Origin of the sequence: Methylobacterium oryzihabitans, from assembly GCF_004004555.2 — a bacterium.
Classification (GTDB): Bacteria; Pseudomonadota; Alphaproteobacteria; order Rhizobiales; family Beijerinckiaceae; genus Methylobacterium; species Methylobacterium oryzihabitans.
Window position 1 is genome coordinate 55,618 of the sequence record NZ_SACP01000008.1, and the last position, 115,043, is coordinate 170,660.

The following is a 115,043-nucleotide window of genomic DNA, read 5'->3' on the forward strand; positions in this document are numbered from 1 at the left end:
CGCCGCCACCACCGGCCACGGCCGCGAGGTCCGGGTCGAGCGCCAGACCATGGCCGACACCACCGAGCCGGTGACCGTGACCGCGCCGAGCGGCGCCGTCCGCACCCTGACCCTCGATCCCGAGAAGCCCGGCCTGTTCGCGACCCGGTTCGAGGCGGCGGAACTCGGCCTGCACACCCTGCGCTCGGGCGGCCTCGTCGCCTTCGTCAGCGTCGGCCCGGCCAATCCGCGCGAACTGGTCGACGTGTTCAGCGACACCGAGCGCCTGCGCCCGGTCGCCGAGGCCACCGGCGGCTCGGTCCGCCGCCTCGCCGAGGCCGGCGGCGGGCTGACCGTGCCGCGGCTCCAGATCGCCCGCTCCGGGCGACTGGCCGGCGCCGAGTGGATCGGCTTCCGCCCGAGCGACTCGGCGGTGGTGCGCGGCGTCTCGGTCTATCCGCTGGCGCTCGGCCTCGTGGCGCTGGCGCTGCTCGCGGCGGCGGTCCTGGCGATGTGGCTGGTGGAGGGGCGGCGAGGGCGGGCGTAGCGAACCGTCGCGTGCCGGCGGCCGGCCGCCCGGATCCTTGTTTTGCCGCAGATTTTTGTCGCAGGACCGGCAGCCGCTCTTGCGATGGCTGCCTAGGACCGCGCCAGCACCTTGCCGGGGTTCAGCAGCCCGTCGGGATCGAGCGCCGCCTTGATCCGGCGGGCGAGGGCGATCTCTTCCGGCCGCTTGTGCCGGGCGAGTTCGGCCACCCGGTACTGGCCGATGCCGTGCTCGGCCGAGATGCTGCCGCCGAAGCGGTCGACGACGCCGTGGACGAGGCGGTTGATCGCGTCGGCGTCGTGGGCCGGCTCGACCAGCACGTTGTAGTGGATGTTGCCGTCGCCCATGTGGCCGAAGGCGTTGACCCGGGTGCCCGGGGCGCCCGCCGCCAGCACCGCGCCGGCCTCGTCCAGGAAGGCGGGGATCGCGGTGATCGGCACCGAGACGTCGTGCTTGACGCTGCGGCCCTCGCGGGCCTCCGATTCGGTGACGCTCTCGCGCAGGGCCCACAGCGCGGCCGCCTGCTGGCCCGATTCGGCGAGCACGCCGTCGGTGGCGTCCTCGCGCTCCAGGGCGGTGGCGAGCACGCCCTCGGCCGCCTCGCGCAGGCCCGGCAGCGACGAGGCCGCCTCGATCAGGACGTGCCAGCCCTTGGCGCCGACCGGGCTGGCGAGCCCGTGATGGCGGGCGACGAGGGCGAGCGAGGTGTCGGAGATCAGCTCGAAGCCCTGGATGCTGTCGCCGAGTTCCTCCTGGGCCAGGGTGAGCAGCCGCAGGGCCGCCGCGGGGTCCGGCACGGCGAGCAGCGCGGTGGCGACGTGGCGCGGCCGGGCGACGAGGCGCAGCACCGCCGCGGTGACGATGCCGAGCGTGCCCTCGCTGCCGATGAAGAGCTGCTTCCAGTCGTAGCCGGCATTGTCCTTGCGCAGCGCCCGCAGGCCGTCGACCACGGTCCCGTCGGCGAGCACGATCTCGAGCCCGAGCACCAGGCCGCGGGTCATGCCGTAGCGCACCACGTTGAGGCCGCCGGCATTGGCCGCGATCGCGCCGCCGACCATCGCCGAGCCCTCGGCGGCGAAGCTCACCGGCAGCAGCCGGCCCGCCCGCCCGGCGGCCTCCTGGGCGAGCCGGAGGACGCAGCCCGCCTCGACCGTCATCGTCAGCCCGACCGGGTCGATGGCGCGGATCGCGGTCATGCGGCCGAGCGACAGTACCACCTGCCGGCCGGAGGCGTCCGGCACCGCGCCGCCGGCGAGCCCGGTATTGCCGCCCTGGGGCACCACCGCAACCCCGGCCTCGCGGCACAGCCGCACCACCGCGGCGACCTGATCGGTGCTCGCCGGGCGGGCGACGCAGGCCGGCCGGCCGGGGAAGATCCGCCGCCAGTCGATGGCGAACGGTTCGAGGTCGGCCGCGTCGGTGAGCAGCCCGGCGGGACCGAGCGCGTCGCGCAGGCGCGCGATCAGGTCGGCCATGGCTGCGTCGGTCGGGGAATTCGGGCTCATCGGGCCACACTCCGTCGTGGCCCGATGGCGGGCCGTCCTCGGGGCGGGGTCGCCCGAGGCGGCGTCCGGGTCAAGAGCCCCGCCGCCGCAGGAGGGCCGAGCCGGAACCGCGCCGGTCGAGGCCACGTTGTCGGCGCACCCTGCCGCCCTCGCAGCCGAGCGTGCCCGTGCCCCACGTCCCGTCCCGCCTCGCCGCCCTGAGCCTCGCCGCCGCGCTGGCGGCGGTCGCGCCGGCCGCCCTCGCCCAGACCCCGCCGGGCGAGATCAAGGGGCAGGACGTGATGGGCGACAAGTCGCGCAGCGCCACCGACGGCTGGGTCCAGGCGCCGATCCCGCGGGAGGATTCGGCGGCAAAGGACGCCCCGAACCCGGGCGGCCAGTCGGTGAGCCAGAATAGGGACCGGCCGGTGCCGAACGCGCCGACCTCCTACCCGGCCGGCCAGGAGCCGCAGCAGCCCCTCCCCCACCGGACGCCGGGCCCGTCCGGGCAGAACCCGGACGCCCCGGCGAAGAAGTAGAGGCGTGCCGCGCGCCCCGTCAGCGGGCGCCCTCGGGGAAGCCGCCGGCGACGACCGGCGCCGGCGCCTCGGCCGGGGCGCTCAGCGCCTTGCCGCGGGGGCCGACCCAGGTTCCGACCCACTTGCGCGACCACAGCATGAGGCAGAGCAGCACGATGGTCGCGAAGGCGGCGTAGAGCACGAAGCCGAGGGCGTAGGAGCCGGTATACTGCTTCGACAGGCCCATGGCGTTCGGCAGGATCGCCCCGCCGAGCGCCCCGACCTCGCCGATCATCGAGCCGGCGACGGCGGTGTTGGCCGGCCAGCGCAGGGGCACGAGCTGGAACAGCGCGCCGTTGCCGGCGCCGAGCGCCGCGAAGCAGACCATGAACAGCAGCGTGGTGAGCAGCAGCGACGGCGCCGAGGTGAGCAGCAGGAACGAGCCCACCGCCGCCATCAGCACCACGGTCAGCACCAGCACGCCGCCGATCCGGTCGGCGAAGTAGCCGCCGACGATCCGGATCGCCGAGCCCATCAGCGCCGCCAGCATGGTGAGGCGGCCGGCCTCGACCTTGGTGACCGCGAACTGCTCGTAGAAGAAGGTCGGCAGGAAGTTCGACAGGCCGATGAAGCCGCCGAAGGTGATGATGTAGATGAGGTTGAACGCCCAGCCGTCCTTCTCGAACAGGCAGGAGACGTGCTGGCGCAGGGTCTGGTGCTCGCGGTCCGGCGGCTCCTTGGCGAAGACGATCATCACCGCGAGCGGGATCAGCATGGTGATCCCGGCGAAGCCGTAGACCGCCTGCCAGCCGTAGGCCTGGGCGAGCGGCGGGGCGAACAGCACCGCGAGCACGGTGCCGGAGTTGCCGGCCCCGGCGATGCCCATGGCGAGGCCCTTGTATTGCGGCGGGAACCAGCCCGAGCCGAGCGACAGGGCGACGCCGAACGACGCGCCGGCGATGCCGAGCAGCACGCCCATCGCCAGGACCTCGTCGTAGCTGTCGACGAGGAAGAAGCCGAAGGCCATCGCCACGATGATGAGGGCCATCTCGGTGATGGCGGCGTTCTTGCGGCCGATATACTGGGCCAGCACGCCGAGGGGGAACCGCATGATCGCGCCGGCGAGGATCGGCAGCGAGATCATGAACCCGGTCTGGGCCGGGCTGAGCTTGAACGTCTCGGTGATGAACGGGCCCATCGCCCCGTTGAGCACCCAGATCGCGAAGCAGAAGTCGAAATACAGGAAGGCGGCGAACAGGGTCGGGGGATGCCCCGATTTCATCACGGTCTTGAAGTCGGCCATAGGGATCGAGCCTCGCGCAGCAGCCCCCGCGGGGGGATATTCGTCGCGGTGTCAGGTGAAAGAGGTCAGGGCGGCACTGATGGCTCGCCTGCCCGCTTCCGACTGTCGGACATCCCTGTCCAAGGCTCGGGCGTCTTTGCCCGGTGGCCCAGAGGCCAGCCTGCCCGGGGGAGAGCAGGTTTCGTGCCAGCGCCTCGCTCGTCCCGGCCGGCGGCAGCGCGCGGGCGCTGCCGGTCCTTGCGGCAATCGTCTGCCGCAACGATAGGCAATGCTCAGCCGGTGAGCTGACCGACGCGCGTCAGGGCGGCGGCGAAGCCGGCGAGCGGCACCGAGAAGGTCTCGGCCTCGCCGTTGGGCTTGGTGCCGGTGATCCGAAGCGCCACCGCGGTCTTCATCGCGTCGGTCGCGACGGTGGGGAAGCTGATCGGCGCGAGGCAGCCGGCGGCGACGCAGGTGGTGTAGGGCGCGCCCTTGCCGAGGGTGGCGTCGTCGAGCTTGAAGGTGATGCCGGGTTCGAGGCTGAGGCCGAGGGGCATCAGCACGAGGCCCTGGGCGCGGCCGTCCTGGGGCTGCTGCAGCTCGATGCTGAAGCGGCGGTTGCCGGTCCGGGAATCACCCTGCGCCTGCGAGAGCTGGCACTGCCGCCTGTCGTTCTCGCGGCTGCAACTGATCGTCCAGTCGCCGTAGACCTCGCTCACCGCGCTCGCCCCCGGGGGCCAGCCGGCAGGCGAGGCGGCCGGGGTCGCGGCCGCGACCGGAGCGGCGGCGGGCTTCGGTGCCGGCTTGCGTGCGGGCCGGGCCGGAGCGGCGGGCTTGGCGGCCGGCGCCACCGGCGCGGCGGCCTCGGGGGCGTCCTGGGCCAGGACCGGCAGGCTGACGAGGAGCGCGGTCAGGAAGGCGGCCGTGCGGGCGAGGCGGCGGACGGGCATGCGGGTTCCTCGAAGGCCGCTTGGCGGCGGGACTGGGCCGAGGCTCTAGTCTCCGTGGCCCGGGTTGGGAAGCGTCCCCGGGGCGATTCCCGTCCTGCGTTCTGCAAGTGTGGCAGTGCTTTAGGATGATTCCGAACAAGCCCGCCGCGCCCCCGCGCCGGCCGATCGTAACCGCGACGCAACGGATGGCGCCATCGGCGTGCAATGCCGGCCCGTCAGGGTCCTCGGCACCGCGTCACGAAGCGCCAGGACGGCTCCGCATCCGCCCGGCAGGCCAGGATCACCGCCATGCGCCCGCTCGCCCTCGCCCTCGCCGCCAGCCTCGTCGCGACCGCGGCGGCCTACGCCCTCGCCCGCCCCGGCCCGCAGCCGGATTGGCAGCCGGCCGGCACGCTCACCTGCACGACGAACCCGAACCTGCGCCTCGTCCTCGGCCATACCGGCGGCGCGACCTGCACCTTCGTGGCGGCGCACGGCGACCTGCGCCAGACCTACGGCGCCCTGTTCTCGCAGGGGCGGAGCGGCGGCGAACCGACGGCCGCGACCGTCTCGTGGCGGGTCCTGACGACGGACGGCACCGCCGGCGCCGGTCGGCTCGACGGCCTGTTCGACGGCGGCGCCCGGGAACCCGGCACCGGCGGGCTGCCGGTCTTCGAGGCCCGCTCCGGTACGGTGCGGCTGGAGCCGGCCGCACCGGCCGGGCCGGTGCCCGATTTCGCCGCGCACGATTCCGTCCTGGCGCTGGCGCCGGCCCCTTCGTCCGCGGCTCCCTGACGCACCCGGGCACGAAAAGAAGGGCCGTCCCGGCGGGGGGCGGCCCGAAATCGGGGGAGGCGCCGAGGACGGGCGGGAACACCCCCGCCCCCGCGCATGACCGACCTACGCGTCGCGCAGGAGCTCGGCGATCTCGCGCTTCAGATCCTCGCGCAACTCGTCGCGCTGCAGGCCGTAGGCGAGGTTGGCGGTGAGGAAGCCGAGCTTCGAGCCGGTGTCGTAGGTCTTGCCGCGGTAGCGCAGGCCGAAGAAATCCTGCGTCTTGGCGAGCTTGATCATCGCGTCGGTGAGCTGGATCTCGCCGCCGGCGCCCTTCTCGCCGTTCTCCAGGATCGAGAAGATCTCCGGCTGCAGGATGTAGCGGCCCGAGATGATGTAGTTCGACGGGGCTGTGCCCTTCGGCGGCTTCTCGACCATCCCGGTGATCTCGAAGGTGTCGCCGAAGTCCTGGCCGACGCTGACGATGCCGTACTGGTGGGTCTGGTCGGGCGCGACCTCCTCGACCGCGATGACGTTGCCGCCGTGCCGGTCGTAGGCGGCGAGCATCTGGCCCATGCAGCCGCGGCTGAGCATGTCGGGCAGCAGCACCGCGAACGGCTCGTCGCCGACGATCTCGCGGGCGCACCACACCGCGTGGCCGAGGCCGAGCGGCGCCTGCTGACGGGTGAAGCTGGTCTGGCCGGCGGCCGGCAGGTCCTTCTTCAGCTCCTCGTACATCGCCTGCTTGCCGCGCTCCTGGAGCGTGCGGTCGAGCTCGAACGCGATGTCGAAATGATCCTCTATCACCGCCTTGCCGCGGCCGGTGACGAAGATGAAGTGCTCGATGCCGGCTTCCTTCGCCTCGTCGACGACGTGCTGCACCACCGGCCGGTCGACAACCGTCAGCATCTCCTTCGGAACGGCCTTGGTGGCCGGCAGGAAGCGGGTGCCGAGGCCCGCGACGGGAAGAACGGCTTTGCGGATTCGTTTCATCGTACGGGTCCCGGTGAGACGAGGATGCGATCGACGGCCCGGCCCCCTCGGCGGAGGCGGCGGGCCACGGGCGTTACCCCTACAGCGTAGCTTTTCCGCGAGACAGCTTTATTGACGCTGGCGCAGCACGGTTTACCGATCAACCCCGAGAGCGCGTGGAGGGGCAGATGGCGGTTCTGGTGACGGGGGGTGCCGGGTACATCGGCAGCCACATGGTTCTGGCCCTGCTCGATGCCGGGCACGACGAGGTGGTGGTCATCGACGACCTCTCCACCGGCTTCGACTGGGCGCTGCCGCCGGAGGTGACGCTGGTGCGCGGCGACGTCGCCGATGCCGCGCTGGTCGAGGAGACGATCCGCCGCCACAAGGTCGATGCCCTCGCCCATTTCGCCGCCAAGATCGTGGTGCCCGACTCGGTCGCCGATCCCCTCGGCTACTACCTCGCCAACACGGTGAAGTCGCGGGCCTTGATCGAGGCGGCGATCCGGGCCGGCGTGCGCCACGTCATCTTCTCCTCGACCGCGGCGGTCTACGGCGAGCCGGCGGTCGTGCCGGTGCCGGAGGACCTGACGCCGTCGCCGATCAACCCCTACGGCCGCTCGAAGCTGATGACCGAGTGGATGCTGGAGGACGCCGCCAAGGCCCACGGCATCACCACCGTCGTGCTGCGCTACTTCAACGTCGCCGGCGCCGATCCGCGCGGCCGCTCGGGCCAGTCGACACCCAACGCCACCCACCTCATCAAGGTCGCGACCCAGGCCGCCCTCGGCAAGCGCAGCCACCTCGACGTGTTCGGGACCGACTATCCGACCCCGGACGGGTCGTGCCTGCGCGACTACATCCAGGTCTCGGACCTCGCCGAGGCGCACATGGTCGCCCTCAACCACCTGCGCGGCGGCGGAGCCAGCCTGACGCTCAATTGCGGCTACGGCCGCGGCTACTCGGTGCTGGAGGTCATCGACGTGGTGAAGGCGGTGTCGGGGGTCGACTTCGAGGTCCGGCTGTCGCCGCGCCGGCCGGGCGATCCGTCGCGGATCGTCGCCGGGGCCGACCGGATCCGCACCGAACTCGGCTGGACGCCGCGCCACGACGACCTGCGCGGCATCGTCACCCAGGCGCTCGCCTGGGAAGAGGCGCTGGTGCGGCGCAACCAGCGCTGAGCATGCGCGCCGCCCTCCTCGGCCTCGCGCTGCTGGCCGCGCTCCCCGTCGCCGCGGCGCCGCAGGATCCGCCCTCCGCCGCGGCGAACGCGGAGGTCTCGGCCTTCCTCGCCGGGCTGTGGCCGGCGGCGCAGGCCCGCGGCGTGTCCCGCGCCACCTTCGACGCGGCCCTGCGCGAGGTGCCGGGGCCGGATCCGGCGGTGCTCGCCCGCACCCGGCGCCAGGGCGAGTTCGCCCGTCCGGTCTGGGACTACCTCGCCGGGGCGGTCTCGGGCGCCCGGGTCGCCCGGGGCCGGGCGGAGGCCGCCCGGCGCGCCGACACCCTGGCGGCGATCGAGGCCCGCTACGGCGTGCCCGCCCCGGTGCTGCTCGCGTTCTGGGGCGCGGAGTCGGATTTCGGCACCGGGACCGGCTCGGTCTCGACCCTGCGGGCGCTGGCGACGCTCGCGGCTTCGGGCCACCGCGGCACGCTGTTTCGCGACGAGTTCCTCGCCGCCCTGGAGATCCTGGAGCATCACGACGTCGATCCGGCGCGGATGCGCGGCTCCTGGGCCGGGGCGATGGGGCAGGTGCAGTTCCTGCCCTCGGCCTATCTCAGGGCCGCGGTCGATTTCGACGGCGACGGCCGGCGCGACATCTGGGCCTCGGTGCCCGATTCGCTCGCCTCGATCGCGAACTTCCTCCGCCTCGCCGGCTGGCAGCCGGGCCTGCCCTGGGGCGCCGAGGTGGTGCTGCCCGCGGGCTTCGACCTGTCGCGCTACCGCGCCCCCTTGCGCGACTTCGCCGCCCGCGGCGTGCGGCGGACCGACGGCAGGCCCCTCGCCGGCGAGGGCGAGGCGAGCCTGTTCCTGCCCGGCGGCCTCGGCGGTCCGGTCTTCGTCGTCACGGCGAACTTCGAGGCGATCCGGGCCTACAACACCTCCGACGCCTACGCGCTCGCGGTCGGCCACCTCGCCGAGCGCATCGCCGGCAGCGCCGGGCTGGCGGCGCCGTGGCCGGTGGCGGCGCCGCGTCTCGACGGCGCCGGGATCCGGGCGCTGCAGGAGGGGTTGCAGGGGCGCGGCCTCTACGACGGCCCCCTCGACGGCCGCGCCGGCCCGAGGCTGCGCGAGGCCCTGCGCCGGTTCCAGATCGCCGCCGGCCTGCCGGCGGACGGCTACGCCAGCCCGGCGATGCTGGAGCGCGTGCGCGGCGGCACCCCGTCCCGGTGACGCGCGGGTGCCTTCCCGGGGCCGGCGCGTTACAGTCCCGTCGATCGCCGTGACGGCGAGAGGGAGTTGACGGTGCGGCGGATGAGTGCGGATCGTTGGATGCGGCGTCTCGCCTGCGGCGTGGCCCTGCTGGCCTTCGGCTCCGAGGCCCGGGCCCAGTGGGGCGGCGGCTACGGCGACGGCTACCCGCCCCCGCGGCGCGCGCCCGGCGGCTACGACGAGCGCGCCTATCGCCGCCCGGCGCCGCCGCCCGAGGCGCAGCGCCAGTTCTACTGGCCGTGGGAGGACCGACCCTCGGAGCAGCCGCAATACGCCCCGCCGCCGGCCTCCGGCGGCTACCGCACGCCGCGGCCGCGGCCGCCGCGCGAGGCGCAGCGCCCGCATGACGGCCGCTCGGTGCAGCGCCCCAAGCCGAAGCCCGCCCCCGTCGCCGCCAGGCCGCCGGCGGTGAAGCCGAAGACCAACCCGGCGATCCAGATCGCGGTGTTCGGCGATTCCCTCGCCGAACTGCTCGCGCAGGGGCTCGACAACGCCTACGAGTCGAGCAGCGACGTCGTGGTGATCCGGCGGGCGAAGGGCGACAGCGGCCTCGTGCGCAAGGACGTGGTCGACTGGCCGAAGGCGGCCGAGGATTACCTGAAGCAGAACCCGAAGCTGACCTACGCCGTGGTGATGCTCGGCGCCAACGACCGCCAACCCCTGCGCGACGGCGACCAGTCGGTCGAGGCGATGAGCGAGCGCTGGCGCGCCCTCTACCGCGACCGGGTCGATGCGCTGCTGAAGGTGTTTGCCGACGCCAAGGTGCCGGTGGTGTGGGTCGGCGCCCCGCCGATGAAGAGCGAGACGCTCTCGGCCGACATGACCTCGCTCAACGAGATCTATCGCGACCGGGTGCAGCGGGCGGGGGGCGTCTACGTCGACGTCTGGCCGGCCTTCGTCGACGACGCCAACCGCTACGCCGCATCCGGTCCCGACCTCGAGGGCCAGACCGCGCGGCTGCGGACCTCCGACGGCGTCCACTTCACCGGGGCCGGCGCCCGCAAGGTGGCCCACTTCGCCGATGTCGAGATCCGGCGGCTGATGGAGGCCCGCGGCGGCGTGCCCGCCTCGATGCCCGACGCCGTCGCGGCCGCCCCCTCCCCCGGCGGCGAGGCGCCGCGCCTCGACGACGACGCGGCGATCGACCGGCTCATCACCGCGATGCTGCCGAGCCTGCCCGAGCCGCCCGGCATCCCGGCCCTGCCGGTCAAGCCCGCCGCCGGTCCGGTGCTGCCGCTCACCCGGACCGAGGTGGCGCCGGGCGCCAAGCTCGTCAGCGGCCGGCCGCGGGTCGAGGGCGACGCCGGCTACACCGTCGAGCGCAGCCTCACCCGCGGCGCCGCGCCCCCGCCGCAGCCGGGCCGCGCCGACGACTTCCGCTGGCCGCGGCTGTGACGGCGCCCGCCGTCACAGCTTCGCGGTGATCGTGGCCAGCACCGAGAACGGCGCCCCCGGCAGGTTGTTGACCGGATTGAACGGCTGCTCGATGTAGCGCGCGTCGGTCAGGTTGCGCAGGTTCAGCGAGAACCGGGCGTGCTCGTTGAGGTCGTAGAAGACCGCCGCGTCGACCCGGGTATAGGCGCCGACCTTGTAGGTGTTGCTGATGTCGCCGAAGCGCGAGCCGACATAGGTCACGCCGACACCGAGGCCGAGGCCGCGCCAGAACCCGTCCTCGACCTGGTAGGTCGTCCAGACGCTGCCGCTGAACAGCGGCGCGCCGCCGAGCCGGTTGCCGACCGGGAAGGTGGTGTCGCGCGCCACCCGCGCATCGGTGTAGCCGACGCCGCCGATGATCTTCCAGCCGGGCAGGATCGTGCCGGCGAGGTCGGCCTCGACGCCCTTCGAGCGCTGCTGCCCGGTGATGATCGAGAAGCCCGTATTGACCGGATCGGTGACCGAGACGTTGTTGCGGGTGATGTCGAACACCGAGGCGGTCAGGCTCAGGTCCGGCGAAAAATCGAAGCGGGTCCCGACCTCGACCTGCTCGCCGGTCTCCGGCGGCGGGTTGCTGACGCCGAGGACGTTGTCGGTCTGCGGCTTGAACGAGGTCGTGTAGCTCGCGTAGAGCGCCAGCGGATCGGCCACCCGGTAGATCAGCCCGACCCGCGGCGACAGGCCGGACAGTTCCTGATCCGGCGGGACGGTGCGCGAGGTCGCGGTCCGGCTGAAGTAGAACTGCGTCCCGGTGTCGTAGCGGATGCCGAGGAGAAGCTGGAGACCGTAGCCGAGATCGATCTGGTCCTGGGCGTAGAGGCCGGTCAGTTCGTTCTTCTGCTTGATGTCGTTCAGGAAGGCCAGCGTGCCCGGCGGCGCGAGGCCGGGAACGGGGTTGGCGAAGCTCACCGAGGCGAGCGGTCCCTGCGTCGTGTAGGCACGCCGGTAGCCGTTGAAATACTCCACGCCGACGAGCGCGGTGTGGCGCAGGCCGAGCCAATCGAACTTGGCCACCAGTTCGGTCTGGCTGTCGACCGCGGCGTAGGTCGAGTTCACGCCGCTGGTGCGGCGATTGACCAGAAGGCCGTTGGCCGAGAGGCCGACGGCGCGGGCCGCGAACACGTCGAAGCTGCCGCCCTGGGCGTTCAGCACCTGCCGCAGCATCAGGTGCTCGTTGACGTCGTGCTCGATCTTCAGCGTGCCGAAATTGGCGTTGGCATTGTAGTTCGAGAACGGCGTGCCGTAGAAGCGCGCGATGTCGTCGAGCGGAACCCGCCCGTTGCGGGCGATCAGGCCCTCGTCGTAGGCGGTGTCCTGCCGGGTGAACTCGCCGATGAACGAGACCCGCGTGTCCGGGCTCGGGTTCCAGGTGATCGCGGGCGCGACGAAGAAGCGGGAATTCTCCCGCCCGGCGAGGTCGCGGAAGGTCGAGTCGCCCTGCGACGCGAAGCTCAGTCGCGCCGCCAGCCCGTCGACGCCCGGCACCGGGCCCGAGACCGACCCCTGCACCCGCCGGAAGCCGAAGCTGCCGCCCTGGATGCTGGCATCCGCCGTCGGCACGAGGCTCGGCTGGCGGGTGACGATGTTGATGACGCCGCCCGGATCGCCGCGGCCGTAGAGCACCGAGGCCGGTCCTTTCAGCACCTCGATCCGCTCGACATCGGCCAGATCACGCTGGACCGGATAGAAGTTGCTGGCTTGGTTCATGAAGACGCCGTCGATGGCGTAGGTCTGGGTCCGGAAGCCGCGGATGATGAACGTGTCGCTGCGGCCCTGGAGCGTGCCGCCCGGCTGCACGTTGCTGACGTTGAACAGCGCGTCGGCGAGCCGCGTCTCCTGACGGTCGACCAGGACCTCCCGCGGCACGACGTTGACGGTCTGGGCCAGGTCGCGCAACGCCGTGTCGGTCTTGGTCCCGGTGGCGCTGCGGGTGGCGCGGTAGCCGACCACCGGCCCGTAGGCGGTCTCGGCTTGGCGCGACAGGCCGGCGACGCTGATCGTGTCGAGCGCGATCGTGTCGGCGGCGTCCTGCGCGTGGGTCTGCCGGCACCCGAGGCCGGCGGCGACGCCTCCGAGAAGCGCGAGGGCGAGCACCGATCGATGCCTGTTTGCAGAGACTGACCGCACGGGTGACCTCGACGGCGGGGAGAGTATTGCCGTGGGTAGTTGGGGACCTCTTGCCGATCAACGATTACCCTGCGGTAGAATTTGGAACGATTCAAAGAGCGGTATCATTTGCAGATGGTGTTGCGACGGTGCATCTTCGCTACGTCGGGCTACGAAAAAACCAACGGTTCCGCCGAATCTCTCCCGAGTCTCACGGGCATCGATTATCGTCAGGCGATGTCGTCGGCGGCCGCCGTCTTGAAACGACCACCGAGCCCGCGATCGACGACCGCACGATGCTCCGCGAGCGTGGTAGCCTCACCGCGCCAGCGTGGAGCCCCTGCGCGCCACGGAGTCACGCCGATGGTCAATGCCCTGTTCGAGGACATCAAGACCAGCCTGGAAGAGGCCATCACGATCGCACGGGGCGAGAGGGGCGAGGCACGCCTGCATGTCCGCCCTCGATCGACGTGCGTGGCCTGCGCAAGCGGCTGGGTCTCATACGAAATCCGACTGATCGCTCGGCGATCCCTCCGGGATCGCTTCGCGATGCGGATTTCGGCTTCGCTCAGACGCCGCGTGGGCTGGTGATACGATTTTCGGAACTGATCGTCCGAAAATCGTATCACGCAGGCCCGGTTCGCCGATCGCTACGGCTTCTCGATCGGTGCCGTGCGCGACTGGGAGCAGGGCCGGGTCACGCCGGAGGGGACGACCCGTACATTCCTGCTCGTGATCGACCGCGAGCCGGAGGCCGTCGACCGGGCGCTCCGGGCGGCCTGAAATTCCGCGGGACGACGCGGCTCGGCCACGTCGCCCCGCAGCTTCCCTACCGCGGCAGGGTCGTTGCGCCCATCAGCGCCTCGTCGATCGAGCGGGCGGCCTGACGGCCCTCGCGGATCGCCCACACCACCAGCGACTGGCCCCGGCGCATGTCGCCGGCGACCCAGACCTTGTCGTTCGAGGTGCGGTAGCCGGCATCGTCGGCCTGGACGTTGCCGCGCTTGTCGAGGGCAACGCCCGACTCCTCCAGCAGGCCCTTGGCGAGCGGACCGGCGAAGCCGATCGCCATGAAGACGAGATCGGCCGGCAGCAGGAACTCGGAACCCGCGATCGGCTTGCGCTTCTCGTCGACCCGGGCGCAGACCACGCCCTTGACCTTGCCCTTCTTGCCCTCGATGCGCAGCGTCGCGGCCTGGAACTCGCGCTCGGCGCCTTCCGCCTGGCTCGACGAGGTCCGCATCTTGGTCGCCCAGTACGGCCACACCGTCAGCTTGTCCTCGCGCTCCGGCGGGCGTGGGCGGATGTCGAGCTGGGTCACCGACAGGGCGCCCTGGCGGAAGGCGGTGCCGACGCAGTCCGAGGCGGTGTCGCCGCCGCCGATCACCACGACGTTCTTGCCGGCGGCGAGGATCGGCTCCTTGGCCCCGGCGAGCACGTCGGCCTCGGCGCCGACGCGGCGGTTCGACTGGACGAGGTAGGGCATCGCGTAGTGCACGCCCTCGAACTCCTGGCCCGGCAGTTGCGGGTCGCGCGGCGCCTCGGCGCCGCCGGCGAACAGCACCGCGTCGAACTCGTTGTGCAGGCTGGCGAAGGAGCGGGTGACGCCGACATTGACGCCGTAGTGGAACTGCACGCCCTCGGCCTCCATCTGCCGCACCCGGCGGTCGATGTGGCGCTTCTCCATCTTGAAGTCGGGAATGCCGTAGCGCAGCAGGCCGCCGGCCTTCGGCTCGCGCTCGAAGACGTGGACGTCGTGGCCGACCCGGGCGAGCTGCTGGGCGGCGGCGAGGCCGGCCGGGCCGGAGCCGATGATCGCGACCTGCTTGCCGGTCTTCGCTTCCGGCGGCTCGGGCACGACCCAGCCCATCGCCCAGGCCTTGTCGGCGATCGCCTGCTCGATGGTCTTGATCGCGACCGGCTGGTTCTCGAGGTTGAGCGTGCACGCCTCCTCGCAGGGAGCCGGGCAGATGCGGCCGGTGAATTCTGGAAAGTTGTTGGTCGAGTGGAGGTTGCGCGACGCCTCCTCCCAGTCGGCGTTGAAGACGAGGTCGTTCCAGTCCGGGATCTGGTTGTGGACCGGGCAGCCGGTCGGCCCGTGGCAGAACGGGATGCCGCAATCCATGCAGCGCGCCGCCTGCTTCTTCAGGTCGTGCTCGTCCAGCGGCAGGGTGAACTCGAGGAAGTGCCGCACGCGGTCGCCGGCGAGCTGGTACTTCTGCTCCTGGCGGTCGAATTCGAGGAAACCTGTGACCTTGCCCATCGGGAATGCTCGGTGAGTTGACGGTGATCGGGTCGGCGGCGGGTCTCAGGACCCTGCGACGGCGGGATCGCGCTGCAGGCCGAGGGCCTGCATGCAACGGGTGAGCCAGCCCTGGATCGCGGGCCGGGTCGTGAGGTCGAAGCCGCCCTCGTGGGCGAACTGGGTATAGGCGAACAACGCCACGTCGGCGAGGGACACGGCGTCGCCGACGAGGAACGTCCGCTGCGTCAGGTGACGCTGCATCAGGTCGAGGGCCGCCTCGCCGCCCGCGACCTTCTGCGGGTCGCGGGTCCCGGCCGGCTCGCCGCGGTAGCGCATGTGGAACCGGCACACCGCGATCGTCGGCTCGTGGCTGTACTGCTCCCAGAACAGCCACTCGTCGATCTTCGCCTGGGCCCACGGATCGTCCGGCAGCAGGGCCGAGCCGCGGGCGAGATGGCGGATGATCGCGTTCGACTGCGCGAGGCAGCGCCCGTCCGCGAACTCGACGCCCGGCACCTGCCCGGCGGGGAAGCGCGCGAGATACGCGTCCGTACGGCTCTCGCCCGTCATGATGTCGATCGGGACCCAGGTGTAGGCGAGGCCGAGGTGATCGGCGACGTAACGCACCTTCAGGCAATTGCCCGACATCGTGTCGCCGTAGATCTTCACCGCGGTCTCTCCTCGTCCTCGATCATCGCGCCTAAACCAACCCTCCCCCCTCTGCGGGGGAGGGTGGCGAGCGGAGCGAGCCGGGAGAGGGGATCGCGACGATTCGGGATGTGGCGCCGGTCAGATCAGTCGCGACCTTTCCGGAAGCGTGTTCCCCTCTCCCGCCCGGCCTCCGCCGGGCACCCTCCCCCGCAGGGGGGGAGGGTTCTTCCCGCGCGGATTACTCCGCCGCCACCGGCATCCGGGCCCGCTCCATCTCGCGCAGGGCGCGCCGGTACTCGACCGGCATCACCTTCACGAACCTGGTGCGGTAGACGTCCCACTTGTCGATGATCGCCTTGGCGCGCACCGAGCCGGTATACTTCAGGTGGTTGTTGATGAGCCCGACGAGGCGCTCCTCGTCGTGGCCCGACATGTCCGCCAGGATGTCGATGCGGCCCTTGGTCTCCAAGTCGCCGTCCTGGTGGAAGCGGCGCATGAACTCGTCCTCCTCCTCGACCGGCTCCAGGTCGACCATCGACAGGTTGCAGCGCTTGGCGAACGAGCCGTCCTCGTCGAGCACGTAGGCGATGCCGCCCGACATGCCGGCGGCGAAGTTGCGGCCGGTCTCGCCGATCGACACCACGACGCCGCCGGTCATGTACTCGCAGCCGTGGTCGCCCATGCCCTCGACCACCGCGATCGCGCCGGAATTGCGCACCGCGAACCGCTCGCCCGCCGCTCCGCGGATGTAGGCTTCGCCCGCGATGGCGCCGTACAGCACGGTGTTGCCGACCATGATCGTGCGCTCGGCCGGCGACTTGAGGTCGTCGGAGGGCCGCAGGATCAGCTTGCCGCCCGACAGGCCCTTGCCGACGTAGTCGTTGCCGTGGCCGGTGAGGATCAGGGTCACGCCGGCGGCGAGCCACGCGCCGAAGCTCTGGCCGGCGGTGCCGGTGAGCTTCACCGTCAGGGTGTCGTCGGGCAGGCCCTCGTGGCCGTGGGCCTTCGCCACCAGCCCCGACAGCATGGCGCCGGCGGCGCGGTCGGAGTTGCGGATCACGTCCTCGACGGTCTTCGCCTCGCCGGCCTCGATCGCGGTCCCGAAGGCCGCGATCAGCCGCCGGTCGAGCACGGTGTCGATCGGGTGCTTCTGCGTCTCGACGTGGCGGATCGCGACGTGGTCCGGCACCTCCGGCTTGTGGAACAACCGGGTGAAGTCGAGCCCCTTCGCCTTCCAGTGCGAGATCGCCGCGAGCTTGTCGAGGTAGTCGGAGCGGCCGATCAGGTCGTCGAGCTTCCTCGCGCCGAGCGCCGCCATCAGTTCGCGCAACTCCTCCGCGACGAAGAAGAAGTAGTTGATGACGTGCTCGGGCGTGCCCTTGAAGCGCTTGCGCAGCACCGGGTCCTGGGTCGCGACGCCGACCGGGCAGGTGTTGAGGTGGCACTTGCGCATCATGATGCAGCCGGCCGCGATCAGCGGCGCGGTCGAGAAGCCGAACTGGTCTGCGCCGAGCAGAGCCGCGATCAGCACGTCCCGGCCGGTGCGGATGCCGCCGTCGGCCTGGAGCGCCACCCGGCCGCGCAGGTGGTTGAGCACCAGCGTCTGCTGGGTCTCGGCCAGCCCGATCTCCCAGGGCCCGCCGGCATGCTTGATCGAGGTGAGCGGCGCCGCGCCGGTGCCGCCGTCGAAGCCCGAGATGGTGATGTGGTCGGCGCGCGCCTTGGCGACGCCGGCCGCCACCGTGCCGACCCCGACCTCCGCCACCAGCTTCACCGACACGTCGGCCGCCGGGTTGACGTTCTTGAGGTCGAAGATGAGCTGGGCGAGGTCCTCGATCGAGTAGATGTCGTGGTGCGGCGGCGGCGAGATCAGGCCGACGCCCGGGGTCGAGTGCCGGACCTTGGCGATCTTGGCGTCGACCTTGTGGCCGGGCAATTGCCCGCCCTCGCCGGGCTTGGCGCCCTGCGCGACCTTGATCTGCATCATGTCGGCGTTGACGAGGTACTCCGCCGTGACGCCGAAGCGGCCCGACGCCACCTGCTTGATCGCCGAGCGGCGCGAGCGGCCGTCCGGCATCGGCACGTAGCGCTCGCGCTCCTCGCCGCCCTCGCCCGAGTTCGAGCGCCCGCCGAACGAGTTGACCGCGATGGCGAGCGTCTCGTGTGCCTCCTTCGAGATCGAGCCGTAGGACATCGCCCCGGTGGCGAAGCGCTTCACGATGTCGGCCGCCGGCTCGACCTCGGCGAGGTCGATCGGGGTCCGGCCGATCTCCGCCGCGCTCTTGATCCGGAACAGGCCGCGGATCGTCTTGAGGTGGTTCTCCTGCTGGTTCACCAGCCGGGCGAACTCCCGGTAGCGCTCGGCGGCGTTGAGGCGCACCGCGTGCTGGAGCGTCGCCACGGTGTCGGGCGTCCAGGTATGGGCCTCGCCGCGCAGGCGGTAGGCGTACTCGCCGCCGACGTCGAGGGCGGTGCGGTAGACCGGCGCGTCGCCGAAGGCGTCGCGGTGGCGCTGCACCGTCTCCTCGGCGATCTCGGCCATGCCGATGCCCTCGATCGTCGTCGCCGTGCCGAAGAAGTCGCGGCCGACGAAGGTCGAGTTGAGGCCGACCGCATCGAAGATCTGCGCGCCGCAATAGGACTGATAGGTCGAGATGCCCATCTTGGACATCACCTTGAGCAGACCCTTGTCGATCGACTTGATGTAGCGGGTGACGATCTCGTCCTCGGTGAGTTCCGGCGGCAGCTCGTCCTTCATCGACAGCAGGGTCTCGAAGGCGAGATAGGGGTTGATCGCCTCGGCGCCGTAGCCGGCGAGGCACGCGAAGTGGTGCACCTCGCGCGGCTCGCCGGATTCGATCACCAGCCCGACCGAGGTGCGAAGCCCCTTGCGGATCAGGTAGTTGTGCACCGACGCGGTGGCGAGCAGGGCCGGGATCGGGATCCGGTCCGGCCCGACCGCCCGGTCGGAGAGCACGATGATGTTGTAGCCGCCGCGCACCGCCGCCTCGGCGCGGTCGCACAGGCGGTCGAGCGCCCCGTCCATCGCCTGCGCGCCGGTCTCGGCGGGATAGGTGATGTCGAGGGTCTTGGTGTCGAAGCGGTCCTCGAAATGGCCGATGCAGCGGATCTTCTCGAGGTCCGCGTTGGTCAGGATCGGCTGACGGACTTCCAGGCGCTTCTTGCGCGAGGTGCCCTCCAGGTCGAGGATGTTCGGCCGCGGCCCGATGAACGAGACGAGGCTCATCACGGCCTCCTCGCGGATCGGGTCGATCGGCGGGTTGGTCACCTGGGCGAAGTTCTGCTTGAAGTAGGTGTAGAGCAGCTTCGGCTTGTCGGAGAGCGCCGAGAGCGGCGTGTCGGTCCCCATCGAGCCGACCGCCTCCTGGCCGGTGACGGCCATCGGCTGCATCAGGAGCTTGAGGTCCTCCTGGGTGTAGCCGAAGGCCTGCTGGCGATCGAGCAGCGACACGTCGGTGCGCGATTCCCGCGGCTGGACCGGGCGCAGGTCCTCCAGCACGATCTGGGTGCGCTTCAGCCACTCCTTGTACGGGTTGGCGGCGGCGAGCTCGCCCTTGATCTCCTCGTCGGAGACGATGCGGCCCTTCTCGAGGTCGATCAGCAGCATCCGGCCCGGCTGCAGGCGCCAGGACTCGACGATCCGCTCGTCGGCGATCGGCAGCACGCCCATCTCGGAGGCGAGCACGACGAGGCCGTCGTCGGTGACGACGTAGCGGGCGGGCCGCAGGCCGTTGCGGTCGAGGGTGGCGCCGATCTGGCGGCCGTCGGTGAAGCACAGGGCGGCCGGGCCGTCCCACGGCTCCATCAGGGCGGCGTGGTACTCGTAGAAGGCGCGCCGCTCCTCGGTCATCAGCGGGTTGCCGGCCCAGGCCTCCGGCACCAGCATCATCATCGCGTGGGCGAGCGGGTAGCCGCCCTGGGTCAGGAACTCCAGCGCGTTGTCGAAGCAGGCGGTGTCGGACTGGCCCTCGTAGGAGATCGGCCACAGCTTCGAGATGTCATTGCCGAACAGCTCGGAATCGACGCTGGCCTGCCGCGCCGCCATCCAGTTGACGTTGCCGCGAAGCGTGTTGATCTCGCCGTTATGCGCCACCATCCGGTAGGGGTGCGACAGCCGCCAGGTCGGGAAGGTGTTGGTGGCGAAGCGCTGGTGCACGAGGGCGAGCGCCGACACGAAGCGCTCGTCCTTCAGGTCGAGGTAGTAGTGGCCGAGCTGGTTGACCAGCACCATGCCCTTGTAGACGATGGTGCGCGAGGACAGCGAGACCGGATAGAACTCCTTCAGGCGCTCGTCCTTGAGGGTGTAGACGGCGTTCGAGATCACCTTCCGGCACAGGAACAGCCGGCGCTCGAAGGCGTCCTGGTCGGCGACGCTGGCCGGGCGGCCGATGAAGACCTGCCGGTGGCGCGGCTCGCTCGCCTTCACGCTCACGCCGAGGTCGCTCGAATCGACCGGCACGTCGCGCCAGCCGATCAGGGTCAGGCCCTCCTCCGTGATCGCCTTCTCGACGATGCCCTCGACGAGGCGTGAGCCCTCCTCGTCCTGCGGCATGAACAATTGCCCGACGCCGTACTGCCCGGCCTCCGGCAGCGACAGGCCGAGGCGCTCGGCCTCGGCGGCGAAGAAGGCGTGCGGCATCTGCACCAGGATGCCGCAGCCGTCGCCCATCTTCGGGTCGGCGCCGACCGCCCCGCGATGGTCGAGGTTCTCGAGGATCTGGAGGCCCTGCTGGACGATGGCGTGGCTCTGGCGGTTGTGCATGTCGGCGATGAAGCCGACGCCGCAGGCATCCTTCTCCCGCGACGGGTCGTAGAGCCCCTGGGCGGCCGGCAGGGCCGGATCCCGCACGACGAGGGCCGGGCTCGCCGGGCCGCGGGTGGTGTGCTGGGAGTGGTCCTTGCCGCGCATCGTCTGGTTCTCCCTGCGCTCGCGCACGAGCGTGCTCAATCGGTGGGCAGGCGCTCCCGGACGGGGCACCGTTGACGCAACTGTCGGAGCACGCCCGGCGCCGGCTGGCGGCGCGATCTCGTGCGACCGTTTCGGTCGTGCGACCCTCTGGGTCGTGCGACCGACCCGCAGCCCGCCGCGACGCTGGGTCATCGGGCCGCCGGTTCAACTCTCGTCTGGGGTTCGGTCGCGTCTTGCATCAAGGAGCGCCCGCACCCGCGGGCGCTCGCTGGCCTGGATCAGCCGGCGTGCGCCCGCACTGCCCCGGGGGCAATGCGTTTCAAATCTCGATCGGCCGTCGTGCAAGCCACAAGCCAGCGCCCTTCGTCATCCGGGACGGCTCCCGGAGATGGGACAGCCTTGCTGTCCTAATCATGGACCCTGCCAGATTTCAATGAGTCCAGCAAGGGCCGAGATGGCCGGTCTTTGTTGTTTTCGTGCGCGACGTGCCGCCGCGCCGCAACGAACGAACGGCGAGGCGGCGTTGCCGGCAAGGATTCCGACGCCTCCGCTGCGGCACGCCTCCTGACACGCGGCACCGGCGCCCTTAGACACGGCCGGACCGACGCGGCTGGAGGCGGACCCCGGATGAACTTCGCGAGCGACAACGTGACCGGCGCCAGCACCGCGATCCTCGACGCGATCGTGCGGTCCAATGCCGGCCCGCTGGCCTCCTACGGCGCCGACCCCCTGAGCGCCGCCGTGACCGAGCGGTTCCGGGCGCTGTTCGAGTGCCCCGACCTCGCGGTGTTCCCGGTCGCGACCGGCACCGCCGCCAACGCCATCGCGCTCGCCGCCCTGGTGCCGCCCTTCGGCGCCTGCCTCTGCCACGAGGAGGCGCACGTCATGACCGACGAGTGCGGCGCCCCGGAATTCTTCATGCACGGCGCCAAGCTGGTCGGCCTGCCGGGCGAGGGCGGCAAGATCGCGCCGGCGGCGCTCGCCGCCCACCTCGCGGTGCCGGCCCGGGGCGTCCACCACATGCCGGTGCGGGCGCTGTCGCTGTCCCAGGCGACGGAGGGCGGGCTCGTCTACCGCCCGGACGAGGTCGCGGCGCTGTCGGCCCTCGCGCACGAGCACGGCGTGGCGGTCCACATGGACGGCGCCCGCTTCGCCAACGCGCTCGCGACGCTGGGCTGCACGCCCGCGCAGGCGACGTGGCGGGCGGGCGTCGACATCCTGTCCTTCGGCGCGAGCAAGAACGGGGCGCTCGCCGCCGAGGCGATCCTGGTGTTTCGCCCCGACCTCGCCGAGACCATCGCGTACCGGCGCAAGCGCGGCGGCCACCTGCTGTCGAAGGGCCGCCTGCTCGCCGCGCAGCTCGACGCCTACCTCGCCGACGGGCACTGGCTCGCCAACGCGGCACAGGCCAACCGGATGGCGGCCCGCCTCGCCCGCGGCCTCGCCCGCCTGCCGGGCGTGCGGCTGCCCTGGCCGGTCGAGGCCAACGAGGTGTTTCCGATCCTGCCCGCCGCGCTCGATGCCCGCCTGCGCGCCGCCGGCGCGGTCTACCACCCGTGGCGGACGGCGAGCCTGCCCGCGGGCGAGAGTGTCGGCGAGGGCGAGCGCCTCGTCCGGCTGATCTGCGCCTTCTCGACCAGCGAGACCGACGTCGACGCGCTGCTCGCCGCCGCGGGCGCCGACGGCGCCTGACGAGGGCGTCCGTCAGGCGAAGGTGAAGTTCGCGGCGGTGAGGCTCGATGCCTGGAGGTTCCGGATCGTCACGGTGTCGCCGTCGCCGTAGGCGAACACCGCGTCCGCCCCGGCCTGCCGCAAGGCCGCCTGCACGCCGGCGAAATCCGCGAACGCCCCGTTGTTGAACGCGATCACGTCCGCCTCCGCCCCGCCGGCCACGAAGTCGCGGATCACGTCCTGCCCGTCGCCGCGCCCGAACGCGAAGCGGTCGCGCCCGGCGCCGCCCACCAGTTCGTCGTTGCCGGCATTGCCGAACAGCAGGTCGTCGCCGTCCTCGCCGGACAGCGCGTCGTCGCCCGCCCCGCCCGACAGGTAGTCGTCGCCGCTGCCGCCGGTGAGCAGGTCGTCGTCCTCCTCGCCGAACACGCCGTCGTTGCCGTCGCCGCCCGTCAGCGTGTCGCGGCCGAACCAGCCCCGCACCTGATCGTCGCCGGCACCGCCATCGACCCGGTCGTCGCCGAGATCGCCGAACACCGTGTCGTTGCCGAGGCCCCCGTCGACGCTGTCGTTGCCGGCGAGCCCGTGCAGGTAGTCGGCGCCGCGCCCGCCCCGCACCGTGTCGTCGCCGGCGTTGCCGCGGATCAGGTCGGCGAAGTCGCTGCCGGTGAGGGTCAGGTCGCCGGGGCCCTCGCCGGTGATCGTCTCGAAGTAGCCGACGAGGGTGAAGGCGAGGCCGGCCGGGGCCGAGGCGTTGCCGGCGGCGTCGACCTGCACGACCTCGACCCTGTGCGCGCCGGGACCGAGGGCGGCGGGGTCGTAGGCGGCCACCGCCGCGCCGTCGACGGTGGTGCGCAGGGTTCCGCCGGCCTCGGCCGGGGTGACGGTGAGGCGCGGGTCGGCGGTGACGCGGTCGCCGGCATCCGGGCCGGTGTCGTGGGTCAGCGCCAGACCCGGCGCCGCCGGCGCCACGGTGTCGAGCACGAGGGTTCCGCCGGCCCGGGTGACGGTGTTGCCGAGGCGGTCGGTGATCGTCAGCGTGCCGGTGACGGTGCCGTCGAGCCCCGACAGGTCGAGGCGGCCGGGTCCGTTGCCGGCGAGCGTCAGGCTGCGGCTCGTCGTGCCGTCCGAGAATGTCGCGACGGCGGTGGCGTCGGGGTCGAGGCCCGCGAGGGTGAAGGCGACGGCGCGCGCCTCGGCGGCGTTGACGACGGTGTCGGCGCTGGCGTCGAGGGTCAGCGCCGCGTCGCCGCCCGCGTCGGCCGTGGTGTCGACGGCGAGGCTGCGCGTCGCCCGCACGGCCGGGTTGCCGGCGCGATCGCTGACGTCGGCGGTGAGGACGAGGGGCGTGCCGGCGGTGTCGGGCAACGCCGCGACGTCGGCGCCCGGCACGGTGACGCTCCAGGCGCCGCCCGTCACCGTCGCGACGTAGCTGCGGCCGGCGAGCCCGAGGGTGACGGTGCGGCCGTCCTCGGCGGTGGTGGTGCCGGCGACGACCAGCGCCGTGCCGTGCTCGGCGGCGGAGATCCAGCCGTCGCCGGCGACCGGGCCGATGGTCAGGCCGGGGACGCCGTGGTCGAGGATCGTCGCCCCGCCGGCGAACCCGCCCGCCACGGCGTTGCCGGCGAGATCCTGGATGCCGGTGCCGTCGGCCGCGAGGTCGAGCCGCAGCGTCCCGTCGCCGGTCACGTCGGCCAGCGTGACGGTGTAGGTGGCGCCCGAGCCGCTCACCCCGGCGATGCGCGCCGCGGCGCTGCCGGTGAGGACGAGCGCGAAGTCTGCGGCGTCGAGCCCGGTGACGGCTTCCGAGAGCGTGACGGTCTGGGTCAGAGTGCCGGCGTTGGTCGGCCCGGCCGTGTCCGGCGTGATGGCGACGACGGCCGGAGCCGTGCGGTCGAGGGTGAAGGCGAGGCTCGCCGCCGCCGAGACGTTGCCGGCGGCGTCGGTCTGGGTCACCGTGACGGTGTGGGTGCCGTCGGCGAGGGCGGCAGGGTCGTAGGCCGCCGTCTCCGGCGCACCGTCGAGGCGGTAGCGCAGGCTCGCGCCGGGCTCCGCCGCGACGGCGAGGCGGGCGTCGTTGGTCAGCCGGTCGACGGCCGAGGCGCCGGTATCCGCCGCCAGGGCGAGGCCTGGGGCGGCCGGCGCGGCGGTGTCGATGACGAGCGCCTTGGCGGCGGCGAGCGAGCCGGGGCTGCCCGCGGCCGGCAGGGCGAGGGCGGCATCGTTGCCGGCCGCGTCCCGGATCGTGCCGCCGTTGAGGGCGAGGGTCAGCGCGTCGAGGTCGGCGGCGGTGTCGCCGGGCTGGACGGTGTAGCGGAACACCAGACTGGCGGTGCCCGAGCCGGAGACGTAGTCGACGGCGCGGTCGGTGGCGCCGGTCTCCAGGGTGAGGCGGGGCGTGCCGGTGACGGTGACGGCCTCGGAGAAGCCGACCGCGATGTCGATGACGCCGCCGGCACCGTAGGCGCCGTCGGGGGTGGTGGCCGTGAGGCCGGTGACGGTGGGGGCGGTGGCGTCGACGGCGAGGCCGGTGACGGCACCGCTGGCGGACGCGATGCTGGCGAGGTCGAAGGTGGCGGTCGGGCGCGAGGTGTTGAGGCGCACCGACACCGTGGTGTTGCTGAAGTAGTTCGCGACGAGGATATCCTGCCGCCCGTCCCCGTTCACGTCGGCAGTCGTCACCGAGATGGGACCGCTCCCGGCGGGGACGTCGTCGGCGCTGGTGAAGGTACCGTCGCCTCTCCCCAGACGAACCGACACCGTGCCGCTGTCTCGGTTAGCGACGAGGATGTCCTGCTGCCCGTCCCCGTTCACGTCCGCCGTCGTCACCGAGTAGGGACTGTTCCCGGTGGCGACGTCGGTGGCGTTGGTGAAGGTACCGTCGCCGACACCCAGACGAACCGACACCGTGCCGCTGTCCGCGTTCGCGACGAGGATATCCTGCCGCCCGTCCCCGTTCACGTCCGCCGTCGTCACCGAGTAGGGACTGTTCCCGGTGGCGACGTCGGTGGTGCTGGTGAAGGTGCCGTCGCCGACACCCAGACGAACCGACACCGTGCGGCTGCCGGGGCTCGCGACGAGGATGTCCTGCCGCCCATCACCGTTCACGTCCGCCGTCGTCACCGAGTAGGGACTGTTCCCGGTGGCGACGTCGGTGGTGCTGGTGAAGGTGCCGTCGCCGACACCCAGACGAACCGACACCGTGTCGCTGTTCGAGTTTGCGACGAGGAGGTCCTGCCGCCCGTCCCCGTTCACGTCCGCCGCCGTCACCGAGCGGGGATAAATCCCGGTAGCGACATCGGTGGCGCTGGTGAAGGTGCCGTCGCCGACACCCAGACGAACCGACACCGTGCCGCTGTTGTAGTTCGCGACGAGGATGTCCTGCCGCCCGTCCCCGTTCACGTCCGCCGTCGTCACCGAGCGGGGCAAACTTCCGGTTATGACGTCGCTGGCGCTGGTGAAGGTGCCGTCGCCTCTCCCCAGACGAACCGACACCGTGTTGCTGCTCTCGTTCGCGACGAGGAGGTCCTGCCGCCCGTCCCCGTTCACGTCCGACGTCGTCACCGAGATCGGATAAGCTCCGGTGATGACGTCGGTGGCGCTGACGAAGCTAGTCCCGCCCGGATCCCTCACGGTGCCGCCGTCGAGGGTCAGGCCGATCACCGTCAGGCCGCTCGTGTCCTGCCCGGCCGCCGCCGTGTAGGTGAATCGCGGCCGGCCGCCGCCGTCGGTGCCGCTGTAGACCGCCTGTCCGCCGTTGCTCAGCGTCAGGAACGGCGTGCCGCCGCGCGTGTCGACCACCACCGGGGTCGCGGTGGACAGGGTCAGCACCACCTGCCCGCCGGGCCCCAGCACCGTACCGGCCCCCGCGGAGGCGCCGATCGCCGTGGCGGCGGTGGTGAAGGTCGGCGGGGGCGCCGTGTCGATGACCAGCGCCTTGGCGGCGGCGAGCGAGCCGGGGCTGCCCGCGGCCGGCAGGGCGAGGGCGGCATCGTTACTGGCCGCATCCCGGATCGTGCCGCCGGCGAGGCCGAGGGTCAGCGCGTCGAGGTCGGCGGCGCTGTCGCCGGGCTGGACGGTGTAGAGGAAGGTCAGGGTGTCGGTGCCCGAGCCGCGGGCATAGGTCGCCTCGCGGTCGGTGGTGCCGGTCTCCAGGGTGAGGCGGGGCGTGCCGGTGACGGTGACGGCCTCGGAGAAGCCGACCTGGACCGCGATGACGCTGCCGGCCCGGTAGGTGCCGTCGCGGGTGCTGGAGGTCAGGCGGGTGACGGTGGGTGTGGTGGTGTCGACGACCAGCGCCTTGGCGGCGGCGAGCGAGCCGGCCGCGCCCGCGGCCGGCAGGGCGAGGGCGGCGGCGTTGCCGGCCGCATCCCGGATCGTGCCGCCGGCGAGGGCGAGGGTCAGCGCGTCGAGGTCGGCGGCGGTGTCGCCGGGCTGGACGGTGTAGCGGAACACCAGACTGGCGGTGCCCGAGCCGGAGACATAGTCGACGGCGCGGTCGACGGCGCCGGTCTCCAGGGTGAGGCGCGGCGTGCCGGTGACGGTGACGGCCTCGGAGAAGCCGACCGCGATGTCGATGACGTCGCCGGCGTGATAGGCGCCGTCGGGGGTGGTAGAGGTCAGGCCGGTGACGGTGGGGGCGGTGGTGTCGACGGCGAGGCCGGTGACGGCACCGCTGGCGGACGCGATGCTGGCGAGGTCGAGGCTGGCGGTCGGGCGCGAGGTGTTGAGGTGCACTGACACCGTGCCGCTGCCGAAGTTCGCGACGAGGATGTCCTGCTGCCCGTCCCCGTTCACGTCCGCCGTCGTCACCGAGGCGGGATTGCTCCCGGTGGGGACGTCGTCGGCGGTGGTGAAGGTGCCGTCGCCGACACCCAGACGAACCGACACCGTGCCGCTGTCGAAGTTCGCGACGAGGATGTCCTGCCACCCGTCCCCGTTCACGTCCGCCGTCGTCACCGAGTAGGGCTTGTCCCCGGTGGGGACGTCGGTGGCGCTGGTGAAGGTGCCGTCGCCGACACCCAGACGAACCGACACCGTGCCGCTGGCCTCGTTCGCGACGAGCAGGTCCTGCCGCCCGTCCCCGTTCACGTCCGCCGTCGTCACCGAGGAGGGCTTGTCCCCGGTGGGGACGTCGGTGGCGGTGGTGAAGGTGCCGTCGCCGACACCCAGACGAACCGACACCGTGCCGCTCGAGTTGTTCGCGACGAGGATGTCCTGCCGCCCGTCCCCGTTCAAGTCCGCCGTCGTCACCGAGAAGGGACTGCTCCCGGTGGGGACGTCGGTGGCGGTGGTGAAGGTGCCGTCGCCGACACCCAGACGAACCGACACCGTGCCGCTGCCCGCGTTCGCGACGAGCAGGTCCTGCCGCCCGTCCCCGTTCACGTCCGCCGTCGTCACCGAGATGGGACGGCTCCCGGTAGCGACGTCGGTGGCGCTGGTGAAGGTGCCGTCGCCTCTCCCCAGACGAACCGACACCGTGTCGTCGAATCGGTTCGCGACGAGGAGGTCCAGCCGCCCGTCCCCGTTCACGTCCGCCGTCATCACCGAGATGGGCAAGCTCCCGGTGGCGACGTCGGTGGCGGTGGTGAAGGTGCCGTCGCCGACACCCAGACGAACCGACACCGTGCCGTCGCCTTGGTTCGCGACGAGGATGTCCTGCCGCCCGTCCCCGTTCACGTCCGCCGTCGTCACCGAGCGGGGCAAACTTCCGGTTCCGATGTCGGTGGCGCTGACGAAGCTGGTCTCGCCCGGATCCCTCACGGTGCCGCCGTCGAGGGTCAGGCCGGTCACCGTCAGGCCGCTCGTGGTCTGCCCGGCCGCCGCCGTGTAGGTGAATCGCGGCCGGCCGCTGCCGTCGGTGCCGCTGTAGACCGCCTGTCCGCCGTTGCTCAGCGTCAGGAACGGCGTGCCGCCGCGCGTGTCGACCACCACCGGGGTCTCGGTCGACAGGGTCAGCACCACCTGCCCGCCAAGTCCGAGCACCGTGCCGGCCCCCGGGGAGGCGCCGATCGCCGTGGCGGCGGTGACGTTGGTTCCCAGCAGCACCGACACCGTGCCGCTGCCCTCGTTCGCGACGAGGAGGTCCTGCCGCCCGTCCCCGTTCACGTCCGCCGTCGTCACCGAGATGGGACCTCCCCCGGTGGGGACGTCGTCGGCGCTGGTGATGGTGAAGGTGCCGTCGCCTCTCCCCAGACGAACCGACACCGTGTCGCTGCCTGCGTTCGCGACGAGGATGTCCTGCCGCCCGTCCCCGTTCACGTCCGCCGTCGTCACCGAGTAGGGACGGCTCCCGGTAGCGACGTCGGTGGCGCTGGTGAAGGTGAAGGTGCCGTCGCCTCTCCCCAGACGAACCGACACCGTGCCGCTCAAGTAGTTCGCGACGAGGATGTCCTGCCGCCCGTCCCCGTTCACGTCCGCCGTCGTCACCGAGATGGGACCTCCCCCGGTGGGGACGTCGGTGGCGCTGGTGAAGGTGCCGTCGCCTCTCCCCAGACGAACCGACACCGTGCCGCTCGCGTTGTTCGCGACGAGGAGGTCCTGCCGCCCGTCCCCGTTCACGTCCGCCGTCGTCACCGAGATGGGACCTCCCCCGGTGGGGACGTCGGTGGCGCTGGTGAAGGTGCCGTCGCCGACACCCAGACGAACCGACACCGTGTTGCTCAAGTAGTTCGCGACGAGGAGGTCCTGCCGCCCGTCCCCGTTCACGTCCGCCGTCGTCACCGAGCGGGGATTGCTCCCGGTGAGGACGTCGGTGGCGCTGGTGAAGGTGCCGTCGCCTCTCCCCAGACGAACCGACACCGTGCCGCTCGAGTTGTTCGCGACGAGGATGTCCTGCCGACCGTCCCCGTTCACGTCCGCCGCCGTCACCGAGCGGGGATTGCTCCCGGTAGGGACGTCGGTGGCGCTGGTGAAGGTGCCGTCGCCTCTCCCCAAACGAACCGACACCGTGCCGCTGTTGTAGTTCGCGACGAGGAGGTCCTGCCGCCCGTCCCCGTTCACGTCCGCCATCGTCACCGAGTAGGGGCTGTATCCGGTGGTGACGGGGCCGGCCTCGAAGAAACGGATCGTCATCGGACTCGCCTTTTCGCATTGCCGCCGATGGACGAAGCACAAGGCCACCGCCCCTTCGTGCGCAGGAAGAGTGGTTTCGGTGAATGGATGCTCCGGGCTGGGGACCTGCAGTGGCCGCCCTGGCGTGACACGACGATCGGTCCGGCCATCTTGGATATCCCTTCGCACGCCGTCGGCGTCGACGCTGTCCTCCGCTCCCGGCGCAGCCGATGCGGTTCGCCCACGTGACAGTCCGGTGGGCGAGTCGGAGCCGCTGGACGGATCTTACATCCATCCTGATGACGATCTCGGGTCGAGCGTCAACATCGCATGGTCCCGGTTCGGAATTTCCGTCCCAACAATCGACACTCGTGGACGAATTTTCCGGTTCCGACGACCATTCCCGGCTTTTTCGCCCTCCCTGCGCCGCTCCATGCCCGCTGAATTCCTCGGAAGCGAATTTCGATCGCACAACTCATCACTGCAACGCTGCCATCAGCGCTCGCGAAGCCGCGTCCGCGGCAATTCGCTCGACCGGAGCGCATGAGATTACTTCTGCCGTCAAAGTCAATGTTTCCGGACCCGGATCCGTGCGATCGGGGAACCGGAGGAATACCGAGATATCTGACGCAGGGTTACCGGCAGCGCGACGATCGAGACCGTCGCAAGACCGGGATCGCCCGGCGGACTCCGGATCGACCGCCTCGCGCCCGGTCGCCGTCGCGACGCCGCGTGGCGCCCGGATCGCCGTCCGGGCGTCGCCCCCGGGGATCCGGCGGGTTCACAGACCGTCCCCGCATCGCCGGAGCCGCAGCCCAGTCTTTCCCCATTGCTCCCGCAATCCCGCCCCATTCCTCGGGCTTGGTCCGGCCGTCCGAGCACAAGGGGAATGCGGGGCCTCGGCCGCGACGAACCCCGAAACAAGGGAATGCGGGACATGATCGCCCGGCGATCCATCGCGGGCGCGGCCGTACTGGCCGCACTCGTCCTGGCGGGCCCGGTGACCGGGCCCGCCGCGGCCCAGGTCTACGGCTACACCGTCGAGGAGGTCGACGCGGTGCTGTCGCCGCGCGCGGTGCTGGCCCGCCTCGGGCGCCAGGGCTACGCGCCGCTGAGCCATCCGCGCTTCGACGGCGAGACCTACACCCTCGACGCCGAGAGCCCGGGCGGCAGCCCGGTGCGCCTCGTGGTCGATGCCCGCAGCGGCCGCATCCTCGACCGCGACCGGCTCGAAGCGCCGCTCACTCCCCCGGCCCCGATCCCCTCCGGCCGCCGGCCCGGCTACGGCTGGACCGACGAGGCCCGCGGGTACGACCCCGAGTCCGACCCGCGCCAGGGCCGCGGCGTGCCGCTGCCGCCGGGCTCGATCCCGATGCCGGGCGAGCGCGCCGGTGCGCGGATCCCGGCGGCGCGCCCGCCGGTCGACCCGGCGCCCCGCCTCGCCACCCGGGAGGCGCCGCCGACCGACGAGCCGCGCCCGGCCGTCGCCGCGCCGCCGCGCCCGGCCGGGCCCAATCCTCTCGGCCTCAACCCCGACAGCCCGGCGGCCCGCGGCGCCCGCAGCCCCGACGGCGCCGAGGCGCCGCGCAAGCCGCCCCGTCCGGTCGCCGCCCGCCCGGCCGACAGCCCGGCGGCGATCGACCGTCGCCTCCAGACACCTCCGGCCGAGGCGAAGCCGGCCCAATCCGCACAGCCGCCGGCGGCCGACTCCAAGTCGGCGGAGTCCAAGGCGGCGGAGGCCAAGTCGGCGGAGTCCAAGCCGGCGACCGGCTGGACCACGCCGCCGGAGGGCAACCGCCCGGTGCGGGTGATCGGCGGCGTGACGCAGGTGCCGGCCAAGGACGAGACCGTGTCGAAGGAGTAGCCTGGCCGGGACGGCGCGCCGGGGACCGGCCGCCGGCGAGCCGCGCCGCCTCCCGCGGCGCCCGGAAGCGGAGACCCGCAGATGACGCACGGCATCGTGGTGGTCGGCGGCGGCTTCGCCGGCCTGTGGAGCGCCGCCGCCGCGGCCCGCCTGCGCGACGACCTCGGCCTGTCCGACGCGATCCCGATCACCCTCGTCTCGCCCGACCCGCTCCACGTCGTGCGGGTGCGCTGCTACGAGGCCGACCTCGCGCCGGTCGGGATTCCCCTCGACGACGTGCTCGGGCCGATCGGCGTGCGCCGGATCGAGGGCCGGGTCACCGGGATCGACGCCGGGGCCCGCCGGGTCGCCGTGCAGCCGCGGACCGGGCCCGCCCTCCGCCTCCCCTACGACCGCCTGATCCTCGCCGCCGGCAGCGCCCTGGTCCGGCCGCCGGTGCCGGGCGCCGACGCGGCGTTCGACGTCGACACCCTCGACGGCGCCCGCGCCCTCGCGCGCCACCTCGACGGGCTCGCCGCCGGCTCGCTCGGGCGCGGTGCGGCGGGGCGCTGGAGCGCCGTCGTGATCGGCGCGGGTCTCGTCGGCCTCGAGATCGCCTGCGAACTGCCGGCCCGCCTCGCCGCCGCCCGCGACCGCGCCGGTGCGACCGAAGGGGTGGAGACCATTCTCCTCGACCGCGGCCCGGAGGTCGGCGCCACCATGGGCGGCGCCGCAATGCCGGCGGTCCGGGCCGCCCTGGCGGCCGCTGGCGTCACCGGCCGCGCCGGCGCCGAGGTGAACCTGATCGACGCGGCGGGCGTCACCCTCGGCGAGGGCACCCGGATCCCGGCCCTCACGGTGGTGTGCGCCACCGGGATGCGGGCGAGCCCGCTCGCCGCCGCGCTCGGCGTGCCCTGCGACGCCCTCGGCCGGGTGCCGGTCGACGCGCGGATGCGGGTGAGCGGCCGGCCCGAGGTGTTCGCCGCCGGCGACGCCGCGTCGGCGGTGGCCGACGCCGCCGGCCACCGCACCGTGATGTCGTGCCAGCACGCCCGGCCGATGGGCCGCTTCGCCGGCCACAACGCCCTGTGCGACCTCGCTGGCCGGCCCGACCTCGGGCTCGACTTCGCCGCCCCCGACTACGTCACGGTGCTCGACCTCGGGGCCTGGGGCGCGGTCTACACCGCCGGCTGGGAGCGCGACCGGCTCGTCGCCGCCGGGGAGGAGGCCAAGGCGACCAAGCGCGTCATCAACGGCACCCGCATCGTCCCGCCGACCCGCGACCGGGCCGCGATCCTGGCGGCGGCCGCCCCGGTGATCCAGGCGGCGCCGGGCTCGACGGCCGGGCGCTGATCGCCCGGCGCAGTCCCGCCCCGTCGCCGACCCGAAGGTGTTGGGGCATCTACATCTAAAGGCGCGGTCGACAAGCGCTGCCACTTCCGGTTCCATCCGCAGGTTGACGGCCCGGGTGCGGCCGCTGCCACCAAAGAACGAATCCATCAGGAGGAGACCCCATGCGACTGCCGTTCAGCGTGCTCGCGGCTGCCCTGGTGGGCGCCACGGCGCTCACCGGTGCCGCCTTCGCCGCCGACCCGATCAAGATCGGCGTCTCGGGCCCCTATACCGGCGGCTCGTCGTCGATGGGCGTGTCGATGCGCGACGGCGTCCGCCTCGCCGCCGACGAGATCAACAAGAACGGCGGCGTGCTCGGCCGCAAGATCCAGCTCGTCGAGCGCGACGACGAGGCCAAGAACGAGGTCGGCGCCCAGGTCGCGCAGGAGCTCATCAACAAGGAGAAGGTCGTCGCGACGCTCGGCTTCATCAACACCGGCGTGGCGCTGGCCGCCCAGCGGTTCTACCAGGAAGCCGAGATTCCGGTCATCAACAACGTCGCGACCGGCACCGTCATCACGAACCAGTTCGCCCCGCCGGACTACGACACCAACTACGTCTTCCGCACCTCGGCCTACGACACGCTCCAGGCCGGCATGATGGCCGACGAGGCGATCGCCCGCGGCTTCAAGAAGATCGCGATCCTCGCCGACTCGACCAATTACGGTCAGCTCGGCCGCGAGGACCTGGAGAAGTACCTCAAGGCGAAGGGCGTGAAGCCGGTCGCGGTGGAAAAATTCAACATCAAGGACGTCGACATGACGCCCCAGCTGTTGAAGTCGCAGGCCGCCGGCGCCGACGTGATCCTGGCCTACGGCATCGGGCCGGAGCTGGCCCAGGTCGCCAGCGGCATGTCGAAGCTCGGCTGGAAGGTGCCGATGATCACCTCGTGGCCGGCCTCGATGCAGAGCTTCATCGACATCGCCGGCACCAACGGCGACGGGGTCATCATGCCCCAGACCTTCATCGAGGATAAGACCCTGCCCAAGCGCAAGGCGTTTCTCGAGAACTACTACTCGACCTACAAGGTCGCCAAGATCCCGACCCCGGTCGCGGGTGCCCAGGGCTACGACTCGCTGCTCCTGCTCGCCGCGGCGATCAAGCAGGCCGGCACCACCGACGGGCCGAAGGTCCGCGCCGCCCTCGAGGACCTCAAGGAGAAGGTCGAGGGCGTGGTGACGACCTACGACAAGCCGTTCACCGACAAGGACCACAACGCCATCACCCGCAACATGGTGGTGTTCGGCAAGGTCGAGAACGGCAAGATCGTCTACGCCAAGGAGGAGGACGCCAAGAACGCCGGCGTCGTCCGGGTCAAGGACAAGGCGTCGAACTGATCCGACGCCCGGGGCCCGCGCGCTGCGGCGCGGGCCCCTCCCGCACGAAACGTCCCAGGGCCCGCCATGCAAATCTTCCTGCAACTCGTGGCGAGCGGCGTCGCGGTCGGCATGATCTATGCCGCGATCGCGTTCGGCTACCAGCTCACCTTCGCCACCTCGAAGACCCTCAATTTCGGCCAGGGCGAGGCGCTGATGCTCGGCGCCCTGTTCGGCCTGACCCTGGTGCCGTTCACCGGCTACTGGCTGATGCTGCCCCTCGTCCTGGTGTTCGGCTTCGCGCTCGGCGCGGTGGTCGAGCGCCTCGGCGTGCGCCCGGCGGTGAAGATCAAGTCCGAGTACGGGTGGATCATGGCCACCATCGCGCTTGGCATCATCTTCAAGAACGTCGCCGAGAACGTCTGGGGCCGCGACGACCTCAAGTTCCCCTCGCCGCTGCCCGAGGAGGCGCTGATCGTCGGCGGCGTCCGGGTGCTGCCGATGGAGCTGATGATCGTCGCCGGCGCGCTCTTGATGATGCTCGCGGTCGAGATCTTCAACCGCCGCTCGATCTGGGGCAAGGCGGTGGTGGCGACCTCCAACGACATCGACGCCGCCGGCCTGATGGGCATCAACACCCGCAAGGTCATCACCCTGTCCTACTCGATCAGCGCGATGACGGCGGCCTTCGCCGGCGTGCTGGTGGCGCCCGTGACGCTCACCGGCGCCACGATGGGCTCGGTGCTGGCGCTCAAGGCGTTCGCGGTGGCGATCATCGGCGGCCTCGAATCCGGCCTCGGCGTCATCGTCGGCGGGCTGATCCTCGGCGTCGCCGAGACGCTGACCGGCTTCTACATCTCGACCGGCTACAAGGACGTGCCCGGCCTGATCCTGCTGCTCGCCGTGCTGGCGGTGCGCCCGGTCGGCCTGTTCGGCAAGGCGGTCATCAAGAAGGTCTGACATGATTGTCGGAACGGATCCGTTCCGACAATCATGTCACCAGCCCGCGCGGCGTCTGAGCGAAGTCGAAATCCGCATCGCGAAGCGATCAATCGGATTTCGCATGGCGAGGGCCTGGCCCTCGTCCCCTCCCCCCTCTCCTCAAGGTTTCCTCCGCCATGGCGCAGTCCGCCTCCGCGCAGGCCGTCGCCCGCGACGCCGCCCCGCCCGCCGCCCCGGCGGCGACGGGCCTCGGCCGCTCCGTGGGCGTCATTGGTGCCGCGCTTCTCGTCGTGTTCCTGCTGGCCTTCCCGCACGTCGTGACGAGCCAGTACTACATCCACCTGCTCGTCGTGATCGCGATCTACGCGATCCTGATCCTCGGCCTCGACATCGTGGTCGGCTATACCGGCCAGGTCAGCCTGGGACACGCCGGCCTGTTCGGCATCGGCGCCTACGCGGCCGCGGTGCTGTTCCTCAAGTTCAAGCTCGGCCTGTGGTTCGGGCTGCTCGCGGGCATCGGCGTCACGGCGGCTTTCGGCCTGCTGCTGGCGATTCCGGCGCTGCGGGTCAGCGGCCCCTACCTCGCGATGGTCACGCTCGCCTTCGGCACGATCATCCAGATCTTCATCAACGAGATGACGGAGCTGACCAACGGCCCCCTCGGCATCACCCTGCCGCCGGCCCGGGTCCTCGACTTCTCGCTCCTCGGCCTGCAGGCGCCCTGGGGCGCGGCCGGCCGCAAGCTCGAATTCTACTACCTCGTCTGCGCCTGCCTGCTCGCCACCATCGTGGTGGTCAACCGGGTGGTGCGCTCGCCGTTCGGCCGCGCCTTCGAGGCGCTGCGCGACTCGCCGATCGCCTGCGACTGCATGGGCGTCAGCGTCTACCGCTACAAGGTCTACGCCTTCGTGATCTCGGCGGCGCTCGCCGGCCTCGCCGGCGCGCTGTTCGCGTGGTCGGAGCGCTACGTCGCGCCGAACTCCTACGGCTTCGAGCTGACGGTGCTATTCCTGCTCGCTGTCACCATGGGCGGCCGCAAGTCGCGCGCCGGGCCGCTGATCGGCGCCGCGATCATCGTGATGATGCCCAACATCCTGGCGGACATCGCGCTGGTGCGGATCATGGCCGGTATCATCGCGGCGGTCGCGCTGGTGGTGGTCGGCCTCGCCTTCCTGCGTCGTCAGGAGAACCGCATGACGCTGCTGATCCCCGGCGCGCTCTGCCTCGCGTTCTTCCCCGCGACGCTCGCGTTGCAGTCGGTGACCGACTTCCGGCTGACCGTGTTCGGCCTGATGATCCTGTTCGTGGTCTACTACCTGCCGGAGGGCATCGTCGGCTTCATTCGCGAGAAGCTGCCCTTCCTGCGCCCGGCCCATACCGGCGAGGGCAAGGCGCTGGAGGGCAGCGGCGAGGCGCTGATCCGCCAGGGCGGCCGCACCGGCAGCGATCCGCTGCTGAAGGTCGAGTCGGCGGTGATGCAGTTCGGCGGCCTCAAGGCGCTCGCCGGCGTCGATCTCGACGTGCGTCCCGGCACGATCCACGGCCTGATCGGGCCGAACGGCTCGGGCAAGAGCACGATGATGAACGTGCTCACCGGCATCTACAAGCCGACCTCCGGCGCGGTGGTGCTCGCCGGCGACAGGCGGCTCGACGGGCGTACCCCGTCCGAGATCGCCCTGTCAGGCGTCGCCCGCACCTTCCAGAACGTCCAGCTCTTCCGCGAGATGACGGCGCTGGAGAACGTGCTGGTCGGCCTCCACCACAGCTTCCACGGCACGATCTTCGACGCGATCCTCGGCACGCCCCGGCGGCGGCGCGAGGAGCGCGAGGCCCGCGCCCGCGCCATGGCGATCCTCGACTTCGTCGGCCTCGGACCCCTGGCCCAGGTCGAGGCGCGCAACCTGCCCTACGGCAAGCAGCGCCTCCTGGAGATCGGCCGCGCGCTGGCGCTCGACCCGGTGCTGCTCCTCCTCGACGAGCCGGCCGCGGGCCTGACCGCCCCGGACATCGCCGAGCTGACCACGATCATCCGCAAGATCCGGGACGCCGGCATCACCGTTATCCTGATCGAGCACCACATGGACGTGGTGATGGGCCTGTGCGACCGCGTCAGCGTGCTCGATTTCGGCCACAAGATCGCCGAGGGCGGCGCCCGCGAGGTGCAGGCCGACCCGAAGGTCATCGAAGCCTATCTCGGCAGCCCGGTTGCCGACGCCGCGGAGTAGACCGATGCTCGACGTCACCGGATTGTCCGCCGGCTACGGCCAGATCGAGGTCCTGCACGGCCTCACCTTCTCGGTCCCCAAGGGGCAGGTCGTGACCCTGATCGGCTCCAACGGGGCCGGCAAGACCACGACGATGCGGGCGCTCTCAGGGATGATCAGGCCGCAGGCCGGCTCGATCCGCCTCAACGGCCGCGAGATCGCCGGCCTCGACAGCCACGAGGTCGCCCGCACCGGCCTCGCCCACTCGCCGGAGGGGCGTCGCGTGTTCCCGACCCTCACGGTCGAGGACAACCTGACGCTCGGCGCCTTCCCGCGCCTCACCGGCTCGCGCCCGAAGGGCGACGTCGCCGCCGACCGCGAGAGGGCCTACACGCTGTTCCCGCGCCTGAAGGAGCGCCGGACGCAGCTCGCCGGCACCCTGTCGGGCGGCGAGCAGCAGATGCTGGCGATGGGCCGCGCGCTGATGCTGCGTCCCGAGATCCTGCTGCTGGACGAGCCCTCGATGGGTCTCGCCCCGAAGCTGGTCGAGGAGGTCTTTCGCATCATCCGCCGGCTCAAGGAGGAGCAGGTGACGATGCTGCTGGTCGAGCAGTTCGCGATGGCGGCGCTCGGCGTCGCCGACCACGCCTACGTGCTCGAGAACGGCCGCATCCGCTTCCAGGGCCCGGCGGCGCAGTTGCGCAACGATCCCCAGGTGCGCGCGGCGTATCTCGGCGGGGGGCATTGAGGCGGGTCTGCGCCTCTCACGACGAAGACGGCGCCGACCCTCCCCCCTCTGCGGGGGAGGGTGGCGAGCGGAGCGAGCGCAGCGGGACGTAGTCCCGCCGAGAGGGGAACCACGCTTCCGGAAGCGTCGTGACCGTGGTGCCGAGCGCCAACTGAAGCAGCGCCGCGTTCCCCTCTTGCGGGACTGTCGTCCCGGCCCGCCCCGCATCCGCGGGGCACCCTCCCCCGCAGAGGGGGGAGGGTTCGGGCGGCAGTGCCGCTCGGGGTCGTCGTTCAGAACAGACTACCCTGCCGTGGCACCTCCGGCTCGGGCACCGGCGCCGCCTCGCGCACCGGCACCGCCGCCTGCACCTCCATCAGCCCGGCATCGTCGTTGCGCACGTCGTTGACCCGCGGGCCGACCGGATCGAGGTCGAGCCATGCGTCGGGGCATGGCCGGCACAGGGCGGCGGCGCGGCCGGCATCGACCTCGCGGATGTCGAGCCAGGATCCGACCGCGGCGGGGTCGAGGATCGCCGGCATCCGCTCGTGGATCGCCGCGAGCGTGCCGTTGGCCGCGCAGGTCACGATCGCGGCGGTGTCGATCTCGGAGCCGTCCTTGCCGCTCCAGGTCTCCCACAGGCCGGCCAGCGCCATCGGGCGCCGGTCGGCGCGGCGGATCAGGAACGGCGCCCGGCCGCGACCGGCTCCGCGGCGCCACTCGTAGAAGCCGTCGGCCAGGAAGACGCAGCGCCGGTAGCGCAGGGCGTTGCGAAAGCTCGGCTTCTCGGCGGCGGTCTCGATCCGCGCGTTGATGACGAGGGGAAAGTCCTTCGGATCCTCGACCCAGGCCGGCAGGAAGCCCCAGCGCATCAGCACGAAGCGCCGCCGCCCGTGCTCGGCGGTCACCACCGGCACCGGCTGGGTCGGGGCCACGTTGTGCCGCGGCGGGAAGTTCGGCTGCTCGGGATAGCCGTAGGTCTCGCGAAACACCTCCGGCGGCGACACGACGACGAAGCGGCCGCACATCGGGACCTCCTACAGCCAGCGCTTCCAGCGGAAGAACACGTAGGGCAGGATCGCCGCCACGATCATCATCAGGACCGCCATCGGGTAGCCGAAGCCCCAGTCGAGTTCCGGCATCGCCTTGAAGTTCATGCCGTAGACCGAGGCGATCAGGGTCGGCGGCATGAACACCACCGCCATGACCGAGAACAGCTTGATGATGTTGTTCTGTTCGAGGTTGACCAGCCCGAGGGTGGCGTCGAGCAGGAACTGAATCTTGCCCGACAGGAAGGTGGCGTGCTCCTCCAGCGACTGCAGGTCGCGCAGGGTCGAGCGGACCTCCTCGCGCACCTCGCGGGGCGCCTTGGTGACGCGGTAGCTCGCCGAGAGCGACAGCAGGATCCGCTCCATCGACACGAGGCTCTCGCGCTGCATCGACAGCATCTCATTGAGGCGGCCCAGCGCCCGCAGGGTGTCCTGCAACTCGGCGTTGCGGGCGCCGGGATCGCTCGGCGTCGCGAAGATGCGCCGCGACAGGGCGTCGATCCGGTCGCCCTTGGCCTGGAGCACGTCGGCGGCCCGGTCGATCACCGTCTCGATCAGGCTCGACAGGATCGCCTCGCCGGCGAGCGACACGCCGGCGGGCTTGCCGGCGCGCTGGACGAACATCCGGAACGCCTGCGGGTCCTCGTAGCGCACCGTGGCGAGGCGGTTGTCGCGCAGGATGAACGTCACGCCGGTGAGCTGCGCCTCGTCCTCCTCGACCCGGCACAGCAGCCGGCCGGTCATGTAGCGGGCGCCGTTCTCGACGTAGAGCAGCTCGGACGGCTCGATGTCCTGCATCTCCTCCCGGGTCGGGATCTCGATGCCCATGAACGCCTCGACCTTGTGGTCCTCCTGGCGCGACGGGCCGATGAGGTCGATCCACAGGGCGTCGGCCGGGATCGGCTCGTGGAGGTCGAGGAGACGGCGTTCGAGGAGCGGCTGCCCGGTGCTGGCGCAGGCGTTCGGCTGGTGGACGAAGATCAAGGGGAGGTCTCGAAGCGGAAGGGGGCGGGCTCCGGCCGGTCAGGCCCGAGCCCCGTCGGCCCCGGTGTGACGCGCAGGCTTGAAGTCTCCGTGACACCCTGCCCCGTCGAGACGCCCCCGTCGAGGGCCGGCTTACCCCTTGGCCCGGTCGAGGAAGGCCCGGAACGCGGCCTGCGCCTCCGGCGAGCGCAGGGCGGCCTCGAAGGCCCGGCTCTCGGCATTCATCGCGGCCTCCACCGCCGCAGCGTCGCCCCGGATCAGGGCGCGGCTCGCCGCGAGCGCGCCGCGGGGCTTGGCGGCGAGGCGGGCGGCCTGCGACAGGGCGTGCTCGACCAGCGCGTCGCCGGGCACCACCGCGTTGGCGAGGCCGAGCCGCACCGCCTCGTCGCCGTCGAACGCCTCGGCGAGCAGCATCAGCTCGGTCGCCTTCGGGATCCCGACCCGCCGCGGCAGCAGGTAGGTCGAGGCGGCCTCCGGCACGAGGCCGAGATCGACGAACGGCATCCGGAACCGGGCCGAGGGCGCGACGTAGACGAGGTCGCAGTGCAGGATCATCGTCGTGCCGATCCCGACCGCGAGCCCGTCCACCGCCGCCACCAGCGGCGTGCGGGTCGCGGCGAGCCGGCGGATGAAGCGCAGGGCCGGGCCGTCCCCGGCGTCGCGCCCGGCCCGGGCGACGAAATCCGCGATGTCGTTGCCGGCGGTGAAGGCGCCGGGCAGGCCGGCGAACACCACCGCGCCGATGCCGGAGCCGTCCCGGTCGGCCTCCTCAAGCGCCTCCCGCATGGCGTCGTACATCGCCCCGGTCAGGGCGTTCTTCTTCTCGGGCCGGTCGAGCCGCACGAGGCGGACGCCGCCCGCCTCCTCGGTGATGCGAACGTGCTCGGTCATGCCGGCCCCCTTCAGCTCGCCAGGGCGAGGTCGGCATCCTGCAAGAAGCCGCCGCCGGCCATCACGGTCTCCTCCAGCCCGGCCGCCGCGGTGAGCAGGTTCTCGGCGTAGAACCGCGCGAGGGCGATGCGCCCGGCATGGGCCGGGTCGGTGTCGCCGGCGGCGAGCGCGGCGCCGGCGGCGAGCGCCAGTTCGGCGAGCGCCGCCCCGCCCTGGGCGAGGCCGAACAGGCGCAGGTACGGCGTCGCCCCGGCGAGCGCCTCCTCGGGCCGGTTGGAGCCGAGGGCCTTGAGCAGGAAGCCGGTCGCCCGGTCGAGGCTCTCGACGCAGGCGCGCAGCCGCGGCGCGGTAAGGCCGAGGGCGGGCGTGCCCTCGCGCAGCAGGCGCTCGGCGGTCCGGCGCATCGCGGCGACCTGCCCGCGCACGACGGCGCCGCCCTGGAGCGGCAGCTTGCGGGTAACGAGGTCGATCGCCTGGATGCCGTTGGTCCCCTCGTAGATCGCCGCGATGCGGGCGTCGCGCAGGTGCTGGGCGGCGCCGGTCTCCTCGACGAAGCCCATGCCGCCATGGACCTGGATGCCGATGGAGGCGACCTCGATGCCGATATCGGTCGAGAACGCCTTCGCCACCGGGGTCAGCAGCGAGGCGCGGTCGAGGGCCGCCCGCCGCCCGGCCTCGTCCGGGGCACGGTGGCCGCGGTCGATCTCGGCGGCGGTGAGGTAGCACAGCCCCCGCGAGGCGGCGGTGAGCGCCTTCATGGTCAGCAGCATCCGCTGCACGTCCGGATGGGCGAGGATCGGGCTCATCCCCTCGGCCCCGGCGGCGGCCCGGCCCTGGCGCCGGTCGCGGGCATAGGACAGCGCCTGCTGGTAGGCCCGGTCGGCGATGGCGACGCCCTGGAGGCCGACATTGAGGCGGGCGCTGTTCATCATCGTGAACATGCAGGCCAGCCCCCGGTTCTCCTCGCCGATCAGCCAGCCGGTCGCGCCCTCGTACACCATGGTACAGGTCGGCGAGCCGTGGATGCCGAGCTTGTGCTCGATGCCGGCGCAGCGCAGGGCGTTGCGGCTGCCGTCCGGCAGCACCTTCGGCACCAGGAACAGCGAGATACCGCGGGTGCCGGCCGGCGCCCCCGGCAGGCGGGCGAGGACGAGGTGGACGATGTTGTCGGTGAGGTCGTGCTCGCCCCAGGTGATGTAGATCTTCTCGCCCTGGATCCGGTAGCTGCCGTCGCCGACGGGCTCCGCCCGGCTGCGCAGCGCCGAGAGGTCCGAGCCGGCCTGCGGCTCGGTCAGGTTCATGGTCGCGGTCCACTCCCCCGAGACGAGCTTTTCGAGGTAGCGCTCGCGCAGTTCCGGCGCGCCGTGGCGGCTCAGCGCCTCGACTCCGCCGGCGGTGAGCAGCGGGCCGAGGCCGAACGACATCGAGGCGGCGTTCCACATCTCGACGCAGGCGGCGTTGAGCGCCGCCGGCAGGCCCTGGCCGCCGTACTCCACCGGCCCCGGCAGGGCGTTCCAGCCACCCTCGACCCAGGCGTGATACGCCTCGCGGAAGCCCGGCGGCATCGTGATCGCGCCGTCCTTGAGCGGCGTGCCGTGGGTGTCGCCGATCCGGTTGAGCGGCGCCACCACGTCGTTGGCAAAGCGGCCGGCCTCCTCCAGGATGGTGTCGACGAGGTCGGGCGTGAGGTCGCCGTGCAGGCCCTCGGCGATCGCCCGGTCGAGCCCGGCGACGTGGCGCAGGGTGAAGGCCATCTCGGCCACGGGCGCGCGATAGGTCATGGTCGTTTCCCCGGTTCCGGTGCGGCGTGATTTGACGTTCCGCCCCGCCTGAAGCTAGGCCCGCCGTCATGACGAGCGATCCCTCGGCGAGCGAGACTACGACAGGTTCGGGGCCCGGGGCCACCGCCCCGGCGACGCAGCGCCTCGGCCCGGACGGGGCCGGGATCGCGGAAGCCGCCCGGCTCCTGCGGACGGGCGGCCTCGTCGCCTTCCCGACCGAGACGGTCTACGGCCTCGGCGTCGATGCCGGCGATCCCGCCGCGGTCGCCGCACTCTACGCCGCCAAGGGCCGGCCGCGGTTCAACCCGCTGATCGCCCATCTGCCGGATGGCGCCGCGGCGCGGCGCGAGGGCGTGTTCGGCGACGACGCCCTGCGCCTCGCCGCGGCGTTCTGGCCCGGACCGCTGACCCTGGTGGTGCCGGCGGCGCCGGACGGCCGGGTCTGCGACCTCGCCCGGGCCGGGCTCGACACGGTCGCCCTGCGGGTGCCGGCCGGGGCGCTCGCCCGCGACCTCCTGCTGCGCACCGGCCGCCCGGTGGCCGCGCCCTCCGCCAACCGCTCGGGGCGGGTGAGCCCGACCGAGGCCGCGCACGTGCTCGGCGACCTCGACGGGCGCATCGCCGCGGTGCTCGACGGCGGCGCCTGCCCGGTCGGGATCGAGTCGACCATCGTCGCCTGCCTCGTCCCCGGCGCCCCGGTGCTGCTGCGGCCCGGCGGGCTCGCCCGCGAGGCGATCGAGGCGGTGCTGGGTCGCCCGCTCGGCGCGCCGCCGCAGGGCGCCGCCGACGCCCCGGCGGCGCCGGGCCTGCTGTCGTCGCACTACGCCCCGCGGGCGGCGATCCGCCTCGACGCGGAGGCGATCCGGCCGGGGGAGGCGGCGCTGCTGTTCGGGGGCGCCGCGCCGCCGGGCCTCGACGGCGCCGCCGCGCGGCTCGACCTCAGCCCGTCCGGCGACCTCGCGGAGGCGGCGGCGAACCTCTATGCCGGCCTGCGCCGGCTCGACGCCTCGGGCGCGGCGGTGATCGCCGTGATGCCGCTGCCGGCCCACGGCCTCGGCGAGGCGATCCTCGACCGCCTGCGCCGGGCGGCGGCGCCGCGGCCGGCGGGCTGAAACTTTCTCGGTCGGGTTGCGGAACCAGTCCGGCAATGCAGCGTTTCATCCTCATCGAAGGCCACTTCAAGCCCCCATCGGCCTTCCCCCTCTCAAGGCTCGGACCCGCGTCCGAGCCTTTTTTCTGTGCGCCCGGCAGGGCGCGTCGCTGAGGGCGCGGCTGCGTCCGGCCGCGCGGTCCCGAGCGGCCCGCGGGCAGGGTGTGCGGGAGAGAGAGGACGACAGGATCGCGTCCCGGTCGCGGCCTTCCCGGAGGGCGCGCCTGGGACACGCGCCGCCATTTCTTTCGCAGTGCGGGAACCAAACGCGCTGCCGCACCGTTATCGCAGGCCCCGCGGTGGTCCTAACTCTTTCGCGCGTCCTCGCGGCGTTGCTCTCCGGGTCCATCGTGGACGTGTGCGCGCGGTCAGCAAGCGGCGGAGGCGGGGAATGGCAGAAATTGCAGGCATACGTCGGCAGTTCGTGCGGATGGCGATGGACGCTCCGTTCCTCGAGCGTGACGAGGAGCGCGGCCTGGCCGTCCGCTGGAAGGACGATCGCGACGAAGCCGCCCTGCATCGTCTGATTTCCGCCCATATGCGTCTCGTGATCGCCCTCGCCGGCCGCTTCCGCCATTACGGCCTGCCGATGGCCGACCTCGTCCAGGAGGGACATGTCGGCCTGATGGAGGCCGCCGCCCGGTTCGAGCCGGAGCGCGAGGTCCGCTTCTCCACCTACGCGACGTGGTGGATCCGCGCCTCCATCCAGGACTACATCCTGCGCAACTGGTCGATCGTCCGCGGCGGCACCTCGTCGGCCCAGAAGGCGCTGTTCTTCAATCTCAGGCGCCTACGCGCCCGTCTGATGCAATCGACCGACGAGCGCGTCGGCGACGAGATCCACCGTCGTATCGCCACGGCCATCGGCGTGTCGCGCGAGGACGTGGCGCTGATGGACGCGCGTCTGTCCGGACCCGACATGTCGCTCAACGCTCCGGTCGGCGACGACGGCGAGGCTTCGGCGGAGCGGGTCGACTTCCTGGTCGACAACGCGCCGCTGCCCGACGAGACGGTCGGCGACGCCGTCGACGGCGAGCGCCGGCTCAACTGGCTCCGTCAGGCCCTCACCGTCCTGTCTGAGAGGGAACTGCGCATCCTCCACGAGCGGCGGCTGGCGGAGGATCAGGCGACGCTCGAGGCGCTGGGCCACCGGCTCGGCATCTCGAAGGAGCGCGTCCGCCAGATCGAGAACCGCGCTCTCGAGAAACTGCGACGGGCGCTCGCCGAGCGGTTTCCGCAGGCCAACGGCGCGATGGGCGCCTACATCTGAGTCGTCGACGAACGGGACCCTGGCCCACCAGGGTCCCGTTCGTCGTTCGGGCCTCGCCCGGTGTCGACCGCGAAACGTCGGGCGCACGAGCGCCTCGACCCGCGGTTCCGGGATGGGAGATAATCGATCGGACAGAAGCCGGACACGGATACGGAGCCGGATCGGACCCATTCGATTGGATCACCGCCGGTCTCGTACGATCGTCATGTCGGATTGAATGGTGGGCGCGACAGGGATTGAACCTGTGACCCCTACGATGTCAACGTAGTGCTCTCCCGCTGAGCTACGCGCCCCTCGAAGCCGCTTCGGGTCCCGGCTCCGGTGTGAGGGGCGTATAGGCGGTGCTGAGCGGGGTGGCAAGCGGGTTCTCGCGCCGGCGGCGAGGAATTTCGCCCGGCACCGATCCCGGCGCCCCCGCCTTCCCGTCCCCGCCCCTCTCGGCTACGAGGCTGCGCGACAGGCGGAGGGCACGAGCGGCGTGGCGGAGACGGACACCCGGGAGGCCGGCGGGCCGGCGCCCCTGTACGCGACCATCAGGCCGCTGGTCGGCCGGGCCGTCCGGCGCGCCTTCGCGCCCGACCCGCTCGACGCCGCGCTGTCCGCCCTGCGCCTCGACCTGCGCGGCAGCGGGCTGGCTGGGCGCTGGGTCAGCATCTCGTTCCGCGACGAGGGCAGCGGGTCGTTCAGCCGGATCGAGCTGTCGGCGGTCGCCGACGGCCGGGCCGGGCCGGAGAGCACCGGCCTCGCCGAGCAGGCGTTCGGCAACGGCCGCTTCGCCTGGATCGGCTGGCTGCCGCGCGACCTCGCGGCTTTGCGCCTCACGCCGCTCGCCGGCGAGAGCGCGCTGTCGATCGCCGACTTCACCATCACGGTGCGCAGCCGCGCGGCGCTGACGGTCCGCGCCGCGCTGCGCCGGCCGGACCTGACCGCCGAGGCGCTGGTCTGGCGCGTCGTCGGCAAGCGGGTGCGGGCGCGGCTGCGCCTCGCCAGCGCCCTCACGCCCCCGGGGCTCACCGGCTACGGCACCTGGGTCGCGCTGTTCGACACCCTGACCGAGGCTGACCGTGAGCGGATCCGGACCGAGGTCGCCGGCTGGGGCGACGGGCCGCTGATCTCGGTGGTGATGCCGGTCTACGACCCCGCCCCGGCGGTGCTGGAGGAGGCGCTGCGCTCGGTGCGGACGCAGCTCTATCCGCACTGGGAGCTGTGCATCGCCGACGACGCCTCGACCGACCCGGCGGTGCCGCAGGTGCTGCGGAGGGCGGCCGAGGAGGACCCGCGCATCCGGGTGGTGCGCCGGAGCGAGAACGGCCACATCGCGCGGGCGACCAACACCGCCCTCGACCTCGCCCGGGGGCCGTTCACCGCCTTCATGGACCACGACGACGTGCTGCCGGACCACGCGCTCTACGAGGTCGCCAAGGCGATCCGGCGCGAGCCGCAGCTCGACCTGATCTACAGCGACGAGGACAAGATCGACGCCCGCGGCGAGCGGTTCGAGCCGCATTTCAAGAGCGACTGGAACCCCGAACTCCTCTACGCCCAGAACTACGTCAACCACCTGACGGTCGCCCGCACGGCGCTGATCCGCGAGGTCGGGGGCCTGCGGCCGGGCTTCGAGGGCAGCCAGGACCACGACCTGCTGCTGCGCCTCAGCGACCGGCTGACGCCCGAGCGGGTGCGCCACCTGCCGATGATCCTCTATCACTGGCGCACGGCGATCGGCTCGGGCACGTTCTCGGACAAGGCCCTCGCCCGGGCCGAGTCGGCGCGCCTCACGGCCCTGCTCGACCTCATCGCGCGGCGCGGCTGGCCGCACCGGGCCGAGCGCGGGCCGCTCGGCTTCAACCGGCTCGTGCGGGCGCTGCCGGAGCCGGCGCCGCGCGTCTCGGTCGTGATCCCGACCCGCGACCGGGCCGAATTGCTGCGCGTCGCCCTGCGCGGGCTCCTGCGCGAGACCGGCTATCCCGACATCGAGGTGATCGTCGTCGACAACGGCAGCACCGAGCCGGCGACCGCCGCGCTGTTCGCCGAGTGGGCGGCCGATCCGCGGATGCGGGTGCTGCCCGCGCCGGGACCCTTCAACTTCTCGGATCTGTCGAACCGGGGTGCCGCCGCGGCGAGCGGCGCGGTGCTGCTGTTCCTCAACAACGACGTCGAGGTGATCGAGCCCGGCTGGCTCGCCGAGATGGTGTCGATCGCCGTCGAGCCGGCGGTCGGCGCGGTCGGGGCGAAGCTGTCCTATCCCGACGGCACGCTCCAGCACGGCGGCGTCGTGCTCGGCGCCGGCGGCGTCGCCGGCCACAGCCATCTCGGCATCGGCCGCGACGATCCGGGCTATTTCGGCCGGATGGTGATGGCCCAGGAGGTGTCGGCGGTCACCGGCGCCTGCCTGATGATGCGCCGGGCGGTGTTCGAGGAGGTCGGCGGCTTCGACGCCGAGCACCTCGCGGTCGCCTTCAACGACACCGACCTGTGCCTCAAGGTGCGGCGCGCCGGCTACGTCATCGTGTGGACGCCGCACGCCGCCCTGATCCACCACGAGTCGAAGAGCCGCGGGCGCGACGACACGCCGGAGAAGCGGGCCCGGTTCGAGGCCGAGGTCGCCACGATGCTGGAGCGCTGGGGGCCGCAACTGCGCAACGACCCGTACTACAACCCCAATCTCGCCCGGGCGAAGGCGCAGTTCCGGCTCTGGTAGCGGCCGGCGCCGCAAGGGGACGGCGCGTGGACCGGCCTTGCTGCACTGCATCATGGCCGGTTGCCGGACCTCCTGCCGCCCGCTAGAGCAGGAGACGACGCGAGATCCGTGTCCGGGACCAGCGCGACAGAACGGGGAATGCCGGGATGCGGGTGACGATGGTGGGGACCGGCTATGTCGGGCTCGTCTCGGGGGCGTGCTTCGCCGATTTCGGTCACACCGTCACCTGCGTCGACCGCGACGCGGGCAAGATCGCCGCGCTGCTGGCCGGGCGGATGCCGATCTACGAGCCGGGACTCGACGCGCTGGTGGCCACCAACGTCACCCAGGGCCGGCTCGCCTTCACCACCGACCTCGCCGCCGCCGTCGCCGAGGCGGAGGCGGTGTTCATCGCCGTCGGCACCCCCTCGCGGCGCGGCGACGGCTTCGCCGATCTCAGCTTCGTCTTCGCCGCCGCGCGCGAGATCGCAGCGGCGCTCACCGGCGACACCGTCGTCGTCACCAAGTCGACCGTGCCGGTCGGCACCGGCGACGAGGTCGAGCGCATCATCCGCGACGTCAATCCGCGCGTGCGGGTCGATGTCGCGTCGAACCCGGAATTCCTGCGCGAGGGCGCGGCGATCGAGGACTTCAAGCGGCCCGACCGCATCGTCATCGGCGTCGAAGGCACGCGCGCCGAGGCATTGATGCGCGAGGTCTACCGCCCGCTCTACCTCAATCAGGCGCCGATCCTCGTCACCAGCCGGCGCACGGCCGAACTGACCAAGTACGCCGCCAACGCCTTCCTGGCGACCAAGATCACCTTCATCAACGAGATCGCCGACCTGTGCGAGCAGGTCGGGGCGGACGTGCAGCAGGTCGCCCGCGGCATCGGCCTCGACAACCGCATCGGGTCCAAGTTCCTGCATGCCGGGCCGGGCTACGGCGGCTCGTGCTTTCCCAAGGACACGCTGGCACTGGTCAAGACGGCGCAGGATGCCGGCACGCCGGTGCGCCTCGTCGAGACGGTCGTGGCCGTCAACGACCAGCGCAAGCGCGCCATGGCCCGCAAGGTGATCCAGGCGTGCGGCGGCACGGTGCGGGGCAAGCGGATCGCGGTGCTCGGACTGACGTTCAAGCCCAACACCGACGACATGCGCGACGCGCCGGCGCTGTCGATCATCACCGGCCTCCAGGATGCCGGCGCCGCAGTGGTCGCCTACGATCCCGAGGGCATGGAGCAGGCTCGCCCGCTGCTCGACGGGGTGAGCTACGCGAGCGACGCCTACGCCTGCGCGGAGGGCGCCGACGCCCTCGTCATCGTGACCGAGTGGAACGCCTTCCGGGCGCTCGATCTCGCCCGGCTCGGCCGCATCATGGCGGCGCGGGTGCTGATCGACCTGCGCAACGTCTACCGTCCCGAGGAGGTCGCCCGCTACGGCTTCGCCTATGCCAGCGTCGGCCGTCCGGCCGCGTCACCCGCAGGTTGAGCCCGCCGGGGCGACGATCCGTCCCAGCCCGATCCTCTCGCGCCCGGCCGACCGGCCGCCCGGAGCAAGCCGATGCAGACCTTCTTCGTCGAGATCAAGTGCCGCCTGGGCAAGACCTACACCGTCGCCAGCGCCCTCGCCGACCGTGAGATCGCGTCCGAGATCTACTCCACGGCGGGCCACTACGACGTGCTGGCGAAGTTCCACGTCGATGACGGCATCGACATCGGCCATTTTGTCGCCGAGCACGTCCAGACGGTCGCCGACATTCAGGACACCCGCACCATCATCACCTTCAAGGCGTTCTAAGCCGGTCCGGGCGCTGCAACCTTCGCTCCACACCCCGCCGCAATGCCACCCGAATTTGGGTGTTCATCGCACCCACCGCCGCGCCGAAGCGGCGGCGGATGTTGTGCAGTAGTAAACTTGGCCGTTCCCCGGCAGTCGAGTCGTCCAAACCCTGGCCGGCACGCCGCGCTGCGTGGCGATCCTTCGTCCCGACGACAGGATTCCACTGAGGAAGACATGCCACAGTCCGGCACATCCCGCCGTCGCGAGGCGTCGACGCTCCCCGGTGCGGGTTGGACTCGTTCCAGGGGCGTACTATGGGTGGTCGGAATGCCCGTCCATGGCCTCCGCCGGCCTCCTCTCACCTGAGCGCGTGCGAATTCGAACGTGAAACATCGTCCTGACATCGCCATCATCGGTCGGGCTTGCCGGCTTCCGGGGGCTCCGAGCATCGACGGCCTCTGGCACATGCTCTCGGAAGGGCGCTGCGCCGTGACGCAGATCCCCGGCGACCGCTGGTCGCTGGAGCGGCTCGGCCACCCGCGGGCGCAGGAGCGGGGCAAGTCCTACACCTGGGCGGCGGGCGTCCTCGACGACATCTGGTCGTTCGATCCCTCGGTCTTCGGCATCTCGCCCCGCGAGGCCGAGCAGATGGATCCGCAGCAGCGCCTGCTGCTCGAACTGACCTGGGAGGCCCTGGAGGATGCCGGCCTGCGGCCGTCGGCGGTGGCCGGCAGCCCGATCGGCGTCTTCGTCGGCGCCTCGTCGCTCGATTACGGCAACCTGCGGGTGCTCGACCCGTCCTCGGGCGACGCCTACGCGGCGACGGGCAACACGCTCTCGATCCTGTCGAACCGCATCTCGTACATCTTCGACCTCAAGGGTCCGAGCTTCACGGTCGACACCGCCTGCTCGTCGTCGCTGGTCGCCCTCGACAACGCGGTCGCGGCGCTCGCCTCGGGCCGGATCGACACCGCGGTCGTCGCCGGCGTCAACCTGCTGGCGAGCCCGTTCAACTTCATCTCGTTCTCCAACGCCTCGATGCTGTCGCGCACCGGCCGGTGCCGCGCCTTCTCGGCGGAGGCCGACGGCTACGTGCGCTCCGAGGGCGGCGTGGTGCTGGTGCTCCAGACCGCCGAGGCAGCCGCGCGGGCGAGCGCGTCGGTGCGCGGCGTCATCGCGGCCTCGAAGGTCAATTCGGACGGGCGCACCACCGGGATCTCGCTGCCGTCCGGCTACGCGCAGGGCGCGCTGCTGGAGGAGATCTACCGCGAGGCCGGCGTCGCCCTCGATTCGGTCGCCTTCGTCGAGGCGCACGGCACCGGCACCCCGGTCGGCGACCCGATCGAGGCCGGCGCCATCGGCGCCAAGATCGGCCGCGGGCGCAGCGCGCCGCTGCCGATCGGCTCGATCAAGACCAATATCGGCCATACCGAGCCGGTCTCGGGCCTCGCCGGCCTGCTCAAGGCCAGCCTCGCCCTCGAGCACGACCTGCTGCCGCCGTCCCTGCACGCCGACACGCTCAGCCCGAACATCCGCTTCGACGAGCTGAACCTGTCGGTCAACCGCGCCCTGACGCCCCTGCCGCGGGGCAAGGCGCCGCGCTTCGCCGGCGTCAACTCGTTCGGCTTCGGCGGCACCAACGCCCACGTCATCCTCACCGACCCGGCGCCGGCCGCTGTCACGGCCGCCCCGGCGCCCGCCGCGGCGCCGGAGGTGCTGCTGGTCTCGGCCCAGACCCGGGCGGCGCTGAACGAGCTCGCCCAGGACTACGCCGCGCGCCTCGACGGCGCCGATGCCGGCGACGTCGCCCGCGTCGCCGCCGCCGCCGCCCATCGCCGCGAGCGGATGCCGGCCCGCGTGGCGATCCCGCTCGGCGACGGCGCCGCCGTCGCCGCCACCCTGCGGGCGGTCGCCGAGGGCGAGGACGCGCCCGGCGCGTCGGTCGCCACCGCGGTCGAGCGCAACGCCGGCGTCGCCTTCGTGTATTCCGGCAACGGCAGCCAGTGGGCCGGCATGGGCCGCGACGCCCACGCCACCAGTCCGGTCTTCCGCGAGCGCTTCGCCGCCGTCGACGCCCTGTTCCGGCCGCTCGCCGGCTGGTCGCTGACCGAGGCCCTGTTCGCCGACGACCTCGACGCACGGCTCGCCCTCACCAGCGTGTCGCAGCCGCTGATCTTCGCGATCCAGAGCGCCTCGACCGCGGCCCTGCGCGCCGCCGGCCTGAAGCCCGACGTGATCCTCGGCCACTCGGTCGGGGAGATCGGCGCGGCGGAGGCCGCCGGCATCCTGAGCCTGGAGCAGGCGGTCCGCGTCATCTTCAACCGCTCGAAGCACCAGGAGGCGACCCGGGGGCTCGGCACCATGGCGGTGCTGCTGGCGCCCGTGGAGGAGGTCTCGGCCTTCCTCGCCGACTTCCCCGACCTCGACATCGCCGCCTACAACAGCCCGAAGGCGGTGACGGTCGCCGGCCCGCGCGACGCGATCGAGGCCGCGATGGCGGCCCTGTCGCGCAAGCGCCGCCGCGGCCGCAAGCTCGACCTCGACTACGCCTTCCACGGCCGGCTGATGAACCCGATCGAGGCGCCGCTGCTGCGCGACCTCGCCGGGCTCAAGCCCGCCGCCGGCACGGTGGCGCTGGCCTCGACGGTCACCGGCGACGTGCTGTCGGGCGAGCATTTCGGCGCCGAGTACTGGTGGCGCAACATCCGCGAGCCGGTGCGCTTCAGCGAAGCCGTCCAGGCGGCCGCCAGGCGCGGCGCCCGGGTCTTCGTCGAGGTCGGCCCGCGGCCGACCCTGCTGCCGCATATCGGCGACTGCCTGGAGCCGCTCGGGACCGACGGCGCCACCGTCGGCGTGCTGCTCAAGAAGCCGACCGACCGCGACCCGTTCCGGCAGGCCCTCGCGGCGGCGATGGCCAGCGGCGCGGCGGTGGACGAGGCGGTCGCCTTCGGCGCCGACCCGGCCGGTCCGGTGGCGCTGCCGCACTACGCCTGGCAACGCAAGGCGTACCGCCTCGCCGAGACCACCGAGGTGCTCGGCGTCGCCAGCAGCCGCAGCCACCACCCGCTGATCGGCGGCCGGCTGATGCCCGACGGGCTCGAATGGCACGCCCATCTCGACGTCGCCACGGTGCCGGAACTCGACGACCACCGCATTGACGGACAGGCGATCCTGCCCGGCGCCGCCTTCGTCGAGATGGCGCTCGCCGTCGCCCGCGAGCACCTGCGCAGCGAGACCGTGACGCTGGCGGATCTCGAGATCCAGCAGCCGATGCTGTTCAACGAGGAATCTCTGCGCGAGGTGATGGCCCGGGTCTCGCCCGGCGCCAACCTCGTCCAGATCCTCTCGCGGCCGCGCCTGAGCCAGGCGCCGTGGCAGATCCACGCCGTCGCCAAGCTGGTCGAGGGCGACGCCCCGGTGCCGCCGGCCGACGCGGCCGTGCTGCCCGAAGACACCGCGATCGACGGCGACGACCTGTATCGCCGCGCCGCCGCGACCGGTCTCGGCTTCGGCCCGAGCTTCCGGCAGGTCGCCCGCAGCGCCCGGATCGACGACCTGACCATCGTGTCGGACCTCGTCCCGGCCGAGGCGAACCCGCGCTTCGGCCTCGTGCCGGCGCGCCTCGACGCCTGCTTCCACGGCCTGATCCTGCTGTTCTCCGACCTCCTCGGCGAGGGCGCGAGCCGGGCCTACGTGCCGATCCGCTTCGGCGAGATCCGTCTCGTCAGGCCCGGCGCGGTCATCGCCCGGGCGGTGATCCGCACCCGGCGCTGCAACGAGCGCAGCATCCTGGCCGACTTCACCCTCATGGACGCCGAGGGCGCCGTCGTCGCGACCCTGCGCGACGCCCGCTTCCAGGCGATGCGCGCCAAGGCCGCCGGCGAACTCGCCTCCTACGCCATCGCGCAGGGGACCGAACTCGCCACCGAGCCGACGGCGATCCCGCTGGAGCCGCAGGCGAGCGTCGCGACCCTGGTCCGCCGCGGCGCCGGCGCGGTCACCGCCAACGACAACGCCGCCCTCAGCCCCGGGCACATGCTGCTCGAAGGCTGGGCGACCTCCCTCGCCGATCGCGTCGCCCGCGGGCTGGCCGAGGGCGACACCGTCGCGCTCGACGACCCGAAGCTGCCGGCGGCCCTGCGGCCGTGGTTCCATAACCTGCTTCTCGCCCTCGAGGGCAGCGGGCTGGCCGAGCCGGTCGAGGGCGGGGTGTGGCGCCTGCGCGCCGACGTGACCCTGCCGCCGACCGACGAGATCATGCGCTGGATCGCGGCGGACCATCCCGAGCTGTCGGCCGAGCTGCTGCTCGCCGCCGATCTCGGGGCAATCGTCGACCGCCTGCTCGCCGGGCGGCTGTCGGAAGCCCCTGCCCTGCCGCAGGCGGCGCTCGACGCCTTCCACCTGCGCGGCGCCACCACCCGCGCCTCGGCCGCGACCGTGATGCGGCTGATCGAGGGCGCCGCCGCGGCCCTGCCGAAGGACCGCGCCCTGCGCCTGCTCCAGGTCGGGTTCGGCCCGCTCTCGGCCCAGGTCGCCACCTTCGCCCAGACCCACGAGGCGCGGCTCACAGTGTTCGAGGCCGACCGGCGCCTCGCCGAGCGCGCCCGCCTCGCCCTGCCGTCCTCCGTGACGGTGGTCGAGGATCCGGCGGATCTCGCTCCGGGCAGCATCGACGCGGTGCTCGCCAGCGACACCCTGCACCGGGGCGACCGCGAGCTGATCGGGCGGCTCTCGGCGGCGCTCGCCGGCAGCGGCCTGTTCGCCGCCGTCGAGCCCGCCGCCTCGCTGTTCCGCGACCTCGTGTTCGGGCTGCACGCCGAGTGGTTCGAGACCGCCGCCGACCTGCCGGTCGGGCGCCTCGACGACGTCGCCGGCTGGCAGCGCACGCTGAGCAATGCCGGCCTGGTCAAGGTCGCGGTCGACCGCGCCGCGACACAGACCGGCGGCGACCTGCTGCTGCTGGCCGAGGCGCCGCCGCGGCCGCGGATCGCCACCGGCCAGACCTTCGCCTTCGTCATCGGCTCGGCCGACGAAACCGCCGCCGAGACCGCGTCGTCGCTGGCGACGCTGCTGGTGGCGAGCGGCGTCCACGTCTCGATCATCCTCGATTCCGAGGCGTCGCTGCGGGAGCTGGAGCGCGAGACCCCCGACACGGTGGTGTTCCTCGCCGGCGCCTTCACCCGCGGCGGCGAGCCGGCCGACCGGCTGCGCGAGCGCTGCCTCAGCCTCAAGCGCTGCGTCGAGCATCTCGGCACCCGGCCGACCCGGCTGTGGGTCGTCTGCCCCGGCGCGACCCGCGACCGCGGCGGCGTCGCCTGCGGGGTCGAGACCGGCGTGTGGGCCTTCACCCGCACGCTCGCCAACGAGGCGGCCAACCTCGACGTGCGCCGGATCGACCTCGCCCCGACGATGCCGACCAAGCGCTCGGCCGAGCGCCTGCGCGACCTCATCCTCTCCGGCACGCCGGAGACCGAGATCGTGCTCGACGAGGACCAGACCCGCGTCGTGCGCTTCGCCCCCGGCAGCGTCTCGCTGCGCGAGGCGGGCGGCAGGGCGGCGGAGGCGGCGCGCCTGGAGCGCAGCGTCACCGGCGGCCTCAACGAGATGCGCTGGGTCGCGGCCGAGCGCACGGCTCCGGGGCCCGGCCAGATCGAGATCGCGGTCGAGGCCACCGGCCTCAACTTCCGCGACGTGCTCTGGGCGCTGTCGATGCTGCCGGAGGAGATCCTGGAGGACGGCTTCGCCGGCCCCCGGCTCGGCCTCGAATGCGCCGGCCGCGTCGCGGCGGTCGGCCCGGGCGTGACCGCGTTCAAGCCCGGCGATGCCGTGGTGGCCTTCGCCCAGTCGGGCTTCGCCTCCCACATCGTCGTGCCCGAGATGGTCGTGGCCGCGGCCCCGGCCGGCGTCTCGGCGGAGGCCGCCGCGACGACGCCGGTCGCGTTCCTCACCGCCTATTACGGCCTCGTCACCCTCGCGCGCCTCAAGGCCGGCGAGTGGCTGCTGGTCCATGGCGGCGCCGGCGGCGTCGGCCTCGCGGCGCTCCAGATCGCCCGGATGCGCGGCGCCCGGGTCATCGCCACCGCCGGCTCGACCGAGAAGCGGGCGCTGGTCAAGGCGCTCGGCGCCGAGCACGTGCTCGACTCGCGCTCCCTCGCCTTCGTCGACGAGGTGCGGCGGATCACCGGCAGCGGCGTCGACGTAGTGCTCAACAGCCTGTTCGGCGAGGCGATGGAGCGCAGCCTCAACGCGCTCGGGCCGTTCGGCCGCTTCGTCGAGCTGGGCAAGCGCGACTACGTCGCCAACACCCATATCGGCCTGCGTCCGTTCCGGCGGAACCTGTCGTATTTCGGCGTCGACCTCGACCAGCTGCTGCAGTTCCAGCCCGACGAGGGCAAGCGGCTGTTCCGCGAGGTGATGGGGCTGTTCTCCGACCGCACCCTCAAGCCGCTGCCCTACCAGCCCTTCGCGGCCGAGGAGGTCTCCGACGCCTTCCGGCTGATGCAGCAATCCGGTCACGTGGGTAAGATCGTGATCGCCCCGCCGAAGTCCGGCACCGTGGCGGCGCCGCAGGGCAGGCCCTTCGTCGTCGCGCCCGACCGCAGCCACGTCATCACCGGCGGGCTCGGCGGCTTCGGCATCGAGGCGGCGCGCTGGCTCGCCGATCGCGGCGCGCGCCACCTCGTCCTCGTCGGCCGCCGCGCGCCGTCGAGCGAGGAGGCTTTGTCGACGATCGCCGACCTCAAGGCCCGCGGCGTCAGCGTCCGGGTCGAGGCCTGCGACATCGCAGAGCGCGCCTCGGTCGAGCGGCTGCTCGACCGCGTCGAGGCCGGCGGGCCGGCGATCGGCGGCATCATCCACGGCGCGATGGTGCTCCAGGACGGCCTGATCGCGAACATCGACGCGGCCGCCCTCGACACCGTCGTCACCCCGAAGGTGACCGGCGCGATCCACCTCGACCAGCTCACCCGGTCGCGGTCGCTCGACTACTTCGTGCTGTTCTCCTCGGCCACGACCTTCATCGGCAATCCGGGCCAGGGCTCCTACGTCGCCGCCAACGGCTTCATGGAGGGCCTCGCCCGCCAGCGCCGCCGCCTCGGGCTCCCGGCCCTTGCGGTGGCCTGGGGCGCGATCGGCGACGTCGGCGTGCTCGCCCGCAACAAGGCGGTGATGGAGACCCTCGCCGGCCGCGTCGGCGTCACGCCGGTCGAGGCGCGCAAGTCCCTCGACCTGATGGCCGAGGCGCTGTCGGCGCAGGGGACCGGCTCCGACGACGCCGTGGTGGCGATCGCCTCGATGCACTGGGGCAAGGCGCGCGAGCGCCTCGCCACCCTGCGCTCGCCGAGCTACGCCGCGATGGGGTCCGAGCAGCAGGCCGAGGCCGGCGGCGCCGCGACGATCAGCATCCCGGGCCTCCTGCGCACCCACGACATCGACGAGGTGCGCAAGGTGGTCCAGGACGCCATCGTCGAGGACATCGCCCGCATCCTGCGGCTGCCGAAGGACGACATCAGCCGGGTGCGCCAGCTCTCGGAGATCGGCCTCGACTCGCTGATGGGGGTCGAGCTCGGCGCCAGCCTGCAGGAGCGCTTCGGCCTCGAAGCGCCGCCCGCCGGCGTGTCGAGCGGCCAGACCGTGACGGAACTCGCCGAGACGCTGATCCAGTCGGTCGCGGCGCCGGTCGACGAGAGCGCCGCGGCGGTGCTCAGCCTCGCCCAGCGCCACGGCGGCGGATCCGTCGACGCCGCCGCCCTCGAGCCGTTCCAGGCCCTGGTCGAGCAGAAGAGCCAGGAGATCAAGGTGATCCTGAAATGAGCGCCTCCTCCGACGCCGCCGGCGGCCGCGCGGCGCTGGCCGGGTTCGTGACCGCCCGCCTCGGCAAGGCCCCGGCGCGGCCGGCCGCGCCGCGGCCCGCCCCGAAGGCCGCCGCCAACCCGGCCCAGGACTTCGAATCCCTGCCGGGCTACAAGGACCTGAAGCTGCAGCGCTCGGCGGCCGAGCTGATCGGCCTCGGCAACCCGTTCTTCCGGGTCCACGACGCCAAGGCCGGCGCCACGACGCGCATCGACGGGGCGTCGTTTACCAACTTCTCGTCCTACGACTATCTCGGCCTCAACGGCCATCCGGAGGTGAATGCGGCGGCGCAGGAAGCCCTCGTCGCCTATGGCACCTCGGCCTCGGCGAGCCGGGTCGTCGCCGGCGAGCGCCCGGGCCATCTCGCCCTCGAACGGGCGCTGGCGGCGCATTACGGCACCGAGGCCTGCGTCGTGATGGTGAGCGGCCACGCCACCAACGTCACGACGATCGGCGCGCTGCTGGAGCCGGGCGACGTGATCTACCACGACGCCCTGATCCACAACAGCGTGGTCACCGGCGCGCAGCTCTCCGGCGCCCAGCGCCGCAGCTTCCCGCACAACGACCTCGCCGCCCTCGAAATCCTGCTCCAGGCGACCCGCCACGAACACCGGCGCGCCCTGATCGTGATCGAGGGGCTCTACAGCATGGACGGCGACGCCCCGGATCTGGCCGGGTTCGTCGCCCTCAAGGAGCGGTACGGCACCTGGCTGATGGTCGACGACGCCCACGGCCTCGGGGTGCTCGGCGCGCGCGGCCACGGCCTGCACGAGCATTGCGGCGTCGATCCGAACCGGGTCGACATCTGGATGGGCACGCTGTCGAAGACCCTCTCGACCTGCGGCGGCTACGTCGCGGGCTCCGGCGCCCTGGTCGAGTACCTCAAGTGCACCGCCGGCGGCTTCGTCTACTCGGTCGGCCTGTCGCCGCCGCTGGCCGCCGCCGCGGTCGCGTCGCTGGCGCTGATGCGCCGGGAGCCGGAGCGGGTCGAGCGGCTGCGTCGCAACGGCGGGCTGTTCCTTGCCGCCGCCCGCGAGCGCGGCCTCGACACCGGCATGAGCCTCGGCCTCGCGGTGGTGCCGGTCATCGTTGGCGACTCGCTCAAGGCGGTGACGCTGTCCGACCGGCTGTTCAAGCGCGGCATCAACGTTCAGCCGATCATCCACCCGGCGGTGCCGGAGCGCAGCTCCCGCCTGCGGTTCTTCCTCACCTCCGAGCACACGCCGGAGCAGATCCGCGACACCGTGACGGCGCTGGCCGACGAGCTCGACGAGATCAACCGCGGCGGCTCGCTGATCGAGCGCCTGATGGCGCGCAAGGCCTGAACGAGAACTGGGCGGCGGCCCGCCGCCGGGAGCGGAGAACCCATGCGCCGTCGCCTCGTATCCCTGCGCCTCGTATCCCTGGCGTTGCTGGCCGCCCTCGCCGGCCCGGCCCTAGCCCAGGGCCCCGCCGGGCCGCCCCGGGTGCCGACCCAGTGGGAGGAGGTGAACCGCTCGATGAGCGAACTGCTCAACGACGGCCACCGCATCGTGGCGGCGGCGGGCCCGTCCTTCACCCTGGAGAAGAACGGCAAGTACGTCGCCTGCGAGGTGCGCTCGGCCGGCGCCGTCGGCGCCAAGCGCTCCACCACCTCGCAGTGCTACCGGTTGAATTGAACGGAAGCGGATCGCTGGCTTCGCGGTCAACAACGCCGGTCGGGTCGAGTGGAAGCTGGCCACGGGTGTTTGTTGCGACGCCCTAAGTTCTGGCGCCTCTCCCCTCTCCCGAGTGGGAGAGGGGTCGGGGGTGAGGGTGGCTCACGTCCAGAATAAGACGCCTAAAGTTGAGCTGCGCGGCTCAACAGTCTGCGCTTGATTCTGCGCCGTTTCCACCCTCACCCCTACCCCTCTCCCACTCGGGAGAGGGGATCCCGCGGCAGGAATGCGACTCCGTTGCTGATCTTACATTGCCGTCGATCGCCTGGATCCTGTGGCGGTTGGACCCGCTCAGGATAGTCATGGCCGCGACAGGCTCAGCGCCTCGCGCAGGTCGCGCCCGTCGACCAGCCTGCGGCCGCGGCGCTTGAGGTCGCGCAACTGCGCCCGGGTCGGGAACCCGCAATAGGGCAGCACCGGCACCGTCCGCCCTTCCGGCAGGCGGCCGTCCTCGCGCACCCGGCGCAGCACCCCGTCGAGGAGCGGCCGGCCGGCCTCGTGCAGCAGCACCGCGGCGCGCGACGCGGTGACGTCGGGCGCCAGCGTCACCGCCTGCTGCGCCAGGATCGCCCCGGCATCGACCGCCGCGGCGAGGCGGTGGATCGTGACGCCGAAGCGCGGCGTCGGCTCCAGCAGCGCGTGCAGGGTCGGTACCGGACCGCGGTGATGCGGCAGCAGCGAGGGATGCAGGTTCACGCCGCCGAGCGGCGCCGCGGCCAGCGCGTCGGCGTCGAAGATCTGGTCGAAGTGGAACGACACGATCAGGTCGGCCCCGTGCCGGCGCAGAACCTCGCCGACCGCGGCGCCGGAGACCGACGTGACGGTGACGCAGGGCAGGCCGAGCCGCCGGCACAGCACCGGCAGCGGCGTCGCCGCCGCGGTGTCGTCGCCCGGGTTCGAGGTCTTCGGCGCCGGCGCGAGCGCCGAGACGAGGTCGGGCAAGCCGAAATTGACTCCGAGATAGGGCAGGAAGCCGGTGCCGGAGCGCAGGACGTGGCGCCGGACCTGCCCGGTGAGCCCGCCGGTGCTCGGCCGGTGCGGGTCCGACAGGGCGACGACCGCGATCTCGTCGGCGTGCTCGGCGACGAACCGGCGCACGGCCCGGGCGTTGGCGAGGGCTTCGAGGGTGAACAGCGCGAGGCGCACGGGCGGGTCCTTCCGGGTCAGGACGGCTGCTGGGTCGCGCGCATCCGGAACGAGAAGCCGCGCATGCCGAGGCGGCGCAGGCGCTCGGGCAGGAGCGCGGCGCCCCGGGCCGCCGCCGCGAGGGCGGCCGGGAAGGCGATCGTGCCCTCGTCGCGGGCGAGCCCGCGGGCGATGCGGCGGGCGGCGGCCTCGGCGCTCATCTCCAGCGGCCGCCAGCCCTGGTAGTCGCCGCCCATCGCGGTGCGGACGTAGCCGGGGCAGACCACGTTGATCCGCACCCCGCGGGGCGCCAGCTTCTCGCGCAGGGCGAGGCCGTGGGCAAGGAGCGCCGCCTTGGTGCCGCTATAAGCCGGGGCGTCCGGCAGCGGCGCGATCGCCGCCAGCGACGAGATCAGGGCGATCTGGCCGCGCCCGCGCGCCTCCATCCGGGTCGCGCAGGGCAGCGCGAGGTTGAGCGCACCCATCAGGTTCACGTCGAGGACCGCGAAGGCGGTCGCCTCGGTCTCGACCCCGCCCTCGGGATGGCCGCCGTTGACGCCCGCATTGGCGATCGCGAGGTCGATGCCGCGGCGGCCGTCGATGTCGGCGACCCATTCGCGCATCGCCGCCCGGTCGCGGACGTCGAGGGGCGTCGCCTCGACCTCGGCGCCCTTCGCCCGGCAGGCGGCAGCCACCGTCTCCAGCCGGTCGGCGCCGCGGGCGTTGAGGACCAGGAGCCGGCCCGGGGCGGCGTAATGCTGGGCCAGGGCCGCGCCGATCCCGCTCGACGCGCCGGTGATGACGATGACGGTGGGCTCGGCCGGCATGAGGCTCCCGATGGTTGTCGTGGCCGTGTAGCACGACCGCCCGCCGTCCGGCGAACGCCCTCGGCGGAGCGCCCACGCTTGACGGAACCGGGGCGATATGGAACGGGCGCCTGCTCCGGTCGGCCGGGCGTTGGGGTTGAGCGAGAGGCGGATGGATCACGGCAAGCTGAAGCGGCTGTGGCCCCGGACCCTGTCCGAGGCGGAGCTTCCCGCCCGGCGGCGGTCGCGGCGTCTCGGCAGCGACCCGACCTCGCGGCGCGTGCGCCTCACCGACCGCTGGGACGAGGGCTTCCTGCGCCTCGCCGGGCCGCGGCTCGCCGAGTCGCCCCTGGCCAAGACCTTGTTGACGAAGTCTCCGCTGACGAAGTCCCTTCTGGCCCGGTCCGGGCTGGCCCGGCCCCGGGGGCGGCGCAACCTGAGCTACATTGTCGACGGGCTCGGCATCTACTACGACGCGACGGCGCCGAGCGAACTCGAGGTGATGATCGAGGAGGGCGGCTGGGAGAGCGAGGAGATCCTCGCCCGGGCCCGCCGCGGCATCGACCGCCTGCGCGGGCGCCGCCTCAGCCTCGACAACGATCCGCGCCGGCGCGACCTCGCCGACCTGCTCGCGCCGGCGAATGGCACAACCCGGGTCGTCATCGTCGACCAGCCGCGGGGCGATCCCTCGATCGGCTTCGGGCTCGCCGGTCCCGTCGGCTTTTCCGGGATGCTGGCGGCGGCGGCGGCGGAGCACCCCGAGGCCGAGCGCATCGTGGTGATGGACCCGGCCGCGCCGCCCGGGCGGCCCGGCCACATCGACGCCGCCGCCGCCGCGGCGGCCGGGGCGCGCCTCGTCGCCGATCCCGTCGCGGCGTGGTCGGTGATCGAGGCGAGCCACCGGCTCTACGTGCTCACCAGCCATGTCGGCTTCGAGGCGGCCCTCGCCGGACGGGCGGTGTCGTGCTTCGGCATGCCGTTCTACGCCGGCTGGGGCTTCACCGAGGACCGGCTCCACCTCGCCCGCCGCACCCGCCGCCGCGCGCCCGAGGAGGTGTTCGCCGCCGCCTACCTCGTCTGCTCGCGCTACTTCGAGCCCTATGGCGGCGAGCCGTGCCGGTTCGAGGAGGCGCTCGACATCCTCGACCTCGTGGTCGCCCGCGAGCGCGAGAACGCCGTGGCGACCCTCTGCCTCGGCTTCTCGGGCTGGAAGCGCCCGTGGATCGGCCGCACCCTGGCCGCCCCGGGCTTCGTGCCGGCCTTCGCCCGGGGCGGCGGCGTCGGGCCGGCCGACCTCGACGGGATCGGCCGGGCGGTCGCCTGGGCGAGCCGGACCTCCGACGAGGCGGTGGCGGCCTGCCGGGCGGCGGGCGTGCCGCTGCTGCGGATGGAGGACGGCTTCGTGCGCTCGGTCGGCCTCGGGGTCGCGTTGCGGCCGGGGGCCTCGCACGTCCTCGACTCCGCCGGCATCTATTACGATTCCACCGGACCGAGCGACCTGGAGCGCCTGCTGGAGGCGGGGGACTTCCCGCCCGCCCTGCTCGCCCGGGCGGCGCGGCTGCGCGCATCGATCGTGGCGGCGCGGGTCAGCAAGTACAATGTCGGGGCCGGCGCGGTGCCGCCGATGCCGCGGCCCGGCCCGGTGGTGCTGGTGCCGGGACAGGTCGAGAACGACGCCTCGATCCGCCTCGGCGGCGCCACCGTGGCCGGCAACGCCGCCCTGCTGCGGCGGGTGCGCGAGCGCCACCCGGACGCCGTGATCGTGTTCAAGCCGCATCCCGACGTCGAGGCCGGGCTGCGGCCCGGCTGGGTCGCGCCGGAGGAACTGGCGCGCTCCGCCGACCTCGTCCTGCGCGACGTCTCGGCCGCCGACGCGATCGAGGCCGCCGACCGGGTCGAGACCATGACCTCGCTCATCGGCTTCGAGGCGCTGCTGCGCGGCAAGCCGGTGACCACCCACGGCCTGCCGTTCTACGCCGGCTGGGGCCTGACCGAGAGCCCGCCCTGCCCGCGGCGCACGCGCCGGCTCACCCTCGACGAACTGGTGGCGGGGGCGCTGATCGCCTATCCGCGCTACGTCGATCCGCGCACCGGCCTGCCCTGCCCTCCCGAGGTTCTGGTGCGCCGCCTCGCCGAGGGCGATCCCGACCTGTCGCGTCGGGTCCACAGCGCCGAGGCGGTGATGAAGCAGGTCTGGTCGCTGGTCTGGCGCCGGGTGCTCGGGCGCGGCTGATCCGATGTCCGGACGATGGCTTCCGGACATCGGATCAGCCCGCGCGGTGGAGCCGGAGGCCCCACGCACGGAAGCGAAGGCGATGTCCGCGTCGCGACAGCGACGGCAACGCAGCCGCCGAGCGATCGATCGACAGTAGGATACGGAATCCGGAAGCAATCTTCCGGATTCCGTATCATCAGCCCGCGCGGCGCATCAGCGACGCCGACTTCCGCATCGCGAAGCGATCGATCGGAAATCGTATGATACGATTTCCGAGCGAAACGGCCGAGAAGCCGGATCACGCGGCCGCGGCGAGGCGCGTCCGCTCGACCGGCATGGCCTGCTCCACCGCCGCGGCGGCGAGCTGCGCGGTCGCGGCGGACAGGGTCCAGCCGAGATGGCCGTGGCCGGTGTTGTAGAAGATGCCGGGCCGCTTGCCGGGGCCGACGCGGGGCAGCATGCCGGGCAGCATCGGGCGCAGGCCGCTCCAGGCCACGACCCGGTCGGTCGCGACCTGCGGGAACTGCTCGCGGGTCCAGCGCACCAGCGGCTCGATGCGGTCGTGCCGGATGTCGCGGTTGAAGCCGTTGAACTCCGCGGTGCCGGCGACCCGGAAGCGGTCGCGGCCGAGCCGGCTGGTGACGATCTTGGTCGCGTCGTCGAGGATGCTGACCGTCGGCGCCGCGTCCTGGCTCTCGGGCGTGTGCAGGTTGACGGTGATCGAGTAGCCTTTGACGGGATAGATGTTCAGGCGGTCGCCGAGGGCGGCGGCGAGAGTGCGGCTGGCGCAGCCGGCGCAGATCACCACCCCGTCGACCTCGACCGGCTCCCAGGTCTGGATGCGGTCGTCGCCGTCGTCGCGGGCCACCGGCAGCCAGCGGATCTGGTAGCCGCCCGCCGGCAGCGGCGCGATCGCCTCGATGGCCGAGTCGTAGCGGAACCGCACGCCCTTGCGGGCGCAGGCCTCGGCGAGGCCGCGGGTGAACTTGTGGATGTCGCCGGTCGAGTCGGACGGGGTGAAGAAGCCGCCGTGATAGGAGCCCTTCAGGGTCGGCTCGATCGCCCGGATCTCCTCCGGGGTGATCGCGCGGCGCTCCAGGCCGCCCTCCTGCAGCAGGGCGTTGACCGCCGCCGCCTTCTCGAACCCGGCCTTGTCGCGGTAGAAGTGCAGGATGCCGCGGCGCTCGAGGTTGAAGTCGATCTTCTCGCGCTCGGCCATCGCGAACATGTGCTCGCGCGAGGCCAGGGCGAGGCGCACCGTCTCGATCGTGTTGGCCCGGTAGTTGCCGATCTGGCCGATGAACTCGGCCATCCAGGAATACTTGTGCCAGCTCGGCTTCGGGTTGACGAGGAGCGGCGCGTCGCGCCGGGCCATCCACTTGATGCCCTGGAGGATGGTCGAGGTCTTGTTCCACACCTCGGCGTTGCTGACCGAGAGCTGGCCGCCATTGGCGAAGGAGGTCTCCATCGCCGAGTAGCGGTTGCGGTCGAAGACGGTGACGTCGTAGCCGCGCTCGATCAGGGCGTAGGCGGTGGTCACGCCGGTGATGCCGGCACCGATGACGGCGATATGGGGCATGGGATCAGGTCCTGAACACGAGAGTCGCCTGTGGTCCGGCTCGGCCGGCCCGCTGCGCCCCATCTGTCACGGTACCTGAGAGCTTCGTCCGCCGGCTCAGGCCCGCGGCGTTCCCCTTCGGTGGACGCCTTGTTTCAGGCGCCTCTCTCCAGATCGTCCGGACGGCACGGTCCTGGGTGCCTGAGAGTTTCCGGGGCGGTTGCTCCGTCGGCGCCGGATGTCTCGCGACCTCCGGTCTCTCCCGTGTCGTCCTGTGGACTTTGGTACGGGTACACCTCCCGGCCGGGACCCGCAACCGGGGCCGTGGCGGGATCGGCGGCAATCCACGAACAAAAATTTGGCATTGGCGGTTGTGGCCGGGGAGAGGGTTCGGAATGCTGGTCTACGGCGACGTGATCCGGGAGGAGCCGGTCGGGGAGGTGATCGACCGGATCGCCGCGGCCCTGCGGGGGCTGCCCGGGCGGCCGGCCGGCCTCGACCGGCACGCGGCCCTGGCCGGCCTCCTGCTCGATGCCTCGGGGCTGGCCCAGGGCCTCGCCGACGCCGCCTTCGCCGAGAATGGCGGCCGCGACGGGACCGGCGGAGCGCCCGAGGCCGCCGGGCTGCTCGTCGCCGGCCTCGCCCGGTCGGTGTGGGCGTCGTGGCGCAGCGGCTTCGCCGAGCAGCCGGCGCCGGGCCTCGACGGTCTCGCCGGCCTCGCCCGCGCGTCGACGCCCGCCACCGTCGCGGTCCGGCTGCCGGAGGGGCACGCCTTCTACGCCGTCTATCCCGAGGGCCACGCCGTCGCGGCACGGGCCTCCGGGCTGCCGGCGGCGACGCGGGTCGTCGGCATCCGCAGCATCGGGACGTCGCTCGGGGCGATGGTCGCCGCCGGCATCAGTGCGGCGCCGCCGGTGACGGTCCGTCCGACCGGGCATCCGTTCGCGCGGCGGCTGAGCCTGTCGCCGGCGGCCGAGACCCGGCTCCTCGGGGCGCCGGGCTACGCCGTCGCCGACGAGGGGCCCGGCCTGTCCGGCAGCTCGTTCGGCGCCGTCGCCGATGCGCTGGAGGATCGCGGCGTCGCGCCCGGGCGCATCGCGTTCTTCCCGAGCCACGGGGGCGCCCCGGGTCCGCGGGCCTCGGAGCGCCACCGGGCGCGCTGGGAGCGGGCCGCCCGGCACTGGATCGGGTTCGACGACCTGATTCTGCACGCCGAAACGCCGGCGCACCGGCTCGCCACCTGGGCCGCCGGCCTCCTCGGCCCCCTCGACGGCCCCCTCGGCGACCTGTCCGGCGGCGCGTGGCGCCGGCGGGTTCTTTCCGACGAGGCCGACTGGCCGGGCACCTGCGGCTGGCAGGAGCGCCGCAAGTTCGTCGCCGCGGCCGGCGGCCGGACCTGGCTGCTCAGGTTCGCCGGGCTCGGGCGGGAGGGCGAGCGCAAGCTCGCCCGCGCCCGCGCGCTGGCGGCGGCCGGGTTCACGCCGGAGCCGGCCGGGCTGCTGCACGGGTTCCTGGTCGAACGCTGGCACGGCGAGGCCCGGCCGCTCGACCCCTCCCGCGCCGATCCCGCGGCGCTGGCCGCACGGGTCGGGGCCTATCTCGGGTTCAGGGCCAGGTGCTTCCCGGCTGCGGCGCCGGGAGCCGGCCTCGACCGGCTGATGGAGATGGCGCGCCACAATGCCGGCGCGGCGCTCGGGGCCGGGATCGTCCGGCGCTTCGACCGCTGGAGCCCCGGCGACCTGCGCCGCCTCGCGCACGCGGTGCGGCCGGTCGAGACCGACAACCGGATGCAGCCCTGGGAATGGCGGGTCCTGCCCGACGGCAGGATCCTCAAGACCGACGCCCTCGACCACCATGCCGGCCACGACCTCGTCGGCTGCCAGGACGTCGCCTGGGACGTGGTCGGGGCCGAGGCCGAACTCGGGCTGCCGGCGGAGCGCCTCGCCGCCCGGGTCGCCGAGGCCGCGGGCCGGGCGCCCGACCCGGCGCTGCTCGCCCTGCTGCGACCGTGCTACCGCGCCTTCCGGCTCGGCGCCCTCGCGATGGCGGCGGACGGCGCCGACCCGGCCGAGGCCGGGCGCCTGCGCCGGGAGGCGGAGAGTCACGCCGCGCGGCTGGCGACGATCCTCGACGGCGGCTGAGCGCCGGCGGGGCGAATTTTTGCCCGCGGCCGGTGTCCGGCGGCGCACCCCGTGCCTAGTTGCGGGGCACAAGATCCTCCTGCTCGCAGCCCGAGGCCCCCGCATGACCGCTCATCCCGCCTTCGCGCCCGGCCGCGCCGCCCTCGTCACCGGCGGCGCCAGCGGCATCGGGCTCGCCGCCGCCTGCGACTTCGCCCGCCGCGGGATGCGGGTGGCGATCGCCGACCTGCCGGGCGAGGCCCTCGACGCCGCCGCGCGGGCGGCCGCCGAGGCCGCGCCGGGCGGCGAGGCGATGGTCCGGGCGATCCCGACCGACGTCGCCGACCGGGCCGCGGTCGAGGCGCTGCGCGAGGCCGCGACCGCCGCCTTCGGGGCGCCCTCGGTGGTGATGGCCAATGCCGGCATCGAGGCGGGCGGGCGGTTCTTCTCCGATCCCGCCACCTGGGAGCGGATCCTCGGCGTCAACCTGTGGGGCGTCGTCAACGTCGTGCAGGCGTTCCTGCCGGCGATGATCGAGGCCGGCGGGCCCGGGGCGGTCGTCGTCACCGGATCGAAGCAGGGCATCACCACGCCGCCGGGCAACACGCCCTACAACGTCAGCAAGGCCGGGGTGAAGGTCGTCGCCGAGGCGCTGGCGCACGAGCTGCGGGAGCGCGGCGCGCCGATCAGCGCCCACCTGCTGATTCCGGGATTCGTCTATACCGGCCTCACCCGCGCCCGCGGCGCCACCGAGAAGCCGGCCGGCGCCTGGACGCCGGAGGAGACGGTGGCGCGGATGCACGAGGGTCTGGCGGCCGGCGAGTTCTACATCCTGTGCCCGGACAACGAGACCACGCGCGCGCAGGACGAGAAGCGCATCCTGTGGGCGGCGGGCGACATCGTGCACAACCGCCCGGCGCTGTCGCGCTGGCACCCCGACCACAAGGACGCCTTCGCGGCCCACATGCAGGCGTGAGCCGCACCCGGACCGCGTTGCCTGGACTGCCTTGGCGGTCCGCTTGCATCAGGCCGACCACGAAGCCGGGAGACCGAGACCTCGCATGCCCAAGATCATTCCCGTCGCGTCCTTCGACGGCGTCGTGTTCGGCGCGACCGGCGACCTCACGATGCGCAAGCTGCTGCCGGCCCTGTACTACCGGTTCCGCGACCGGCAGATCCCGGAGGCGAGCCGCATCATCGCGGCGGCGCGCAGCCGGCATTCCGACGAGGAGTTCCGCGGCATGGCCGCCGAGGCCCTGCGGCGCCACGTCCCCGCCGCCGACCTCTCGGCGGAGACGGTCGAGGGCTTTCTCGCCCACGTCACCTACGTCGCGGTCGACGGCGCCGGCGAGAACGGGTGGGACGACCTGACGGCCCTGCTCGACGAGCGCCCGGACCAGATCCGCTCGTACTACCTCGCCACCTCGCCGAGCCTGTACGGTGCGATCTGCCGCAACCTCAGCGAGCACGGGCTGATCGGCGAGCGCTCCCGGGTGGTGCTGGAGAAGCCGATCGGGCACGACCTCGCCTCGGCCCGGGCGATCAACGATCAGGTCGGCCGGGTCTTTCCCGAGACGCAGATCTTCCGCATCGACCACTATCTCGGCAAGGAGACGGTGCAGAACCTGCTGGCCCTGCGCTTCGCCAACACGATCTTCGAGCGGCTGTGGAACGCCGACGTCATCGACCACGTCCAGATCACGGTGGCGGAGACCGTCGGGGTCGAGGGCCGCGGCGGCTACTACGACACGTCCGGCGCGCTGCGCGACATGCTGCAGAACCACATGCTGCAGCTCCTGTGCCTCATCGCCATGGAGAGCCCGCTCTCCCTCGATGCCGACGCGGTGCGCGACGAGAAGCTGAAGGTGCTGCGGGCGCTGAAGCCGATCCCGGCGCACGAGGTGCCGCACTGCACCGTGCGCGGGCAGTACGTCGCCGGCGCCGTCGACGGCAAGCCGGTGCCGGGCTACCTCACGGATCTCGGCGGCGAGGCCCGCAGCCACACCGAGACCTTCGTGGCGCTGAAGCTCGAACTGATGACGCCGCGCTGGGCCGGGGTGCCGTTCTACCTGCGCACCGGCAAGCGGCTGCCGCAGAAGATGTCCGAGATCGTGGTGCAGTTCCGCTCCTCGCCGTTCAGCATCTTCCCGGCCGGCTCGTTCGGGCGCGAGCCGAACCGGCTGGTGATCCGGCTCCAGCCGCAGGAAGGCATCCGGCTCGAGGTGATGACCAAGGAGCCGGGCCCGGGCGGGATGCGCCTGCGCGCCACCGGCCTCGACATCAGCTTCGAGGAGACCTTCAACCAGCGCTATCCGGACGCCTACGAGCGGCTGCTGATGGACGTGGTGCGCGGCAACGCCACCCTGTTCATGCGCCGCGACGAGGTCGAGGCGGCCTGGGCCTGGGCCGACGGCCTGCTCCAGACCTGGGCCGAGAGCCCCGAGCCGCCCCGGCCCTACGCCGCCGGCACCTGGGGCCCGACCGCGGCGATCGCGCTGATCGAGCGCGACGGGCGGACGTGGCACGAGGATCTCGGCTGAGGCTCGACGTTCAGACCACCCGCGGCGCCCGCAGGGCGGCGAGGATGAAGGCGATCATCGCGTCGAGTTCCGGCGCGAGGTCCTCCGGGCATTTGAGGATCAGCAGCGGGTGGCAGAACCGCAGGATCGCGGTGTGGATGCAGCGGCCCGCCACGTCCGGGTCCTGCGGCGCGAACTCGCCGCGGGCGACGCCCTCCGCCACCACCCGCGACAGCACGTTGGTGATGCGGTCGACGTGGACCCGGCAGACGTCCCAACTCTCGGACATCGCCGCCTCGATCATCTCGTGCATGCGCGGGTGCGTCTCGCACCGCTCCAGCGCGTCGCGGTGCATCACCGTGACGATGTCGCGCAGCCGCTCGGCGGCGCCGAGGCCCGGCCGGTCCGCGATCACCGTGATCCGCGCCTCGGCCTCGGCGATGAGGCGGCCGACCACGGCTTCGTTGATCGCCTTCTTCGACTCGAAGAACCGGTAGACGTTCGCCGGGCTCATCCGCAGGGTCTTGGCGATGTCGGCGACGGTGGTCTTCTGGTAGCCGATCTCCCGGAAGAACCGCTCGGCGGTCTGGAGGATGCGGCATCGGGTCGAGGGCGCGGCCTCCTCGGGAGCGAGGCGGGTGTCGAGAGCGGGGATCATCCTCCGAGCCTATCGTGCCGTGCCGTCCGGGCAAAACGCGGGGCCATCCCGCGACGTCAGTTTCCGGCGGGTGTCGCCCGAGGGCGACAGCCGGCTCACGAACCGAACTGCGACCCCAACTGTTCCAGATACTCGGCGAGGTCGAGGCCGGCGACCTGCTCGCCGTAGTCGAAGCGCCGTCCGGCCCGGATCTCGACGCTGTCGCGCTGCGTCGTCAGCGTGAAACCGCGGGTGCAGACCCAGCCATCCCGGCGGTGCTCGAAGTAGTCGAGAATCTCATGCTTGGCCACGATTGGCTCCCGTCACAATCGTGACGATAACGTGGCAGAGCCGCAAAAGGTTCAGGCCCCCGCCCGGCGGGCGGGAGCCGCGTCGTCTCCGGCCGCGTCAGGCCGCCGGGATCAGGGCGCCGGTGCGGTCGTGGAAGTCGGGGCCGTTGACCGTGCGGGCGACGTGGCCGGCGCGGATCAGGAAGTCGCCGAAGCGCTCGCCCGGGTTGCGGCCCCTGGCGTAGGCGCCGAACAGCGGATCGAGCGTCGCCCGGATCTCCCCGGCCGAGACGTCGTCGGCGTAGAGCTTGCCGAGACGCGAGCCGTCGAAGGCCGCCCCGAGATAGAGGTTGTAGCGCTCGGGCCCGCGCCCGACGAGGCCGATCTCGGCGATGAACGGCCGGGCGCAGCCGTTGGGGCAGCCGGTCATCCGGATGGTGATCTCGTCGTCCTGGAGGCCGTGCGCCGCGAGGCTCTCCTCCAGCTCGCCGACGAGGCTCGGCAGGTAGCGCTCGCTCTCGGCGAGCGCGAGGCCACAGGTCGGCAGCGCCACGCAGGCGAGGCTGTTGCGGCGCAGCGCCCCGGCCCCGGTGGCGAGCCCGTATTCCTCGACCAGGGCGTCGATCTCGGCCTTCCGGTCGGCCGGGACGTTGGCGATGATGACGTTCTGGTTGCCGGTGAGGCGGAAGTCGCCCTGGTGGACCTCGGCGATGCGGCGCAGGCCCGACAGGATCCGCGGCCCGTCCTCGTGGTCCTTGATCCGGCCCGAGGCGACGTAGAGAGTCAGGTGGTGGCGGCCGTCCTCGCCCTCGACCCAGCCGTAGCGGTCGCCGTTGTGCTCGAACCGGAACGGCTTCGGATCCTGGAGCGGCTTGCCGACCCGGCGCTCGACCTCCTCGCGGAACGCCTTCAGGCCGTAGCGCTCGATCGTGTACTTGAGGCGGGCGTTCTTGCGCACCTTGCGGTTGCCCCAGTCGCGCTGGACGGTCATCACCGCCTCGGCGACCTTCAGGGCGTCGGCCGGCTCGCAGTACAGCATCACGTCGGCGGTGCGCGGGAAGGTGTCGGTCTCGCCGTGGGTCATGCCCATGCCGCCGCCGACGGTGACGTTCCAGCCCTTCACCTTGTTCTTCTTGTCGAGGATCGCGATGAAGCCGAGGTCGTGGGCGAAGATGTCGACCTCGTTGATCGGCGGGACCGCGACCACGGTCTTGAACTTCCGCGGCAGGTAGGTCTTGCCGTAGACCGGCTCCAGCACCGCCTCGTCCTCGCCGCCGACGACGCGCTCGCCGTCGAGCCAGATCTCGCGCCAGGCGTTGGTCTTCGGCAGCAGGCCGTCCGAGATGCCCTTGGCGAGGTCGTAGGCCGCCTTGTGGGCGCCGGTCTGGGCCGGGTTGGTGGCGGACATCACGTTGCGGTTGACGTCGCCGCAGGCCGCGATGGTGTCGAGCAGCGCGCCGTCGATCGCCGCCATCGTGCGCTTGAGGTTCGACTTGATGACGCCGTGATACTGGAACGTCTGCCGGGTCGTCGCCCGGAGCGTCCCGTTGGCGTAGGTGCGGGCGATGTCGTCGAGGATCAGCCACTGCTTCGGCGTCACGACGCCGCCGGCGATGCGCAGGCGGATCATGAACGAGAACGCCTTCTCGAGCTTCTTCTTCGTCCGCTCGGCGCGAAGGTCGCGGTCGTCCTGCAGGTACATCCCGTGGAACTTCACGAGCTGCCCGTCATCGTCGGAGATCGCGCCGGTGGCGTGCTTGAGCAGCCCGTCCGCGAGGGTGCCGCGCAGGTAACCGCTGGCGATCTTGATGTGCTCGTTCGCCGACAGCTTGGCGGCGCGGGCGGCCTCGGCCTCGGTGATCGGCCGCTCGGCCGGCGGGGTCTCGTAGGTGCGCTTGGGGGCGGGCGCGGCGGGCTTGTGGTCGTCCATGGTGGTGTCCGTTCGGTCGCTGGGGCTGCGTCCTGGCATCGGGGGGCGGTCCAACCCGGACCACAGCCTTCCGGAAAGGCGCTTCCACCTCTCCCACTCGGGCTTGCAGATTCACACAACGGGTGGTGCGCGTTCTCCTCGCCCCGCTTGCGGGGAGAGGGCTGTGTCCCCCCTTGTTGGGGGACACAGCGAGGCGGCAGCCGAAGGTGAGGGGGCGGTGCCGAAGGAGCCTTCTCCGGATTCGCCCCCTCACCCTCGCCCTTCGGGCTTCCTTCGCCCCCGACAAGGGGGAGTGGGATCGTTCCGATCCCCAAGGCCTCTCCCCGCAAGCGGGGCGAGGAGAGAACCCGCGCCTCTTTGAGAATGTTTGAACGCTGTAGCCCTCTCGGCAGTGGGAATCCCGCGCTGTCTCAATACACGTCCTGCTGGTAGCGTCTGGCCTTCTCCAGCGCCGCCACCGCCGCCTCGGCGGCCTCCGACGAGAGCGCCTTCACGTCGGCATAGGCCCGCACCACGGCGGCGCGCACGTCCTTGGCCATCGCCTTGGCGTCGCCGCAGACGTAGAAATGGGCACCGCCGTCGAGCCAGTCCACCAGTTGGCGGCGATGCTCGAACAGCCGGTCCTGGACGTAGATCTTCTCCGGCTGGTCGCGGGAGAACGCCACGTCGATGCGCGCGAGCGAGCCGTCCTCCAGCGCGTCCTGCCATTCGAGCTGGTACAGGAAGTCGTGGGTGAAGTGGCGGTCGCCGAAGAACAGCCAGTTGCGGCCGGGGGCCTCGCTGGCGCGGCGCTCCTGCACGAAGGCGCGGAACGGGGCGACGCCGGTGCCGGGGCCGACCATGATGACGTCGGTCGCCGGATCGGCCGGCAGGCGGAAGTGGCGGTTGGGTTTCACCCGCACCTTCAGCTTGGCGCCGTTGCGGATCCGATCGGCGACGTGGACCGAGGCGACGCCGGACCGGGCGCGGCCGTGGGTCTCGTAGCGCACCGCCGCGATGGTGAGGTGGGCCTCGTCGCCGACCTCCTTGCGCGAGGAGGCGATCGAGTAGGCCCGCGGCGGCAGCGGCCGGGTGATCTCCGACAGGTGCGCGGCGGTGAGCTTGGCCGGGTAGGTCTCGATCAGGTCGACGAGGTGGCGGCCCTCGATCCAGGCGCGGACCTCGCCGTTGTCGATCAGCCGGCGGGCCTCCTCGTGGCCGGTCGCCTTGACGAAGCGCTCGATCGTCGCGCTCGACAGGGTGGTGATGTCGCGCTCGGCGAGCAGCGCCTGCCGCAGCGCCGCGTCGCCCTCCAGCCCGGCGGCCTTGAGGATCTGGTCGACCAGCGCCGGGTCGTTCTCGGGATAGAGTTCGAGCGAGTCGCCGGGCTCGTAGGCCGGGGCGCCGTCCTCGAAGGCGAGGGCGAGGTGGATCGTCTCCTTGTCGGAGCGCGACGAGTTCAAGTTGACGTGCTCGATCACCTCGGCGGTGACGGGCTCGCGGCTGACCTCGGCCTCGTCGGCGTCCACAGCAGCAGCGCGGGCGAAATCCACCGCCACGACGTTGCCGGCGGGCTCGGCCGGAGCGAGCGCCTTGAGGGCGCCCTTGATCCACTCGGCGGCCGGCTTGTCGAAGTCGAGGTCGCAATCGACCCGGTCGAGCACCCGCTCGGCCCCGAGCTCGGCCAGCCGGGCGTCGAGGCGCTTCCCGATGGCGCAGAACTCGGCATACGACGTGTCGCCGAGCGCCAGGACGCCGAACTTCACGCCGTCGAGGCGCGGCGCGCCCTCGCCCATCAGCTCGCCATAGGCCCGCACCGCCCGGGCCGGCGGCTCGCCCTCGCCCCAGGTCGCCGCGATGACGACGAGGCGCTTCTCGCGGCCGAGGGCGGCGACGTCGAGATCGGCGAAGTCGACGGTCTTGGGCTTGAAGCCGTTCTTGCGCGCGAGCTTGGCGACGTCCCCGGCGAGCTTCTCCGAGTTCCCGGACTCGCTCGCGAACACGATTGTCAGCGGCTCGGCCGCCCGCGGAGGCGCGGCGGGGGCCGCGGCCTCGACGGCGGGCGCCCCGGCGGCGGCGTCGAGCCCGGCGAGGAAGCCGGTGAGCCAGGCGCGCTGGAGCGGCGTCGCCGCGACGAGGGCGGCATCGAGATGGGCCCGCTCGGCGTCGCCGAAGGGGGCCGTGCGGGGAAGGAGCGCGGGGCGTGACATGACGGGCACCATGTGAGGGCGCGATCGGACGGAGTCAATGGGAATGTTCTTTTTGAAGAACGCGACTCCGGGAGATCGTTGTTATCGCGGATGCGAAAGCCAGGAGATTTTTATTCTCCTCCGGCCACGACGCGGAGAGTCGGGCCGGGGGGTGAGGCGGGCAGCGGCAGGGCCGTGGTGCTCTTCACCTTCTCCATCGCGAAGCGCGAGGTGACGTTCTTGAGCGGCAGCGAGGCGATGAGGCGCTTGTAGAAGGCGTCGTAGGCCTGCATGTCGGCCACCACGACCCGCAGCATGTAGTCGACGTCCCCGGCCATCCGGTAGAATTCGAGCACCTCCGGCATCGCCGCGACCGCGGTGGCGAACCGCTCCAGCCACTCGCGGGAATGGTCGCTCGTCTCCACGGAGACGAAGACGGTGAGGCCGAGGCCGAGCTTGACCGGATCGAGCACGGCGACGCGGCGGTCGATGACCCCGTCCGCTTCCAGGCGCTGGATGCGCTTCCAGCACGGCGTCTGCGACAAGCCGACGCGCTCGCCGATCTGGGCGATCGACAGCGTCGCGTCGGTCTGCAGCAGGGCGAGGATCTTCAGGTCGATCGCATCCATGCGCGCCTCCTGTTCTGGCGAGATGATGACCCAGCGGGAACCCGGGCGGCGGAGAAGGACTTTCTTCGCAGGCCGTGTCCGGCCCCCTATCCGGGGGTCGGCGCGCGACGGCGCGGCGGCACGAAAGATGGTGTGCGCAACGCAGGCATGCCTTGACAGTGTTCGGTATAGCGAACAGTTACCCCCTCGGACAAGCAGCCTTCCAGCGTATCTCATGCCTCTCTCCCTCGACCGCGCGGCGCAGGACCTCGCCTCGGCGCTCCTGCCGCTGAGCCTGCCGCAGCGCCTCGCCCTGATCGACCGCACGGTCGCGGGCCGGCTCGTGTTCACCACGAGCTTCGGCCTGGAGGATCAGGCGCTGACCCACTTCCTGCGGATGGCGAAGTCGCGGGCCGAGATCGTGACCCTCGATACCGGCCGGCTCTTCCCGGAGACCTACGACACCTGGGCCGAGACCGAGGTCGCCTACGACTTCCGCATCCGCGCCTACGCGCCGGAGCGCGAGGCCGAGGAGGCCTACGTCGCCGAGCGCGGCATCAACGGCTTCCGCCACTCGGTCGAGGCGCGGCAGGCCTGCTGCGGCTTCCGCAAGGTCGTGCCGCTCGGCCGCGCGCTCGACGGCGCCGCCGGCTGGCTCACCGGCCTGCGCGCCGGCCAGTCGGCCAACCGCGCCGACACGCCCCTCGCCGAGGCCGACGAGGCCCGCGGCCTCATCAAGATCAACCCGCTCGCCGACTGGTCGCGCGAGCAGGTCGCCGAGGCGGTGCGGCAGAACTTCGTGCCCTACAACGTGCTGCACGACCGCGGCTTCCCGTCGATCGGCTGCGCCCCCTGCACCCGCGCGGTGAAGGTCGGCGAGCCCGAGCGGGCCGGCCGCTGGTGGTGGGAGCAGCAATCCAAGCAGGAATGCGGGCTGCACGTCGCCCCGGTCGCCGCCCCCGGCGAGGAGCCTGCCGCCTTCGAGGGCAGCGCCTCCTCTCTCTCTTCCTCGAATCCGGAGCTGGCCGCATGAGCGCCGCCGCCACCCTGGCCGATCCGGCCGACCTCACGACCCGCCTCACCCACCTCCAGCGCCTGGAGGCGGAGAGCATCCACATCTTCCGGGAGACGGTCGCCGAGACCGAGAACCCGGTGATGCTGTACTCGATCGGCAAGGACTCGTCGGTCCTGCTGCACCTCGCCCTGAAGGCGTTCGCCCCGGGCAAGCTGCCGTTCCCGCTGCTCCACGTCGACACGACCTGGAAGTTCCGGGAGATGATCGCCTTTCGCGACGCCCGGGTGAAGGAGCTCGGCCTCGACCTCCTGGTCCACACCAACCAGGACGGGCTCGCCCGCGGCATCGGGCCGATCAGCCACGGCTCCGAGGTCCATACCGACGTGATGAAGACGCAGGCCCTGCGGCAGGCGCTCGACAAGCACAAGTTCGACGCAGCCTTCGGCGGCGCGCGCCGCGACGAGGAGGCGAGCCGGGCCAAGGAGCGCATCGTCAGCTTGCGCACCGCCCAGCACCGCTGGGACCCCAAGCGCCAGCGCGCCGAGCCCTGGCACCTCTACAACATGCGCAAGCAGAGGGGCGAGTCCCTGCGGGTCTTCCCGCTGTCGAACTGGACCGAGCTGGATATCTGGCTCTACATCGCCCAGGAGAACATCCCGATCGTGCCGCTGTACTACGCCGCCGAGCGCCCGGTGGTGAGCCGCGACGGCCAGCTCATCATGGTCGACGACGCGCGGCTGCCGCTCGAACCCGGCGAGACCCCGGAGACCCGGCTGGTCCGGTTCCGCACGCTGGGCTGCTACCCGCTGACCGGCGCGGTCGAGAGCCCGGCCGCGACCCTGCCCGAGATCATCGGCGAGACGCTGGCCGCCCGCACCTCCGAGCGGCAGGGTCGGGTGATCGACAAGGACGGCGCCGGCGCCATGGAGCGCAAGAAGCAGGAAGGCTACTTCTGATGACCCTGCACCAGACTCCCCGCGCCTTCGGCTACGAGGCCTTCCTGGCGACGCACCAGCGCAAGGAAGTGCTGCGCTTCATCACCTGCGGCTCGGTCGACGACGGCAAGTCGACCCTGATCGGCCGGCTCCTGCACGACACCAAGCAGATCTTCGACGATCAGGTCAGCGCGCTGGAGCGCGACTCGCGCCGGCACGGCACCCGCGGCGGCGCGCTCGATCTCGCGCTCCTCGTCGACGGCCTCCAGGCCGAGCGCGAGCAGGGCATCACCATCGACGTCGCCTACCGGTTCTTCTCGACCGACCGGCGCTCGTTCATCGTCGCCGACACCCCCGGCCACGAGCAGTACACCCGCAACATGGCGACCGGCGCCTCGACCGCCGAGGTCGCGGTGCTGCTGGTCGACGCCCGCAAGGGCCTGTCGCGCCAGACCCGGCGCCATGCCCTGCTGGTCTCAATGCTCGGCATCCGCCGCGTCGTGCTCGCCGTCAACAAGATGGACCTGATCGGCTGGTCGCAGGACCGGTTCGAGGCCATCGTCGCCGACTTCGACGGCTTCGCCCGGGATCTCGGCTTCGCCGAGGTGGCGGCCATCCCGCTCTCGGCGGCCAACGGCGACAACGTCGTGCTGCCGGGCGCCGCCGCCGACTGGTACGAGGGCAAGCCCCTGCTCCAGTACCTCGAAGAGGTCCCGACCCACGAGGGCGAGGAGGCGGCACCGTTCCGCATGGCGGTGCAGTGGGTCAACCGGCCCAATTCCGACTTCCGCGGCTTCTCGGGCCTGATCGCCTCGGGCCGCGTCGCACCGGGCGACGCCGTCGTCGAACTCCCCTCGGGCCGCTCCACCACGGTCGCGCGGATCTACACCGCCGACGGCGACCTGCCCGAGGCGGTGGCCGGCCAGTCCGTCACCCTGGTGCTCGCCGAGGAGATCGACGCCTCGCGCGGCAGCGTCATCGCGGCCGCCTCCGCGCCGCCGCGGGTCGCCGACCAGATCGACGTGCGCCTGTTCTGGGCCGGCGAGACGCCGCTGGAGGAGGGCGCGACCCTCGTCGCCAAGATCGGCACCGTGACGACGAACGCCACCGTGACGGTCCGCACGCGGGTCGATCCCGAGACCGGGCTGGCCTCGCCGGCCCCGAGCCTCGCGGCCAACGACATCGGCGACGTGGTGCTGAGCCTCGACCGCAAGGTCGCGGTCGACGCCTACCGCGACAACCGCGATACCGGCAGCCTGATCCTGATCGACCGGATCTCGACCGACACCGCGGCGCTCGGCCTCGTCCTCGCGCCGGCCTCGCCGAAGGGCGGCGAGCCCGCGGCGAAGCCGGAGCCCCGCGCCGAGGCCCCCGCCGGCGGCGGCCTCCTGTCCGGCCTGCGCCGGCTGTTCGGCGGCAAGGGCCTGGCCCTTCTCGCCGGCGCCTCGCTCCTCGGCGTCGCCGGGGCGGCGGAGCCGGCGCGCGCCCAGCAGCTCCTCAACGTGTCCTACGACCCGACCCGCGAGCTCTACCGGGCGATCGACGCCGCCTTCGCCAAGGAGTGGAAGGCCAAGACCGGCGAGGCCGTCACGGTGCGCGCCTCGCATGGCGGCTCGGGCGCGCAGGCCCGCTCGGTCATCGACGGGCTGCCGGCCGACGTGGTGACGCTGGCGCTCGCCAGCGACATCGACGCGATCGCCTCGCGCTCGAAGAAGCTGCCGGAGACCTGGCAGTCGCGGCTGCCGCACAACTCGACGCCCTACACCTCGACCATCGTGTTCCTGGTCCGCCAGGGCAACCCGAAGGGTATCAAGGACTGGGACGACCTGGTGAAGCCGGGGATCCAGGTCATCACCCCGAACCCGAAGACCTCGGGCGGGGCGCGCTGGAACTACCTCGCGGCCTATGCCTACGCGCTGGAGAAGAACGGCGGCGACGAGGCCAAGGCGAAGGACTTCCTCGTCGGCCTGTTCAAGAACGTGCCGGTGCTCGACACGGGTGCCCGCGGCGCGACCACGACCTTCGTGCAGCGCGGTCTCGGCGACGTGCTGGTCGCCTGGGAGAACGAGGCCTTCCTCGCCGACGAGGAGTTCGGCAAGGGCAAGTTCGACATCGTCGTGCCGTCGCTGTCGATCCTCGCCGAGCCGCCGGTGTCGCTCGTCGACGCCAACGTCGACCAGAAGGGGACCCGCAAGCAGGCGGAGGCCTACCTGCAGTTCCTCTACACCCCCGAGGCGCAGCGGATCATCGCCAGGAACTACTACCGCCCGCGCGACGAATCGGCCGCCGCCAAGGAGGATCTCGCCCGGTTTCCGAAGCTGAAGCTCGTCACCATCGACGGCGCGTTCGGCGGCTGGGCCAAGGCGCAGAAGACCCACTTCGACGACGGCGGCGTGTTCGACACCATCCTCAAGGCGCGTCAGTGAGCCCCGCGGCCCTGGCGCCGGCCGCCCCGCGCGCGGGGCGGCCGTTCCTGCGCCCGAGCGCGCTGCCCGGATTCCGCCTCACCTTCGGCATCACGGTCACCTACCTGACGCTGGTCGTGCTGCTGCCGCTCGCGGTGCTGCTGCTGCGTGCTTCCGCCATCGGCCCGGCCGGGCTGTGGGCGCTCGTCACCGATTCCCGCAACCTCGCGGCGCTGAAGACCTCGTTCGGCCTCTCGCTCGCGGCGGCCGCCATCGACGCTGTGGCCGGGCTGCTGATCGCCTGGGTCCTGACCCGCTACCGCTTCCCCGGCCGGCGGCTCATCGACGCCCTGGTCGACCTGCCCTTCGCCCTGCCGACCGCGGTCGCGGGCATCGCGCTCGCCGCCCTCTACGCCCCGAACGGCTGGCTCGGCGCGCCGCTCGCCGAACTCGGCATCAAGGTCGCGTACACGCCGCTCGGCATCCTGGTGGCGCTGGTCTTCGTCGGCCTGCCGTTCTGCGTCCGCACGGTGCAGCCGCTGGTGGCCGAGATCGACAAGTCGAGCGAGGAGGCGGCCGCGATCCTGGGCGCCTCGCGATTCCGCGCCCTCGTCACCGTGATCCTGCCGCCGCTGGTCCCCGCGATGCTGACCGGCTTCGCGCTGGCCTTCGCCCGCGCGGTCGGCGAGTACGGCTCGGTGATCTTCGTCGCCGGCAACCTGCCCTACGTCTCCGAGATCGCGCCGCTGCTCATCGTCATCAAGCTCGAGGAGTTCAACTACACCGGCGCCACCGCGATCGCGGCGGTGATGCTGCTGATGTCGTTCTCCGCGCTCCTGGCGATCAACCTGATCCAGGATTACAGCCGGAGGAGGTTCGGTCATGTCTGAGGGCCTGGCCTCCCCCCGGAGCATCGCGGCGCTCACCGAGCCGCGGCCGGTCCGCATCGCCCTGACCGTCGCGGCGGTGGCGTTCCTCGCGCTGTTCCTGCTGCTGCCGCTCGCGGTGGTGTTCACCGAGGCCCTGAGCAAGGGGCTCGGCTCGTTCCTCGACACCTTCGCCGAGCCGGACGCGCAGGCGGCGATCCGCCTGACGCTGCTGGTGGCGGTCATCGCGGTGCCGCTCAACGTCGCGTTCGGGCTCGCCGCCTCCTGGGCGATCGCGAAGTTCGACTTCCGCGGCCGCAACCTGCTCATCACGCTGATCGACCTGCCGTTCTCGGTCTCGCCGGTGGTGGCCGGGCTGATCTACGTCCTGATCTTCGGCGCCCAGGGCCTGCTCGGCCCGTTCCTCCAGCGCCACGGCATCGAGATCATCTTCGCGGTGCCCGGCATCGTGCTGGCGACGGTGTTCGTCACCTTCCCGTTCGTGGCCCGCGAGCTGATCCCGCTGATGCAGGACCAGGGCACCACCGACGAGGAGGCCGCGTTGACCCTCGGGGCGAGCCCCTGGCGGGTCTTCCGGACGGTCACGCTCCCCAACATCCGCTGGGCGCTGCTCTACGGGGTTCTGTTGTGCAACGCCCGGGCAATGGGCGAGTTCGGTGCCGTCTCGGTGGTGTCCGGGCGGATCCGCGGTCTCACCAACACCATGCCGCTCCACGTCGAGATCCTGTACAATGAATACAACTACGTCGCGGCTTTCGGCATCGCCTCTCTCCTGGCTCTCCTGGCCCTCGTCACGCTGGCCGGAAAGACCTTCCTCGAATGGCGCCACGCGGATTCTCTCGCAGGGCGCGGAGGCCACTGAGATGACCGCCACCCTGGCTCCCGCCGGCGTCTCCGGCCTCGCCCGCGACGACCTGCGCGCCCGCGCCGACAGCCTCGCGTCGGGCGCCGTGCATCACGGCGGCACCGCGGTGCGGGTCGAGGGCATCCTCAAGTCCTATGGCGGCGCCGGCCCGGCGGCTCTCGAGGGCGTCAGCCTCGACATCGCGCCGGGCGAGCTGCTGGCGCTGCTCGGGCCCTCGGGCTCGGGCAAGACCACCCTGCTGCGCGTCATCGCCGGCCTGGAGATCCCGGATGGCGGCCGGGTGTTCTTCGGCCGCCAGGACACCACCGACATCCCGGTCCAGCGCCGCGGCGTCGGCTTCGTGTTCCAGCACTACGCCCTGTTTCGCCACCTCACGGTGTTCGAGAACATCGCCTACGGCTTGCGCTCGCGCGAGCGCAAGCGCCGCCCGCCGGAGGCCGAGATCAAGGCGCGGGTCGAGCGGCTGCTCGACCTCGTACAACTCCCGACGTTGGCCAAGCGCTATCCCGGCCAGCTCTCCGGCGGCCAGCGCCAGCGGGTCGCGCTCGCCCGGGCGCTCGCCGTCGAGCCCTCGGTGCTGCTCCTCGACGAGCCGTTCGGCGCCCTCGACGCCCAGGTGCGCAAGGACCTGCGCCGCTGGCTGCGCGAGATCCACCGCGAGACCGGCCAGACCACGATCTTCGTCACCCACGACCAGGACGAGGCGCTCGAACTCGCCGACCGGATCGCGATCCTCAACCGCGGCCGGATCGAGCAGGTCGGCGCCCCGCACGAGGTCCAGGACCACCCGGCCTCGCGCTTCGTGATGTCGTTCGTCGGCGAGACCGCCCGCCTCGCGGCCGAGGTGCGGCAGGGCCGGGTCTGGGTCGACGGCCGCCCGGTGCTGGCCGCCGAGTCCGGCTGGCCGCAGGGCCCGGTCGATCTGTGCCTGCGCCCGTGGGACCTCGCGGTCGGCCAGGGGGAGAACGCCCTGCCGGGCACGGTGCGCGAGTGGCGCCGCACCGGTCGCGGGACGGTGGCGGAGATCCAGCTCGACGGCGCCGAGGCGCCGGTCGAGGTGGCGGTCACCGAGGTCTACCGGCCGGGCGACCGGGTGCGGCTCGAGGCGGCGGCGGCGCGGGTGTTCGCCCGGGGGTGAGCGGCAGCGGCCGTTCAATCCTCGGGGTCGGCGCAGGCGCGCAGGAACTCGGTCCGCGGAGCGCCCTTCAGCCTTTTCCGGTCCGCCTCGGACTTGCACTGGGCCACCACCGCCGGGTCGACGTCGGTCATCGCGTCGTCGGCGCTCTGTCCGGACGGGGCCGGCTTGGCGGCCGGAGCGGGTTTCGGCGCCTGGGCTCCGGCGAAGCCGGCGCCGGTCGCCAGGATCAGGCAGGCGGCGAACGCCGCAATGGACGTCTTTCCGGTCATCGAGAGCCCTCCGGCATCACACGACTCGACGCGGACGCGACCTCCGCGACGCCTCACCCTCAGCCCGCACCATGGCAAAGGTTCGGCGGCCGGGGTCATACGAGTTCCGATGGATCGCTTCGCGATGCGGAAATCGACTCCCCTCAGGTGCGCGCAGAGCTTTGCTCTGCGCCGCGCGGGCTGATGATACGGAATCCGGAAGCAATCTTCCGGATTCCGTATCACGGGTCGAAGGCGATGCGGGTGATGGCGCAGCCGCGGGCGGCGATCTCGGCGTCGGACAGGTCCGGGAATAGGTCGCGGTAGCGCTCGACCAGCGCCTGCGCCAGTTGCCCGGGCGAGCGGATGTGGGGCAGCGAGTGCGCGAAGAGGTCGGGGCCGATCTCGGCCAGCGGCACGCCCTGGCGGACCTCGAGGCAGGTGCCGATCCGGCGGGGCGCGAGATCGACCACCGGCAGCACCTCGGTGCCGTCATCACGCCGGCACCCCGGCGTCACGATCGGCACGACGGCGTAGCGCTCGCCCGCCGCGTTGGTGGTGTGTTCGAGATTGAAATGCACGAAGTGCCGCCACTCCGGCGGCAGCGCCCGGAAATCGGCCGGATGCAGCCGCACCAGGGCGTCGATCCCCAGTCGCCGCCGCAGGCTCGCGATCGTGACTTCACGGTCGCCGCCGCCGCAGGCGACGCGGATATGCGTGCTCTTCGAGAGCGGCAGGGCGTCGTGGTGCACGCGGCGGATCCGGCTCGGCGGGGACCTGGAGGGTAGGTCCCCGGCCGGTCCGGTCAATGGCCGGCCGACGGCGACAGCCGCGCCCGCACCGCCTGCGCCACCGCCTCGGGCGTGATGCCGAAATGGCGAAAGAGTTCCTCGGCCGGGCCGGAGGCGCCGAAGCCGGTCATGCCGACGAAGCCGCCGTCCTCGCCGATCCAGCGGTCCCAGCCCTGGCGGATCGCCGCCTCGACCGCGACCCGCACCGGGCCGCGGGGGATCACCGAGGCCCGGTACTCCGGATCCTGCGCCTCGAACGCCTCCCAGGACGGCATCGACACCACGGCGGTCGGCACCCCCTCGGCCTGGAGGACTTTCCGCGCCGCGAGCGCCACCGCGACCTCCGATCCCGTCGCGACGATCGTGGCACGCCGCTCGCCGCCCTGGGCGTCGGCCAGCACGTAGGCGCCGCGGGCCGATCGGTTGGCGCCGCCGCCCTCGCGCAGGGCCGGCAGGGCCTGCCGCGAGCAGATCAGCGAGGTCGGACCGTGGCGGTTGGTGAGCGCCATCTCCCAGCACTCCACCGCCTCGACGGCGTCGGCCGGGCGCAGCACCAGCATGTTGGGGATCGCCCGCAGGGAGGCGAGGAACTCGACGGGCTGGTGGGTTGGGCCGTTGCGGCCGATGCCGATCGAATCGTGGCTGTAGACCGTGACGACCGGCAACTCCATCAAAGCCGCCATCCTGAGCGGCGGCCGCATGTAGTCGGAGAACACGAGGTAGGTCGCGCCGACCGGGATCAGGCCGCGATGGGCGACGATGCCGTTCATCATCGCGCCCATGGCGTGCTCGCGGATGCCGTAATGCAGGTAGCGCCCGCCACGGTTCTCCGCCGTGAAGGCCGGCAGGGCCTGCTTGTGCTTCGTCGGGCCTTCGAGGTCGGGGGCGCCGCTGAACAGCTCGGGCATCGCCTCGGAGAGCCGGGCCACGGCCTCGGCCGAGACCTCGATCGAGGCCATCGCGGTGCCGGCGAGACGGTCGCGCAGGGCGTGCAGGGTGGCCTGCCAGCCCTCGGGCAGGCGGGCGTCGTGGCGGCGGTCGAACGCCTCGCGGGTCTCGGGCGGCAGCGCGGCGCGGGCGGCGCGCCAGGACTCGTAGGCCGCGCGGTTGCGCGCGCCGGCGCCCTCGCGCCACGCGGCGAGCACGTCGTCCGGCACGGTGAAGGCCGGATGGTCCCAATCGCGGGCGGTGCGGGCCTCGGCGAGGTCCTGCGCGAAGACCCGGCCGCCATGGGCGCCGCGCTGGCCTTCGAGCCGCGGCAGGCCGCGGCCGATCACCGTGCGGCAGGCGATCAGGGTCGGGCGCGGGTCCTGGCGGGCGAGGAGCAGGGCGGCCGAGACCGCCTCGACGTCGTGGCCGTCGGCGTCGATGACCTGCCACTGCGCCGCCTGGAAACGGGCGCGCACGTCCTCGGAGATCGACAGCTCGGTGCCGCCGTCGTCGGTGATGCGGTTGTCGTCCCACAGGAAGACGAGCTTGCCGAGGCGCAGGTGGCCGGCGAGCGAGATCACCTCGTGGGCGACGCCCTCCTGCAGGCAGCCGTCGCCGACGAGGGCGTAGGTGCGGTGGTCGACGAGGTCGGGCCCGAACTCGGCGGCGAGCCGCGCCTCGGCCACCGCCATCCCGACCGCGTTGGCGATGCCCTGCCCGAGCGGGCCGGTGGTCGCCTCGATGCCGAGATGCGGCGCGTATTCCGGGTGGCCGTGGCAGGGCGAGCCGAGTTCGCGGAAGTTGCGAATCGCCTCGATCGAGATGCCGTCGTAGCCCGACAGGTGCAGCAGGGCGTAGAGCAGCATCGAGCCGTGACCGTTCGACAGCACGAAGCGGTCGCGGTTCGGCCATTCCGGATCGGCCGGATTGCAGACGAGGTGGCGGGTGAACAGCGCGGTGGCGATCTCGGCGCAGCCCAGGGGCGCCCCGGGATGACCGTCGCCGGCCCGCTCGATCGCGTCGAGAGCGAGGAACCGGATCGCGTCGGCCATCCGGCCGGGGGAGACGGAGGGGGTCATGGGGTCGTCCTGGGCTGTCTCGCGGCAAGGCTCCGCCGGGCGCCCCGGGAGGGGCGTCGGGGAGGGCGAGGGTGTCGAAATCTGGGAGAAAGGTTTGATTGTCGTCCCCCTTTCCCGGACGACCGAAACGCAGTGGAAGGAGATCCGGGAACCAGCACACCAAGTCGCGAAGCGTCTGGACTCAGCCACGGTGCCGACAGGCTGAGCCGCTCCGCGGCACTTCTTTCGCTGGATCCCGGATCTCCCTGCGCTGACGCTTCAGTCGTCCGGGAAAAGGGACAGGGTCTTGGGAGCGGCGGGAGCCAAGCTCCCGCCGCCGTCACGGCTCGCCTCAGCCGAGGAAGCCGATTGAGATCCACGGCACAGCGATGACCACGGCGAGGCCGACCAGCAGGGCGACGATGTAGCCGACGATGGGACGGATGCCCTCGTCCGGATGGATCCGGCTGATCGCGCAGGCCGCGTAGTAGCCGACGCCGAAGGGCGGGGCGAACAGGCCGACGCCCATCGCCAGGATCACCACCATCGCGTAGTGCACCTCGTGCACCCCGACCTGCCTGGCGATCGGGAACAGCAGCGGGCCGAACAGCACGATCGCCGGGATGCCTTCCAGCACCGAGCCGAGGATCACGAACGCCACCGCCGACACGATCAGGAAGCCGAGCGGGCCGCCGGGCAGGCCCTTCATCATCACGGCGAGGCTCTGCGAGAATCCGGACTGGGTGAGCGCCCAGGCCATGCCGGTCGCCGCCCCGATGATGAGCAGGATCGCCCCCGACAGCGAGGCGGTCGAGACCAGCATCGGGTAGACCCGCTTGAGGTCGAACTGGCGGTAGATCAGCAGGCCGGCGAAGATCGCGTAGACGATGCCGATGGTCGAGACCTCGGTCGCCGTCGCGACGCCCTCCACCACCGCGGCGCGGATCACGAAGGGCAGCGCCAGCGCCGGGAAGGCGATGACCAGGGCCTTGCCGATCTCGGCGCCGGTGGCGCGCTTGACGTGGCTCAGGTCCTCGTTGCGGTAGCGCCACCAGACGAGGGCGCACAGGGTGATGCCGAGCACGAGGCCCGGCAGCAGGCCGCCGGTGAACAGGGCGGTGATCGAGACGCCGGTCACCGACCCGATGGTGATGAGAACGAGGCTCGGCGGGATGGTCTCGGTCTGGGCGCCGGTGGCCGAGAGCAGCGCGACGAGGTCGCCCTCCTTGGCGCCGCGCGCCTTCATCTCGGGAAACAGCACGGGGGCCACCGCCGCCATGTCGGCGGCCTTGGAGCCCGAGATGCCCGAGACGAGGTACATCGCGCCCACCAGCACGTAGTGCAGGCCGCCGCGGACGTGGCCGAGGAGCGAGGCGAGGAAGCCGACCATCGCCTTGGCCATGCCGGTCATCTCGATCAGCAGGCCGAGGAACACGAACAGGGGCACGGCGAGCAGGATCAGGTGGCTCATCCCCTCGTCCATCCGGCCGACCACCACCATCGACGGGGCGCGGGTGGTGAAGACGAGATACGCGAAGGTGGCGAGCCCGAACGCGAAGGCGATCGGCACGCCGGAAAAGACCAGGGCGCCGACGCCGATGACGAAGAACAGCAGCAGGTTCCAGTTGCCGAGCGTGCGCAGCACCGGCTCCAGCAGGATCAGGGCGACCGCGACCAGGGCGGCGACCACGAGCGCCGCGGCGGCGACGCGCCAGTCGCCGCTCTCCAGCAGGCGCAGGACCGAGATGACGAACATCAGCCCGAAGCCGACCGGCAGGGCGGCGGCACGCCAGGCGTTGGTGATCTCCAGCGCCGGCGTCTGCACGAAAATCTCTTCCGCCGCGAACTCGTAGGCCGGGTGCAGCAGCAGGGTGACGAAGACCAGCCCCGCCGTGAGCGACACCGCGTCCAGGAAGGCGCGGGTCCGCGGCGAGGCGAGGCTGACCAGGGCGGTCATCCGCATGTGCTCGCCGCGGCGGTAGGCCACCACCGCGCCGAGCATCGCGAGCCAGAGGAACAGGATCGAGGCGAGTTCGTCCGACCAGACGATCGGGGCGTGGAAGACGTAGCGGCTGACCACGCCTCCCAGCAGAACCACCACCTCGGCCACCACGAGGAGCGCCGCGGGAATCTCGATCAGGCGACCCAGGAGGTCGTCCAGGGTCTTCAGCACGGCCTGCCGGCCGGTGGCCGGCAACGGCGGCGCGTCGGTCGCGAGTTCAAGATGCATCGGGCTCCTCCCAGAGCGTGATCGGTTGTTGTCAGGCCAGCTTGCCGGAGACCGCCTCGAGCTGGTCCCAGGCGGCGTCGCCGTACTTGGCTTTCCAGTCCTTGTAGAAGCTGGTCTTGCCGAGGGCATCCCGGAACCGCTCGCGGTCGACGTCGATGAAGGTGATCCCCTTCCCCGACAGTTCGGTGCGCAGGGCGGAGCTGAGCTTGACGATGTCGGCGCGCTGGTCGTCGGCCGACCGGTCGAGTTCCTTGGTCACCAGGGCGCGCAGGTCCTCCGGCAGGCGCTGGAGCGCGCGCTTGTTGCCGAGGATCCAGTAGCCGTCCCAGACGTGGCCGGTGAGGCTGCAGCTCTTCTGCACCTCGTAGAGCCGGGTCGTCGCCGTGATGGCGAGCGGGTTCTCCTGGCCCTCGAAGATCTTGGTCTGCAGCGCCGAGTACAGCTCGTTGAAGTTCAGCGGCGCCGCGCCGGCGTCGAGCGCCTTGAACACCGAGGTCAGCATCGGCGAGGGCGGGACGCGGATCTTGAAGCCCTTCAGGTCCTCGGGGGTACGGATCTCGCGGGTCGAGGAGGTGATGTGGCGGAAGCCGTTGTCCCACACCTTCGACACGGTCTGGATCGGCGTCTTGGCGATCTGCTCGCGGACGTAGGTGCCGACGCCGCCGTCCATCGCCTTCCAGACCGCGTCGTAGTCCTTGAACGCGAAGCCGGTGTTGGGCAGGGCGGCGACCGGCACGAAGGTCGAGAGGATCGAGGTCGAGAGGTTGAAGAACTCGACGCTGCCGTTGCGGACCTGCGACAGCAGGTCGGTGTCGGAGCCGAGCTGGTTGGCCGGAAACAGCTTGATGTCGAGGCGGCCGCCCGAGGCCTCGCGGATGCGGTCGAGCGCCTCCTGGGCCCGGATGTTGACCGGGTGGGTCGGATCCTGGCCGGTGGCGAGCTTGTAGTCGAACTCGGCGGCGTCGGCCCGGCGGGTGAGGATGCCGAACAGCGGCATGGCGGCGGCGCCGGCCAGCAGGCTGCGGCGGGTGAACTGGCTCATGGACGTGCTCCCTGGGATGTCGTTGGGTCTTGATGGCGCCCCGGCGGGGCCGCTCCGCCGCAGGGTCTTCCCCGCGGCGGGACGTCGGCCCTCAATCGCCGTTGAGCAGGCGATAGGCGCGAATCACCTGGCTGTCGTCGGCGGCGCCGTCGCCGCGGCCGGAGGTCGACAGGAAAAGCTGGTGGGCGAGCGCCGCCAGCGGCAGGGCCGCCTTCTGGTCGCGTCCGGCCTCCAGCACGATGCCGAGATCCTTGACGAAGATGTCGACGGCGCTCGTCACCCGCGGCTCGGCCTCGAGCATCCGCGGTCCGCGATCCTTGAGCATCCAGCTCGACGCCGAGGAGCCGGACAGGATCTCCAGCACCACGCCGAGATCGACGCCGACCCGGGCGGCGAGGGACAGGGCCTCGGCGCAGGCGGCGATGTGGACGCCGCACAGGAGCTGGTTGACCGCCTTGACGGTCGCTCCCTGCCCCGCCTTCGTGCCGACCACGAACACCTTGTCGCCGAGCGCGTCGAGGACCGGGCGCACCCGCGCCAGCACCTCGGCGGGCGCCGCCGCCATGATGGTCAGCGTCGCGGCCTCCGCCCCGACGACCCCGCCGGAGACCGGGGCGTCGACGAAGCGGCGCCCGCCCGCCTCGACGCGGGCGGCGAGGCCCGCCACCGCGTCCGGCGGGCAGGTCGCCATCAGGATCACGGTGGCGTCCGGCGCGAGCGCGGCGAGCGCGCCCTCGCCGAACAGGGCGGCCTCGGCCTGGGCGGCGTTGACCACCATCAGGATCAGGACGTCGGCGCCTTCCGCCGCCGCCGCGACCGTGCTGGCGGCGGTGCCGCCGCGGCCGGCCGCCGCCTCGAAGGCGGCCCGTCCCTCGGGCCGCACGTCGTAGCCGCGGACCGGGAAGCCGCTTCGCACGAGGTTGCGCGCCATCGGCACGCCCATCGAGCCGAGGCCCGCGAAGGCGACGCTCAGAGCCACTCGCGGATCCTCCGCGCCACCGCGTCGGTCGAGATGCCGTAGCGGTCGTGAAGGGTCGGCAGCGCGCCGGCGTCGAGGAACTCGTCCGGCAGGCCGATCTGGCGGAAGCCGGGCGGGATGGTGCCCGAGCGCAGCAGCAGCCCGGCCACCGCCTCGCCGAGGCCGCCGATCACCGTGTGGTTCTCGGCCACCACCACGAGCCGGCCGCCCTTGGCCACCTCGCGCAGGATCGTCGCCTCGTCGAGGGGCTTGATCGTCGGCACGTGCAGCACCGCGACGTCGACCCTGTCGTCGGCGAGCTTCTGGGCGGCCTCGAGCGCCCGCATGGTCATCAGGCCCGACGAGATGATGAGCACGTCGTTGCCGTCGCGGATGGTCTTGGCCTTGCCGAGCTCGAACGTGTAGCCGTACTCGTCGAGGATCAGCGGGACGTTGCCGCGCAGCAGGCGCAGGTAGACCGGGCCCTGATGCGCCGCCATGGCGGGCACGACCTGCTCGATCTCGTGGGCGTCGCACGGGTCGATGATGGTCAGGTTCGGCATGCCGCGGAAGATCGCGACGTCCTCGGTCGCCTGGTGGCTCGGGCCGTAGCCTGTGGTCAGGCCCGGCAGGGCGCAGGCGATCTTGACGTTCAGGTTCTCCTCGGCGATCGCGAGGCAGATGAAGTCGTAGGCGCGCCGCGCCGCGAACACCGCGTAGGTCGTCGCGAAGGGCATGAAGCCCTCCCGCGCCATGCCGGCCGCCGCGCTGATGAGCAGCTGCTCGGCCATGCCCATCTGGTAGAAGCGGTCGGGATGCGCCTTCGCGAAGATGTGCAGGTCGGTGTACTTGCTGAGATCCGCGCTCAGCCCGACGATCTCGGGGCGCTCCTCGGCGAGCTTCGCCAGGGCGTGCCCGAACGGGGCCGCTACGGTGCGCTGCCCTTCGGCGGCGAGCGAGGCGATCATCGCCGAGGTCTTCAGGCGCGGACCGTCGCTCGCCTGCCCGAGATGCGCGGGCCGTTCGTACTTCGAGCGCCTCATCACGCCCTCCCCTCGGTGCTGCGGTAGCCCTGTTCGAGGACGTCCAGGGCCTTCGTCCACTCGTCGGCCTCGACGCGCAGGAAGTGATTGCGCTCGCGCTCCTCGAGGAACGGCACGCCCTTGCCCATGCGGGTGTCGCAGATAACGATGCGGGGCTTCCTGCCCTCGTAGCTGCGGGCGGCGTCGAACGCCTTCACCACCGCGTCGAGGTCGTTGCCGTCGACCCGCTGGACGAACCAGTTGAACGCCTCGAATTTCGGCGCCAGCGGCTCGAAGTTGAGGACCCCGGTCGAGGGGCCGTCGGCCTGCATGCCGTTGACGTCGACGATGCCGATGAGGTTGTCGAGGCCGTAGGAGCCGGCCGACATCGCCGCCTCCCAGGTCGAGCCCTCGTCGAGTTCGCCGTCGGAGAACAGGTTGTAGACGAACGCCTTGGAGTTCTTGCGCTTGAGCCCCAGCGCGAAGCCGACCGCGAGCCCGAGGCCGTGGCCGAGGGAGCCGCCGGTGATCTCCATGCCGGGGGTGTAGGCGGCCATGCCGGACATCGGCAGGCGGCTGTCGTCGCCGCCATAGGTCTCCAGCTCGTCCTCCGGGACGATGCCGGCCTCGATCAGGGCGGCATAGAGCGCGATGGCGTAGTGGCCGATCGAGAGCAGGAAGCGGTCGCGGCCCTCCCATTCGGGGTCGTTCGGCCGATAGGTCATGGCGTGGAAGTACGACACCGCCAGCACGTCGGCGATGCCGAGCGCCTGGGCGATGTAGCCCTGGCCCTGGACCTCGCCCATGCGCAGGGCATGGCGGCGGATGCGGTAGGCGCGCTCGGCGAGCGAGACGTTCGAGCGGTCGTGCGGAGAGGCGGCCGGTTCCGGCTGCATGGTGTCCTCCCGGGTTGTCTGGGTGATTCTGGGAGGCGCGCCGCGCGGCGCGCCCGGCGGGGGTCAGTGGATCAGCATGCCGCCGTTGACGTCGATCACCGCACCGGTGGTGTAGGACGACAGGTCGGAAGCGAGGAACAGGCACGCCTTGGCGACGTCGTCGGCGACGCCGAGGCGGGCGAGCGGGATGCCCTTGATGATGTCGGCCTTCAGCTCGTCGGTGAGCTTGCCGCCGGTGATGTCGGTCTGGATCAGGCCGGGCGTCACCGAGTTGGCGCGGATGCCGTCGGGGCCGAGTTCGCGCGCCATCGCCTTGCACAGGCCGAGCACGCCGCCCTTGGCCGCGCTGTAGTGCGGACCGCCGAAGATGCCGCCGCCGCGCTGGGCCGAGACCGACGACATGCAGACGATCGAGCCGGATCGCTGCTGGCGCATCTGCGGGATCACCGCCTGCGACATGTACAGGGTGCCGCGCAGGTTCACGTCGGTCACCGCGTCGTAGTTCTCCGGCGCGATGTCCATGATCTTGAGCGGCTGGGTGATGCCGGCGTTGTTGATCAGCACGTCGATGCGGCCGAGGCGCGAGACGATCTCGTCGGCGGCGGCGAGGCAGGCGGCCTTGTCGGTGACGTTGCAGGCCAGCCCGAGATGGCCGGGGCCGAGGTCGCGGGCGGCCTCTTCGGCCTGACCGGCGTCGAGGTCGAGGATCACCACCTTGCCGCCGTGCTCGGCGAACAGGCGGGCGGTGGCCCGGCCGATCCCGCGAAGGGACGCCGCACCGGTGATGACGCAGACCTTGTCGGACAGAAGCATGACAACCTCCCTGTCGCCCGTTCGGGCGAGGATCCTTGATCGCGGGAGGCGGTGGGCCACGCACGGCGCGGCCGTCGCCGGCAGGAGGCTCGTCCTGCCGTCACCCTCCGGCCTTGGCGGCCGGGCGCTTCCTCTCGCTTTCGTTGGGGGCACCCTGCCATCCGGCCCCTCAGGGAACAAACGCGATGTTTGCACGGGGGTGATGAATCGGATTCACGTCGCGGGCGGCTTCACCGGGGATCAGAGGTCCGGGAGGTTGAGTTCGATTCGCAGCTCCCCCGCCAGCCACTCGGCGAACAGCCGCAGCGGCGCCCGCCGCCGGGTCGCGGCCGGGAAGACGAGGTGGTGGCCGACATAGGTCACGTCCTGCGACCGGCCGGCGAGCGGCGCGACGAGGCGGCCGCTGGCGATCTCGGCCTCGGCGAGCAGGGTCGATTCGAGGGCGACGCCGAGGCCGTTGGCGGCGGCCGCGATGGCGAGGAAGCTGCGGTCGAACCGCACCCCCTGCGGGCGCGGCGGCGGCAGGTCGTTGCGGGCGAACCAGAGCGGCCAGCGCACCTGCTTGTTGTCGCTCTGGATCAAAACATGGTCGGCGAGGTCGGCGGCCCGGCGGATCCGCGCCGCCCGCTCGGGGTCGCAGAGCGGCGTCACCGTCTCGGTGACCAGCGGCAGGACGACGAGTCCCTGCCCCCGCGGCGGCCCGTAGACGATGTCGGCGTCGAACTCGTCGGTGGTGAAGCGGGCATAGTCCATGCCGGCGGCGAGCCGCACCTCGAAGCCCGGATGGTCGGCGAGGAAGCGGGCGAGCCGCGGGGTCAGCCACTGGGCGGCGAAGCTCGGGGCGCAGTGCAGCCGCAGCAGTTGCGAGCCGCGGGCCGCCACGAGGTCGAGCCCGCGATGCAGTTCCTCGAAGGCGCGCCCGACATGCTCCAGCAGCGCCTCGCCGGCCGGCGTGAGGGCGACGCCGTGGCCGCCGCGCTCGAACAGCGCGACGCCGAGGGCGTCCTCCATCTTGCGGATCGCGTGGCTGACCGCGCTCGCCGTGAGGTTCAGCTCGACGGCCGCCGCCTTGAACGAGCGCCGCCGGGCGGCCGCCTCGAACGAGCGCACCGCGGAGAGGGGCACCGGCAGGGACATGCCGTAAGGAATGCACGGGCCCGGGGGCGGTTGGCAATCCGGGCGGGACCCCTCACCAGGGCAATCGGGTTCGCCCGATTGCCCTGGACCCCTCACGCCTCCGCCGGGGTGCCGGCCAGCCGCCGTCCCGCCTGGGCCTGGAGCGCCCCGCCGTCCAGGCTGTCGAACTGCAGCGCGGCGAGCTGGGCGTAGAGCCCGCCGCGGGCGAGCAGCCGCTCGTGCGTGCCCTGCTCGACCACCCGGCCGTCGTCGAGCACCAGGATGCGGTCGGCCGCCCGCACCGTGGCGAGGCGGTGGGCGATGACGAGGGTGGTGCGCCCCTTCATCAAGAGGTCGAGGGCCGCCTGCACCGCCCGCTCGCTCTCGGCGTCGAGGGCGGAGGTCGCCTCGTCGAGGAGCAGGATCGGGGCATCCTTCAGGATCGCCCGGGCGATGGCGATGCGCTGGCGCTGGCCGCCCGACAGGGTGACGCCGCGCTCGCCGATGAGGGTGGCGTAGCCCTGCGGCAGGGCCCGGATGAACCCGTCCGCGTGGGCGCGCTCGGCCGCGGCGATCACCGCCGCCTCGCCGGCCTCGGGGCTGCCGTAGCGGATGTTGTCGAGGACGCTGCCGCTGAACACCGTCGGGTCCTGCGGCACCAGGGCGATGCGGCGGCGCAGGGCATCGGGATCGGCCGTGTCGACCGCCACGCCGTCGATCCGCACCTCCCCCGAATCCGGGTCGTAGAACCGCAGCAGCAGTTGCAGCACCGTGCTCTTGCCGGCGCCCGAGGGGCCGACGAGGGCGACCCGCTCGCCCGGCGCCACCGTGAAGTCGAGGTCGCGCAGGGCCGGGCGCCCGGGGCGGGTCGGATAGGTGAAGCCGACCCGGGCGAAGGCGATCTCGCCGCGGGGCGGCTCGGGCAGCGGCAGCGGCCGGGCCGGCGGCTCGATCGCCGGGCGGGTGGCGAGGATCTCGGCGAGGCGCTCGGCGGCGCCGGCCGCGAGGGTGAGTTCGCCGTAGACCTCCGAGAGCTGGCCGAGCGCGCTCGCGCCGAACACCGCGTAGAGCACGAACTGCGAGAGCTGGCCGGCGCTCATCGTGCCGCCGGCCACCCCTTGCGCGCCGTACCACAGCACGCCGACGACGCTGCCGGAGACGAGGAAGATCGCGACGCCGGTGAGCAGCGCCCGCGCCCGCGCCGAGTCCCGCGACGCCGCGAAGGCGGCTTCCGAGGCCTCCGAGAACCGTGCGGCGGTGGCCGGCCCCATGCCGAAGGCCTGCATGGTGCGCACGGCGCCGACCGCCTCGGTGGCGTAGGCCGAGGCGTCGGCGAGGCGGTCCTGGGCGAGGCGCGAGCGCCGCCGCACCCCGCGGCCCGACAGGATCAGCGGGAAGACGATCACGGGAATCGCCGCGAGGACCAGCACCGAGAGGCGCGGGCTCGTCCACACCATCATGGCGACGGCGCCAGCGAACAGGAAGACGTTGCGCAAAAGGATCGAGAACGAGACCCCGAACACCGACTTCACCTGCGCGGCGTCGGCGGTGAGGCGCGAGACCAGCTCGCCGCTGCGGGAGCGGTCGAAGAAGGCCGGGTCGAGGCGGGTGAGCTGGCCGAACACCGCGGTCCGCAGGTCGGCCACCACCCGCTCGCCGAGGGTCACGACGAGGTAGTACCGGCTGGCGCTCGCCACCGCGAGCACCGCGACGACGCCGATCAGGCCGCCGAAATAGGCGTCGATCATGCCGAGCCCGGCCTCGGCGCTGCCGTGGGTGAAGCCGAGATCGACCACCCGCCGCACCGCCACCGGCACCACCAGGGTCGCGGCCGAGGCCGCGACCAGCGCCACCACCGCGGCGGCGATCCGCCCGCGGTAGCGGGCCGCGAAGGGGACGAGCGGCCTCAGCGCGCCGAGAGCGGCCTTGGGCCGGTTCGCGTCAGATTCGGAAGGCATGTGGGCGGTGGGATCCGTGTACGCTTGTTCGTGGTCGCGAGGTGGGGTATAGGCCCCCGCTCATCCGATTACGCGCGATCAATGGCCGCGGCCCGGCGGTACGCTGTCGGACGGGTCGCATCAAGGAATTCGTCATGGCAAAGAACGCTGCCGCCAAGAAGGCGACGGAGCACCCCGACTACCACTTCATCAAGGTGGTGATGACCGACGGCACCGAGTACGTCACCCGGTCGACCTACGGCAAGGAGGGCGACACCCTCAACCTCGACATCGACCCCAACACCCACCCGGCCTGGACCGGCGGCGAGCAGAAGCTGATGGATCGCGGCGGCCGCGTGTCTCGCTTCAACTCGCGCTTCGGCGCCCTCTCGTTCGGCAAGAAGTGAGACCCGGGCGCCCTCGGGGCGCCGGTTCTCCGACGACGCGAAAAAGCCCCGGCCGCGAGGTCCGGGGCTTTTTCGCGTGCGCCATCTGGTGCCGGACGCTCACGCCATCCGGCCGGATGCCTACGCCATCCGGAACGCCTGCCGCAGGCGGTCGTGCTGGGCGACGACCGGGCTCTCGCGCGGCTCGGGCGTCGGGCGATCGTCGGAGATCAGGGTGTCGAGGTGCAGGATCCGGGCGTGCAGGCGCTTCGACTGCCCGATCAGCGCCTGGAGCGACAGCGGCAGCTCGGCGACGAGGGACGGCGCGGTGCCGGCGGGCTCCTGGTTGGTGAGGCGGACCCGGGTCTTCTCCTGCGCCGCCTCGCTGAGGGTGAGTTCCCCCTCCGAGACCGCGCGCTGGACGAGCAGCCAGGAGGCGATCTGCATCAGCCGGGTGGTGAGCCGCATGCTCTCGCTCGCATAGGCCAGGGAGGCGTGGCGGGCGAGCAGCCGCGATTCCTCGCGGCCGGGACCGTCGAGATAGGCGGCGGTGTCCTCCACCAGGGTCATGCCCTCCCGGAACAGCGTCCGGAACGCCTCGGACGCGACGAAGGTCTCGCCGAACCGCACGGTGCCGCGGGCTTCCCGGAACATGACATCCATCTCGACCATGGTACCTCCTGAGCCCGTCTCGCACCGGCGGCCGTCCCGATCCGGGCCTCGCCGCCTGCCTCTGGGCCGATGGTGGCAACGATAGCGCCAACCGGGCGTCCCCGCGCCGGCAACCGGTTGTTAACCTTAAGGGGGGAACGCCGCAGGGGGCCGGCGCGATCCGGGGACCGGCGGCGGGAGGGCGAAAAAAGAAAGCCGCCCCGGAGGGGGCGGCTCGAAAGTCGTACAGGGAGGCATCAAACAGAGTGGACAGGACCCACTCGACATCCAGACGACTGGATGGGTTGGTTATCGCGCGGAAAGGCTAACGAATGATTAACGCGCCGGGTCGACCGCTCGAATCCGGCCGCCCCCGCGAGGGCTTGCCGCCGGCGCCTCAGCGCTTGAAGAACGCCTCGGCGGCCTCCTGCGAGGCGAGCTTGCGGCGCCGCGCCTCCTCCAGCCGGTCGATCTCGCCGCGCAGCAGGACCAGCCGCTCGTCGAGGTCGGCCACCGACAGCGTGACGAGATCCTGGCCGATCTCGTGCCCCGTCCGCCGCGGCGGCGGCCGGTCGTTCTCGTCGAACATCGCGCGTGTCCTCCCCTGCCCCGTCCCGGATCGGAACGGGCCGGCGCCCGGCATGGCCCGGTTCGGGACCGGGCTCAAGGGCGCGCCGGCCGGGACGGCGAGCGCCAGGGCCGTCGCTTCAGCGCGGTTGCCCTGCGGGCGACCACCTGCCGCCGCGATTGACTTGGGGGGACCGTTCGGCCATACACCGGCCCGACGCGAGACGGCGCCCCGCGCGGGTGCCGATCGTCTATTCGCCCGATGACAATCGATCCACGAGGGCTTGCGGCACCGCACGGGCGTGCGGCGCGGCCCCGGCCTTCGGAGAGTGAGCCGTGAAGAGAACCTATCAACCCTCGAAGCTCGTGCGCAAGCGCCGCCACGGCTTCCGCGCCCGCATGGCCACCGTCGGCGGCCGCAAGGTCATCGCCGCCCGCCGCTCGCGCGGCCGCAAGCGTCTCTCGGCGTAACCGCCGGTCCGGCATGGCGGTCGGCGGCGACGACGTCGCGCCCGTGCCGGCGCTGGGGCGCGTCACGCGGCGCCCGGACTATCTGGCGGCGGCCGAGGGCCGCCGTTTCCATACCGGGCGCCTGTCCGCCCAGGGCCGCGTGCGCGAGCCCGCCCCGGGGGATGCCCCCGCGCCGGAGGGGCTGCGGGTCGGCTTCACCGTCACCAAGCGGGTCGGCCACGCCACCGAGCGCAACCGCATCCGGCGCCGGCTGAAGGCCGCAGTGGCCGAGGCGGCGGGCGGGCATCTCGGGCGGGTGGCCGATGTCGTCCTGATCGGACGGCGCGACGCCCTCGCGGCGCCCTTTCCCCTCCTCGTCGAGGACATCCGCCGGGCGCTCGACGTGGTGACCAGGCCGGGCTCGCCGCGCGGCGGCCGGCGCGGCCGTCCGGGTGGGGCGGAACGTCAATCCTGAGGCGATCCCGGTTTCCGGAATCGCCTCTTCGTGTTGGTCGCAGGGCCGGAGGGGGACACGCCGTGATCCCGCGCCGGCCCCGCTGTTGAGGCGGCAGGCGTCGCGGATCCACCATGGGCAACGACAAGACGAACATGATCATCGCCGTGGTGCTGTCTCTGGCAGTGCTGCTCGGCTGGAACTACTTCGTCAGCGCGCCGCAGGTCGAGCGCCAGCGCCAGCAGCAACTGGCGCAGCAGGCCGCCCAGCCGCGCCCGGCCACCAGCCCGCAGGAGGGCGGACCGTCCGCCCCGCTGCCCGGCACCCTGCCGGGCGCCCCCGGCGGGCAGGCGAGCGCCGCGCAGCCGCGCGATCAGGCCGTCGCCGCCTCGCCGCGCATCCGCATCGACACCCCGGCCCTGTCCGGCTCGGTGGCCCTGCGCGGCGCTCGCATCGACGACGTGTCGCTCAAGAACTACCACGAGACGGTCGACCCGCAGAGCCCGCGCATCGTGCTGCTGTCGCCGGCCGGCAGCGCCAACCCGTACTACGCCGAATTCGGCTGGGTCGGGCAGAATGCCGGCCCGCTGCCCGGCTCCGACACGCTCTGGACCGCCGACGGCGACGCGCTGTCCCCGGGCAAGCCCCTGACCCTGACCTGGGACAACGGCGCCGGCCTCGTCTTCCGCCGCACGCTGGCGGTCGACGACAAGTTCATGTTCACGGTCACCGACGCGGTCGATAACACGGGCACCGCCCCGGTCACCGTGCATCCCTACGGCCTCGTCTCGCGCTGGGGCAAGCCGCACACTCAGGGCTACTACGTGCTCCACGAGGGCATGATCGGCGTCCTCGGCGACCAGGGCCTGCAGGAATACACCTACGACAAGCTCGCCAAAGAGAATCCCCTCGGCGGCGCCGGCAGCCGCGGCCACAGCTGGACCGGCGTCACCGGCGGCTTCGTCGGCATCACCGACAAGTACTGGGCCGCGACCGCGATCCCCGATCAGGCCCGCCCCTATACCGGCGCCTTCACCGAGCGCGACGAGGGCGCCACCAAGGTCTATCAGGCGAGCAGCCTCGGCGATGCCCAGACCATCGCGCCCGGCGCCTCCGCCCAGGCCACCCAGCGCCTGTTCGCCGGCGCCAAGGAGGTCGGCACCGTCGACGGCTACGAGAAGTCGCTCGGCATCAAGAGCTTCGACCTGCTGATCGACTGGGGCTGGTTCTATTTCATCACCAAGCCGATGTTCAAGGCGCTGGACTTCTTCTACCGCCTGTTCGGCAACTTCGGCGTGTCGATCCTCGTCGTCACCTTCATCCTGAAGCTGTTCTTCCTGCCGATCGCCAACCGCTCCTACGTCTCGATGGCCAAGATGAAGGCCGTCCAGCCGGAGATGACCGCCATCCGCGAGCGCTATCCCGACGACAAGGTGAAGCAGCAGCAGGCGATGATGGAGCTGTACAAGAAGGAGAAGATCAACCCGGTCGCCGGCTGCTGGCCGGTGCTGATCCAGATCCCGGTCTTCTTCGCGCTCTACAAGGTGCTGTTCGTCACCATCGAGATGCGGCACGCGCCGTTCTTCGGCTGGATCCGCGACCTCGCGGCGCCGGATCCGACCTCGCTGTTCAACCTGTTCGGCCTGCTGCCGTTCACCCCGCCCGACCTGCTGCATCTCGGCATCTGGCCGCTCATCATGGGCGTGACGATGTTCGTGCAGATGAAGATGAACCCCGCCCCGCCGGACCCGGTCCAGGCCCAGGTGTTCACCTTCATGCCGATCATCTTCACCTTCATGCTGGGCTCGTTCCCGGCCGGGCTGGTGATCTACTGGGCGTGGAACAACACCCTGTCGGTGCTGCAACAATACTGGATCATGCGGCGCAACGGCGTGAAGGTGGAGCTGTGGGACAACATGCGCTCGACCTTCTCGCGCCGGACCCCCGCCAAGGCCACCAAGGGCTGAGGACGATCCCGATGGAGTCGCAGGAGGACAAGGACGCCGCCCTGCGGGAGGCCGGGCGGCTGCTCTTCGCGGGCGCCGCCGACTTCCTGTCCTCGGCGCCGTCGGTCGAGACGCTGCCGCCGATGCGCGGCCACGAGATCGCCTTCGCGGGGCGCTCGAACGTCGGCAAGTCGAGCCTCGTCAACGCGCTGACCGGGCGCAACACCCTGGCGCGGACCTCGCACACGCCCGGCCGGACGCAACTGCTCAACTTCTTCGACATCGGCGGCAAGGTCACCCTGGTCGACATGCCCGGCTACGGCTACGCCGCGGTCGGCAAGGCCAAGGTCGAGGCGTGGACGCGGCTGATCCACGACTACCTGCGCGGGCGCGCCAACCTCGCCCGGGTCTACGTGCTGATCGACGCGCGCCACGGCATCAAGGCGAACGATGCCGAGGTGCTCGACGGCCTCGACACCGCGGCGGTGTCGTACCAGATCGTCCTGACCAAGGCCGATGCGTTGAAGAAGTCCGAGATCGAGGCGCGCCTTGCCGCCACCCGAGCGTCGCTCGCCCGCCGGCCGGCGGCGTTTCCGGAGATCATCCTCACGTCGAGCCGCACCGAGGAAGGCATCGCCGACCTGCGCGCCAGCATCGCCCGGCTCCTCTCCGAGCGGGCGTAGGCGGATGACGGCGCCCGCCCCGCTGCCCTGGCCCGAGCGGCTGGTCCTCGCGCTGGCCGCGCTCGCCGGCTTCCTCGGCGTGGTGCTGTCGGCCGCCGCCGCCCATCTCCAGGCCGGCCCGAGCCTCGCGACCGCGGCGCAGTTCCTGCTGTTCCACGCCACCGCCCTGACCGGGCTCGTGGCGCTGGCGGCGTCCGGCCGGCTCCACGCGCGCGTCCTGCGCGCCGCCGGGATCGCCCTGGTGCTGGGTCTGGTGCTGTTCTGCGGCGACCTCGCGGTGCGGTCGCTGGCCGGCATCGCGCTCGTCCCGATGGCGGCGCCGACCGGCGGCGTGCTGCTGATGGCGGGCTGGGTGCTGGCCGGGCTCGCGGCGATCCTGCCGCGGCGCTGATCCCCTATTCCAGGGTGACCCGCAGGAACTGCACCGCGGGTCCCTGGCTCTCGGTGAACACGCCGGCGGTGAGCGCCCCACCGAAGACCGCGCCGGTATCGAGGTTGGTGCGGTGGCGCCGGACCTCCGGACGGCCGCAGGCGATCGGGGTGTGGCCGTGGACGACGTGACGGCCGAAATCGTGGTCGGCCTTCAGGAACGGCTCGCGGATCCACAGCCGCTGGCCCACGTCGGGATCGGGCGCCGGCAGGGTCGGCCGGAACCCGGCATGGACGTACCAGTGCAGCGCGTCCCCGTGCACGGTCGGCAGGCCGCGGATCCAGGCGATCACCTCGGCCGGCAGGTCGCAGGCCCGCCGCACGCCGTAGGAGGCCAGGACGGCATCGCCGCCGTTGATCCGCCAGATGTCCTCGCCGCGACCGTCGGCGGCGGCGAGCAGCATCGATTCGTGGTTGCCCATCAGGCAGACGACCCGGTCCGGCTCCCGGGCCTGGAGCGCCCGCAGGGTCTCGATCACCCGGGCCGAGCCGGGCCCGCGATCGACGTAGTCGCCGAGGAGGACGAGGTTGCGCGGCCGGCCGCCGGCATGCTCGGCGATCCCCTCCAGCAGCGCGTCGAGATGGGTATCGCAGCCGTGCACGTCGCCGACCACGTAGGTCACGGTCTCGTCGACAGCGATCCGCTCGCTCGGAGCGAGGCCGCTGCGCAGCCGCGACAGCACGGTCCGGATCATGGGCGGCTCTCCCGGCGTGACGGGCCTCCGGCGGCGCTCCGGTCCCGTTCCGCCGGAGGCCCCGACGTCAGATAGAGCACCCGAACTTCAAGGAAGGCTTACGGGCCGTCCCCGGGACCGCGAAGTCCCGGGGGCGGGTGCAGGTCAGTTCAGCGTGACGCCGGCCGGGCGGCGCTCGGTCGCGACCTCGCGGTCGCCGATGACGAGCCCGCCGGCGCCGAGGCGCACCGGCACGGTCTCGCCGTCATGCACCGCCCCGGCCAGGATCTGCTCGGCGAGCGGATCCTGCACCGCCTTCTGGATCACCCGCTTGAGCGGGCGGGCGCCGTAGGCCGGGTCGTAGCCCTTCTCGGCGAGCCAGCCGCGGGCGTCGGCCTCAACGTCGAGGGCGATCTTCCGCTCGTCGAGGAGCCGCTGCAGGCGGCCGAGCTGGATGTCGACGATCGCTCCCATCTCCGAGCGCTTCAGCCGGTGGAACAGGATGATCTCGTCCACGCGGTTGAGGAACTCGGGCCGGAAATGGACCCGCACCACCCCCATCACCTCGTCGCGGACCGCGTCGGTGTCCTGGCCCTCGGGCTGGTTCACCAGATACTCGGCCCCGAGATTCGAGGTCATGATGAGCAGCGTGTTGCGGAAGTCGACCGTCCGCCCCTGCCCGTCGGTGAGCCGGCCGTCGTCGAGAACCTGGAGCAGGACGTTGAACACGTCCGGATGCGCCTTCTCGATCTCGTCGAACAGCACGACCTGATACGGCCGCCGCCGCACCGCCTCGGTGAGCGCCCCGCCCTCCTCGTAGCCGACATAGCCGGGAGGCGCGCCGATCAGCCGGGAGACGGAGTGCTTCTCCATGTATTCCGACATGTCGAGGCGCACGAGGGCGGTCTCGTCGTCGAACAGGAACTGCGCCAGCGCCTTGGTCAGCTCGGTCTTGCCGACGCCGGTCGGCCCGAGGAACATGAACGAGCCGATCGGCCGGTTCGGATCCTGCAGGCCGGCCCGAGCCCGCCGCACCGCGGTCGCCACCGCCTCGACCGCCTCGCCCTGGCCGACGACGCGCTTGGCGAGCGCCGTCTCCATGCCGAGCAGCTTCTCGCGCTCGCCCTCGAGCATCTTGTCGACCGGCACGCCGGTCCAGCGCGACACGACCCCGGCGACGTGGCTCGGCGTCACCGCCTCCTCCATCATGCCGGATCCGTTGCCGCGGGTGCCGTCCTGGCCGCGGGCCTCGATCTCGGCGAGCTCGCGCTCGAAGCCCGGGATGATGCCGTAGGCGAGTTCGCCCGCCCGCTGGTACTGGCCCTGGCGCTGGGCCGCCGCGAGTTCGTTGCGGGCCTCGTCGAGCTTCTTCTTCAGCTCGGCGGCGTGGCCGAGCTTGTCCTTCTCGGCCTTCCAGCGGGCGGTGATCGCCGCCGACTGCTCCTCGAGGTCGCCGAGCTCCTTCTCCAGCCGGGCCAGGCGGTCGCGGGAGGCGGCGTCGGGCTCCTTCTTCAGCGCCTCGCCCTCGATCTTCAGCCGCACGATCTCGCGGTCGATGTTGTCGAGTTCCTCGGGCTTGGAATCGACCTGCATGCGCAGGCGCGAGGCCGCCTCGTCGACGAGGTCGATCGCCTTGTCGGGCAGGAAGCGGTCGGTGATGTAGCGGTTCGACAGAGTCGCGGCGGCGACCAGTGCCGCGTCCTGAATCCGCACGCCGTGGTGCTGCTCGTACTTCTCCTTGATGCCGCGCAGGATCGACACCGTGTCCTCCACGGTCGGCTCCGACACGAAGACCGGCTGGAAGCGGCGGGCGAGGGCGGCGTCCTTCTCGACGTGCTTGCGGTACTCGTCGAGGGTGGTCGCGCCGACGCAGTGCAGCTCGCCGCGGGCGAGCGCGGGCTTGAGCAGGTTGGAGGCGTCCATCGCCCCGTCCGCCTTGCCGGCGCCGACGAGGGTGTGCATCTCGTCGATGAACAGCACGATGCCGCCCTCGGCCGCGGTGACCTCGGAGAGCACGCCCTTCAGCCGTTCCTCGAACTCGCCACGGTACTTCGCGCCGGCGATCAGCGCGCCCATGTCGAGGGCGAGCAGGCTCTTGTCCTTGAGGGATTCGGGCACGTCGCCGTTGACGATGCGAAGCGCCAGCCCCTCGACGATCGCGGTCTTGCCGACGCCGGGCTCGCCGATCAGCACCGGGTTGTTCTTGGTGCGCCGGGACAGGACCTGGATGGTGCGGCGGATCTCCTCGTCGCGGCCGATCACCGGGTCGAGCTTGCCCTCGCGCGCCGCCTCGGTGAGGTCGCGGGCATACTTCTTGAGCGCGTCGTAGGCATTCTCGGCCGAGGCGTTGTCGGCGGTGCGGCCCTTGCGCAGGGCGTTGATCGCGCCGTTGAGCGACGCCGCGGTGACGCCGGCGGAGGCCAGGATTTTTCCGGCCTCCGAATCCTTCTCGACCGCCAGCGCCAGCAGCAGCCGCTCGACCGTGACGTAGGAATCGCCGGCCTTCTCGGCCGCCTTCTCGGCGGTGTCGAACAGGCGCATCAGCTCGCGCGTCGCCTGCGGCTGCGCGGCGCCGCCCGAGACCGTCGGCTGCTTGTCGAGCCACGCCTGGACCTGGGCCAGGGCGACCCGCGACTGGCCGCCGGCGCGGTCGACCAGACCGGCGGCGAGGCCCTCGGGATCGTCGAGCAGGACCTTCAGGACGTGGCCGGGCGCGAGCTGCGGATGCCCCTCGCGCAGGGCGAGCGCCTGGGCGGCCTGGACGAAGCCGCGCGCCCGCTCGGTGTACTTCTCGAAATTCATTCGCGTCTCCCCTTCTCGTGCGAGCCCGCCCGCCCTCGACGAGGCGCGAACGGTCACGACAGGTGCCCGGCGCCGAAAGGGCGCCCGGGCCCGGCTCTTCGCTGGAAGCGGCCGGCTCCGCTGATGTGGTGTGACAAATCGGTTACACAAGGGGCTCGTAGCACGACGGCCTCGTGACACGGAGGGCATGGGGCCTGCGCCGGGCGCAACGCTCACGGGGCGGAGGGCGGGCAGAGGCGGCTCGCCGTCCCGCCTTCGGCCCGCCGGTTATAGGCATTCTGCAGATTGCCTATAACCGCGCCCCGGCCGCATTGCCGCACCAGCCTGACGATCGCGGCTTGACCGACCGCCCTCCCTGGGGCCGAAGCTGCGCCCGACGCCCCGGGAGCCCCCATGACCGAGACCCTGCGCATCGCCGCCCTGCACCGCTATCCGGTGAAGGGCCTGTCGCCCGAGAAGCTGGACAGCGCCGCGCTGACCGCCGGCGACTACTTCCCGGGCGACCGGCTCTACGCGGTCGAGAACGGGCCGAGCGGCTACGACCCGGCGGCGCCGGTGCATCAGCCCAAGATCAAGTTCCTGATGCTGATGCGCAACGAGGCGCTGGCCCGGCTCGCCACCCGCTACGACGACGAGACCCGGACTCTGGTGATCCGCGAGGGCGACCGCGAGGCGGTGCGGGCCGATCTCGGGACCCGGGAGGGCCGGCTCGCCGTCGAGGCGTTCTTCCGCCGCTTCATGCCCGGCGAGCTGCGCGGGCCGCCGAAGGTGCTGACCGCGCCCGAAGGCTTCCGCTTCACCGACGCGCCGCGGGGCTACGTCTCGCTGGTCAACCTCGCCAGCGTCGCCGCGGTCGAGGACATGGTCGGGGCGGCGGTCGATCCGCTGCGCTTTCGCGCCAACCTGCACGTCGAGGGGCTGGCGCCGTTCGCCGAACTCGACCTCGTCGGAGCGGAACTGGTCTCGGAGGCCGGCCTGCGCCTGCGGGTCACCAAGCGCACGGTGCGCTGTGCCGCCACCAACGTCGATCCGGCGACCGGCGCGCGCGACCTCGCGATCCCGCCGGCCCTGCAGAAGGCCCTCGGCCACGCCGATTGCGGGGTCTATGCCGAGGTCGTGACGGGCGGGACCGTGGCGGCCGGCGACCGGTTCCGGATCGAGCCCGCGGCCTGAGGGGAGCGGGCGTCAGCCCCGGGCCGCCAGCCAGACCGGCTCGGGCTCCTCGGGCGGGAGGACCGCCGCGAGGGCATCGAGGTCGATCGTGTAGGTGTCGGTGAGCAGACGCCAGAGGTCGCGGCGGTCGACGGCGCTGCGGCCGAGCGAGGCCACGGTGGCCGCGAGGAGCGAAGGACTGGTCAGCGCAGGGCGCGGAAGCAGGGACTCGGCTGTCGGCATCGGTCTGGCTCCCTGAAGAGGCAGTCACCGGAGAGTCGGACGACAGGGTTAAAATTTCCCTAACGTAACCCTGCGGACATCCGGAGGGACGGATCGCGCACCGGCGGGTCCGGGCGTTTTTTCCGCCCTGCCCGTGTGACAGCGGGCCGTTTGATGCTTAGAAGCCGGCGCCCGCCTCAGCCGGGCCCGAGCGAGAGGATCCCCGCGGCGATGAGTGACTCCGGAGCGGACAAACTGCCGAACGCCCACGTTCGGGCCGAGGTGCTGGTCCAGGCGCTGCCGCACATGCAGCGCTACGACGAGGAGGTCGTGGTCATCAAGTACGGCGGCCATGCCATGGGCGACCGCGCCGCGGCCGAGGATTTCGCCGAGGACATCGTGCTGCTCGAGCAATCCGGCCTCAAGCCGGTGGTGGTGCATGGCGGCGGGCCGCAGATCGGCCGGATGCTCGACCGCCTCGGCATCAAGTCCGAGTTCCGCGAGGGCCTGCGCGTCACCGACGAGGCCACCGTCGAGGTGGTCGAGATGGTACTGGCCGGCTCGATCAACAAGCAGATCGTCGGCTGGATCTCGGCCGAGGGCGGCAAGGCGATCGGCCTGTGCGGCAAGGACGGCAACATGGTGCGGGCGCGGCGCGCCACCCGCACCGTGGTCGATCCCGATTCGCACATCGAGCGCCACGTCGATCTCGGACTCGTGGGCGAGCCCGAGCACGTCGACCGCTCGGTCCTCGACGCGGTGCTGAAGGCCGAGCTGATCCCGGTCCTGGCGCCGGTCGCGGCCGGCGCCGACGGGCTGACCTACAACGTCAACGCCGACACGTTCGCGGGGGCCATCGCCGGAGCGATGCGGGCCAAGCGCCTGCTGCTGCTCACCGACGTGCCGGGCGTGCTCGACAAGAACAAGAAGCTGCTGCCCGAATTGACGATCGAGGATTGCCGCCGGCTGATCGCCGACGGGACCATCACCGCCGGGATGATCCCGAAGATCGAGACCTGCATCTACGCCCTGGAGCAGGGCGTCGAGGCGGTGGTCATCCTCGACGGCAAGGTGCCGCACGCGGTGCTGCTGGAGCTGTTCACCGATTACGGTGCCGGCACGCTGATCCGCGCCCAGAAGAGCGCCTGAGGCCGCGAGCCGCCCGCCTTCCGGCGGGCGGCTTCCCTTCCGGCGCGGCTCGCCTATTGTATCGGTCCGGGGGCCGTGGGGCCCCCTCGTCGTCGGAACGGGCCCGATCTTGCTGCTGCCAGGCGAGAGCCACCTCACCGCCGCCCATGCCCGCGGCTTCGACGGGATCGACACCTGGATCTTCGATCTCGACAACACGCTGTATCCGCACGACGCCCGGGTCTGGCCGCAGGTCGACGAGCGCATCACGCTCTACGTCATGAACCTGTTCGGGCTCGACGGCCTGTCGGCGCGGGCACTCCAGAAGTACTTCTACCACCGCTACGGCACGACCTTGCGGGCGCTGATGGCGGAGTGGCAGATCGACCCCTACGACTTCCTCGACTTCGCCCACGACATCGACCATTCCGGCATCGCGCTGAACGCCGCCCTCGGCGACGCGATCGAGGCGCTGCCGGGCCGCAAGCTGATCCTCACCAACGGCTCGCGCCGCCACGCCGAGAACGTGGCGCGCAAGCTCGGCATCCTCGACCATTTCGAGGACGTGTTCGACATCGCGGCCGCCGACTTCGTGCCCAAGCCCGAGCGACCGGCCTACGAGCGCTTCCTCGACCGCCACGGGGTCGACCCGACCCGCTCGGTGCTGTTCGAGGACATCGCCAAGAACCTCGTGGTGCCCCACGACCTCGGCATGGCGACGGTGCTGGTGGTGCCGCGCACCATCGACCCGTTCCGCGAGGCGTTCGAGCAGGAGGCGGTGAAGGCGCCGCATATCGACCACATCACCAACGACCTCGCCGGCTTCCTCGCCGACCGGGTCTCGCCGGCGCTGGCCGCGTGAGCCCGCCCGACGATCCGGTCGAGGTCTGGGGCCGGCGCATCGGCCGCGGGCTCGGCCTCGTCGCCGTGGTGGTGCTGGCGCTGATGCTCGGCCGTCAGCTCAAGCTGTGGTGAGGCTCGTGGAAGCCGTCGACTGGAGCGGCCTGAAGGCTCCCGACCTCGCCGCCTTCGAGAGACTCGCCGAGGCGGCCTTCGCGCGGCTGCCGGAGGAGTTCCGTGCGCTCTGCGCCGGCGTGGTGGTGCGGGTCGAGGATTTTCCCGACGACGGCACCCTCGCCGAGATGGCGTGCGAGAGCGAGTTCGACCTGCTCGGGCTGTTTCGCGGCGTCGGCCTCGCGCAGGGCGGCGGGGCGCTCGCCACCGGGCAGTTCCCCAACATGGTCTGGCTCTACCGCCGGCCGATCCTCGACTACTGGGCCGAGCACGACGAGAGCCTCGGCCACCTCGTCACCCACGTCCTCGTCCACGAGATCGGCCACCATTTCGGGCTGTCCGACGACGACATGCAGGCGATCGAGGACGCCGCCGAGGCGTGACCCGTCAGCCCAACCCAGCGGGTGGGCCGAGCCGGCCGCGGAGCCCGTCGAGCACGCCCCGGCCGAGGCGGGCGAGCACCGCCGGCCGGTAGCCGGAATCGGCCCAGTACAGCCCGGCCTGGAGCGGTAGGTAGGCCGCCTGCCGCAGCCGCCAGCGCCACGGCACATGAGCGAGGCGCCACGCATAGACGCTGTTGCGCAGGTAGGTCGCCATCCGGGGCAGGCTCTGGCGCGGCATCGCCACCGGCAGGAACCGGGCGCGGATCGTGCCGCCGCCGACATGGTGGACGATGCCGGTGTCGCGGTCGGCCCAGCACGACCAGCCGCGGGCCCAGGCGCGGAAGCACCATTCGAGATCGACGCCGTCGATGAAGAAGTCGTCGCGGAACGGCCCGACCGCCCGGAACGCGTCGAGGGCGATCAGCGAGCCGGTGGTGGCGAGGAAATCGACGGGATCGAGGGAGCCGACCGGCACCACGCCGGGCCGGGCCGGGTAGCGCGGCGGCTTGTGGGCGCCCTCCCCGGCCCGCGGCTGCGGCCCCACCACCGCGACCCGCTCGCCGTCCGCCGCCAGCCGCTCCAGGGCGGCGACGAGGCGCGCCGGCAGGTCGGGCCCCGGCGTCGCGTCCTGGTCGAGGAGCAGCAGGTGCCGGCGGCCGTCGGCCAGGGCCGCCTCGGCGGCGGCGTTGAGGCCAGTCGCGATGCCGGCGTTGCGACCGTCGCCGAGGAGGCGCAGGCCCGGGATCGCCGCCAGCCGCGCGCGGTCCACGGCGCCGAGGCCGCCATTGTCGTAGAGGTAGGCGGCGGGAGCCCGCGCCGCGAGACCTGCCAGGGTGTCGAGGTGGGCGGGCGTCGGCCGGTACAGCACCGCCGCGATCGCGGGGCCGGTGGGAAGATCGGACATCCGGCGGCTCTACACCATCCGGGCGCGGCCGATCACACCTGATCGAAATCCACCGTCACCCGCCCGCTGGTCGGCCGGGCCTGGCAGGTGAGCACGAAGCCGGCCTCGATCTCCCAGGGTTCGAGGGAGTAGTTCACCTCCATCTCGGCCTCGCCCTCCACGAGCTTCGCCCGGCAGGTGCAGCACATCCCGCCCCGGCACGAATACGGCAGGTCGAGCCCGGCCCGCGTGGCGGCGTCGAGCACCGTCTCGCCAGGGAGCACCGGCACCCGCGTGGCGATGCCGTCGGTGATGACCGTGGCCTCTGCCGCCGGGGCCGTGCCGGCCGCCACGGGACGGGCGGCGCGCGGCCGGCCGTCGCCGGCCGGGGTGAACCGCTCGGCGTGGATCCGCTCCGGCGCGACCCCGGCCCCGGCCAGCGCCGCCGTCACGGTGTCGATCATGTCGGCGGGCCCGCACACGAAGGCGCGGTCGATCAGCCGCGCCGGCACGACGGTGCGCAGGAACAGCCCGGCCTTCTCGCCGTCGAGGCGGCCGTTGAGGATCGCGATGTCCTGGCTCTCGCGCGACAGGACGTGGAACACCGACAGCCGGTCGAGGAAGCGGTCCTTCAGGTCCTCCAGCGCCTCGCGGAACAGGATCGAGCCGGTCGCGCGGTTGCCGTAGAACAGGAAGAACCGGCTTTGCGGCTCGCGCGCCAGAACGGTGCGGATGATCGACAGGATCGGGGTGATGCCCGATCCCGAGGCGAAGCCCGCGAAGGTGCGGGCCTCGTCGGGCTTGGCTTCGTCCGGCTTGGCTTCGATCGGCTTGGCTTCGATGCCGAAGCGGCCCATCGGCGGCATCACCTCGATGGCGTCGCCGGCGCCGATCGCCTCGTTGGCGAAGCACGAGAACAGCCCGCCCTCGACCCGCTTGACGGCGATGCGCAATTCGCCGTCGTCGGCGCCCGAGCAGATCGAGTAGGAGCGCCGCACCTCCTCGCCGTCGAGGGTCGTGCGCAGGGTCAGGTACTGGCCGGGGGCGAAGCCGAAGGCGGCCCGGTCGTCCTCCGGCACCGCGAAGGCGATCGACACCGCGTCCGGGGTCTCGCGGCGCACGTCCCGGACGGTGAGGCGGCGGAAATGCTGGCTCATCGGACGCCTCGTCAGATGCACTTGAAGGAATCGAACGGCTCGCGGCAGGCCCGGCAGCGCCACAACGCCTTGCAGGCGGTCGAGCCGAACTCGGAGATCTTTTCGGTGTTCGCCGAGCCGCAGAGCGGGCATGCGACGCTCTCCTCGCCGAACAGCGCCCGGCGCGAGGCGCGGCCCTGGGGCGGGGCGATGCCGTAGGCGCGCAGCTTCTCCTTGCCCTCGTCGGTCATCCAGTCCGTGGTCCAGGCCGGCGACAGCACCAGCCGGACGCGCGCCGGACCGATGCCGGCTTTCGCCAGCGCCGTCTGGACCTCGATCCCGATCACGTCCATCGCCGGGCAGCCGGAATAGGTCGGGGTGATCGTCACCTCGACCGTGCCGTCCTGCACGGTGACGTCGCGCAGCACGCCGAGATCCGCGATGGTCAGGACCGGGATCTCCGGGTCGCAGACCTCGGCCGCCGCGGCGCGGGCGGCCTGCGCCAGGGCCTCGTCGGTCACCACGTCGCCCCCGGATGGGCGCGCTGGAGGTATTGCAGGTCGGCGAGGATGAAGCCGAGATGCTCGCTGTGCCGGCCGACCCGTCCGCCGCCCTGGCGCCAGGGGGCGGCCGGCGCCGTCAGGGTCGCCTCGCGCAGCACCATCGCCACGGTCGCGTCGAAGGCCGGGCGGATCGCCGCCGGATCGACGGCGATGCCGGCCCGGACCAGTTCCGCCTCGGCGTCGTCGCTCTCCATCAGCTCGCCGGAATACGGCCAGAGGTCGTCGAGGGCGGCCTGCGTCCGTTCGTGGCTCTCGGGGGTGCCGTCGCCGAGGCGGATCAGCCATTCGGCGGAATGGCGGAGATGGTAGGCGGTCTCCTTCTCGGCCTTGGCGGCGATCGCCGCCAGCGTCGGGTCGGCCGAGGCGGTCATCGCGCGCCAGTACGGATCGAGGAAGGCCGAGGCCAGCACCTGCCGCACGATGGTGGCGGCGAAGTCGCCGTTCGGCTGCTCGACCAGCAGGCAGTTGCGGTACTGGCCGACGTCGCGGCGATAGGCGAGGTCGTCCTCGGTCAGCCCGCGCCCGTCGAGCGTCGCGGCATAGTCGTAGAGCGACCGCGCCTGCCCGACGCAGTCGAGGGCGATGTTGGCGAGCGCGATGTCCTCCTCCAGCATCGGCCCGTGCCCGCACCATTCCGACAGCCGGTGCCCGAGGATCAGCGCATCGTCGGCCCGCCGCAGCACCAGGGCGAGGAGCGGGGTCTCGGCGAGGGTGATCGAGGTGGTGGTCATGGGTTGGCCCGGGTTGGGTCGAAGGAAGCGCCGCCCCGACCCTCCCCCCTCTGCGGGGGAGGGTGGCGAACGAAGTGAGCCGGGAGAGGGGAACGCGACAGTGCCGGATGGGGCGTATGTCAGTTCAGTCGCGACCTTTCCGGAAGCGGCGTCCCCTCTTGCGGGACTTCGTCCCGGCCCGCCCCGCATCCGCGGGGCACCCTCCCCCGCAGAGGGGGGGAGGGTTCGCGTCGGGTCTGTCTGTGCGAAGCCGGAAATCCCGACCCGCCCCCGTCCCCTCACATGTGCCCGACCTCGTCCGGCACCTCGTAGAAGGTCGGGTGGCGGTAGATCTTCGAGGCGGTGGGCTCGAACAGCACGTCCTTGTCGGCCGGGTCGGAGGCCGTGATGGCGTTGGACGGCACGACCCAGACCGACAGCCCCTCGCCGCGGCGGGTGTAGACGTCCCGCGCCGCCTGGAGCGCCATGGTGGCGTCGGCGGCGTGCAGCGAGCCGACATGCTTGTGGGCGAGGCCGTTGCGGGAGCGGATGAACACCTCCCACAGCGGAATGGTCTGGACCGTGGTCATCGTCCCCTCCCGGCTCACGCCGCTTCCGGCAGGGCCGCCGCCTCGGCGGCCCGCCGGGCGCGCTTCTGCGCGTGTGCCATCGCGGCCTCCCGCACCCAGGCGCCGGCGGCGTGGGCGTCGCGGCGCTGCTTCATCCGCTGGCGGTTGCACGGGCCGTTGCCGGCGAGCACCTGCTTGAACTCCTCCCAGTCGATCGTCCCGAAGCGCCAGTGGCCGCTCGCCTCGTCGAAGGCCAGCTCGGGATCCGGGAAGGTCAGGCCCAAATACCGGCCCTGCGGCACGGTGGCGTCGACGAATTTCTGGCGCAGCTCGTCGTTGGTGAAGCGCTTGATCTTCCACTTCGCCGACTGGTCGGAATGCTGACTCTCGGAATCGGGCGGGCCGAACATCATCAGGCACGGCCACCACCAGCGGTTCAGGGCGTCCTGCGCCATCGCCTTCTGCTCGGGCGTGCCGCGGCAGAGGGTCAGCATGATCTCGTAGCCCTGGCGCTGGTGGAAGCTCTCCTCCTTGCACACCCGGATCATCGCCCGGGCGTAGGGGCCGTAGGAGCAGCGGCAGAGCGGGATCTGGTTCATGATCGCCGCGCCATCGACGAGCCAGCCGATCGCCCCGATATCGGCCCAGGTCAGCGTCGGGTAGTTGAAGATCGAGGAATACTTGGCCCGGCCGGAGAGCAGTTGCTCGAACATCTCCTCGCGGCTGGTGCCGAGGGTCTCGGCCGCCGAGTACAGGTAGAGGCCGTGGCCGGCCTCGTCCTGGACCTTGGCGAGCAGGGCCGCCTTGCGCTTGAGGCTCGGCGCGCGGGTGATCCAGTTGCCCTCCGGCAGCATGCCGACGATCTCGGAATGGGCGTGCTGCGAGATCTGGCGGGTGAGCGTGCGCCGGTAGCCCTCGGGCATCCAGTCGTTCGGCTCGATCCGGTCCTCGGCGTCGATCCGGGCCTGGAACCGCGCGCCGCGCGCCTCCTCGGCCGGATCGACCACCGGGCGGCCATGGACCTCCTGAGCGTTGAGAGCCTGGGTGTACATGGCCGTTCCTCCCTGACTTGTTGCCGCTCAATATGTCACGAAAATCTCAAAGTGCAAGATTTTTCGTAACACGATCGGCGAAGCGATCGCGAAAGTCCGGTCCCGGCGGCGGCAGCGGGCCGGCCTCGCCGCGGGCGTGGCACGACAGCCACCGCTCCGAGGCCGGCACCAGCGCGCGGTAGAGGCCGGCGCACAGCGCGCGGGCGGTGGTGCCGGGCCAGTCCTCCGGCAGCAGCGCCGCCGGCAGCAGCGGGTCCTTCAGCACCGCCCGGCGATAATCGTGCAGGGCGAGCAGGCGGATCACCAGGGCGTCGAGGTCGCCGGGCCGGGCGCCGGCGGCGACCGCCTCGGCGGTCTCGCGATAGGCCGCGACGAAGCGCCCGTAGCGGGCGGCGAGGTCGGCGAGCGGCCAGGCGCGGGCGGCGAGGCGGCGGGCCGTCGCCGCGTCCTGCGGCCGGGTGGCGAGACGCAGGGCCGCGCCAGCGGCGGCCAGGGGAGAGGCGGCGAGGTACAGGTCGGGCCCCAGCGCGCCGTAGCCCGCGGCGGTCAGGCCGGCGCGCTCCGCCGGCCGGTCGCCGTCGCCGTCGAGGAGCAGCAGGTCGAAGCCGCCGTCCCAGTCCGGCGGCGGAGCGCCGTAGATCCGCCCGGTCGCCGCCGCGAAGGTGGTGCGGCCGTGCGGCGTCAGCCGGTAGAAGCTGTTGCGCCCGACCTTCCAGCGCTCGAACCAGCCGTCGGCGACGAGGCGCGACAGGGCGGTGCGCACCACGCCGTCGCCGATGCGGCACGCCCGGGTGATCGCCAGGAGCGATTCGAGCGACAGCACCCCGCCCCGCGGCACCACCGCGTCGCCGAACACCGTGACGACGAGCGACCCGGCCCGGATCGGCGTGCGGGCGTGGAAGCGGTCGAGCAGGGCATCGACGAGGGGCATCCGGCAACCTGTGCGCTGGCGGGGAGAGATGGCCGGGTAGCAGGTCGCGCCGGCCCTGCCGAGACCGGCCGGCGCCTTGACCAACCGGCCGGTCGGTCAATAATCTCGCCGCAAGAACGAAGGCAGGGAGGAGCCCGGATGAGGCTCGACAGCTACGTCCAGGGCGCGTGGTCGGTGCCGGGCGGCGACTGGCGCGCGATCCGCAGCGCCGTCACCGGCGAGGTGGTGGCCGAGGTCGCGGGCGGGACGCTCGCGATGGACGCGGTGCTCGACTACGCCCGGCGGGTCGGCGGGCCGGCCCTGCGGCGCCTGACCTTCCACCAGCGCGCCGACCTGCTCAAGCGCCTCGCCCAGCATCTCAACGCCCACCGCGAGGTGCTGTACCGGCTGTCCTTTGACACCGGCGCGACCCGGAGCGACCACCTCATCGACATCGACGGCGGCATCGGCACGCTGTTCGTCTTCGCCTCGAAGGCGAAGCGCGAGCTTCCCGACGCGACCTTCCTCCTCGACGGGCCGGTCGAGGCGCTGTCGAAGGGCGGCAGCTTCGTCGGGCGGCACATCCTGACCTCGCTGCACGGGGCGGCGATCCACATCAACGCCTACAACTTCCCGTGCTGGGGCCTGCTGGAGAAGCTGGCGCCGGCGATCCTGGCGGGCATGCCGGTGGTGACCAAGCCCGCGACGGTCACGGCCTACGTGGCGCACGCCCTGGTGCGGCTGATCGACGAATCCGGCCTGCTGCCGCCCGGGGCGCTGCAATGCGTGGTCGGCCCGACCGGCGACCTGTTCGACCACCTCACCGGGCAGGACGTGGTGTCGTTCACCGGCTCGGCCGCCACCGCCGAGATGCTCCAGCGCCACCCGGTCGTCGCCCACGAGGCGGTGCGCTTCGTCGCCGAGCGCGACTCGCTCAACGCCGCGATCCTCGGGCCCGACGCCGCGCCCGGCACGCCGGAATTCGACCTGTTCGTCAAGGAGGTCGCCCGCGAGATGACGGTGAAGGCGGGGCAGAAATGCACCGCGATCCGCCGGGCGCTCGCCCCGCGGGCGCACCTGCCGGCGGTGATCGCGGTTTTGTCGCAGCGCCTCGCCGGGGTGACGGTCGGCGACCCGCGCCTCGACGGCGTGCGGATGGGCCCGGTGGTCGGGCTCGACCAGCGCCGCGACGTGCTCGCCCGGGTCGAAGCCCTGAAGACGGAAGCCGACCTCGTCTTCGGCGATCCCGACCGGGTGACGGTCGAGGGGGCGGATGCCCGCACCGGCGCCTTCCTGCCGCCGCTGCTGCTGCACTGCCCCGATCCGATCCGGGCCGAGCGGGTCCATTCCGTCGAGGCGTTCGGCCCGGTCTGCACCGTGATGCCCTACGCCGATCCCGACGAGGCGGTGGCGCTGGTGCGGCGCGGCGGCGGCAGCCTCGTCGCCTCGCTCT

The 115,043-nt window shown here is 72.2% G+C and carries 88 protein-coding genes, 1 tRNA gene, 1 pseudogene and 2 riboswitches (2 of these 92 only partly in view); of the genes and pseudogenes, 45 read left to right on the forward strand and 45 right to left on the reverse strand.

Annotation, left to right across the window (positions count from 1 at the left end; genetic code table 11):
• Positions 1 to 526, forward strand: partial view of a hypothetical protein gene (locus tag EOE48_RS09965; protein ID WP_127728648.1) — the end only. Its footprint begins 1,553 nt before the window's first position; 526 of the gene's 2,079 nt are visible here — the last part of the coding sequence; its start codon lies beyond the left edge, outside the window; the stop codon is at positions 524 to 526.
• Between the two features lie 92 nt (positions 527 to 618).
• Here EOE48_RS09965 and EOE48_RS09970 read toward each other — a convergent pair whose 3' ends face one another.
• Positions 619 to 2,031 (reverse strand): FAD-binding oxidoreductase, encoded by a 1,413-nt coding sequence (locus tag EOE48_RS09970; RefSeq protein WP_210249557.1) that lies wholly within the window; start codon positions 2,029 to 2,031, stop codon positions 619 to 621.
• 167 nt (positions 2,032 to 2,198) lie between these two features.
• Here EOE48_RS09970 and EOE48_RS09975 point away from each other — a divergent pair, with 167 nt between their 5' ends.
• Positions 2,199 to 2,549, forward strand: coding sequence for a hypothetical protein (locus tag EOE48_RS09975; protein WP_127728649.1), 351 nt, complete (start codon positions 2,199 to 2,201; stop codon positions 2,547 to 2,549).
• Between the two features lie 19 nt (positions 2,550 to 2,568).
• On the opposite strand, the gene EOE48_RS09980 is transcribed toward EOE48_RS09975, so the two are convergent.
• The gene (locus tag EOE48_RS09980; protein WP_127728650.1) at positions 2,569 to 3,831 is read right to left on the reverse strand and encodes a nitrate/nitrite transporter; all 1,263 of its coding nucleotides are present in this window, start codon (positions 3,829 to 3,831) and stop codon (positions 2,569 to 2,571) included.
• Positions 3,832 to 4,103: 272 nt separating this feature from the next.
• The gene (locus EOE48_RS09985) at positions 4,104 to 4,760 is read right to left on the reverse strand and encodes an invasion associated locus B family protein (RefSeq protein ID WP_127728651.1); all 657 of its coding nucleotides are present in this window, start codon (positions 4,758 to 4,760) and stop codon (positions 4,104 to 4,106) included.
• 288 nt (positions 4,761 to 5,048) lie between these two features.
• On the opposite strand from EOE48_RS09985, the gene EOE48_RS09990 reads away from it, so the two are divergent.
• Positions 5,049 to 5,534 carry a DUF992 domain-containing protein gene (locus tag EOE48_RS09990; RefSeq protein WP_187371370.1) on the forward strand — a complete coding sequence of 162 codons (486 nt, stop codon included), beginning with the start codon at positions 5,049 to 5,051 and terminating at the stop codon, positions 5,532 to 5,534.
• Between the two features lie 105 nt (positions 5,535 to 5,639).
• On the opposite strand, the gene EOE48_RS09995 is transcribed toward EOE48_RS09990, so the two are convergent.
• Complete coding sequence (locus EOE48_RS09995; RefSeq protein ID WP_127728653.1) at positions 5,640 to 6,506, reverse strand: UTP--glucose-1-phosphate uridylyltransferase; 867 nt, start codon at positions 6,504 to 6,506, stop codon at positions 5,640 to 5,642.
• Positions 6,507 to 6,673: 167 nt separating this feature from the next.
• Here EOE48_RS09995 and galE point away from each other — a divergent pair, with 167 nt between their 5' ends.
• The 3 genes from galE (at position 6,674) to EOE48_RS10010 (ending at position 10,311) form a co-directional block, all read left to right on the forward strand.
• The gene (galE, locus tag EOE48_RS10000; protein WP_127728654.1) at positions 6,674 to 7,666 is read left to right on the forward strand and encodes a UDP-glucose 4-epimerase GalE; all 993 of its coding nucleotides are present in this window, start codon (positions 6,674 to 6,676) and stop codon (positions 7,664 to 7,666) included.
• 2 nt (positions 7,667 to 7,668) lie between these two features.
• Positions 7,669 to 8,877 carry a lytic murein transglycosylase gene (locus EOE48_RS10005; protein ID WP_127728655.1) on the forward strand — a complete coding sequence of 403 codons (1,209 nt, stop codon included), beginning with the start codon at positions 7,669 to 7,671 and terminating at the stop codon, positions 8,875 to 8,877.
• 99 nt (positions 8,878 to 8,976) lie between these two features.
• Entirely contained in the window at positions 8,977 to 10,311 is a 1,335-nt protein-coding gene (locus tag EOE48_RS10010) for an SGNH/GDSL hydrolase family protein (protein WP_127728656.1), read from the forward strand.
• A gap of 12 nt (positions 10,312 to 10,323) precedes the next feature.
• Here the strand turns inward: EOE48_RS10010 and EOE48_RS10015 are convergent, their stop codons facing one another.
• Positions 10,324 to 12,444 (reverse strand): TonB-dependent siderophore receptor, encoded by a 2,121-nt coding sequence (locus tag EOE48_RS10015; RefSeq protein ID WP_425463644.1) that lies wholly within the window; start codon positions 12,442 to 12,444, stop codon positions 10,324 to 10,326.
• A 375-nt stretch (positions 12,445 to 12,819) separates the two neighbouring features.
• Here EOE48_RS10015 and EOE48_RS10020 point away from each other — a divergent pair, with 375 nt between their 5' ends.
• Together EOE48_RS10020 and EOE48_RS30555 are read left to right on the forward strand one after the other, a co-directional pair.
• Positions 12,820 to 13,047 carry a hypothetical protein gene (locus EOE48_RS10020; protein WP_127728658.1) on the forward strand — a complete coding sequence of 76 codons (228 nt, stop codon included), beginning with the start codon at positions 12,820 to 12,822 and terminating at the stop codon, positions 13,045 to 13,047.
• An 81-nt stretch (positions 13,048 to 13,128) separates the two neighbouring features.
• Positions 13,129 to 13,239, forward strand: coding sequence for a helix-turn-helix domain-containing protein (locus EOE48_RS30555; protein WP_484213850.1), 111 nt, complete (start codon positions 13,129 to 13,131; stop codon positions 13,237 to 13,239).
• 46 nt (positions 13,240 to 13,285) lie between these two features.
• On the opposite strand, the gene EOE48_RS10025 is transcribed toward EOE48_RS30555, so the two are convergent.
• The 3 genes from EOE48_RS10025 to gltB form a co-directional block, all read right to left on the reverse strand.
• The gene (locus EOE48_RS10025; RefSeq protein ID WP_127728659.1) at positions 13,286 to 14,719 is read right to left on the reverse strand and encodes a glutamate synthase subunit beta; all 1,434 of its coding nucleotides are present in this window, start codon (positions 14,717 to 14,719) and stop codon (positions 13,286 to 13,288) included.
• Positions 14,720 to 14,764: 45 nt separating this feature from the next.
• Positions 14,765 to 15,370: a glutathione S-transferase family protein gene (locus EOE48_RS10030; RefSeq protein ID WP_127728660.1), complete on the reverse strand. Its 606-nt coding sequence runs from the start codon at positions 15,368 to 15,370 to the stop codon at positions 14,765 to 14,767.
• 220 nt (positions 15,371 to 15,590) lie between these two features.
• Complete coding sequence (gltB, locus tag EOE48_RS10035) at positions 15,591 to 20,282, reverse strand: glutamate synthase large subunit (protein ID WP_127728774.1); 4,692 nt, start codon at positions 20,280 to 20,282, stop codon at positions 15,591 to 15,593.
• A 627-nt stretch (positions 20,283 to 20,909) separates the two neighbouring features.
• Here gltB and EOE48_RS10040 point away from each other — a divergent pair.
• Positions 20,910 to 21,974 (forward strand): threonine aldolase family protein, encoded by a 1,065-nt coding sequence (locus EOE48_RS10040; RefSeq protein WP_127728661.1) that lies wholly within the window; start codon positions 20,910 to 20,912, stop codon positions 21,972 to 21,974.
• Between the two features lie 12 nt (positions 21,975 to 21,986).
• Here the strand turns inward: EOE48_RS10040 and EOE48_RS10045 are convergent, their stop codons facing one another.
• Positions 21,987 to 29,027, reverse strand: a complete 7,041-nt coding sequence (locus tag EOE48_RS10045; protein WP_127728662.1) for an FG-GAP-like repeat-containing protein — start codon at positions 29,025 to 29,027, stop codon at positions 21,987 to 21,989.
• A 907-nt stretch (positions 29,028 to 29,934) separates the two neighbouring features.
• Here EOE48_RS10045 and EOE48_RS10050 point away from each other — a divergent pair.
• From EOE48_RS10050 to EOE48_RS10075, 6 genes are all read left to right on the forward strand, one after another.
• On the forward strand, positions 29,935 to 30,870 hold the full coding sequence (locus EOE48_RS10050; protein WP_127728663.1) for a hypothetical protein: 936 nt from the start codon (positions 29,935 to 29,937) through the stop codon (positions 30,868 to 30,870).
• 81 nt (positions 30,871 to 30,951) lie between these two features.
• Positions 30,952 to 32,202, forward strand: coding sequence for an NAD(P)/FAD-dependent oxidoreductase (locus tag EOE48_RS10055; RefSeq protein WP_127728664.1), 1,251 nt, complete (start codon positions 30,952 to 30,954; stop codon positions 32,200 to 32,202).
• 161 nt (positions 32,203 to 32,363) lie between these two features.
• Positions 32,364 to 33,578, forward strand: coding sequence for an ABC transporter substrate-binding protein (locus EOE48_RS10060; protein WP_127728665.1), 1,215 nt, complete (start codon positions 32,364 to 32,366; stop codon positions 33,576 to 33,578).
• Positions 33,579 to 33,644: 66 nt separating this feature from the next.
• Entirely contained in the window at positions 33,645 to 34,517 is an 873-nt protein-coding gene (locus EOE48_RS10065) for a branched-chain amino acid ABC transporter permease (protein ID WP_127728666.1), read from the forward strand.
• 158 nt (positions 34,518 to 34,675) lie between these two features.
• Positions 34,676 to 36,724: a branched-chain amino acid ABC transporter ATP-binding protein/permease gene (locus EOE48_RS10070; protein WP_127728667.1), complete on the forward strand. Its 2,049-nt coding sequence runs from the start codon at positions 34,676 to 34,678 to the stop codon at positions 36,722 to 36,724.
• A 4-nt stretch (positions 36,725 to 36,728) separates the two neighbouring features.
• A complete protein-coding gene (locus EOE48_RS10075; RefSeq protein WP_127728668.1) occupies positions 36,729 to 37,451 on the forward strand; it encodes an ABC transporter ATP-binding protein in 723 nt (240 codons plus the stop codon).
• A 272-nt stretch (positions 37,452 to 37,723) separates the two neighbouring features.
• Here the strand turns inward: EOE48_RS10075 and EOE48_RS10080 are convergent, their stop codons facing one another.
• The 4 genes from EOE48_RS10080 to EOE48_RS10095 form a co-directional block, all read right to left on the reverse strand.
• Positions 37,724 to 38,458: an SOS response-associated peptidase gene (locus EOE48_RS10080; RefSeq protein WP_127728669.1), complete on the reverse strand. Its 735-nt coding sequence runs from the start codon at positions 38,456 to 38,458 to the stop codon at positions 37,724 to 37,726.
• Positions 38,459 to 38,467: 9 nt separating this feature from the next.
• The gene (gene corA / locus EOE48_RS10085) at positions 38,468 to 39,463 is read right to left on the reverse strand and encodes a magnesium/cobalt transporter CorA (RefSeq protein WP_127728670.1); all 996 of its coding nucleotides are present in this window, start codon (positions 39,461 to 39,463) and stop codon (positions 38,468 to 38,470) included.
• Positions 39,464 to 39,595: 132 nt separating this feature from the next.
• Positions 39,596 to 40,354, reverse strand: a complete 759-nt coding sequence (locus EOE48_RS10090) for an enoyl-CoA hydratase-related protein (RefSeq protein ID WP_127728671.1) — start codon at positions 40,352 to 40,354, stop codon at positions 39,596 to 39,598.
• Positions 40,355 to 40,365: 11 nt separating this feature from the next.
• The gene (locus EOE48_RS10095) at positions 40,366 to 42,135 is read right to left on the reverse strand and encodes an acyl-CoA dehydrogenase family protein (RefSeq protein WP_127728672.1); all 1,770 of its coding nucleotides are present in this window, start codon (positions 42,133 to 42,135) and stop codon (positions 40,366 to 40,368) included.
• A gap of 68 nt (positions 42,136 to 42,203) precedes the next feature.
• Here EOE48_RS10095 and EOE48_RS10100 point away from each other — a divergent pair, with 68 nt between their 5' ends.
• Both EOE48_RS10100 and EOE48_RS10105 read left to right on the forward strand, forming a co-directional pair.
• Positions 42,204 to 43,247: an L-threonylcarbamoyladenylate synthase gene (locus EOE48_RS10100; RefSeq protein WP_127728673.1), complete on the forward strand. Its 1,044-nt coding sequence runs from the start codon at positions 42,204 to 42,206 to the stop codon at positions 43,245 to 43,247.
• Between the two features lie 429 nt (positions 43,248 to 43,676).
• Positions 43,677 to 44,555 (forward strand): RNA polymerase factor sigma-32, encoded by an 879-nt coding sequence (locus tag EOE48_RS10105; RefSeq protein WP_127728775.1) that lies wholly within the window; start codon positions 43,677 to 43,679, stop codon positions 44,553 to 44,555.
• Between the two features lie 218 nt (positions 44,556 to 44,773).
• Here the strand turns inward: EOE48_RS10105 and EOE48_RS10110 are convergent.
• Positions 44,774 to 44,848, reverse strand: a tRNA-Val gene (locus EOE48_RS10110).
• Between the two features lie 227 nt (positions 44,849 to 45,075).
• On the opposite strand from EOE48_RS10110, the gene EOE48_RS10115 reads away from it, so the two are divergent.
• The 6 genes from EOE48_RS10115 (at position 45,076) to EOE48_RS10140 (ending at position 58,525) form a co-directional block, all read left to right on the forward strand.
• Entirely contained in the window at positions 45,076 to 47,256 is a 2,181-nt protein-coding gene (locus EOE48_RS10115; protein ID WP_425463648.1) for a glycosyltransferase family 2 protein, read from the forward strand.
• Between the two features lie 146 nt (positions 47,257 to 47,402).
• On the forward strand, positions 47,403 to 48,725 hold the full coding sequence (locus EOE48_RS10120; protein WP_127728674.1) for a UDP-glucose dehydrogenase family protein: 1,323 nt from the start codon (positions 47,403 to 47,405) through the stop codon (positions 48,723 to 48,725).
• Positions 48,726 to 48,797: 72 nt separating this feature from the next.
• Positions 48,798 to 49,034, forward strand: a complete 237-nt coding sequence (locus tag EOE48_RS10125; RefSeq protein WP_127728675.1) for an Lrp/AsnC ligand binding domain-containing protein — start codon at positions 48,798 to 48,800, stop codon at positions 49,032 to 49,034.
• Positions 49,035 to 49,400: 366 nt separating this feature from the next.
• Complete coding sequence (locus EOE48_RS10130; RefSeq protein ID WP_127728676.1) at positions 49,401 to 56,828, forward strand: type I polyketide synthase; 7,428 nt, start codon at positions 49,401 to 49,403, stop codon at positions 56,826 to 56,828.
• Entirely contained in the window at positions 56,825 to 58,192 is a 1,368-nt protein-coding gene (locus EOE48_RS10135; protein ID WP_127728677.1) for an aminotransferase class I/II-fold pyridoxal phosphate-dependent enzyme, read from the forward strand. Before EOE48_RS10130 ends, EOE48_RS10135 begins: the two co-directional genes overlap by 4 nt.
• 42 nt (positions 58,193 to 58,234) lie before the next feature.
• A complete protein-coding gene (locus EOE48_RS10140; protein ID WP_127728678.1) occupies positions 58,235 to 58,525 on the forward strand; it encodes a hypothetical protein in 291 nt (96 codons plus the stop codon).
• A gap of 339 nt (positions 58,526 to 58,864) precedes the next feature.
• Here the strand turns inward: EOE48_RS10140 and EOE48_RS10145 are convergent, their stop codons facing one another.
• Together EOE48_RS10145 and EOE48_RS10150 are read right to left on the reverse strand one after the other, a co-directional pair.
• Positions 58,865 to 59,710 carry a formyltransferase family protein gene (locus tag EOE48_RS10145; protein WP_127728679.1) on the reverse strand — a complete coding sequence of 282 codons (846 nt, stop codon included), beginning with the start codon at positions 59,708 to 59,710 and terminating at the stop codon, positions 58,865 to 58,867.
• Positions 59,711 to 59,727: 17 nt separating this feature from the next.
• Positions 59,728 to 60,516, reverse strand: a complete 789-nt coding sequence (locus EOE48_RS10150) for an SDR family NAD(P)-dependent oxidoreductase (protein ID WP_127728680.1) — start codon at positions 60,514 to 60,516, stop codon at positions 59,728 to 59,730.
• 151 nt (positions 60,517 to 60,667) lie between these two features.
• On the opposite strand from EOE48_RS10150, the gene EOE48_RS10155 reads away from it, so the two are divergent.
• A complete protein-coding gene (locus EOE48_RS10155; protein WP_127728681.1) occupies positions 60,668 to 62,728 on the forward strand; it encodes a capsular polysaccharide biosynthesis protein in 2,061 nt (686 codons plus the stop codon).
• Between the two features lie 280 nt (positions 62,729 to 63,008).
• Here the strand turns inward: EOE48_RS10155 and EOE48_RS10160 are convergent, their stop codons facing one another.
• Entirely contained in the window at positions 63,009 to 64,289 is a 1,281-nt protein-coding gene (locus EOE48_RS10160) for a D-amino acid dehydrogenase (RefSeq protein WP_127728682.1), read from the reverse strand.
• A gap of 61 nt (positions 64,290 to 64,350) precedes the next feature.
• Positions 64,351 to 64,443, reverse strand: a riboswitch (glycine riboswitch).
• A gap of 3 nt (positions 64,444 to 64,446) precedes the next feature.
• Positions 64,447 to 64,543: riboswitch (glycine riboswitch) on the reverse strand.
• Positions 64,544 to 64,663: 120 nt separating this feature from the next.
• Between EOE48_RS10160 and EOE48_RS10165 the strand changes: the two genes are divergently transcribed.
• The 3 genes from EOE48_RS10165 (at position 64,664) to zwf (ending at position 68,928) form a co-directional block, all read left to right on the forward strand.
• Positions 64,664 to 66,409, forward strand: a complete 1,746-nt coding sequence (locus EOE48_RS10165) for a hypothetical protein (protein WP_127728683.1) — start codon at positions 64,664 to 64,666, stop codon at positions 66,407 to 66,409.
• A 103-nt stretch (positions 66,410 to 66,512) separates the two neighbouring features.
• Complete coding sequence (locus EOE48_RS10170) at positions 66,513 to 67,364, forward strand: SDR family NAD(P)-dependent oxidoreductase (RefSeq protein ID WP_127728684.1); 852 nt, start codon at positions 66,513 to 66,515, stop codon at positions 67,362 to 67,364.
• Between the two features lie 85 nt (positions 67,365 to 67,449).
• Positions 67,450 to 68,928 (forward strand): glucose-6-phosphate dehydrogenase, encoded by a 1,479-nt coding sequence (gene zwf, locus EOE48_RS10175; RefSeq protein ID WP_127728685.1) that lies wholly within the window; start codon positions 67,450 to 67,452, stop codon positions 68,926 to 68,928.
• 10 nt (positions 68,929 to 68,938) lie between these two features.
• Here zwf and EOE48_RS10180 read toward each other — a convergent pair whose 3' ends face one another.
• The 5 genes from EOE48_RS10180 to EOE48_RS10200 all read right to left on the reverse strand — a co-directional run bounded on the left by EOE48_RS10180 (position 68,939) and on the right by EOE48_RS10200 (position 74,561).
• On the reverse strand, positions 68,939 to 69,565 hold the full coding sequence (locus EOE48_RS10180; protein ID WP_127728686.1) for a TetR/AcrR family transcriptional regulator: 627 nt from the start codon (positions 69,563 to 69,565) through the stop codon (positions 68,939 to 68,941).
• Positions 69,566 to 69,660: 95 nt separating this feature from the next.
• Positions 69,661 to 69,855: a hypothetical protein gene (locus EOE48_RS10185; protein ID WP_127728687.1), complete on the reverse strand. Its 195-nt coding sequence runs from the start codon at positions 69,853 to 69,855 to the stop codon at positions 69,661 to 69,663.
• Positions 69,856 to 69,952: 97 nt separating this feature from the next.
• Positions 69,953 to 71,764 carry an NADPH-dependent assimilatory sulfite reductase hemoprotein subunit gene (locus EOE48_RS10190; protein ID WP_127728688.1) on the reverse strand — a complete coding sequence of 604 codons (1,812 nt, stop codon included), beginning with the start codon at positions 71,762 to 71,764 and terminating at the stop codon, positions 69,953 to 69,955.
• 410 nt (positions 71,765 to 72,174) lie between these two features.
• Positions 72,175 to 73,953, reverse strand: coding sequence for a diflavin oxidoreductase (locus EOE48_RS10195; protein ID WP_127728689.1), 1,779 nt, complete (start codon positions 73,951 to 73,953; stop codon positions 72,175 to 72,177).
• Positions 73,954 to 74,063: 110 nt separating this feature from the next.
• Positions 74,064 to 74,561 carry an Lrp/AsnC family transcriptional regulator gene (locus EOE48_RS10200; RefSeq protein WP_127728690.1) on the reverse strand — a complete coding sequence of 166 codons (498 nt, stop codon included), beginning with the start codon at positions 74,559 to 74,561 and terminating at the stop codon, positions 74,064 to 74,066.
• Positions 74,562 to 74,775: 214 nt separating this feature from the next.
• On the opposite strand from EOE48_RS10200, the gene EOE48_RS10205 reads away from it, so the two are divergent.
• The 7 genes and pseudogenes from EOE48_RS10205 (at position 74,776) to EOE48_RS10230 (ending at position 81,785) form a co-directional block, all read left to right on the forward strand.
• Complete coding sequence (locus EOE48_RS10205; RefSeq protein ID WP_127728691.1) at positions 74,776 to 75,573, forward strand: phosphoadenylyl-sulfate reductase; 798 nt, start codon at positions 74,776 to 74,778, stop codon at positions 75,571 to 75,573.
• Entirely contained in the window at positions 75,570 to 76,511 is a 942-nt protein-coding gene (gene cysD / locus EOE48_RS10210; protein WP_127728692.1) for a sulfate adenylyltransferase subunit CysD, read from the forward strand. The genes EOE48_RS10205 and cysD overlap by 4 nt, the downstream gene beginning before the upstream one ends.
• A pseudogene (gene cysN / locus EOE48_RS29780) lies at positions 76,511 to 77,908 on the forward strand (sulfate adenylyltransferase subunit CysN); the annotation flags it as partial. The gene cysD and the pseudogene cysN, both read left to right, overlap by 1 nt.
• 6 nt (positions 77,909 to 77,914) lie before the next feature.
• On the forward strand, positions 77,915 to 78,916 hold the full coding sequence (locus tag EOE48_RS29785) for a sulfate ABC transporter substrate-binding protein (protein WP_281292744.1): 1,002 nt from the start codon (positions 77,915 to 77,917) through the stop codon (positions 78,914 to 78,916).
• A complete protein-coding gene (gene cysT / locus EOE48_RS10220; RefSeq protein WP_127728694.1) occupies positions 78,913 to 79,785 on the forward strand; it encodes a sulfate ABC transporter permease subunit CysT in 873 nt (290 codons plus the stop codon). Before EOE48_RS29785 ends, cysT begins: the two co-directional genes overlap by 4 nt.
• On the forward strand, positions 79,778 to 80,644 hold the full coding sequence (gene cysW, locus EOE48_RS10225; RefSeq protein WP_127728695.1) for a sulfate ABC transporter permease subunit CysW: 867 nt from the start codon (positions 79,778 to 79,780) through the stop codon (positions 80,642 to 80,644). The genes cysT and cysW overlap by 8 nt, the downstream gene beginning before the upstream one ends.
• 1 nt (position 80,645) lies before the next feature.
• A complete protein-coding gene (locus EOE48_RS10230; RefSeq protein WP_127728696.1) occupies positions 80,646 to 81,785 on the forward strand; it encodes a sulfate/molybdate ABC transporter ATP-binding protein in 1,140 nt (379 codons plus the stop codon).
• Positions 81,786 to 81,799: 14 nt separating this feature from the next.
• Here the strand turns inward: EOE48_RS10230 and EOE48_RS10235 are convergent, their stop codons facing one another.
• From EOE48_RS10235 to EOE48_RS10285, 11 genes are all read right to left on the reverse strand, one after another.
• Entirely contained in the window at positions 81,800 to 82,054 is a 255-nt protein-coding gene (locus EOE48_RS10235; protein ID WP_127728697.1) for a hypothetical protein, read from the reverse strand.
• Between the two features lie 221 nt (positions 82,055 to 82,275).
• Positions 82,276 to 82,785, reverse strand: a complete 510-nt coding sequence (locus EOE48_RS10240; RefSeq protein ID WP_127728698.1) for a hypothetical protein — start codon at positions 82,783 to 82,785, stop codon at positions 82,276 to 82,278.
• Positions 82,786 to 82,838: 53 nt separating this feature from the next.
• A complete protein-coding gene (gene tkt / locus EOE48_RS10245; protein ID WP_127728699.1) occupies positions 82,839 to 84,833 on the reverse strand; it encodes a transketolase in 1,995 nt (664 codons plus the stop codon).
• 331 nt (positions 84,834 to 85,164) lie between these two features.
• Positions 85,165 to 87,042, reverse strand: a complete 1,878-nt coding sequence (locus EOE48_RS10250; RefSeq protein ID WP_127728700.1) for a TRAP transporter large permease — start codon at positions 87,040 to 87,042, stop codon at positions 85,165 to 85,167.
• A 31-nt stretch (positions 87,043 to 87,073) separates the two neighbouring features.
• On the reverse strand, positions 87,074 to 88,084 hold the full coding sequence (locus EOE48_RS10255) for a TRAP transporter substrate-binding protein (RefSeq protein ID WP_127728701.1): 1,011 nt from the start codon (positions 88,082 to 88,084) through the stop codon (positions 87,074 to 87,076).
• Positions 88,085 to 88,175: 91 nt separating this feature from the next.
• Positions 88,176 to 89,063 carry an NAD(P)-dependent oxidoreductase gene (locus EOE48_RS10260; RefSeq protein WP_127728702.1) on the reverse strand — a complete coding sequence of 296 codons (888 nt, stop codon included), beginning with the start codon at positions 89,061 to 89,063 and terminating at the stop codon, positions 88,176 to 88,178.
• Positions 89,054 to 90,085 carry a transketolase family protein gene (locus EOE48_RS10265; RefSeq protein WP_127728703.1) on the reverse strand — a complete coding sequence of 344 codons (1,032 nt, stop codon included), beginning with the start codon at positions 90,083 to 90,085 and terminating at the stop codon, positions 89,054 to 89,056. The genes EOE48_RS10260 and EOE48_RS10265 overlap by 10 nt, the downstream gene beginning before the upstream one ends.
• Positions 90,085 to 90,960, reverse strand: coding sequence for a transketolase (locus EOE48_RS10270; protein WP_127728704.1), 876 nt, complete (start codon positions 90,958 to 90,960; stop codon positions 90,085 to 90,087). The genes EOE48_RS10265 and EOE48_RS10270 overlap by 1 nt, the downstream gene beginning before the upstream one ends.
• Before the next feature lie 63 nt (positions 90,961 to 91,023).
• A complete protein-coding gene (locus EOE48_RS10275) occupies positions 91,024 to 91,773 on the reverse strand; it encodes an SDR family NAD(P)-dependent oxidoreductase (RefSeq protein ID WP_127728705.1) in 750 nt (249 codons plus the stop codon).
• A gap of 240 nt (positions 91,774 to 92,013) precedes the next feature.
• Positions 92,014 to 92,910 (reverse strand): LysR substrate-binding domain-containing protein, encoded by an 897-nt coding sequence (locus EOE48_RS10280; protein WP_127728706.1) that lies wholly within the window; start codon positions 92,908 to 92,910, stop codon positions 92,014 to 92,016.
• 92 nt (positions 92,911 to 93,002) lie between these two features.
• Complete coding sequence (locus EOE48_RS10285; RefSeq protein ID WP_127728707.1) at positions 93,003 to 94,847, reverse strand: ABC transporter transmembrane domain-containing protein; 1,845 nt, start codon at positions 94,845 to 94,847, stop codon at positions 93,003 to 93,005.
• 134 nt (positions 94,848 to 94,981) lie between these two features.
• Here EOE48_RS10285 and rpmE point away from each other — a divergent pair, with 134 nt between their 5' ends.
• Positions 94,982 to 95,233, forward strand: a complete 252-nt coding sequence (gene rpmE, locus EOE48_RS10290) for a 50S ribosomal protein L31 (RefSeq protein ID WP_127728708.1) — start codon at positions 94,982 to 94,984, stop codon at positions 95,231 to 95,233.
• 120 nt (positions 95,234 to 95,353) lie between these two features.
• On the opposite strand, the gene rcdA is transcribed toward rpmE, so the two are convergent.
• Positions 95,354 to 95,884 carry a protease adaptor protein RcdA gene (gene rcdA / locus EOE48_RS10295; protein ID WP_127728709.1) on the reverse strand — a complete coding sequence of 177 codons (531 nt, stop codon included), beginning with the start codon at positions 95,882 to 95,884 and terminating at the stop codon, positions 95,354 to 95,356.
• A gap of 376 nt (positions 95,885 to 96,260) precedes the next feature.
• Positions 96,261 to 96,452, reverse strand: a complete 192-nt coding sequence (locus EOE48_RS10300) for a DUF1192 domain-containing protein (RefSeq protein ID WP_127728710.1) — start codon at positions 96,450 to 96,452, stop codon at positions 96,261 to 96,263.
• Positions 96,453 to 96,766: 314 nt separating this feature from the next.
• On the opposite strand from EOE48_RS10300, the gene rpmH reads away from it, so the two are divergent.
• The 5 genes from rpmH (at position 96,767) to EOE48_RS10325 (ending at position 100,354) form a co-directional block, all read left to right on the forward strand.
• On the forward strand, positions 96,767 to 96,901 hold the full coding sequence (gene rpmH / locus EOE48_RS10305; protein WP_127728711.1) for a 50S ribosomal protein L34: 135 nt from the start codon (positions 96,767 to 96,769) through the stop codon (positions 96,899 to 96,901).
• 13 nt (positions 96,902 to 96,914) lie between these two features.
• Positions 96,915 to 97,355, forward strand: coding sequence for a ribonuclease P protein component (locus tag EOE48_RS10310; RefSeq protein WP_127728712.1), 441 nt, complete (start codon positions 96,915 to 96,917; stop codon positions 97,353 to 97,355).
• Between the two features lie 113 nt (positions 97,356 to 97,468).
• The gene (gene yidC, locus EOE48_RS10315; protein ID WP_127728713.1) at positions 97,469 to 99,301 is read left to right on the forward strand and encodes a membrane protein insertase YidC; all 1,833 of its coding nucleotides are present in this window, start codon (positions 97,469 to 97,471) and stop codon (positions 99,299 to 99,301) included.
• An 11-nt stretch (positions 99,302 to 99,312) separates the two neighbouring features.
• Positions 99,313 to 99,963, forward strand: a complete 651-nt coding sequence (gene yihA / locus EOE48_RS10320) for a ribosome biogenesis GTP-binding protein YihA/YsxC (RefSeq protein WP_127728714.1) — start codon at positions 99,313 to 99,315, stop codon at positions 99,961 to 99,963.
• 4 nt (positions 99,964 to 99,967) lie between these two features.
• Positions 99,968 to 100,354, forward strand: coding sequence for a DUF423 domain-containing protein (locus EOE48_RS10325; protein ID WP_425463645.1), 387 nt, complete (start codon positions 99,968 to 99,970; stop codon positions 100,352 to 100,354).
• 4 nt (positions 100,355 to 100,358) lie between these two features.
• Here EOE48_RS10325 and EOE48_RS10330 read toward each other — a convergent pair whose 3' ends face one another.
• Positions 100,359 to 101,087, reverse strand: coding sequence for a metallophosphoesterase family protein (locus EOE48_RS10330; protein ID WP_127728715.1), 729 nt, complete (start codon positions 101,085 to 101,087; stop codon positions 100,359 to 100,361).
• Positions 101,088 to 101,231: 144 nt separating this feature from the next.
• A complete protein-coding gene (gene clpB, locus EOE48_RS10335; protein ID WP_127728716.1) occupies positions 101,232 to 103,868 on the reverse strand; it encodes an ATP-dependent chaperone ClpB in 2,637 nt (878 codons plus the stop codon).
• Positions 103,869 to 104,261: 393 nt separating this feature from the next.
• Between clpB and EOE48_RS10340 the strand changes: the two genes are divergently transcribed.
• Entirely contained in the window at positions 104,262 to 105,041 is a 780-nt protein-coding gene (locus tag EOE48_RS10340; RefSeq protein WP_127728717.1) for an MOSC domain-containing protein, read from the forward strand.
• 12 nt (positions 105,042 to 105,053) lie between these two features.
• Here the strand turns inward: EOE48_RS10340 and EOE48_RS10345 are convergent, their stop codons facing one another.
• Entirely contained in the window at positions 105,054 to 105,263 is a 210-nt protein-coding gene (locus tag EOE48_RS10345; RefSeq protein WP_127728718.1) for a hypothetical protein, read from the reverse strand.
• 210 nt (positions 105,264 to 105,473) lie between these two features.
• Here EOE48_RS10345 and argB point away from each other — a divergent pair, with 210 nt between their 5' ends.
• From argB to EOE48_RS10360, 3 genes are all read left to right on the forward strand, one after another.
• The gene (gene argB, locus EOE48_RS10350) at positions 105,474 to 106,391 is read left to right on the forward strand and encodes an acetylglutamate kinase (RefSeq protein WP_127728719.1); all 918 of its coding nucleotides are present in this window, start codon (positions 105,474 to 105,476) and stop codon (positions 106,389 to 106,391) included.
• 109 nt (positions 106,392 to 106,500) lie between these two features.
• Entirely contained in the window at positions 106,501 to 107,232 is a 732-nt protein-coding gene (locus EOE48_RS10355) for a pyrimidine 5'-nucleotidase (RefSeq protein WP_127728720.1), read from the forward strand.
• Positions 107,233 to 107,350: 118 nt separating this feature from the next.
• Positions 107,351 to 107,767, forward strand: coding sequence for a metallopeptidase family protein (locus tag EOE48_RS10360; RefSeq protein ID WP_425463646.1), 417 nt, complete (start codon positions 107,351 to 107,353; stop codon positions 107,765 to 107,767).
• 4 nt (positions 107,768 to 107,771) lie between these two features.
• Here EOE48_RS10360 and EOE48_RS10365 read toward each other — a convergent pair whose 3' ends face one another.
• From EOE48_RS10365 to EOE48_RS10395, 7 genes are all read right to left on the reverse strand, one after another.
• Positions 107,772 to 108,671 (reverse strand): glycosyltransferase family protein, encoded by a 900-nt coding sequence (locus EOE48_RS10365; protein ID WP_127728722.1) that lies wholly within the window; start codon positions 108,669 to 108,671, stop codon positions 107,772 to 107,774.
• Positions 108,672 to 108,703: 32 nt separating this feature from the next.
• Entirely contained in the window at positions 108,704 to 109,807 is a 1,104-nt protein-coding gene (paaE, locus tag EOE48_RS10370; protein ID WP_127728723.1) for a 1,2-phenylacetyl-CoA epoxidase subunit PaaE, read from the reverse strand.
• An 11-nt stretch (positions 109,808 to 109,818) separates the two neighbouring features.
• On the reverse strand, positions 109,819 to 110,310 hold the full coding sequence (gene paaD, locus EOE48_RS29790) for a 1,2-phenylacetyl-CoA epoxidase subunit PaaD (RefSeq protein ID WP_127728724.1): 492 nt from the start codon (positions 110,308 to 110,310) through the stop codon (positions 109,819 to 109,821).
• On the reverse strand, positions 110,304 to 111,080 hold the full coding sequence (gene paaC, locus EOE48_RS29795; RefSeq protein WP_127728725.1) for a 1,2-phenylacetyl-CoA epoxidase subunit PaaC: 777 nt from the start codon (positions 111,078 to 111,080) through the stop codon (positions 110,304 to 110,306). The genes paaD and paaC overlap by 7 nt, the downstream gene beginning before the upstream one ends.
• 278 nt (positions 111,081 to 111,358) lie before the next feature.
• Positions 111,359 to 111,649: a 1,2-phenylacetyl-CoA epoxidase subunit PaaB gene (gene paaB, locus EOE48_RS10385; RefSeq protein ID WP_127728726.1), complete on the reverse strand. Its 291-nt coding sequence runs from the start codon at positions 111,647 to 111,649 to the stop codon at positions 111,359 to 111,361.
• 14 nt (positions 111,650 to 111,663) lie between these two features.
• Positions 111,664 to 112,680 (reverse strand): 1,2-phenylacetyl-CoA epoxidase subunit PaaA, encoded by a 1,017-nt coding sequence (gene paaA, locus EOE48_RS10390; protein WP_127728727.1) that lies wholly within the window; start codon positions 112,678 to 112,680, stop codon positions 111,664 to 111,666.
• A gap of 46 nt (positions 112,681 to 112,726) precedes the next feature.
• Positions 112,727 to 113,611, reverse strand: coding sequence for a PaaX family transcriptional regulator C-terminal domain-containing protein (locus tag EOE48_RS10395; protein WP_127728728.1), 885 nt, complete (start codon positions 113,609 to 113,611; stop codon positions 112,727 to 112,729).
• A 138-nt stretch (positions 113,612 to 113,749) separates the two neighbouring features.
• Between EOE48_RS10395 and paaZ the strand changes: the two genes are divergently transcribed.
• On the forward strand, positions 113,750 to 115,043 hold the 5' portion of the coding sequence (gene paaZ / locus EOE48_RS10400) for a phenylacetic acid degradation bifunctional protein PaaZ (RefSeq protein WP_127728729.1). Its footprint extends 737 nt past the window's final position; only the first 1,294 of its 2,031 coding nucleotides appear in the window; the start codon lies at positions 113,750 to 113,752; the stop codon falls past the right edge of the window.

Excerpts from the sequence above, each read along its gene's own strand:
- EOE48_RS09970 (WP_210249557.1), bottom strand. The coding sequence starts at position 2,031 with ATGAGCCCGAATTCCCCGACCGACGCAGCCATGGCCGACCTGATCGCG.
- EOE48_RS09980 (WP_127728650.1), bottom strand. The coding sequence starts at position 3,831 with ATGGCCGACTTCAAGACCGTGATGAAATCGGGGCATCCCCCGACCCTG.
- EOE48_RS09985 (WP_127728651.1), bottom strand. The coding sequence starts at position 4,760 with ATGCCCGTCCGCCGCCTCGCCCGCACGGCCGCCTTCCTGACCGCGCTC.
- EOE48_RS09990 (WP_187371370.1), top strand. The coding sequence starts at position 5,049 with ATGCGCCCGCTCGCCCTCGCCCTCGCCGCCAGCCTCGTCGCGACCGCG.
- EOE48_RS09995 (WP_127728653.1), bottom strand. The coding sequence starts at position 6,506 with ATGAAACGAATCCGCAAAGCCGTTCTTCCCGTCGCGGGCCTCGGCACC.
- galE (WP_127728654.1), top strand. The coding sequence starts at position 6,674 with ATGGCGGTTCTGGTGACGGGGGGTGCCGGGTACATCGGCAGCCACATG.
- EOE48_RS10005 (WP_127728655.1), top strand. The coding sequence starts at position 7,669 with ATGCGCGCCGCCCTCCTCGGCCTCGCGCTGCTGGCCGCGCTCCCCGTC.
- EOE48_RS10010 (WP_127728656.1), top strand. The coding sequence starts at position 8,977 with ATGCGGCGTCTCGCCTGCGGCGTGGCCCTGCTGGCCTTCGGCTCCGAG.
- EOE48_RS10020 (WP_127728658.1), top strand. The coding sequence starts at position 12,820 with ATGGTCAATGCCCTGTTCGAGGACATCAAGACCAGCCTGGAAGAGGCC.
- EOE48_RS10025 (WP_127728659.1), bottom strand. The coding sequence starts at position 14,719 with ATGGGCAAGGTCACAGGTTTCCTCGAATTCGACCGCCAGGAGCAGAAG.
- gltB (WP_127728774.1), bottom strand. The coding sequence starts at position 20,282 with ATGCGCGGCAAGGACCACTCCCAGCACACCACCCGCGGCCCGGCGAGC.
- EOE48_RS10040 (WP_127728661.1), top strand. The coding sequence starts at position 20,910 with ATGAACTTCGCGAGCGACAACGTGACCGGCGCCAGCACCGCGATCCTC.
- EOE48_RS10045 (WP_127728662.1), bottom strand. The coding sequence starts at position 29,027 with ATGACGATCCGTTTCTTCGAGGCCGGCCCCGTCACCACCGGATACAGC.
- EOE48_RS10050 (WP_127728663.1), top strand. The coding sequence starts at position 29,935 with ATGCGGGACATGATCGCCCGGCGATCCATCGCGGGCGCGGCCGTACTG.
- EOE48_RS10055 (WP_127728664.1), top strand. The coding sequence starts at position 30,952 with ATGACGCACGGCATCGTGGTGGTCGGCGGCGGCTTCGCCGGCCTGTGG.
- EOE48_RS10060 (WP_127728665.1), top strand. The coding sequence starts at position 32,364 with ATGCGACTGCCGTTCAGCGTGCTCGCGGCTGCCCTGGTGGGCGCCACG.
- EOE48_RS10065 (WP_127728666.1), top strand. The coding sequence starts at position 33,645 with ATGCAAATCTTCCTGCAACTCGTGGCGAGCGGCGTCGCGGTCGGCATG.
- EOE48_RS10070 (WP_127728667.1), top strand. The coding sequence starts at position 34,676 with ATGGCGCAGTCCGCCTCCGCGCAGGCCGTCGCCCGCGACGCCGCCCCG.
- EOE48_RS10075 (WP_127728668.1), top strand. The coding sequence starts at position 36,729 with ATGCTCGACGTCACCGGATTGTCCGCCGGCTACGGCCAGATCGAGGTC.
- EOE48_RS10080 (WP_127728669.1), bottom strand. The coding sequence starts at position 38,458 with ATGTGCGGCCGCTTCGTCGTCGTGTCGCCGCCGGAGGTGTTTCGCGAG.
- EOE48_RS10090 (WP_127728671.1), bottom strand. The coding sequence starts at position 40,354 with ATGACCGAGCACGTTCGCATCACCGAGGAGGCGGGCGGCGTCCGCCTC.
- EOE48_RS10095 (WP_127728672.1), bottom strand. The coding sequence starts at position 42,135 with ATGACCTATCGCGCGCCCGTGGCCGAGATGGCCTTCACCCTGCGCCAC.
- EOE48_RS10100 (WP_127728673.1), top strand. The coding sequence starts at position 42,204 with ATGACGAGCGATCCCTCGGCGAGCGAGACTACGACAGGTTCGGGGCCC.
- EOE48_RS10105 (WP_127728775.1), top strand. The coding sequence starts at position 43,677 with ATGGCAGAAATTGCAGGCATACGTCGGCAGTTCGTGCGGATGGCGATG.
- EOE48_RS10120 (WP_127728674.1), top strand. The coding sequence starts at position 47,403 with ATGCGGGTGACGATGGTGGGGACCGGCTATGTCGGGCTCGTCTCGGGG.
- EOE48_RS10125 (WP_127728675.1), top strand. The coding sequence starts at position 48,798 with ATGCAGACCTTCTTCGTCGAGATCAAGTGCCGCCTGGGCAAGACCTAC.
- EOE48_RS10135 (WP_127728677.1), top strand. The coding sequence starts at position 56,825 with ATGAGCGCCTCCTCCGACGCCGCCGGCGGCCGCGCGGCGCTGGCCGGG.
- EOE48_RS10140 (WP_127728678.1), top strand. The coding sequence starts at position 58,235 with ATGCGCCGTCGCCTCGTATCCCTGCGCCTCGTATCCCTGGCGTTGCTG.
- EOE48_RS10150 (WP_127728680.1), bottom strand. The coding sequence starts at position 60,516 with ATGCCGGCCGAGCCCACCGTCATCGTCATCACCGGCGCGTCGAGCGGG.
- EOE48_RS10155 (WP_127728681.1), top strand. The coding sequence starts at position 60,668 with ATGGATCACGGCAAGCTGAAGCGGCTGTGGCCCCGGACCCTGTCCGAG.
- EOE48_RS10160 (WP_127728682.1), bottom strand. The coding sequence starts at position 64,289 with ATGCCCCATATCGCCGTCATCGGTGCCGGCATCACCGGCGTGACCACC.
- EOE48_RS10165 (WP_127728683.1), top strand. The coding sequence starts at position 64,664 with ATGCTGGTCTACGGCGACGTGATCCGGGAGGAGCCGGTCGGGGAGGTG.
- EOE48_RS10170 (WP_127728684.1), top strand. The coding sequence starts at position 66,513 with ATGACCGCTCATCCCGCCTTCGCGCCCGGCCGCGCCGCCCTCGTCACC.
- zwf (WP_127728685.1), top strand. The coding sequence starts at position 67,450 with ATGCCCAAGATCATTCCCGTCGCGTCCTTCGACGGCGTCGTGTTCGGC.
- EOE48_RS10180 (WP_127728686.1), bottom strand. The coding sequence starts at position 69,565 with ATGATCCCCGCTCTCGACACCCGCCTCGCTCCCGAGGAGGCCGCGCCC.
- EOE48_RS10190 (WP_127728688.1), bottom strand. The coding sequence starts at position 71,764 with ATGGACGACCACAAGCCCGCCGCGCCCGCCCCCAAGCGCACCTACGAG.
- EOE48_RS10195 (WP_127728689.1), bottom strand. The coding sequence starts at position 73,953 with ATGTCACGCCCCGCGCTCCTTCCCCGCACGGCCCCCTTCGGCGACGCC.
- EOE48_RS10200 (WP_127728690.1), bottom strand. The coding sequence starts at position 74,561 with ATGGATGCGATCGACCTGAAGATCCTCGCCCTGCTGCAGACCGACGCG.
- EOE48_RS10205 (WP_127728691.1), top strand. The coding sequence starts at position 74,776 with ATGCCTCTCTCCCTCGACCGCGCGGCGCAGGACCTCGCCTCGGCGCTC.
- cysD (WP_127728692.1), top strand. The coding sequence starts at position 75,570 with ATGAGCGCCGCCGCCACCCTGGCCGATCCGGCCGACCTCACGACCCGC.
- cysW (WP_127728695.1), top strand. The coding sequence starts at position 79,778 with ATGTCTGAGGGCCTGGCCTCCCCCCGGAGCATCGCGGCGCTCACCGAG.
- EOE48_RS10230 (WP_127728696.1), top strand. The coding sequence starts at position 80,646 with ATGACCGCCACCCTGGCTCCCGCCGGCGTCTCCGGCCTCGCCCGCGAC.
- EOE48_RS10235 (WP_127728697.1), bottom strand. The coding sequence starts at position 82,054 with ATGACCGGAAAGACGTCCATTGCGGCGTTCGCCGCCTGCCTGATCCTG.
- tkt (WP_127728699.1), bottom strand. The coding sequence starts at position 84,833 with ATGACCCCCTCCGTCTCCCCCGGCCGGATGGCCGACGCGATCCGGTTC.
- EOE48_RS10250 (WP_127728700.1), bottom strand. The coding sequence starts at position 87,042 with ATGCATCTTGAACTCGCGACCGACGCGCCGCCGTTGCCGGCCACCGGC.
- EOE48_RS10255 (WP_127728701.1), bottom strand. The coding sequence starts at position 88,084 with ATGAGCCAGTTCACCCGCCGCAGCCTGCTGGCCGGCGCCGCCGCCATG.
- EOE48_RS10265 (WP_127728703.1), bottom strand. The coding sequence starts at position 90,085 with ATGAGGCGCTCGAAGTACGAACGGCCCGCGCATCTCGGGCAGGCGAGC.
- EOE48_RS10270 (WP_127728704.1), bottom strand. The coding sequence starts at position 90,960 with ATGCAGCCGGAACCGGCCGCCTCTCCGCACGACCGCTCGAACGTCTCG.
- EOE48_RS10275 (WP_127728705.1), bottom strand. The coding sequence starts at position 91,773 with ATGCTTCTGTCCGACAAGGTCTGCGTCATCACCGGTGCGGCGTCCCTT.
- EOE48_RS10280 (WP_127728706.1), bottom strand. The coding sequence starts at position 92,910 with ATGTCCCTGCCGGTGCCCCTCTCCGCGGTGCGCTCGTTCGAGGCGGCC.
- EOE48_RS10285 (WP_127728707.1), bottom strand. The coding sequence starts at position 94,847 with ATGCCTTCCGAATCTGACGCGAACCGGCCCAAGGCCGCTCTCGGCGCG.
- rpmE (WP_127728708.1), top strand. The coding sequence starts at position 94,982 with ATGGCAAAGAACGCTGCCGCCAAGAAGGCGACGGAGCACCCCGACTAC.
- rcdA (WP_127728709.1), bottom strand. The coding sequence starts at position 95,884 with ATGGTCGAGATGGATGTCATGTTCCGGGAAGCCCGCGGCACCGTGCGG.
- EOE48_RS10300 (WP_127728710.1), bottom strand. The coding sequence starts at position 96,452 with ATGTTCGACGAGAACGACCGGCCGCCGCCGCGGCGGACGGGGCACGAG.
- EOE48_RS10310 (WP_127728712.1), top strand. The coding sequence starts at position 96,915 with ATGGCGGTCGGCGGCGACGACGTCGCGCCCGTGCCGGCGCTGGGGCGC.
- yidC (WP_127728713.1), top strand. The coding sequence starts at position 97,469 with ATGGGCAACGACAAGACGAACATGATCATCGCCGTGGTGCTGTCTCTG.
- yihA (WP_127728714.1), top strand. The coding sequence starts at position 99,313 with ATGGAGTCGCAGGAGGACAAGGACGCCGCCCTGCGGGAGGCCGGGCGG.
- EOE48_RS10325 (WP_425463645.1), top strand. The coding sequence starts at position 99,968 with ATGACGGCGCCCGCCCCGCTGCCCTGGCCCGAGCGGCTGGTCCTCGCG.
- EOE48_RS10330 (WP_127728715.1), bottom strand. The coding sequence starts at position 101,087 with ATGATCCGGACCGTGCTGTCGCGGCTGCGCAGCGGCCTCGCTCCGAGC.
- clpB (WP_127728716.1), bottom strand. The coding sequence starts at position 103,868 with ATGAATTTCGAGAAGTACACCGAGCGGGCGCGCGGCTTCGTCCAGGCC.
- EOE48_RS10340 (WP_127728717.1), top strand. The coding sequence starts at position 104,262 with ATGACCGAGACCCTGCGCATCGCCGCCCTGCACCGCTATCCGGTGAAG.
- EOE48_RS10345 (WP_127728718.1), bottom strand. The coding sequence starts at position 105,263 with ATGCCGACAGCCGAGTCCCTGCTTCCGCGCCCTGCGCTGACCAGTCCT.
- argB (WP_127728719.1), top strand. The coding sequence starts at position 105,474 with ATGAGTGACTCCGGAGCGGACAAACTGCCGAACGCCCACGTTCGGGCC.
- EOE48_RS10365 (WP_127728722.1), bottom strand. The coding sequence starts at position 108,671 with ATGTCCGATCTTCCCACCGGCCCCGCGATCGCGGCGGTGCTGTACCGG.
- paaE (WP_127728723.1), bottom strand. The coding sequence starts at position 109,807 with ATGAGCCAGCATTTCCGCCGCCTCACCGTCCGGGACGTGCGCCGCGAG.
- paaC (WP_127728725.1), bottom strand. The coding sequence starts at position 111,080 with ATGACCACCACCTCGATCACCCTCGCCGAGACCCCGCTCCTCGCCCTG.
- paaB (WP_127728726.1), bottom strand. The coding sequence starts at position 111,649 with ATGACCACGGTCCAGACCATTCCGCTGTGGGAGGTGTTCATCCGCTCC.
- paaA (WP_127728727.1), bottom strand. The coding sequence starts at position 112,680 with ATGTACACCCAGGCTCTCAACGCTCAGGAGGTCCATGGCCGCCCGGTG.
- EOE48_RS10395 (WP_127728728.1), bottom strand. The coding sequence starts at position 113,611 with ATGCCCCTCGTCGATGCCCTGCTCGACCGCTTCCACGCCCGCACGCCG.